We start from the raw sequence: 113,553 nt of genomic DNA, 5'->3' as shown, positions 1-113,553 counted from the left end.
CAGGATTCGCGGATGATCAGCTCACCGTTCCATCTGCTGGACTGCTGCCTCGTCTCCAACGGCGGCGTCGCCGTCATCGTGACGAGCGCCGAGCGCGCCAGAGATCTGGCGCAGCCACCCGTCGACATTCTCGCGTCGGCACAGTCGCATCCCGGGCACTACATGCGCCGCAACGACGACTTCGGATTGGTGAGCGGAGCAGCACAATCCGGGCCGAAGGCGTTCGCTGCCGCTGGGCTCTCTCCAACGGACATCGACCTGGTCGAACTCTACGACTGCTATACCTACACGCTGCTGATCTCGCTGGAGGACTACGGGTTCTGCGACAAGGGGTCCGGCGGCGACTTCGTCGGGACGCCAGGTCTTCTCGGACCGGGCGGCTCGCTGAAGGTCAATACCGGCGGCGGACAGCTGTCGTCGTATTACATGTGGGGAATGACTCCGCTGTCCGAAGCAGTCATCCAGCTTCGCGGGCAGGCGGGGGAGCGTCAGGTCGACAAGCACGACACAGCGCTCGTCTCCGGCAACGGCGGCGTCCTCGATCACCATTCCACCCTTCTGTTGGGAGCCGGCCGATGACTGCAATCCTGTCCATCCCGCTTGCGCCTGTCCGCCGTGACGCCCAGACTGCCGACTTCTTCGACGGCACTGCGCGCGGCGAGTTACTGTTGCGCGAGAAGATCGGCACCGGAGAACTTCTCGCGCCACAGACCGCAGTTCCGGACGACGCCGACTACCGCTGGACACCTGCCAGCGGCCGCGGCCGAATCATCTCGTGGACCACCGTGTACGGCCGCAATGCCGAAGGCACCGTTGTTCCACAGCACATTCTTGCCGTCGTCGAACTCGACGAAGGCCCCTGGTGGTGGACCCGTCTGGTCGTAGAAGATCGCGAACCTGTGACCGGCGCGTCCGTCCACGCCGAATTCCACAAATCCGGCGATGCCGACGAGTACGAATACGTGCCCGTCTTCGTACTCGACTGAACCCCTTACCTTTCGGAATGGAACCAACGATGGACGTTTCGACCGCGATCAAGACATCGCCGATCTCCCGCTACCAGTACAAAGTGTTGGCCGCCTGTCTGCTGGTCATCACCATCGACGGATTCGACGTGTTCGTGATGGGATTCGTGCTCCCACACCTACCCGACGGATTCTTCGACAGCACCGCCGAGAAAGGCTACCTTCTCAGCGCGGGCCTGGCCGGCATGGCGGCAGGATCGATATTCCTTGCACCCCTTGCCGACAGGATCGGACGTCGACGCCTCATCCTGTGGGGCCTCGTCCTCAACCTGATCGGCCTGGCTGCGTCGGCGATGTCGCCGAACGTCGAGGCACTCATCGCCGCCCGCTTCCTCACCGGCATCGGTATCGGCGGAATGGCCGCCAGCCTCATCGTACTGGTCCAGGAGTTGTCACCGGAGAAGCGCCGAAACACCATCATGGGTGTGTACTCGATCGGCTTCCCACTCGGCAGCCTCGTCGGCGGCGGAATCGGAGCGCTGCTCGTGGCTGCCTTCGACGGCGCATGGCAGGTCATGTTCATCTTCGGCGCTGTTATCACTGCCGGGGCAGTCGCGGTCACATTGGCCATGATTCCCGAGTCGATCGACTTCCTGATCAGCAAGAACACACCGGAAGCCGACGCCGAGATCCACCGCTTCATCGTCAAACTGAACAACCCCGCCATCGACCCGAACGCCCGACCCGCAGTAGCCCCCGTCGTCGAGGACAACACCTCGGTTCGCGGCTTGTTCGCGAACGGCATGTACTACCGGACGCTGCTGACGTGGCTGATGTACTCGTGCTTGATGTCGGCGTTCTACTTCGCGAACACCTGGACCCCGCAGTTGGTGAAAGAGTCCAGTGGTAGCGCAGAACTCGGAACCACCGCCGGCCTGATCCTCAGCCTCGGCGGACTCGTCGGAGCACTGGTGTTCGGTGTGTGGACATTGAAGATCTCTGCGGGCCGGTTGCTGTGGACGGCAATGGCGATTGCCGCAGTCTCTATCCTTGCGTTCGCGGCGTTCTTCGGCCACCCGGGGATTGCCATTGCGCTCACCGTCGCGGTGGGACTGTTCACCTATATCGCGATCACCGCGGCTGCTGCTGTCGTCCCTCCGCTGTACCCCGTTCGGGCACGCTCGACCGCCATCGGGTGGATGCTGGGTATCGGCCGGTTGTTCTCCATCTCGGCGCCGATCGCCGTCGGCTACGCGCTGGCAGTGTTCGCTCCGCAGACGCTGTACTACTTCGCCGCAGTTCCGATGGTGGTCGGTGCATTGGCAACTTACGCACTGTGGAAGCACACCCGCGACGAAACTGCGCCGATGGACATGGTGGCGGAGCCGGTGACTGGTTACCCACCACTCGTGAAGGAAGGCTGACACATGCGAGACAAGCGCGTATTGGTGACGGGCGGTGGCTCGGGAATCGGCCGGGCCATCGCCGTCGAGGCCGCTGCCCAAGGGGCCGAGACTGTGATCGTCGCGGATATCTCTCCCGAGCTTCTGGCCGAGACCGAGACGCTGATCGCAGCGGCTGGTGCCAAGAGCGTCGCGCTGCGGGTGGACGTGTCCGACGGTGCACAGGTCCGGCAGATGATCGACGACGCCGTTTCCGCGGCCGGCGGGCTGGACACGCTCGTCAACAACGTGGGCGTCATCGACACCGGTTTCGTGTCGGGGGAGCAGGCCAACATCGTCGACCTCCCCGAGGACGTGTGGGACTCGGTCATGAACATCAACGTCAAATCTATGTGGTTGGCAACGAAATACGCTGCGCCGTATCTGCGCGCGTCCGATCGAGGGCCATCCATCGTCAACGCAGCCTCGGTGTCCGGGATGATGGGGTACAAGACGCCTGCGTACTCCGTCAGCAAGGCCGCGGTGATCCAGCTGACCCGCACAACGGCGATCTCACTGGCGAACGAGGTCCGGTGCAACAGCTTCTCGCCGGGCAGCTTTCGAACCACGATGGCGCAGAAGCATATCGACGCAGCCGAAGACCCGGTTGTGCAGGAACGCTTCATGAGCGGCGCACACCTGATCCCGCGACTCGGCGATCCCGTCGAGGTCGCCCGGGTTGCGTGCTTCCTCGCCTCGGACGCGGCGTCGTTCATGACGGGCACCAATGTCCCCGTCGACGGCGGCACCATGGCCTGGCGGGGTCTGCGGTCCTAGGTAGTGCAGCTCGAGCGGCGGAGCCGCCCCGAACACACTGGGAGCCGCCCTACATCCCGCCGTCCACGGTGATGATGGACCCCGTGGTGTAGCTGGAGGCATCGCTGGCGAGATACAAGGCGGCCCCGACGATTTCGTTGGGGTCGCCTCCGCGTTTGGCTGCGAAGGTCTCTGCGCGCTTGCTGAAAGCCTCCATGTCCCAGGCGTTGGAGACGTCGGTGAGGAAGGTGCCCGCCATGATCGCGTTCGTGCGCACGGTGGGCCCGAAGGTCTTGGCCAGTCCGACGGTGATGGCGTTCAGGCCGGCCTTCGCGGCAGCGTACGGCAGCACATCCGGCCGTGGCTTGGTCGACGCCGCACTCGAGATGTTGATGATGGATCCTCCGTCGCCCTGCGCCATTCTGGTTCCGATCAGGGCTGCGAGGCGGAATGGACCTTTCAAGTTCACGCCGAGGACCTTGTCGAAGAGTGTCTCGGAGATCGAGTCCACCGAGTCGTACAGCGGCGACATGCCTGCGTTGTTGATCAGCACATCAACCTTGCCGAAGTGCTCGTAGGACGTGTCGACCAGCTCGTCGAGTGCGTCCCATTTCCCGACGTGGGCGGCGATCGGGAATGCCCGACGCCCGGTCGCGTCCTCGATCTCCTTGGCCGTCACCTGGCACGACTCGAAATCGCGACTCGCGATGATGACGTCAGCACCTGCCTGGGCCAGCCCGAACGCCATTGCTTTGCCGAGGCCTCGGCTGCCGCCGGTGATCAGGGCGACGCGGCCCGAGAGGTCGAAACGAGAGGGGGCGTCGAACTGGGGCATCGTTTTCTCCTGGATCTGGACCGCTGTAGGCAATTCCTTAGTATGGTAATCATAGATTGACGAATGGAGACATGGTGTCAGAATCAGCGGGACTGTTCGAGCTCCCAAGTAAGTATGTCGAACTCCAGGTAGAAGCGCGGGCGCTTGCAGAGTCTGTCCGCGATATTGCAGAACGGGCCGACGAGTCGGACAGCATCGATGTGGACGTGCGCAAGCGTCTGCAGGCCACTGGTCTCGCAGGGGTGACGGTGCCGAAGCAGTTCGGAGGCCGGTTCGAGAAGGTCGATTCGCTCGCGGTGACCGTCGTACGCGAGCGTCTCGCTGCCGAATGCGCACACCTCGACTCCCTCTTCGCGATGCAGGGCATCGGCAGCTACGGCCTGTCGGTCGGCGGCACGCCCGCGATGCAGGAGCACTGGCTGCCGCGGGTGGCCAACCTCGATGCCATCGCCGCGCTCGGACTCACCGAGCCGCACGTCGGATCGGACCTCAAGGCGCTGACGACGTCGATCGAGGAAGTCGACGGCCAGCTCGTGGTCAACGGGCACAAGTCCTTCATCACCAACGGCGGAGACGCGGACTTCTACAGCATTCTCGGTCGTGAGGGCGACGGGTACTCGTTGGTGCTGATTCCGGCCGATGCAGCGGGAGTCACCACCGAGCGTCCGCATCAGATCATTGCGCCGCACGTGCTCTCCGACGTGATCTTGAACGACGTTCGTGTGCCGCTCGATCATCGCATCGGCGAACCGGGCAAGGGTTTCTCGCTCGTGCTCGCTACGCTCGCCACGTTCCGTGTGTCGGTCGCGGGCGCAGCCGTAGGCCTGGCCGATGCGGCGCTGAAAGAGGCTGTACGCCATGCAAACAATCGTGAACAGTTCGGCGTCAGTCTGTCCAGGCTCGGCTCGGTGCCCGAGCATCTGGCGACGTGCTGGACCGATATCGAGATGGCACGCTCGCTGACGTACCGAGCCGCCGCGGCGTCGGCGCGCGACGCCAGGGCGAATCTGCACCTGTCCTCGATGGCCAAGGTTGCGGCCACCGAGGTGGCCGGCCGAGTGGTCGATCGCGCCGTTCAGGTGATGGGCCGTTACGGCATCACCCGCGGCAGCGTCATCGAACGCTTGTACCGGGAAGCTCGTCCGATGCGGATCTACGAGGGCTCTACCGAAGTGATTCTGGATTCGCTTGCCAAACAATTGATCAAGGGCGATTTGCTGTAGTACCAGCCCGGTGCGCCCGTCCGAGAATGCTCCGTACTCGGGCGGGCACAGGCATGTCCACAATCCTACGCATGTCACGAAATCGCGCTTGACGCAACGTGATTGATGATTATGATTGGCCTTGATGTGACCACCGTCACGACCATCTCGAGGAGCCCGCCATGTCGTCCCGTTCAGGTATCGAGAACACTCTCAGCCGCTATGCGCTCGGCTACGACGATCATCATCCGGAGATGATCGAAGCGTCGTTCACCAAGGATGCCGTTCTGACGATGAAGATCGCCGATGGCGACCTCATCGGGCCGTTCGACGGACTCGACGCGATCATGGAGCTGATGAACGGCTCGGCGCATTCGCAGTCGGATCAGCGCCGCCATCTGACAACGAACATTCTGATCGACGATATCGATGCCACGCACGCGAAAGTCGTTGCCTATCTGGTGATCATCTCGGTGGCCGAAGGGAAACTGACCGTTCTGTCCAGCGGCAAGTACGAGGACGAGTTCACCGAAGTCGACGGAACCTGGTTGATCTCCAAGCGTCACATCGCACTCGACCTCCCGTACTGAAGGCACTGACATGCTGAATCAGGGATTGATCCCCGCGAAGTGGGCTGCGCTGACGCCGAACCGTCAGGCCGTGTTCGACGTCCCGAACGATCGTCGCATCACCTTCTCCGAACTGGACGAACGTGTCCGACGGCTTGCCAACGGACTGCGAGGCTTGGGCCTGAACAAAGGCGATCGCGTCGCAGTCCTGACCCGCAACAGTGTCGAGTTTCAGGAGCTGTACTTCGCTGCCGGACGGGCAGGACTGGTTCTGCAGCCACTGAATTGGCGTCTCGGGATCAAGCAGCTCATCGGATTGATTTCCGATGCGGCGCCGAAAGTGATCATCACCGCCGCGGAATGGTCCGAGACCAAGCGGGAGCTGCAACGCTCGGTGAACGTCGACAACTGGCTCGAGTTCGGCGCCGACTCCGACGGTTCCTACGACGAACTTCTCGCTCGCTCGAGCGCGGCCGAACCCATCTGGACGCCGTCGATCGGCGGCGACGATCCGTTCTTCATCCTCTACACGGGCGGGACCACCGGCGAATCCAAAGGTGCGATCCACACGCACACCAGTGCCGCCAACGGGATGCTCAATCAGACTGTGGCAGAACGCGTCGTGCCCACCGATGTGTACATGCTCACCGGCCAGATGTACCACATTCCCGTTGTTCTCTCGATGAACTACATGAAGCACGGTTGTCCGGTGGTGCTGGTCAACTTCGAAGCGCAGCAAGCACTCGAGATCATCGAGGCTGAGAAGGTCTCTGCATTCCTTGGCATCACCACGATGCTCAACTGGATGATGGCCGTCCCGAACTTCGCGTCCTACGACTTGAGCAGCCTCCGCAACATCCAATACGGTGGCGGGCCCATGCCGTCGACCATCGTGCGTGCGGCACTCGAGTCGTTCCCCTGCACGCTGATTCAGGGATACGGGCAGACCGAGGGCACGACGATGTCATTCCTGTCCCAGGAAGATCACCTCGCCGCGGTCAAGGGTCACGATGTGCATCGTCTGAAGTCCTGCGGCCGCGAAGGTTTCGTCACCACCATTCGCATCGTCGATGCTTTCGGTGAGGAAGTCCCACGGGACGGCAAGACCCCCGGTGAGATCGTCGTCCGATCGGAATCGAACATGATCGGCTACCTCAATCGGCCGGAACTGACCAAGGACACGCTGCGCGACGGATGGATGTGGACCGGCGACATAGCCACCTGGGACGAGGATCGCTACATCTACATTGTCGACCGAGCCAAGGACATGATCATCTCCGGCGGCGAGAACATCTTCAGCGTTCAGGTCGAAGAAGCTATCGGCGCACACCCGTCCGTGCTCGAATGCGCTGTGATCGGTATCCCCGACGACGAATGGGGTGAGGCCGTCAAAGCCGTCGTCGTGCTCAAACCTGGAACGACGGCCACCGAACAGGACATCATCGACGTAGCCAAGAAGAACCTGGCGTCGTACCAGAAGCCGCGGTCGGTGGACTTCGTCTCGGCGCTGCCCAAGGCGCCTACCGGCAAGATCATGAAACGCGACTTGCGGGCACCCTACTGGGAGGCGGCGGGCCGCAGCGTATGACCGAGGACGAACTGACGGCCCTCGTCGGAACCCGAATGCCGGGCGGTACCAGGACGTTGGAGAACTGGTGGGTCACCCTGGTGCTCGACGCCATGGACTGCGCGCCGGACGACGGGGCCTCGCATCCTACGTTCGTGTTCCTCGTCGCTACCGGATCGATGGGCTGGACGTGGAACGAACTGTTCGACGTCTTCGCCGCAACCGAAGCAGACGGTCCGATGTTCGGCGAGACCGATACGACTGTCCGCACCCCGTTGAAGACAGGGGAGTCCTACACGGTCCGTGGCGAAATCGTCTCGGCGGCGCGCAAGACAGGTAAGAAGACAGGAGTGTTCGACATCGTCGGCTACCGCTTGGACGTGCTCGACGCGCAGGCCGAGCTCGTCGCGTCGACGACCAACTCCATCGTCTTCCCGCGCCGAGGGGAGGTCACGTGAGTATCGAAGTGGGTCAGTCTATCCCGGGCCGCATCATCGAGAGCGTCGATCCGGAGAAGATGAAGCTTCTGTCGGCGCTGATGCGTGACCCCAACCCGATTCATTTCGATCGCGCGGCCGTCGCCGAGCTGGGCATGGGTGACAAGACCGTCAACCAAGGCCCGAGCAACATGGCGTACGTGCTGTCGATGCTCGGCCAGTGGGCCGGGGGCTCCGATCGCATCACTCACTATCGATTCCGATTCCTGGGCAACGTGTTCGAGGGCGACAGGCTCGAGGCATCGGGCAGCGTGACGGCGGTGGCCGAAAGGCCCGACGGACTGCAAGTCGACTGTTCACTGTCCCTGACCGTCATGGGCGGCGCCGAGGTCCTTACCGGAACCGGCACCGTACTACTACCGAAGGACTCCGTATGACCGGAAGGCTCGAAGGTAAAGTAGCATTCATCACCGGCGCGGCACGCGGCCAAGGGCGCTCGCATGCAGTCAGATTGGCGCAGGAAGGCGCCGACATCATCGCCGTGGACATCTGCGAGAACATCGATACGGTCACCCCGTTCTACCCACTTGCCACCGAGGATGAACTGGCCGAGACGGCTGCGCAGGTCGAGGCCCTCGATCGTCGCATCTTCGCCCGTCGAGCCGATGTCCGCGACCTCGATCAGTTGCAGGCAGTGTTCGACGAGGGTGTCGCGGAGTTGGGGCGCGTCGACATCGTTGTCGCCAATGCAGGTATCGCGACCTATGGGCTCTCGTGGGAACTGACGTCGGAGCAGTGGAAGGACATGATCGACGTCAATCTCACCGGTGTCTTTCACACCGCCAAGGTCGCCATTCCTTCGCTGATCGAAGCCGGAAACGGCGGATCCATCGTGTTCACCAGCTCGATCGGCGGGCTCAAAGGCATTCAGCACGTAGCCCATTACGTTGCTGCGAAGCACGGCATCGTCGGATTGATGCGGACGATGGCCAACGAGCTCGGTCAGTACAAGATTCGCGTCAACACCGTGCATCCCACCAACGTCGACACCATCATGATCCAGAACCCGGGGACGTACTCGATGTTCGCGCCGGGAGATCCGGAGCCGACCCAGGACAAGGCCATGGCTGGGTTCATGTCTCTCAACACCCTGCCGGTGCCGTGGATCGACCCTGTCGATATCAGCAATGCCGTGCTCTATCTCTCCAGTGACGAAGGCAGATACGTCACCGGTGTCACTCTGCCCGTGGATGCGGGCGCATACGTCAAGTGAAAGGACCATCATGACAACATCTCTCGTCGACCAAGACCTCGCCTACCGCGCGCAGACGACGTTGACGGCCTATGCCTGGGCAGCCGACTCCGGTGATCTCGATACACTGCGCGATCTGGCGGTCGAGGACATAGCCGTCACACAGACCACCCAGGAGAAGCGCGGGATAGAGAACTTCCTCGACATCTACCGTGCGTTCGCGGCGTCCGAGACCGAGGTGTCACGCCACGTCGTCACCAACACTCTGGTGACGGTAGAGGACGACGGCGTCCGCATCGACGCCTACTTCGAGGCGACCTTGTTCGACCCAGGCAGCACGTCCCGGATCTTCGGTCGCTACTCCGACTCGTTGGTCGAGGTCGACGGAGATCTCAAGATCAAGCACAAGCGAATCTTCGTCGACAGAGTCATGGCGCTGCCGACGTCGACCGCAGCGTTCGTGCCGTACGGGTCCTCCGACTCGTGAGTCGGGTGGGAATCGACGACAACGAGAATCTTTCGTCGGTGCGCGCATCGATCGAGGGGCGCTCGGAGTTGATCGCGACCCAGACCGAGTGCACCTTCGCGTTCACCACCGAAGCAGGCTGGCCCGCGGGCGTCGTCATGAGTTACCTGTTCACCAGGGACAGGTTCTGGTTGACGGCGGCCGCAGGCCGGGCGCACGTTCGCGCAGCGGTGCGCGACTCTCGCGTGAGCTTGGTGATCTCCAATGCCGGCACGTCGTTGCCGGGCCGCCGGATGGTCTCGATTCGAGGCAGGGCCACTGTGCACGAGGACGCTGCGGTGAAAGCATGGTTCTATCCGGAATTCTCGCGGCATCTCGCGCCAGGAGATCCCGACGCCTTCGCGCGACTGCTGGACAGCCCTGAGCGCGTCGTTCTCGAAGTCGAGCCTGTTCGCATCGCCGTCAGCCACGATTCGACGAAGATGCCCGGTGACGGGCGAGGTGGTCGAACCAGTTCTTGATCAGGGGCGGTAGGTGCTCCAGGTGGGCGCGGACTCGGGATAATCCGCTTCGGCGTACCGAGTTTGCGGCCACCTGATCCGCTTGTTCGTGCGGAAGCTCGCACTCATGGCTTCGAACGGCACCGCATACATGAAGGTGACCTCGCGGTGCTGGAATCGCCACTCACCCTCCAGGACGTATCGGTCCGCGTAGCGAAAAGCAGTCAGCATCAACGTGTCTCGCACGGCGAGTTCGGCGTGTCCGGTCATTCGGCCCGTTGCAGTGGTTGGGCTCTCGACGGTGATGAGGTGAATCTCCGGAGTGTGCAGCATGGTGGTGTAGCGGTCCATGCTGCCGATGTAGAACTCTCGGAGCTCGTCGTGGCCACGCAGCGTACTGCCGGCCACTGCGAATGTGGCGTCGGGCGTGTAAATCCCGAGGACCGCATCGATGTCGTGGTCGTCCACCGCCATCGAGTAGGCGCCTGCCAGGTCGCGGATCGCGTCCTTGGCGATCAGTACGTCGAGTCGGTCCATGAGTCTCCTTCCCACGCCCGTCAGCGGCGTGTGTACGCAGCTCTCGCACACACGCCGCTGATCGAGAAGCTGTCAGGCCTCGAACCCCTCCATCTGAGGCGGGGTGAGGGGCGAGATGACGCGGGAGGCGATTTTCCACCCGTCGTCGGTGCGGACGTACGTGTCCTCGTTCAGCGCAATCGCTTTGAACGCCCCACCGCCGTTGGTGTGGCCCTCGGAGAACACGTAGTTGGTACCGTGCGCGGCGGTATCGGAATCGAAGTGCACGATGTGGTTGGTGATGATGTGGAACTGATCCTTCACTTGCTCGGCATCGCGCTCGAAGAAGTCGAGGATTGCCTCGTGCCCTTCGTACTTCGCCAGGCCCACCGGCGTCGCATCCCACACGGCGTCGACGGCGAACGCACTCAGAGCCAGTTTGGGATCGAACTTGTCCAATCCCAACGCGTAGGTATGTGTTGCGGAAATGATCTCACTGACACTCATTCGAGCCTCCTACTCGTCGTACATGATGACGCCGCGGATGTTCTTGCCGTCGCGCATGTCCTGGATGGCCTCGTTGATCTGTTCGAGCTTGTAGGTCTTGGTGACCAGCTCGTCGAGCATGAATTCGCCGCGGCGGTACATGTCGGCGATCAACGGGATGTCGCGGCGGGCCGTCGTGGTTCCGTACAACGTGCCTTGCAGGCGCTTTCCGGACATCGCGAAGGTGAACAGATCGAATGGCACGTCGCGCTGGGTGACCGGGGCCGCAGAGGTGAGCACCAGGGTGCCGCCGCGTCGCGTCATTTCCTGTGCTGGGTTGAGGAGGTGACCGTAGGCGATGTCGACGGTGATGAGCACCTTGTCTGCGCCCTGGCCGTTGGAGAGCGTGTCGACGAGTTCCTTGGCCTGATCCAGGTTTTCGACGGTGTGCGTTGCACCGAAGAGCTTCGCCTGGTCGCGCTTGTACTCGACGGGATCGACGGCGACGATGTTCTTCGCGCCCTTGTGGCGAGCGCCCTGGACGGCGTTCATGCCGACGCCGCCGGTACCGATGACGACGACGGTTTCACCGAGAGCAACCTCGGCCGCGTAGACGGAGGATCCCCAGCCGGTGGGGACACCGCAGCCGATCAACGCAGCCTTGTCGAGGGGAATGTCCTTCCCGATCTTCACGCACGAATCGATGTTGACGACGACGTACGGCGAGAAGGTTCCGAGGAACGAGAAGGGTCCGACGCCCTGACCGCGAGCATGCACGCGATGGGTTCCGTCGGGTGCGAAGCCGGCGAGCACCCCTGCGCCCATCTCGCACATGTTCGAGCGGCCGATGGTGCACATCTGACAGTGCCCGCACGACGGAAGAAACGACAGCACGACGTGGTCGCCGACCTCGAAGCCGGTGACGTCGGGACCGAGCTCCTCGATGACACCTGCACCCTCGTGACCACCGATGATGGGTGCCCAGTCGAGCGGGATGTCGCCGGTGTCGACGTGGTCGTCGCTGTGGCAGATTCCCGAGGCTGCGAGCTTGATGCGCACTTCACGGCTCTTGGGCGGATCGATCTCGATCTCTTCCACACTCCAGCCCGACCGCGTGCCGGGCTCCCAGATCAAGGCTCCGATGGTTTTCACTTCATGCTCCTTCGATGAGACCGAACGATGCTGTCCACGTGCGGCGTTCGATTGATGCGCACCTTTACATGTGACTCCTGTCACCATAACCATGATAATGATTAGTGTAAAGGGTGGGATGTTAGAAAGTGAGTACAGAAAGAGGTGCCGCAGATGGTCGACCATCCGACTAGCCAGACCTTCACACTCGCCTACGGAGACTGCGATGCCATCGGTATCTCGTACTTCGCGATGAACTACCCCTGGATGGAACGCACCTACAGCGTGTGGCTGCATTCCTACGGTCTCGACAGCCACACGATGATGGATGCCATCGGGGTCGGTACGGTCGGATTCGGTTCCGAGTGCACCTATCTCACGTCGTGCCGTGTGTTCGACGAGATCGATTGCGGCATGGAACTCGATCACCTCGGGACCACGTCCTACATCGTCGGATTCCCGTTCACGCGCGTCGGCGAGCGCGTCGCCTACGGCAAGATCAAGTACGCCGTGCGAGGACCCGACGGACTCAAAGCTCCGATTCCCGACGCCCTGCGCGACGCGCTCTCCTCTCTCGGCCGTCCGTGACGGCACAGACCGGAGCCGATATCGCAGGTGTTGCCCACCGGCGGCGAATGCTGGGCGCCGCGACAGCAACAGCGTTTGCTGCACTCGTCGTCGGATCGAACGTGCCCGGGCCGCTGCTTCCGATGTATGCAGACCGGATGGCACTCTCGACGTTCACGGTGTCTGCGCTGTTCGCCACCTATCTCGTGGCATTGGTCGTGACGTTCACCGTGATGGCACGCACGCATCTCACTCGCTATGCGTGGCTGCTGTTGCCGGGGTCCGTGGCCGGCGGGATCGTCGCCGATGTCGCACTGATGATGGGCGGCGATTCCGTCGTCGCACTCTTCGTCGGCAGGTATCTGACCGGCACGTGTGTCGGGGTGGCCACGGGTGCGGCTGCAACCATCGCCGTAGCGGCGCGTGGTGAGAAGGGACGCACCATCGCGGCCTCGGGGGCAATATTCGGGTCGTTCGTCGGTCTGATCCTCGGAGCTGTCACAGCCGAGTACCTTCCGGGCCCGACGACGACTGTCTACGTGATCCACACGGGCCTGCTCGTGACGGTGGTGGCCGTTCTTGTCTTCGCTCTCTATCGCGCGCGAGACATCCTGCGCGCTGCTCTCGTCGAACCTGAATCTGTCGATGCCGAGGCGTTCGACACCGAGCGCGACACCCGCGCTCGCGCCGCGGGTTACGGAATCGGCCTCGCTGGATGGGCGATCGGCGGAATCGCCGTCGGAATCTTGCCGACGGCTGTTCGTGAGCAGACGGAAAGTTCGTCGCTGATCGTCGGCGCCCTCGCACCGGTTGTGTTGCTGTCGATCGCGTGGCTCTCGCCCTTCGTCTTCACCGCTCTACGGACGGCGCTGCGGCCGATCCAGTCGTTGATTCTCATCGCTGCCGGGGCCATCCTGTGCGCGGCCGGGGTGCTCTCGTCGAGCTTGATTCTCGTTCTGGCCGGCTGTGTCTGCTGGGGGCTCGGGCAAGGGTTCGCGTACGCATGCGGGCTCCGGATCTTGACGCGCGGCGCATCTGCCGTCGAGCAGGGGCGTATCGCCTCACGATTCGCCTCGTTCTGTTACGGGTTGACTGCCGTGCTGGCGCTGGTCACCGGTGCGGTGTCGACTGCATGGGGGAGCGCGACGGGGATGGCAACGGCAGGAGTGGTTTTCGTGGTGCTGTGTTCAGTTGTTGCTCTGCTCGGCCACCGCCGATGGGAAGCACCCGCCGAGCCGCTAGGACCAGAACTGCTCCAACCAGGAAGCGTCACCCGCGTGCAGTGACTCCGGCCAGTCCGCCGGCCGCCGATCTCCGTAGGCGCGCATGCTGTTCGGATCACCGAGCCCGTCCGAGTACTCGCTCGTGGGTAGGTAGTACATGTAGGACATCAACCGATCCTGAATCCTCCAGGTGCCGTCGACGCGTCGGTAGAGGTCGCGATATCGCAACGCTGTCACCATGGGTACGTCGTTGCGCACCAACTCCGCATGGCCGACGGCAATCCCGACGGCGCGGTCGTGATCACCGTCGTCGAATCGGATCACATGGCCGTGTGTGACGTGATTCGTCGGCCCGAGCGCGTCGAATCTGCCCTGAAAGACGTCGACGATGGCGTCGATGCCCGACGCCGAGAACACACCGTCGGCGGACCGCATGGTCGCATCGGCGGTGAACAGGGCTCTGATCCCCGTGGTGTTCCGTTCGTCCATGGCGAGGCAGTAGAGAATAGGGAGTTCGCCGATGGCAGTGCGTGATTCGATTCGCTCGAGGCGTGTTTCGACGTCGGAGGTGGGCATCGCGCTGATCTTCTTCCGATTCCGGTATTTCCTGGACAGGACGTCACGGACGACCCATCATGAACTCCATCCATTATATGCGCATGATTACCAGGAAATGAGAGCAACGATGAAAAGGTTTGCTGTCCCGGCGTTGGCCGCGGCTGCGGTACTCGGCATCGCCGGATGTAGCGGCGGAAGCGGCGGAAGCACCGCGTCGGGGGAAATGCCGTCGGAAATCACGCTTTTCTCCGTCACGGACAAGACCGGAACGTTGTCCTATGCCGGGTCCAACCAACTCAAGGGAATCGAGCTGGCGATCGATGAGATCAACGACCAGAAGTACCTGGGGGAGTCGACGGTCAAGCTGGAAAGCCGCGACACCGCAGGAGAAGCGCAGACCGCCGCGAGTCAGGTCACCGAAGCGACCGTAAATCCCAATGTCGCCGCGATCCTCGGCACAGTGACCAGCGCGCAGTCGATCGCCATCGCGCCTCTTGCGCAAGCGGCCAAGGTGCCCATCGTGTTCACCCAGTCCGGCAGCGAAGGCACACTCGTCGGCGAATACACCTACCGTGCAACCGCTCCCATGGCGACCTACTACGACCAGGCGGGTGAGTACCTCCAGCAGGAGGGCGTGAAGACCCTCGGCATTCTGTACAACAGCGCCAACCCGACCTTGACGCAGTTGTCGGAGAAGACCATTCCGGAGATGGCCGACCGGTTCGGCTACACCGTGGCGTCGACGTCCTCGGTGCAGAACACCACCCAGGATTTCACTGCTCCGATCGCGAAGATCCTCGCCGACAACCCCGACGGGATCGCGATCATGATGAACGGCGCCCAGAACGCCACCGCGGTCTCGCAATTGCGTCAAGCCGGTTACGACGGAACTCTGGTCACGCACACTGGTTCCGGTGCAGGTAATCTCACGCCCGCGGGGCCGGCAGGCGCGGGCATGACCTGGCCCACCGATTTCACCTACCACGGCACCAATCCCGCGACGCAGGAGTTCGTCGCCGCCTACCGCGCCAAGTACAACGGCGAGAACCCGAACAACTATGCAGCCGAGGGGTACGACGCTGCGTGGATGATCGCCCACGCCATCGAGAAGTCCGGTGGTGCGTCGCGCGAGGACATCCAGAACGGTTTGCAGCAGGTCGTGGCCGAGGGCTTCACCGGCGCAGAAGGTGACGTCACCTTCGAGGGCAACGACATGCGAGTCAAAGGCGCGGTCGTGCAGTGGAACGGCACCGAGGAAGTTCTGCTGTCCGAGAAGTAGCTTTCTACTCCGGGTCCGGGAAGACGGCCTTCCTCTTCTGAAGGAAGGCCGTCGCACCCTCGATCATGTCAGGGCTGCCGACCGCCTGGTTGAGCATGCCGAGTCCTGTCGAGAACGAGTCGCGTGCTGCGTTCCACCACACGTTGGAGCTGATCTTGGTGATCTCGAGGTAGCGGGGACTCAACGCAGAAATCTCGTCGCACCATCCCCGGACCGTCTCCTCCAGCTTGTCGTCGTCGACCACCTCGTTGACCAGACCCAGATCCAACGCCTGCTGTGCGGAATAGCGTCGGCAGAGCATGGCCATCTCCTTGGCGCGCTTCTCGCCGATCTGAACGCCCATCACGTTGGTGGCTCCGGTGACCGGGGAGCTTCCGACGCGCGGGCCGGTCTGGCCGAAGGTTGCCGAGCGGGCAGCAACAGCCAGGTCGCACGCGACGATCAGCTCGTTCCCACCGCCTGCGGCGGCGCCGTTGACGGCGGCGATCACCGGCCGTGGGCAGTTGCGGATGGAGTCGAACAGACGCAACGAGCCCCGGTACAGCCTGCGCATCTCCTTCGGCGTCGGCTCGCTGAGCTTGGCCAATGACCCGCCCGCGCAGAAGCTGCCTCCCGATCCGGTGATGACGACCGAGCGATAGCCGGAGGCGTCGTCGAGTGCGTCGGCAATCGCGGCCGACATCTCGGGGTCGAATGCATTGCGCCGCTCGGGCCTGTTGAGGCGGATCCAGAGCGTGGCCGGTGTACTTTCGATGATTACGTCAGGCATGAACGTTCCTGTTCGTCGGCGTGGGGGTTGAAGAAGTTGTAAAGCGGGGAACTGCGGTTTTGTGGTCGAAGACCAGCTCGGGCTTTATTGTTATAATCAATCGCCTTGATTTACGGGGCGTCCGCGGGCAGCGTTGTCGTCCGCGCGAAGCTGGGAGGACACACTCATGACCGTGACCAATCGCGCTCCCAAGGCGGCGATGGTGATCGCTCAACAGATCATCCGTGACACGCTGCGCCAGGGCCTCACCGTCGGCAATCTTCTTCCGCCCGAGAAGGCGATGCTCGAGAAGTATCAGATCGGCCGAGGAACGCTGCGTGAGGCGCTTCGCCTGCTCGAGTTTCAGGGAGTCATTGCGCTCAAGCCGGGACCCAAAGGTGGTCCGGTCCTGCTCGACCCCGACGCCTCGCATTTGGCCAGCACCGTCATCCTGCTCATGCAGCTCAAGAACGCGCCGTTCAAGGCCATCGCCGAAGCGCGCGTGGCGATGGAGCCGATGATCAGTAGGTTGGCCGCCGAACGCATCACCGACGAGTCTCTTGGCCAGCTCAACGGCACCATCGAAGCGATGCGCGATTCCCTCGACGATCAGTACATCTTCCTCGAGGCCAACAAGCAGTTCCACGACATCATCGCCTGGTCGTCGGGTAATCCGCTGTTCGGCTACCTCGTGGACTCGCTGCTCGGGATCATGGACGGCACGATCATCGGCATCGACTATCCGGCGCCTCGTCGCGCCGCGATCCTGACAGCTCATCAATCGATCTACGACTCTCTCCTCGCGCACGATCCAGGCCTCTCGCAGGACCGGATGGCGCAGCACATCAACGAGTACGTTCGGTACGCCGAGCGGAAGTTCCCCGACGTCATGGGCTCGGTCATTCAGTGGGATCGGGCTCTGTAACGCTGCTGGTGGCCTGTGCTGGCGGGTATGGTCGGGCCGCCAGGAGAGCGCCCGACCATCCCCGCTGCTGCACTGCGCTCAACCGACAGTGATGGCCCGCTCCGGGCAGCTGTCCGCGCCTGCCCTGGCCTCCCCGAGGTGGTCGGGTTCTTGCCCTTCGGGCAGCACGTAGGCATGTCCGTCCTCGTCGCGCAGGGCGAAGACCTGCGGTGACGTCATTTGGCACAGGCCGTGCCCCTGGCACTGGAACTCGTCGACCGATACGTTCACGACTCCTCCTTCGAAGCGCTCTTTGTTTACAGCCACTCCAGTGACTTGAACTATAAGCTGGTCACCGTTGTGATGTTGACAACATTGTAATCTAGTATAACCATTATCAGAACAAGGCCCGAATGGTTGCGCCAGATTTCGCTTGCAGGAGGAAACACAGACATGACGGAAAGCGGCCGTTGCCCGGTCATCCACTTCGACCACAACTCGCAGGAACACTCCGCTGACCCTGTCGGCTCCTACCGCAAGCTCAGGAACGCGGAGAAGCGCGGTTGGTCCGAAGCGCACGGCGGCTACTGGGTTCTCTCCGATTACGACGCTGTCTTCGACGCGTCTCGCGACGACGACACGTTCTCCTCGGCGCGTAACGAATACGGCGGCGAGGGCTTGTCGGTGGTCATTCCCAAAACGCCCATGCACTTTCACATCCCGATCGAGTTGGATCCGCCGGAGTTTCGTAAGTACCGCAAGATCGTCAACCCCATCACTTCTCCAGCTGCCGTCGAAAAGATGAAGGATCTGGTCGAGCACCACACCACCGCCTTCATCGACAGCGTCATCGAGGCGGGCGAATGCGACTTCACCTCCGTCATCGGCGTTCCGGCCATCGTCACGGTCGACTGGCTCGGCCTCGGCATCGAAGACTGGAAGACCTACGCGGCCGCGCACCACGAGGCTCTCGCTGGGGTACCGGGAACTCCGCACTACGAGCATGCGATGAAAGTCGACTTCCCGTATCTGTCTGCCAAGATGCGCTCGGTCATTGCCGATCGACGCGAGAACCCGACCGACGATGTCATCAGCTATCTCGTGCAGCAGGAGGTCGACGGCCGCGTCCTCGACGACTTCGAGGTGTTCGCGATGGTCGAGCTGTTGGTCGCGGGCGGCACGGGAACGACGGCCTCACTGGTCAGCCAGACCCTCGTCTGGCTTGCCGACCATACCGACGTACGGAAGCGGCTCATCGACGACCCGTCGCTCATGGACCACGCCGTCGAAGAATTCCTCCGGTTCTTCTCGCCGACGCAGGCGCTCGCCCGCACGGTCACCGACGACGTCGAATTCAAGGGATGCCCGATGAAGAAGGGCGACCGTGTGCTTCTGTCCTGGGCGTCGGCGAACCGCGACGAAGAGCTGTTCGAGAACCCCGACGAGATCGACATCGACCGCTGGCCCAACCGCCACACCGCATTCGGAATCGGGGTGCATCGATGCTCCGGTTCGCACCTCGGTCGTCTGATGGCCAAGACGCTGTTGACGCAGATCCTCGACCGTATGCCGGATTACACGATCGAGCGCGACAAGCTGGAGCGTTACCCGCACCAGGGCACCAACATGGGCTGGCAGCGGATTCCGGCGCACTTCACACCCGGAAAACGAATCCTGGCCGACGGCGAGGCGCTCGCCGCCGCCACCGCACCCGCAGCCCCGATGTACTGATGAAAGTTGTCATCGTCGGGGGCGGTCTCGCCGGAGCACGGTCCTGTGAAACGTTGCGTGCGCGCGGTTTCGAAGGGGAGATCGTGCTTCTTGCTGCCGAGAAGCACCTACCGTACGACCGTCCCCCTCTCACCAAGGCTGCGTTGAAGGGCGAGCTGAACACACAGTTGCGCACCGACTACGACGACTTGAACGTCGATGTCCGTATCGGTAGCGCCGCAACAGGACTCGACACTTCGGCCAGGCAGGTCCACACAGCAGGCGGGCCGATCGAGTACGACGCCTTGATCATTGCGACGGGCGCCGCACCCATCCGCGTGCCTGGTAGCGATCGGCAGACGGCCGTGCGCACCGTCGACGATTCCCATGCGCTCCGCGAGAAGCTCGTTCCCGGAGCGAAAATCGTTCTCGTCGGCGCAAGTTGGATCGGCGCGGAGGTCGCGACGGCGGCTCTTGCTGCCGGCGCCGAGGTAACCTGCATCGAGTATGGTCCCGCGCCGCTCGGGAATGCACTGGGTGAGGAAGTCGGCAAGCGATTCGTCGACTGGTGGTCGGAGGTGGACCTGCGTCTCGGGGTCGGCGTTCGCGAAGTCACCGACACCGGCGTCACGCTGACCACCGGCGAGGAGATTCCAGCCGATGTCGTCGTCGCCGGAGTCGGCGTCAGGCCGGATGTGGCGTGGTTGGAAGGATCGGGACTCGACATCGATCGCGGGGTCGTCGTCGACGAGAACCTGCGAACGTCCGATCCCCACGTATTCGCAGTCGGTGACGTCGCGGTGCGCTGGTCTCCACGTTCGAGCACGTCTTTGCTCGTCGAGCATTGGGACGACGCAAGAACCGGTCCCGACGCGATCGCCCAGACCCTGACGGGCGGCGAACCCGTCGCTCACGATCCGGTCCCGTACTTCTGGAGTGATCAATTCGGTCACAAGCTCCAGTACGTCGGTCACCACGCAGCCACCGACACAGTCGTCGTTCGTGACGGCGTGGACGGGAGATGGGCAGCGGCGTGGATCGACGACACAGGGCTGCTCACAGCACATCTCAGTATCGACACGCCAAAGCTCATGATCGGCGCACGCGCTGCTATTTCCGCAGGCGCACGGCCCGATGCAACGGCGCTTCGCGATATCGACCGACCGCTCAGCTAAATCCGTTCGGCAACAACAGGAGTGATGTACCGATGACCGCTACAGTCCCCACCGCCACGACCCTGAAGAGCTACGACAAACTGTTCATCGGTGGAAAGTGGGTGGAGCCGTCCAGCGACAAGGTGATCGACGTCGTCTCCCCGATCACCGAGGAACTGCTCGCGACGGTCCCCGAAGCGCAGCCCGCCGACATCGACAAGGCCGTCGCTGCCGCACGGAAAGCGTTCGACGAAGGCCCATGGCCGCGTCTCACCGCCGCCGAACGGGCGAAGTACCTCATCCGCATCCAAGAAGAGGTGGAGAAACGATTCGACGCCATGGCAACCGCGTTCACCGCCGAGATCGGCGCACCCGCGGGCGCGAGCGTCGCATTCCACAACAACGCCCTCAAGATGTGGGGTGACGCCTCCACCCTCCACGAACGATTCGAATTCGAGGAAGAGCGCAGCTGGCCCGAAGGCCACGGCAAACTCGTCCGCGAGCCGATCGGCGTCGTTGCAACGATCATCCCGTGGAACGGCCCGGTCGCCACGGCCTCGCTGAAGATCGCGCCTGCTCTCGCTGCCGGTTGTACGGTCGTGCTCAAGCCTGCACCCGAAGGTCCGGTCAGTACCATGCTGCTCGCCGAGGCACTCGAAGCAGCAGGTCTGCCCGAGGGCGTCATCTCGCTGCTACCGGGCGGCCGCGAGACCGGCGAGTACCTGGTGCGGCACAAAGACGTCGACAAGATTTCGTTCACCGGATCGACCATCGCCGGACGAAAGATCATGAGCATCTGCGGCGAGCGCATCGCACGGGTCACCCTGGAACTGGGTGGAAAGTCTGCCGGCATCATCGCCGACGACATCGCTCTCGACAAGGTGTTCCCCGGCCTTGCGTTCGCAGGTATCGGCCACAGCGGGCAGGTCTGCGCTGCCATCACCCGCATCGTCGTCCCGCGTCACCGTCAGGACGAGGTGGTGGAGACCATCAAGACGATCTTCGAGTCGGTGTCCGTCGGCGACCCACGTGAGGACAGCACCGTCATCGGACCACTCGCCGCCGAGCGACAGCGCACCCGCGTGCTCGACTACATCGAGGTCGGCAAGGCCGAAGGTGCCAGGCTCGTGACCGGTGGTGGACGCCCGGCCGGACTGGACAAGGGCTGGTACGTCGAGCCGACGCTGTTCGCCGACGTCACCAACGACATGCGCATTGCGCAGGAGGAAATCTTCGGTCCGGTCGTCGTGGTGATCCCGTTCGACGATGTCGAGGAGGCCGTCGCCATCGCCAACGATTCCGATTACGGACTCTCCGGAGCCGTCTACGCCGAGGACGCCGCGCTCGCGGAAAGCGTTGCCCGACGCGTCCGCACCGGACAGATCTCGATCAACGGCTGGGACATGTGCGTCACGCAGCCGTTCGGTGGATACAAGCAGTCCGGTTTGGGGCGCGAAGGCAATGTCGAAGGCTTGAGTTCGTTCCTCGAGACCAAGCTGATTCAGTTCGCGAACTAGCCTGCCCCACGAAAAGGGCCCCTCTCTCGAGAGGGGCCCTTTTCTCAGGATTACGCCGGTACGTCGACTCTGACCGAAAGTAGGCTCGCATCTCGGGTGTCCTGGCGTGCATGCTCCGAGGAGGACGGTGCAGCACACGCGAACAGCGTCCGTCCGTCCTGCCCGCCGAGCATGCAGGCGAAAACACCTGTCGGGAAGACTTTCTCTTCGACGATCTCCCCGCCTTCCATGACACGAATCAACTTCTGATGGAGGGCATCGGCAACCCAGATTGCACCTTCGGAGTCGAGCCCGATGCCGTCCGGTGCGACCTGTGCTGCGCGCATCGCGTCCTTGACCGTGGTGCGGGGAACCTCGGCGCCGAACGCCGCCCAGGTGCGCCGGTTCGACAAGCCACCATCGTCGGCGATGTCGAAGGCGGTCAACCGGTTGCCCATGGACTCGGCGACGACCAGGGTTCGGTCCTTCGTGATGACGGATCCGTTGGGGAACAGCAGATCTCCGGCCGCGATGTCGGCGTCTCCATTGGGAGCCACATGGATGAGTACTGCAGATTCGACGTACGACCTGCTGCGAAACTCGAATCCGAACGTGCTGATGTAGGCATGCCCGCGTTCGTCGACGACCATGTCGTTCAACTTGCCGGTGGCAAGGTGGGCCACGTCGGCGTGGGTGACGAGGCTGCCATCGTTCTCGCGTCGTAGCACGAGCCCATCGACCATCGAGACGATCAGCAGACGGCCGTCGGGTAGCCAGCCGAGACCGGAGGGGCGGTCGGTCAGGGTCGCCTCGACGCGAACATCACCCTCGTCACCGATCGAAAGTACCTCGTGAGCATAGAGATCCGAGATCCAGATTCGTCCGTCGTGCCAGCGCGGGCATTCCAGGAATGCCCGGTCGGTGACGATGGTGCTGATGTCGGTAGTGCTGGTCATTGTTCCAATCCTTTTCGTGTCGATCTCTATGGTGTCAAGAATCCGCCGTCGACGGCGATGGTTTGTCCGGTGACGAACGAGGCTGCGTCCGAGCACAGCCACAGTGAGGTTCGAGCGACCTCGTCCGGGGCTCCGAGCCGGCCCAGCGGCGTGCGAGTCTTGGTGTCGGACTCAGCGGTTTCCCCGCGTCGTGCGCGCGCCTGCCGCAGCATCGGAGTGTCGATCGGACCAGGACAGACCGTGTTGACGCGGATTCCGGCAGAGGCGTACTCGAGTGCCGCGGTGTTGCTCAGGCCAACTACGGCGTGCTTGGTTGCGGTGTACCCTGGTGAACCTGCCAGCGCTCGAAGCGATCTGACCGAACCGATATTGACGATGGAACCACCGCGATCGGCGTCGAGCATTGCTCTGATCTGGAACTTCATGCACAGCAGGACCGAGGTGAGATTGACCGTCAGCATTCGGGCGAACTCGGCCTCGTCGACATCGACGATGCAATGACGATCGGGAGCGATGGCTGCATTGTTGACGGCGAAATCGAGGCGGCCGAAGCTGCTGATGGTGGCGTCGACCATATTGTGAATCTGCCCGGAGTCGGCGACGTCTACCTGTACGAACTCGGCTCGTGCACCGAGTGCTTCGATCTCGGCAACCGTAGTCTTCCCAGCAGTCTCATCGAGGTCGGCGGCGACGACATCTGCGCCTTCCCTCGCGAAGGCGAGGGCCGTTGCGTTGCCCATCCCGGCGCCTGCACCGGTGACCAGTGCGGTTCTACCCTTCACGCGGATACCGAGCGACGAACGCCTGGCGTGAACGTTGCTGGGAGCGAACGGAAGCCCACGTTGACGCCCTGCCTGATGTAGCGCTGCATCTTGGACTCGTCGATGGCGAAGTCCGGCATCCGTTCGAGGATCTGGCCGATGAGTGAACGCGCCATGGCCCGGCCGAGATGGGAACCGGCGCAACGATGTACTCCCACCCCGAAGGCCGTGTGACGGTTGGGCCAGCGCTCGATGTCCAGCTCGTCGGGATTCTCGAAGCCGGCGGCCTCGTCGCGGTTCGCCGACGCCCAGGACAACAGAACTCGGTCGCCCTCACGCATCGGGCATCCCTTGAACTCGATGTCCTGAGTGACGGTACGGGCCAGGGCCTGAGTGGGCGAGAAGTACCGAAGAAACTCCTCGACCGCATGGTCCAGCAGGGATGGATCGTCGATCAGCTTCTGCCGAGCGTCGTGATGTTGATGCAGCCAGACGAGAGCCTGGCTGACCAACGATGCGGTCGTTCCGACACCGCCGGAGATGAGCAACTCGACGATGGAGAAGACCTCGTCGTCGGTGATGGGACGGTCGTCGATCGACTGCTGAACGAGGAAGCTGATGGCGTCGTCGGTCGGGTTCTCGCGGCGAGCTGCGATGATCTCTCGCATCTGCGCGGAACACGCAGGAAGGTCCACCTCCACTGCCTGCTTGAACTCCGCGCTGTCCTGGGGAGATGCAAGAGTTGCTCGGTGCGCGGAGGAGTACCGGCGCCACTCGTCGGTGGGGATACCAAGCCAGTCGATCGTGACGATCGACGGCACCCCGATGATGTCCGAGAAGTCGCACTCGCCCGCTTCGATCACTTCGTCGATGAACCAGGTCGTGTAGTGCGCGATCATGTCCGTCATCCGGCCGACGGCCGCGGGCGCGGTGATCAGATTGACGATCTTTCGATACTTCCGGAACTCCGGCGGATCGAGCTCGATCGGGATGTGCTGATGCATAGGGGTCTTGGGGATGACCACCGACAGTCCGTCGCCACCGGAGGGGGTTCTGCGCGAGGTGAAGATGTCGTCGTCGCGAGCGGCCTCGAAGACTGCGTCGTATCCGGCGAGAACCCAGTAGCCTCCGTTGGCCTCACTCCATGCGACGTCGTGCTTGGATCGAAACTCTCGGTACGAGCCGATCGGGTCTGCGGAGTGCTCGGGTGAATTGTGATCGAAATGGGCTATTGGGCAACGTGACTGATCTGCCATGGGTGCTCCCTCCGCGTGATTGTGACCGTTGACACAACCAGGCTACCCCAATACCGTGCTAATCATGCGCACTAATAGAGAAGATTCGTTCGACGCGGTGATCGTCGGAGCAGGGTTCTCCGGCCTCTACCTGCTGTGGAAGCTCAGAGGCCAAGGCCTGAACGTCCATCTCTTCGAAGCGGGCGAGGACGTAGGAGGAACGTGGTTCTGGAACCGGTATCCAGGTGCGCGATGCGACGTCGAGAGCGTCGACTACTCGTTCTCGTTCGATGAAGAATTACAGCAGGAGTGGCGATGGAAGGAGCGCTACCCTGCGCAACCCGAGATCCTCGAATACCTACAGCACGTTGCAGATCGATTCGATCTCCGACGCGACATCTCGCTGCACACGCGAGTGCAGTCGTCGCAGTACGACGAGGACACGCGGACCTGGGCGGTACACGCCGACGGGGCTGAGGTCACGACGCAATTTCTGATCATGGCAACTGGGTGTCTGTCGGTTCCTCAGACGCCGAACATTGCTGGGCTTGAAAGCTTTGCGGGCAAGACCTACCACACTGGAGACTGGCCCAAGGAGGGGGTCGATTTCACCGACAAGCGCGTCGCGGTGATCGGCACGGGGTCGTCGGGCATTCAGCTCATTCCCGAGGTCGCGAAGGTAGCCGAACACCTGACCGTGCTGCAACGTACGGCGAGTTTCTCGGTGCCGGCGCTCAACGGGCCACTCGACCCCGAGTTCGAGCGCGAGGTGAAGGCGAACTATCCCGAGCGTAGGCGTCGGGCGCGGGCGTCGTCGGCCGGTGTCGAGCGCGGAGACAACGAGCAGAACGCGCTGGATGTGGCCCACGAAGATCGAGTGAAAGAGTTCGACGGGCGATGGGGCAAGGGTGGCTTTGCTTTACTGGGTGCATATCAGGATCTGATGCTGACCGACGAGGCGAACGACACGGTCGCCGACTACGTTCGCGACAAGATCCGGGCGACGGTCGAGGATCCCGATACTGCCGAATCGTTGATCCCGCGGGGATACCCGCTCGGCGCCAAGCGGATCTGCGTCGACACGAACTATTTCGAAACGTACAACCGAGACAATGTCACCCTGGTGGACCTACGGAAATCTCCACTGGAATCGATCACTCCCACGGGAGCGCGTACCGGAGATGCGGACCATGAGTTCGACGTACTCTGCCTCGCAACCGGATTCGACGCCATGACCGGTGCTCTCGACCGCATCGATATCACCGGCGTCGGCGGCGAGAGGCTGAAGAACAAGTGGCAGCACGGACCGACCACTTACCTGGGGCTCGGCGTCGCAGGCTTCCCCAACCTGCTTCTCATCGCGGGATCGGGCAGTCCGTCCGTGTTGGCCAACATGGTCACCGCCATCGAGCAACACGTCGAATGGACAGCGGAACTACTGGGGTACATGAGCTCTCACGGATACGACACCATCGAGCCCACCCCTGAGGCCGAGGAAGGCTGGGTGGCGCACGTCAACGAGATGGCGTCGTACACGGTGTTTCCAAAGGCCGCCTCGTGGTACATGGGTGCCAACATTCCGGGCAAACCGCAAATTTTCATGCCGTACGTCGGAGGGTGTGTCGAATACGAGAAGAAGTGCAACGAGGTCGCCGAGAAAGGCTACTCAGGGTTCGTTCTTCGTTGATGTGCCCGTGAGTGGCTCTACACAAGTGCTGTGCAGAACTACCCACGGGAACGCAACGTGCTCATTCCTTCGACGCGGCGACCATCTCTTCACGTTCGACGACTTTGACGCGTTCGCGGCCTTCGGGTTCGCCGAGGGAGCGTTCGTGGGCGTCGAGGCGGTACCAGCCGTCCCAGGTGGTGAAGGGAACCTTCTTGTCTTCGAGGAACGTGGTGACCGCGTCGAGATCGGGGTCGGTGGCGCCGGTGAAGCCGGGTGCGTCCTCGAGGAGGTTGGCGACGGTTTCGTTGGCGTCGCCCTTGGTGTGACCGATCAGGCCGACGGGTCCACGCTTGATCCAGCCGGTGACGTAGGTGGCCGGGACCGGGGTGGTCGAGGACGGGGACTCCACGACGCGGCCTGCTTCGTTGGGGATGGTGCCGGCTTGGTCGTCGAAGGGGAGTTGGGCGATGTTCTGGGAGAGGTAGCCGACGGCGCGGTAGACCGCTTGGACGTCCCAGTCGTTGTAGGTGCCGGTGCCGCGGACGTTGCCGGTGCCGTCGAGTTCGGTGCGTTCGGTGCGTAGTCCGACGACCTTGCCGTTCTCGCCGAGGATTTCGGTGGGGGATTCGAAGAAGTGCAGGAACAGTTTGTGGGGGCGGTTGCCGACGTCGCGGATGGCCCAGTCCTGCAGGGTGTTGGCGACCATGTCGACCTGTTTGGATCCGCGGCGGGCGGCTTCGGAGCCTTCGTCGTAGTCGATGTCCTCGGGGGCGACGATGACCTCGATGTTGGGGGAGTGGTCGAGTTCGCGGAGTTCGAGGGGGGTGAACTTGGCTTGCGCGGGTCCGCGGCGTCCGAAGACGTGGACTTCGAGGGCCTTGTTGGCTTTGAGGCCTTCGTAGACGTTGGCGGGGATTTCGGTGGGGAGGAGTTCGTCGCCGGTCTTGGCGAGGACGCGGGCGACGTCGAGGGCGACGTTGCCGACGCCGAGGACGGCGACTTTCTCGGCGTCGAGGGGCCAGGTGCGGGGGACGTCGGGGTGGCCGTCGTACCAGGAGACGAAGTCGGCGGCGCCGTAGCTGCCGTCGAGGTCGATGCCGGGGATGTTCAGTGCGCGGTCGGCGTTGGCGCCGGTGGAGAAGATGACGGCGTCGTAGAAGCGGCGCAGGTCGTCGAGGGTGATGTCGGTGCCGTAGTCGATGTTGCCGAGCAGGCGGACCTGGGGCTTGTCGAGGACCTTGTGCAGGGCGGTGATGATGCCTTTGATGCGGGGGTGGTCCGGTGCGACGCCGTAGCGGATGAGGCCGAAGGGTGCGGGCATGCGCTCGAACAGGTCGATACTGACATCTGTGTCGGACTTCATGAGTGCGTCGGCGGCGTAGATGCCTGCGGGTCCGGCGCCGACGATGGCGACGCGGAGTGGACGAGTCTGATCGGTCATGTGCAGCGAACTACCTTCGTCGAGGGCATGTACGGACACCCCAGCATAAATTAAGTGTTACCTGATCTGGGCTGGTGGTCGTCACTCAAGGCTACGTCGCACTCCGGGCACACTCCAAGGCATCCGGACTTGAGCTATTTCCCGGTTTCAGGTAGGAATTGCATCATGCAGACGACATTCCTGGTCCGGCGAATCGCCCTGGACCTTTGTCGTACCTGCACCACCATGTGTTGTCGGTGACCTCTCCCGCGCACCGGGCCCTTTGAGCGCCCTTCGCTTCTTTCGCCACACATCCAGTACGGCTGCACCGACCACGGTCTCGGCGCGGACGGGCCATGCGGCTCGCCGTCGAAACGTCCGCGGCCATCATGAATCGAGGACAGACATGACCACTGTGGAAACCACGGTTTCACTCACGCTCGACAAGTTCGGCCCGAGTTTCGGTGCCGAGGTGATCGGGCTCGATGTGGCGTCGGCGTCCGATGCGCACATTCGAGCGGTGCGCGACGCACTGGTCGAGCACAAGGTTCTGGTACTGCGCGGGCAGTCCCTCGACGATGCGGGGCAGATCGATTTCGGTCGACGGCTCGGCGAGCTGACGGCGGGGCATCCGGTGCACGACAGTGGTCATGTCGCTGCCGAGGTCTATGCCCTCGACAGTCAGGACAACGGGTTCGCGGACATCTGGCACACGGACGTGACGTTCATGGAGCGTCCGCCGATGGGGTCGATTCTGCGGCCCGTCGTCCTCCCTCCGCACGGGGGTGACACCAACTGGGCGGACAGTCAGCTCGCCTACGAGTCGTTGGCTGCGCCGGTGCGGCAGATGATCGACCAGCTGACCGCGGTGCACGACGGTAACCGCGAGTTCGGCTACTACCTCGCGCAGAAGCGCGGAGGCAAGGGCAACGTCTGGGACGGCAAAGAGGTGACTGCGCTGGTACCCGTCGAGCATCCGGTTGTTCGGGTGCACCCGGAGACCGGTCGCAAGGGCATTTTCGTCAACCCTGGTTTCACGTCGCACATCGTCGGTGTCTCCGAGGCGGAGAGTCGGGGCATCCTCGACTTCCTGTACGCGCATCTGACCAAGCCGGAGCACGTGGTGCGTCACCGCTGGCGTCTCGGTGACCTGGTGCTGTGGGACAACCGGAGCACCTCGCACTACGCCAACCGTGATTACGGCACCGAGCACCGCAAGATGCACCGCATCACCCTGCGCGGCGACATTCCAGTCGGACCCCAGCAGCACTAGAGGTTTGCCGGGCGGGGAAGATTGTCGCCATGGCGTCGTGGCGTGAACGTAGGCAACAGTGGGTCGACAGTCGTGAGGAAGCGCAGAACAACGCGTCTGCAGCAGCTGCCGCGTCGGGTGAACGCCGCCCGCCGAACGCGTGGCCGTTTCTGATCGCCGTCGGCATCGTCGTCGTGCTGCTCGCCGGAATCTTTCTCGCGGCTCGGTTCGCTCCCGCCGAGGACAACGTCACTCAGGCTCAGTTGCTCACCGACAGCATCACCGAGTTCGTCGACGCCCAGAACGAGGGCGACGCCGACGCTCTGCGCGCCGTCACCTGTGACGAGCAGGTGAGCAGCCTCGTCACCGGGTCCGATCAGGACTACACCGACGCTCGGGTTGCCGATGTGGAGGAGAACGGCAAACTTGTGGTCGACGGGGCTCCCAGTGAGTACGAGATCAACGGTGACCGCGGGGTAGTCACGGTGCCGACGAAGTTCGAGAAGACCGGGGCTACGTCGAGCGAGGTGTGGAAGTTCGTCCGCGTCGACGACAAATGGCTGGTGTGCAACGTATGAAAGGCTTGATCCGTGACTTACGCAGGTGACATAACCCCGGAGGCGGCCTGGGAGCTGCTTCGTGACAATCCCGAGGCAGTTCTGGTCGACGTCCGCACGCACGCCGAGTGGCAGTACGTCGGCGTCCCGGACACGTCGTCGATCGAGCGGCCCACTCACCTGATCGAGTGGGTGAGCTACCCGAACGGCGCGCGGAACGAGAACTTCGTCGATCAGCTGAAGGAAGCCGGTGTCGACGGCGAGCGCCCGGTGGTGTTCCTGTGCCGCTCCGGTCAGCGTTCCATCGGTGCGGCGGAGGCCGCGACGGCCGCGGGTATCGGCCCGTCCTACAACGTGCTCGACGGTTTCGAGGGTGCAACCGACGCCGACGGTCACCGCGGCGTCGTCGGGTGGCGTGCAGTAGGACTTCCGTGGAGGCAGCAGTGAGCGAGCAGAGGATTCCGGGCCTGCCCAAGGGCGGAGGCTTCGACAAGAAGCTGCCTGACGGTGTGGGGCAGGGAACGCTGGGTGTTCGCGGCGGGTTGATGAGGTCCGGGTTCGACGAGAATGCGGAAGCGTTGTATCTGTCTTCGGGCTTCGTCTACGAGAGCGCAGGTGCGGCCGAGCAGGCGTTCACCGGGGAGATCGATCATTTCGTCTACTCGCGGTACGGCAATCCGACGGTCAAGATGTTCGAGGAGCGACTGCGGTTGATCGAGGGCGCCGAGGCGTGCTTCGGTACCTCCAGCGGTATGTCGGCGGTGTTCACGGCCCTCGGTGCGCTGTTGAAGGCGGGTGACCGTCTGGTGGCTGCGCGCAGCTTGTTCGGTTCGTGCTTCGTGGTGTGCAACGAGATCCTCCCGCGGTGGGGCGTCGAGACCGTGTTCGTCGACGGTGAAGACAACGCGCAGTGGGAAGAGGCGCTGTCGGTACCGACGACTGCGGTGTTCTTCGAGACGCCGTCGAACCCGATGCAGTCGCTGGTGGACGTCAGGCGTGTGTCCGAGCTTGCTCACGCGGCGGGCGCAACGGTGGTGTTGGACAACGTGTTCGCGACGCCGTTGCTGCAGAAGAGCTTGGAACTGGGTGCGGATGTGGTGGTGTATTCCGGCACCAAGCACATCGACGGCCAGGGACGTGTCCTCGGTGGTGCGATTCTCGGTAGCAAGGAGTACATCGAGGGCCCGGTGCAGACGTTGATGCGTCATACCGGCCCTGCGCTGAGCCCGTTCAACGCGTGGACGCTGCTCAAGGGTCTCGAGACCATGCCGGTTCGGGTGCGTCATTCGACGCAGTCGGCGCTCGAGATCGCGACGTTCCTCGAATCCCATCCTGCGGTGTCGTGGGTGAAATACCCGTTCCTGGAGTCACATCCGCAGCACGAGCTGGCGAAGAGTCAGATGACGGGCGGCGGAACCGTCGTCACGTTCGAGCTCGCTGCTCCCGAGGGTGAAGGCAAGAAGCGTGCGTTCGAGTTGCTCGACGCTCTGCGTGTCGTCGACATCTCCAACAACCTCGGCGACTCGAAGACTCTCATCACGCACCCTGCGACCACGACGCATCGCGCCATGGGGCCGGAAGGCCGTGCTGCAGTGGGTCTTTCCGACGGGGTCGTTCGTATCTCGATCGGCCTGGAGGACACCGAGGATCTCATCGCGGACCTGAAGCAGGCGCTCGGCTGAGCTCAGACGCCGAAGGCGGCCAGTACCGTTCGGAACTTGGCTGTCGTTTCGGCGAGTTCGGCGTCGGGGTCGGATTGGGCGACGATCCCGCCGCCGGCGGTGGCGAGGGCCGAGCGGCCGTCGGCGGCGAGTTCGAGGCCTCGGATGGCCACCATCCATTCACCGTCACCCACGGCGTCGGCCCATCCGACTGCGCCTGCGTAGAAGCCCCGTGGTCCTTCGATCCGCTTGATCGCGTCCATCGCCGCCCGGCGCGGTACGCCCGCGACGGCAGGTGTGGGATGCAGGGCGATCGCCAGATCGAGCGAGGTCGTCGCCGCGTCGCGCAGAGTCCCGGTGATGGGTGTGCTGAGGTGCCACAGTTGCGGGGTGCTGCTGAGCTGCGGTTCCGGCGGGATGTCGAGGTCGCTGCACAGCGGTTCCAGTGCGGACCTGATCTCGTCGACGACGAATCGGTGTTCGGCTTGGTCCTTGGCGCTGGCTGCGAGGCGAGCGGCGATGGCGGCGTCCTCGTCGGGGATGTCGCTGCGCGCCGCGGTTCCGGCGAATGGATGGCATGTCACGGCGCGGCCGTGGCGCCGAATCAACAGCTCCGGGCTCGACCCGACGAGGTACGAGCCCGCATGCTCTGCCCCCGCTGCGGAGAGGTCGACGGCATAGCCGTTTCCCAGGACGTCCTTCTCGACGAGGGTGCCGAGCAGGGCCATGGGGTCGATCGGGGAGTCGGCAAACAATCGGAGCGATCGCGCCAGCACCACTTTCTGCACCGACCCGTCGCGCATGCTGTTCACCAGTGCGTGCACGCGCGCGACGTGTTCCTCCGCAGAAGGGATCTGTTCTCCGACGCGGACCCGGGGCAGCGCAGTCGTGAACGCTCGCCAGGGACCGTCGGTTCGACGCAGTGATGTCGGGTGTGTCAGGGCCACCGGGTCGGCGTCGTCGAACGGCAGGGCACCGACGACGGGCGTTCCACTGCGGACGGCTGCGACGGCGTCGTCCGTCGACGCGTACGCGTTCTCCACTCCGTCTGCTTCGACGTTGTAGGTGCTGCGTGACAGAACGAAGGTCGGTGTACCGGTGGGCGAGGGCGCCATCAGAACGGCGACTGGGTCCGGCCGACGAGATCGGCGACCGAGTTGATCACCTTCGTCGGGCGGAACGGGTAGTTCTCGACGGACGTCTTCGTGGAGATTCCGGTGAGTACCAGGATGGTCTGCAGGCCTGCTTCGAGTCCGGAGAGAACGTCGGTGTCCATGCGGTCACCGATCATCAGCGTGCTTTCGGAGTGACCGCCGATGGCGCGCAGCGCCGAGCGCATCATCAGCGCGTTCGGCTTCCCGACGTAGTATGGCTCTTTGCCGGTTGCCTTGGTGATGAGGGCTGCGACGGACCCCGTCGCGGGCAGGGAGCCTTCTCGCGACGGCCCGGTGGCGTCGGGATTGGTGGCGATGAACCGAGCGCCCTTCTCGACGAGGCGAATGGCGGTGGTGATGGCCTCGAACGAGTAGGTGCGGGTCTCACCGAGCACGACGTAGTCCGGGTTGGAGTCGGTGAGCACGTATCCGATGTCGTGCAGCGCCGTCGTCAGACCTGATTCGCCGACGACGTACGCGCTGCCGCGGGGACGTTGGTTCCCCAGGAAGTTGGCCGTCGCCAGTGCCGACGTCCAGATGGACTTCTCGGGGATGTTCAGGCCGGTGCGTTCGAGCCTGGCGCGCAGGTCGCGGGGTGTGCGGATCGAGTTGTTGGTGAGCACGATGAACGGAATCTCGTTCGCCTGCAGCTCCGCGACGAACGCGTCGGCGCCGGGTATGAGGTGATCCTCGTGGACGAGCACACCGTCCATGTCCATCAGGTAGGTCCAACGCTGGGGCTCGTCCTTGTCGCTCACCCCTACAGTCTTCCACTCGCGACGTTTTCCACTCGCGGGAAGTGCGATCTAGCCGGCTTTCTTCAGTGCCGTGCGCCGCAGGGCCCGTTCGCGGGCGGTCATTCCACCCCACACTCCGAACGGCTCGTTGGTCGCGAGGGCGAACTGACGGCACTGAACGATGACCGGGCATTGTTCGCACAACACCTTCGCCCTGTTCTCGCGCTGGCGCCGTGCGGTCCTGCCTTCGCCCGACGGGGAGAAGAACACATCGGAGATCGGATCGGGGCCTGCGGAGTCTTCGGTGGTGCCGTGCCCACGGCAAACCGCGTCCAACTGCCACTGCCATGCTGTTGTCGTTGGGGCCATGAACCGATGATGGCGTTCCTGCAGACCACGGAGAAGGTTTCGAATCATCGAGCGTCTAATGATGGAGTGAACATCTGGTGACCGCGTAGGGCAACGGTGTTCAGTGGTGACAGCGCCTCTGCCGAGACCGGCAATAGAATCAGCCTGATTCTGAGTTTTCCGAGTGCGCGAAAAGCATTGTCTTCGAGGGCCTTCAGGGCAATCGTGCACTTCTCTTGGCGTCGAATCCAGGGAGATGTGAAGGTACGGGAACTAACCTCCTGACCGAAGTGTCTTCACTCGACGGGAGATCTGGATGACGACGTTGGCGGCGGTGCGGCCATCTCGACTGCGCGAACTGTACGAGGATTTCCACCGTTGGCCGGAGGTGGCGTTCCAGGAGAGACGGACTACGGCCGTGATCGCCGACGAGTTACGCGGCCGCGGACTTCACCTGTCCACGTCGGACACCGTGACCGGTCTCGTCGCGACGCTGGAGAACGGGCCGGGGCCGGTGGTCGGCCTTCGCGCGGACATAGATGCGCTGCCCATCGCGGAGCAGACGGGCGTTCCGTACGCGAGCACTACCGGTGCGATGCATGCCTGTGGCCACGATGTTCACATCACGTCGCTGATCGGCACGATCGACAGGCTCCTGGCGGTACGGGACCGGTGGTCGGGCACCGTCGTCGCGATCTTCCAGCCTGCGGAGGAGGTCGGATCGGGGGCACGCGCGCAGTTGGCGTCGGGAATCTTCGACGATCATCCGACCCCGCACATCGTGCTCGGGCAGCATGCCAGCGGCGCACTTGCTCCGGGCACCGTCGGGTCACGGCCCGCGGTGTTGCAAGCCGCTGCCGATACCTGGCAGATAACTCTGCGCGGCGACGGTGGGCATGCGGCCGGTCCGCACAAGACCGTCGATCTCGTCGTGCTGGCGGCGTCGATGATCCTGCGTTTGCAGACCATCGTGTCCAGGGAGGTTCCGCCGAACGAGACTGCGGTGGTATCGGTGGGCACGATTCATGCGGGCACCGTCAGCAACATCCTTCCCGACGAATTGACGTTCACCGTCAACGCTCGGTCGTTCACCGAGGAGGTGCGGTCTCTGATCGAGCGATCCGTGCGTCGAATCGTCGTTGCCGAAGCCCAGGCCAGCGGCCTCCAGGCAGAACCCGAATTCGAGCACACGGTGCACTTCCCGCAGAACGTCAACGACGTCGCCGCATTCGAGACCGTTCGATCGGCGCTCGAAACCGAGTTCGGCGAGCACGGCTTCACCGTGGTCGACCCGGTCACCGGTTCGGAGGACTTCGGCGAATACGGCACCAGTTTCGGTGTCCCGTCTGTCTATTGGTACTTCGGCACCGGTCTGGCGGAAGAAGTGGCGAGCAGGGTTCCGGTGCCGAACGGTCACAGCCCCTGGTACGCGCCCGACCCCGACGTCGCCATCGACGTCGGGGTGCGAGCGTTCACCTCGGTTGCGCTCGCAGCGTTGAATTCGGTCGTGCCGCCTGTTCGTCAGAACGGCGGCGGCCGGTAGCGTTCACGCGCGGTCACGACTGCGCGATGTTCGAGGAATCGTTCTCGGAGGAAAATCGCGTCGGCACGTGCCGTGGGGTCTGTCAGTCGCGCGATGTCACCGAGCGACGGCACGTAGGCAGCCCGATCGGTGCCGGCCACGTCGCCGTATTCGCTGTACTCACCGATGTACGTTTCCCACCACGTGGGTGCATACAGCTCGTCGGGTGGATCGCCGGTGGGGGCGGTCGGTCGGGGCGTGCGTGTGCGTTTGTTCTTGCGCGCGGGTACACCGTTGCCCGGAACCATCACCGTGGCTGCGATCTCGTCGAGAACCGAATTGCATTCCACGCCTTCGAGAGCGGTCATCTTTGCGAACAGAGTGGCCATTCCGTCGGCGCCGTGCTTGATCGATGCGCATGGTTCTTCCGATTCTGTTGCCTGCGTGCCGCCAGTGCTTCGGCCTCGTTGTAGTCGAACCAGTGCGCCCAGATGCGCTCGCGCAATCGACGGATACTGCACCGACGTGCAGAGGCCAGAACATCTGCTTCGATCCCGCGGACGGTGTTGTCGCTCGCTTTCGACAGCACGAGCGCGATGGTGCGAACCCGTTGATAGTCGAGGTCGCCCGCTCTGAATGCGTCGAGGATGGCCGGGAGTCGCTCCTCCAATTCCCTGCCCACGATCAGTCTCTCGCGAGTCGCTGTGCGCGACAGAGCAAGAGTCACCGAGGCCTCGCATTCGACGGCTCGCTGCGCGAGTGTCACGTCCGCTTCGCCGCCCTGGCTGTGGATATCCGCCTCGGTGGCCAGCCTGAACTCTCCGAGTGCGTACAGGCCGCGGATCAGTTCGGCCGAAGCTCGGTTTTCGGCCCTGCGTGACTCTGCAAGGCCGTCGAGGATATGCGCAGCCGCGTCGGCCTCGCTCCGTACCCGCTCTTCGATGCCCCCGGCTTCCCCATGGCTTCGAAGGTACTCGAACAAGTGTTCGATTGCAACGCACTCCGAACAATCCGTCTTCCTGGATGCAAGGTTTGAAATCAGGGTGATTCGAACCCTAACGTCAAGCGCCGCTGCACAAATCGGTTGCGCTGACTTGACGGTTGCACTATCGAGCGAATACATTCCTGTCACCATCCAGAGCGACCGAGAGACCTTGGCTCTACGACGTCGCAGCAACCCCCTGCCTCACGGTAGGTGTGGGTGCTACCGCCAGGACCGATGGAGGACACATGAACAGCGCACCGCTGTACCGGACCGAGTGGCGTCGTCTGCACGTCGACCTGTGCCGTATCGCGACGTACTGCTGTAGCTAGCGCGCTACCCGCATCGCACCACCCCTCGCTCTACTTACCTCGGCAAAGGCTTCGATCATGCATGCTCACACCCGGTGGATCCGGTGACTCAATTGGACGCGCGGCCCGCCGCCGCAGAACCGACCGTCGACGACGAAGATCTGATCGTCGCCAAGAAATGGCACCCGTGGCGCTGGATCGTCAGCGTGGTGGTTCTCGTACTCGTGGCGCAGTTCGTCCACGGTCTGGCCACCAATCCGGGCTGGGATTGGACGACGTTCGCTCAGTACTTCACGGCGGCGTCGGTCATGTCCGCGCTGTGGTTGACGATTCAGCTGACGTTCTGGGGCACGCTGATCGGGTTCGCGATCGGTATCGGTCTTGCTGTCGCTCGGTTGTCCAACAACCCTGTTCTGCAGGTCATTTCGTGGTTCTACATCTGGGCGTTCAGGTCCATTCCGCTGATCGTGCAGCTTCTGTTCTGGTTCAACATCGCGTACCTGTATCAGACATTGACGCTCGGAATTCCCTTCGGTCCTGCGTTCTTCGAGTTCAACGTCAACAACGTCATCAGTGGATCGACGGCCGCGATCATCGGTCTTGCTCTTCATCAGGCTGCGTACTCGGCCGAGATCGTCCGTGCCGGCATCATCTCGGTGGACCAGGGCCAACTCGAAGCCGCTGCCGCGCTGGGTATCCCGAAGCGGCGCGAGTTCTTCAAGATCGTTCTGCCACAGGCGATGCGGGGCATCCTGCCGAATGCCGCGAACGAGGTGATCAGCCTCTTCAAGGGGACCTCGATCGTGTCCGTCATGGCGATCGCCGAGCTGTTCTACCAGGTGCAGGTCATCTACGGCCGTAACGGCCGCGTCGTTCCGTTGCTCATGGTCGCGACGGTCTGGTACATCATCTTGACCTCGGTTCTGTCCGTCGTGCAGTTCTACGTCGAACGGCACTACGCCAAAGGCGCGGTGCGGACCATTCCCCTGACACCGATCCAGAAGATTCGCAAGCGGGTTGCCGAGATCACCGCACCGCCGCGCGGAGGAGCAACGCGATGACGACGCTCGACGCCACCACGCCCACCGAGAACAGCAAGTACGCCGTCGAGGTCCGGGGCGTGCACAAGTCCTACGGACCACTCGAGGTCCTCAAGGGTGTCGACCTCGTCGTCCGGCCCGGTGAGGTGACGGTGATCATCGGTCCCTCCGGATCGGGCAAGTCGACGCTGTTACGCAGCCTCAACCACCTCGAGAAGGTCGATCAGGGGACGGTCCGTGTCGACGGCGACCTCGTCGGATACCGTCGTCGGGGCAACAAACTGCACGAGCTCAGCAACAAGGACATCCTGAAGCAACGCTCGCAGATCGGTTTCGTGTTCCAGAACTTCAATCTGTTTCCGCACCTGACCGTTCTCGAGAACGTGCTCGAAGCTCCGGTGTCCGCGCAGAAGCGCAAGCGTGCCGACGTGGAACCCGAGGCGCTCGCCCTTCTCGAGCGCGTCGGGTTGAAGGACAAGGCACACGACTATCCACGACGCCTGTCGGGCGGGCAGCAGCAGCGTGTGGCGATCGCACGCGCACTTGCTCTGCGTCCCAAAGTGATTCTGTTCGACGAACCGACGTCGGCCCTCGACCCCGAGCTGGTCGGAGAGGTACTCGAAGTCATCCGAGGACTGGCCCGTGAAGGCGCGACCCTGGTGATCGTGACCCACGAGGTCGGATTCGCCAAGGAAATCGCCGACACCGTCGTCTTCATGGATGCCGGGCAGGTCGTCGAACAAGGCACTCCTTCCGAACTGCTGGACAATCCACAGGAACCGCGCACCAAAGCTTTTCTCGCGCACGTTCTCTAGACCTCCACACCCACACAACACAAGGAACAACCATGCCCAGATTCAACCGGGGACTTCTTGTCCTCGCGTCTGCACTCTCTGCTGCGGCCCTGACCCTCACCGCATGCAGCGAGCCGGCGGCGGAATCCGAGGTGGTGACCGAGACAGGTCAGACCTTCGATCTCTCGCCGGAGCAGGAAGGCCGAGTCCACGCCGACAAGGTGGACGACATCGCAGCCAAGGTTCCGCAGGCGATCCGTGACAGCGGCGTGCTGACCATCGCCGGAACATCCGGAACTGCCCCGCCGCTGCGCTTCTACGCCACCGACGACACCACCGTCGTCGGATCCGAGGTCGACTTCGGTATCCTCATTGCCGACATCCTGGGATTGAAGCCCGAGATCACCGTCGCCGACTGGGCGCAGAACTTCGTCAAGATCGACTCGGGCGAGAACGACGTCTTCATCTCGAACGTCACGGTCACCGAGGAGCGCAAGGACAAGTACGATTTCGCGACGTACCGTCTGGACAACCTCGCGTTCGAGACGCAGAAGGACACAGACTGGACGGTCGCCTCGAAGGAAGACATCGCGGGCAAGAAGATCGGTGTCAGTTCCGGAACCAATCAGGAACAGCTGCTCGTCGACTGGAACGCTCAGAACGTCGCCGCCGGACTGGCTCCGGCCGAGATCGCCTACTACCAGACGACGTCCGACTACTACCTGGCGCTCGCGTCGGGCCGGATCGACGGCTACCTCGGTCCGAACCCGAGCGCTGTCTACCACGCTGCCACCAGTGGCGAGAGCAAGATCATCGGCACGTTCTCCGGAGCAGGCGACGCTTTGCAGGGTGAGATCGCCGTGACGACGAAGAAGGACAACGGGCTCATCGAGGCCGTGCAGGAGGCGATCGACCATGCGATCGAGACCGGTGATTACCAGAAGGTCATCGACCGGTGGGGCCTGAAGGACGAGGCAGTCACCGAATCGGTCGTCAACCCGCCGGGTCTGCCGCGCAAGGCTGGATAATCGGTACATGAACGTAGTAGTCGTCGGTGGCGGAGTGATCGGTGCGGCGTCCGCCTGGGTGCTCGCACGGCGTGGCCACAGCGTCACCCTGCTGGAACAATTCGCGCCGGGCCATCGTAACGGCGCGTCACACGGAACTTCCCGCATCTTCCGTCATGCCTACGCCGACGACTACTACGTCGACCTCGCCGCGCGTGCGTACACACTGTGGCGAAAGCTCGAAAACGAGACCGCTACAGAGCTACTGACGCTCACGGGCGCCGTCGATCACGGTGCACCCGTCATCGTGACTCCGCGCGTCGAGGCGCTCGCGAAGGCCGGGCTGGCGAGCGAGGTCCTCGAACCGCGTGAGGCACAGAAGCGTTGGGCAGGGCTGAAATTCGACACAACAGTGCTTTATCACCCGGACGCCGGGCGGTTGCACGCCGACCGTAGTGTGGCCGCGTTCACCGCTGCGGCTGCCGCCCTCGGGGCGAGAATCGAGTACGGCAGTCCGGTGCGCAGCATCTCCGCGAGCGAGGTGTCCACCGACGCGCACACCTACGTGGCCGACCACATCGTGGTCGCCGCAGGTGCCTGGACGTCGAAGGTAGTCGACTCGCACGTCACCCTGCCCGAACTGGTCACCACACAGGAACAACCCGCACACTTCCTACCGACCACCTCGGCCGACTGGCCGAGCTTCATCCACCACCCCGGCGCCGAACTCGACGGTGAGGGGATCTACGGTCTGCAGGGCGAAGAGGGCGTCAAGATCGGCGAACACGGAACCGGACCGATCGTCGATCCCGACACGCGAAATTTCGTCGCTCGCGAGGACGGTGTCGACCGACTGCAGACGTATGCCCGCACCTGGCTGCCCGGCGTCGACGCCGCATCAGCCGACCCTCTGACCTGCCTGTACACCACAACGCCCGACTCCAATTTCGTCGTCGACCGTGTCGGGAACCTGACCGTCGCCGGTGGATTCTCCGGACACGGCTTCAAATTCGCGCCTGCGATCGGCGAGCTCGTCGCGGACCTGGTCGACGGTGGGACGTCCGAGACACCCTTGTTCCGGCTGGGAGCTCGACAGATTTCCTAGCAATCGGGAATGGAACAGCACCGGTCCCGGTTCGTACAACTGAAAACACCATCCAGACGATCCAGACGATCCAGACCATCCAGAGCGACCGAGAGACCTTGGCTCGACGACGTCGCAGCAACCATCACGCCGTGTGCGTGCGGGTGCTCCCGCCAGGACCGATGGAGGAGAAACATGACAACCTCGCTGGGAACCACAGCACTGCAGTTCGTTGCCGTCCACCAGACCGATCCGCTGGCGGCGCCGCTGATCGAGGAGCTGGCACTCGAGTATTCGAGCCGGTACGACACCACGCCGGGGCAGATGTACAGCGAGTTGACGTCGTATCCGGCTGACGAGTTCGAGCCACCGGGCGGTGCGCTGGTGGTGGCGATCGCCGAAGGTGTTCCGGTGGCCGGGGGAGCTTTTCGTCAGTACGACTCCACCACTGCGGAATTGAAACGCATCTGGACGTCGGCCTCGCACCGTAAGAGGGGTTACGGAAAGCTCGTCGTTGCCGAACTCGAGCGTATCGCGTCCGAGCGGGGTTACCGCCGTGTCTACCTGACCACCGGATGGAATCAGCCCGAGGCTGTTGCGCTGTACCTGTCCACCGGGTACACAGCGCTCTACGATCGGTCGCTGCCCTCGGCGGAAGTCGGCGTTCACCCGTTCGAGAAGTCCTTGAGCTGTGAGGGCGCAGAATGAAGTTTCTGCTGATGAGCCTCATCGCCCACCGACCGGATCCGATCTCGCAGGAGAAGAAGAGTCCTGCGGAGAGGTTCACGGATGTGGTCGAGACTGCAGTTCTCGCAGAAGAACTGGGTTTCGACGGATTCGCGGTCGGTGAACGTCACGAGGACCCGTTCATCTCGTCGTCGCCGCCGGTGGTGCTCAGCAACATCGCGGCTCGTACGTCGCGGATCGGGTTGTTCACCGCCGTCACGACGCTGAGTCTGTTGGATCCGGTTCGAGCGTTCGAGGATTACTCGACGCTGGACAACCTGTCGGGTGGCAGGCTCGAACTGATCATTGGCAAGGGGAACGGTAGCGCGCAGGCAGATCTGTTCCATGTCACCCCGGACGATCAGTGGGACCGTAACCGCGAAGGTTACGAGTTGTTCCGCATGCTCTGGGAGAGCGAGACCGTGACGTGGTCCGGTCGGTTCCGCCCGTCGTTGAACAACGCCAAGGCGCTCCCGCGTCCGCTGCAGGAGCGCATCAGAATCTGGCACGGTAGCGCAACCAGCACCGAGTCCGTGGATCTTGCTGCGCGCTATGGTGATCCGCTGTTCTCGGCGAACGTCAGCAACCCTGTTCAGCCGTACGCCGAGCTCATACGCTACTACCGCGAGAGGTGGGAGCACTACGGGCGTGCTCCACAGGACGCACTCGTCGGCGCAGGCACAGCAGGCTTCCACGTGGCGCCGACCTCGCAGGAAGCTCTCGCTGCGTACCGCTTCACCTTCGAGGCACGCCTCGCGGCGCAGCGTAAAGCCGGTCTGCCCGTCGTCTTCGACACGTTGGAGGACCTGGTGGAGCGCAGCTCGGCGTTGATCGGCAGTCCTGAGCAGGTGATCGACAAGGTCGGCCGCTACCACGAACGGTTCGGCCACGAGGTGATCCACCTCAGCGCCGATGCCGACGGTGTGACCGCATCTCAACAGCGCCGCAGTCTGGAACTTTTTCAGTCCGACGTGGCTCCCGTTCTGCGCCACCGCATTCCCAGCCGGCCGCTGGTTTCCGAAAGTTCTCCGAAAGAGGTTCTGGTATGAGCATTTTCGCCCTCGGTATCGAGCTGGACGGGGAGGGAACGCATCCAGCGGCATGGCGTCGGGCGGCGCATGCACCGAGCGAATCCCTGTCCGGTCGAGTGCTCGGCCGCCGCGTCGCTGCCGCGGAGAACGCAGGATTCACGTTCGCGACGTTCGACGACTCCATCGTGGCTCCCACCGGGGACGTGAGCGCCCGGGTCGACGCCGTCAACCGCGCGTCGTTCGTTGCTGCGACCACGTCGACGATCGGGTTGGTTCCCGTCGTCGGGACCACCTACGCCGAGCCGTTCCACACCGCCTCGCAGCTCGCCACGCTGGACTACGCGTCCCGTGGCCGCGGCGGATGGATTCCGGTGCGGGTCGACGACGCTGCTGCGGCGCGGGCGTGGGGCCGTCCACTCGTCGAATCTGCGGTGGACCTGGACCGCGAACAGGCGGACACCATCACCGTCGTACGGCAGTTGTGGGATTCGTGGGAGGACGATGCCGTTGTGCGTGACGTCGCGACCGGACGCTTCCTGGACCGAGACAAGCTGCACTACGTGGACTTCGAGGGCGAGAGCTTCTCGGTGAAGGGCCCGGCGATCGTGCCGAGGCCGCCGCAGGGGCAGTTGGTCGTCTTCGGTACCGAAGACGACCGGGATCAGGTCGACGTCGTGCTCGAGTCGAACGAGAGCACACACCGCGGCGACGGGCTCACGTTCCTCGAACTGGACGTCACGCTCGACGCGTCCGGCGTCACGGCGTCCGAACGTACGGAGCTGTTGAATTCGCAGGGGAGTGCGCCGACGAGCGGACGGCTTGAATACGTCGGTGACGCGGCCGGATTGGTGAACCTTCTGACCGACATCGCAACGCGATACGACGGCGTTCGCCTGTTTCCGACCGTCGTCGACGAGGACCTTCCGGCCCTCGCGCGCTACGTTCTACCGCCGCTGTTGAAGTCAGGTGTTGCACATCGACCCGTACCCGGATCGACGTTGCGCGCCAACCTCGGACTGACTCGGCCCGCCAACCGCTACGAAAGGGTCTGACATGAGCCCGTACCGCCCCGACGCCCAGGTTCACTTCGGTGTCTTCTTCCAAGGCGTCAATCACACCACCATCTGGTCGGATTCGGCCAGCGGTTCGCAGATCGACTTCGAGACGTTCCGCCGGATGATCACGACCGCGGAACGGGGACTGTTCGACGCGTTCTTCCTCGGTGAAGGCCTGCGCCTGCGCGAGCAGGAAGGCAAGATACTCGACCTGGACATCGCGGGCCGTCCCGACGCGATCGCGCAATTGTCCGCGTTGGCCGGCATCACGTCTCGGATCGGCCTGGTCGCGACTCAGAACACGACGTACAACGAGCCGGGTGATCTCGCGCGTCGTCTGGCCGGCCTGGATGTTCTGTCCGACGGCCGGGCGGGATGGAATGCCGTCACCACCGACAATGCGTGGACGGGTGAGAACTTCCGGCGCGGCGGCTTTCTCGACCACGAACTGCGTTACGAGCGAGCCGGACAGTTCATCCGGACTGCCCGTGCCATCTGGGATTCCTGGTCGGACAACGCACTCGCGACCTCGCGTGACAGCCAGTACTGGGCCGAGAAGAACGCCGTCCAGCGGGTGTCGAGAACGACGTCCCAGTTCGACCTCGAGATCGATGCGACTCTGCCACGCAGCGCGCAGGGGCATCCCGTCATCTTCCAAGCCGGTGACTCGTCGACCGGTCGCGATTTCGCTGCTGCGAACGCCGACGTCATCTTCTCTCGACACGGAACCGATTTCGACGAGGCACTGACTTTCGCCGACGACATCCGCGCCCGGCTTCGCACCGCGGGTCGTCCGGAGGACGACATCAAGATTCTTCCCGGTACTCAGATCGTGTTGGCGGAGAACGCGTCCGAGGTGGAGGAGAAGGAGCGGTGGGTTCGGGAGGGACAGTTCACCGGTCCGACCGCGCTGTCGCTCGTCGGCCTCGTCTGGGGCAAGGATCTGTCCGATCGCGACCCGGACGGGCCGTTGCCCTCCGAGGATCCAGTATCGGCGCCGATCTCCGGAACCCGGGGTGCGTTCCGAGACGGCAAGGATCCCAACGCGATCGCCAAGGAGTGGCGCGCATTGGCCGAGGCCAAGAACCTCTCGCTACGCGAGGTCGCCATCGAGACGACGGCGCGCTCCGGGTTCGCCGGTACGCCAGGGCAGGTCGCCGACGAGCTCACGAAATGGGTCCGCGAAGGAGCGACGGACGGATTCAACATCTCGCCGTACATCGTCCCCGGTGGCCTCGACGAGATCGTCGACTGGCTGGTTCCGGAACTGCAGGAGCGCGGTGCGTACCGGACCGAGTACACGGAGACCACGTTGCGTGGCCATCTCGGTCTTCGCGAACCGTTGACGTGGAGAAAGACCGGTGAGACCGATAGCAGCGCTGCAGGCTGATCTCGAGCAGCAACGAACCGGTGTCTCGCGAAAGGACGTATACGTCTGCGCGGCAGCGGGGTTCACCACCCTTCTGGACTCCGCGGTTCTGAGTATCGGCGTGCCCGCGATCCGGTCGTCACTGGATGCGGGCACGTCCGAGGTTCAGTGGATTCTGGCGAGTTACTCCCTGACGTTCGGTCTCGCGCTGGTACCGGCGGGCAGGCTGGGCGACGTCATCGGGCGACGACGGTTGTTCCTCGCAGGACTCGGTGTGTTCTCCGTCATGGGCCTGATCGGGGCAGGTGCGGCCGAGCCGTGGATGATCGTCGCAGCGCGGCTGGGACAGGGGATAGGTGCCGGCACCGTCAGCTCGCAGGTTCTGGGCATCATCACCGATCGGTACAGTGGCCGCGAACGCGCGAAGGCACTCGGTGTCTACAGCACGGCGGGCGGCCTGGCAGGCCTCTGTGGTCCGATCCTCGGCGGAACGCTTCTCGGCGTTGCCGATCCAGACGTCGGCTGGCGCCTGCTGTTGCTGCTCAACGTCCCGTTCGCCGTAGCGACCCTGATCGCGGGTTCCCTGTGGCTACGCAGGGATTCCAGTAGACGCTCCGGCGCCAGCATCGACGTGCTCGGCCTCCTCGCTCTCGGTGTCGCGACGCTGCTGCTGTTGCTGCCCATGGTGTCTTCGCTCGGCGCGGTGTTCTCGACCCTGTCGGTGGTCGGATCGGTGGGACTGCTGGTGGGCTTCTGGTTCTGGGAGAAGCGTTTCGCGTCGAGGGGCGGCACACCCGTTCTCCTGCCTGCACTGCTGGCCGCCAAGGGATACACGCTGGGGACGGCCGTTGCGATGTTCTGGTTCGGCGCCGTGCTGGCGCTGCAGGCGGTGCTGAGTCTCTACCTCATCGAGGGCCTGGGATACCCCGCGCTGCAGGCCGCTCTGATCATGGTCGGCAGTTCGATTCTGATGGCGGTGACGTCTGCGTTCGGATGGAGGGTCGTAGCGAAGTTCGGCCGCAGTGCCGTGGTCGGTGCGATCGTGCTCGAACTGTTCGTGGTGGCCGGCTATATCGGCGTGATCGCATACCTGCCCCGGGGTGCGACGGTACCGGCGTTCGTCGTGCTCGCGGTGTTGTCCGGCGTGGCAAGTGGATTCGTGGACGCACCGAATCGCGCGATGACGCTCGAGTACTCGCCTCCCCAGGCCAACGGCGTCGCGGCCGGATTTCTGCAACTGTCCCAACGACTTTCGGCAACAATTTCCCTTGCCGCGGTGCCGGGCATCTACCTGGGGGTTCTCGCGGCCGACGACAACGACTTCGGGCGTGCGGCAGGCCTCGGACTCGGGGTCAGTGGCATGATGCTGATCGGGTCTCTCGTATGTGCAGTGGCGGACAGCCGGCGTAGAGCTGATCGGAGACAGCAGTGACACGAACAGAAGCGACACGAACAGAAGTGAGCCAGAAGGCCTCGGTGACACCGAAGTTCTCGTGGTTTCTCCCGACGGGCGGTGACGACGAACGTCTGGGTGGTGCGTCGCACGGTGTCGGCATCGGGGCCACCGGAGTCGTCGTTGCGGACACCGGCCACCGGGAGGCGTCGCTCGACTACCTCACGCAGGTCGCGCAGACCGTCGATCGGCTGGGTTTTCACGCGGTTCTGACGCCGACGGGTGCGCATTGCGAGGACGCGTGGCTGGTGACGTCGGCGCTGATTTCGGCGACGAAGAATCTGAAGTTCCTGGTGGCTTTTCGTCCCGGTGCCGTGGCGCCCGTTCTGTCCGCGCAGATGGTGAGTACGTTCCAACGATTGTCGGCCGGACGCGCGTTGTTGAATGTCGTCGTCGGTGGAGACGACGCCGAGCAGCGAGCGTACGGCGACACGCTGGACAAGCAGTCGCGGTACCGTCGAGCGCAGGAGTTCCTCCAGATCGCGCGAGCCGTGGGCGACGGCGAGGCAGTCTCGGTGCACAGTGAGTTCTACGAGGTGGACCGGCCTGCAGGTGGATTCGGCGGGTACGCATCTACTCCGCTGCCCGAGGTGTACCTGGGCGGGTCCTCGCCGGAGGCGATCGACGTCGCAGCCTCCGAGGCGGACGTGTTTCTCACCTGGGGAGAACCGCCCGCGCAGGTCGCGGACAAGCTCGCCACGGTCAAGGCCGCCGCGAGGGAGAAGGGGCGGAGCATTCGCGGCGGGATTCGCCTGCACGTGGTGACGAGGGAAACCAGTGAGGAGGCGTGGCAGGTCGCGGAGAATCTGATCTCGGGTGTCGACGACGAACTCGTAACGCGGCGCCAGAAAGCGTTGCGCAGCATCGGGTCCGAAGGGCAGCGTCGAATGCTGGATCTGCACGGTGGGGATCGAACGAAGCTTGTGGTCGGACCCAATCTGTGGGCCGGATTCGGGCTCGTTCGCGGCGGAGCGGGCACGGCCCTCGTCGGGAGCCACGACGAGGTGGCCGAGCGAATCCGCGAGTACGTCGACGTCGGGATCGAGGAGTTCATCTTCTCCGGCTATCCGCACCTCGAGGAGGCCGAGCACTTCGGGGAAGTACTGCGCAAGAACTTCGCCTAGTTTGTCGGTAGGAAACCGACCCAATTGGCGCAGCCCGACCGCGTCGTCGTAGACTCGTCGGCGAAACACCATCCAGAGCGACCGAGAGACCTGGCTCTACGACGTCGCAGCAACCCCCCGCGGGGTGAAACACGCGGGTGAGGGTGCTACCGCCGGGACCGATGGAGGAACGATGACCACCACGCAGCTCAGCGAGGGCTTCGTCACGGCCTGGGGCCGTATTCACGTGGATCTGTGCCGGTTGACCGGTTCGATCTGTCGCGGCTGAGTTCTCACTCGGTCTGCTGTTCTCTCCATCCCTCTCCGCCTGACTCGGCGCGCCTGCGTGCGCGTCGACGGCGTCCTATCAAGATCCGGAGTATCTCGGTGTCTTCACGTTCCGTTTTTGCAGGTGTCAGCGCTGTCGCTGCCCTGAGTGTCGTGCTCACAGCCTGCGGAGGTGGCGGGGCAACCACCTCGGCCGATGCCGGAGAGCCCACTGCCGGCGGCACTCTGCGCTACGGATTGTCGGGTGCTCCCACCTGCTCGGACCCCGCTCAGTCCGGGACCAACCAGACCATCTACGTCGTCAGGCAAGTCGTCGACTCGCTGACGGATCAGGATTCGGAGACGGGGGAGATCACTCCGTGGCTCGCGGAGAGCTGGGAGGTGGCACCCGACGCGTCGTCGTTCACGTTCAAGCTGAAGGACGGTGTCACCTTCAGCGACGGCACACCGGTCGACGCGGAGGCGGTGAAGGCCAATTTCGACTCGATCGTGAACATCCTGACCACGGCCAAGTCGCCGCTCGGTGGTAGCTACCTGTCGGGTTACCAGGGCACCACCGTCGTCGACCCGCTCACTGCGCAGGTCGACTTCGACGGCCCGAACGCACAGTTCCTGCAGGCGACGTCGACGGCGCAGTTGGGCCTTCAGGCGCTGTCCACCGTTGCCAAGCCTGCCGAGGAACGGTGCGACGGCTCCAACGTCGGCAGCGGGCCGTTCACCTACGCCGATTATCAGCAGGACAAGTCGGTCACGTTGGCCAAGCGCACCGGGTACGACTGGGGCTCGGACGTGTTCGGACACGAGGGCGAGGCATACCTCGACACGATCGAGTTCACCGTCGTACCCGAGTCGGGTGTGCGTACCGGCAGCTTGTCCTCCAACCAGCTCGACGCCATCTCCGACGCGCTTCCTCAGGACGCGCCGCAGATCGAGGCCACCGGAGGGCAGATTCTGACGACGTCCAACCCGGGCACACCGTTCGGCTTCCAACCCAACGTCACTCGCGGGGTGCTGCAGGATCCGGAGGTCCGTAAGGCGCTGGTGCCGGCGATCAACCGTCAGGAACTGATCGACACCATTCTCGGACCCGACTTCAAGGTCGCGACGAGCACGCTGGCCAGCAAGACCCCCGGTTACACGGAGTTGGCGGACGTCACGTACGACCCGGAGAAGGCGAAATCGATTCTCGACGCAGCAGGCTGGGTGCCCGGTGCCGACGGAATCCGCGAGAAGGACGGCCAGAAGCTCTCGTTCAAGGTCATGTTCAGCGCGGTGTTCGCCGGTAATCAGGCGATCCTCGAACTGACGCAGCAGCAGCTTCGCGACGTCGGAGTGGATCTGCAGCTCGAGCTCGTTTCCAATTCCGAGGCCACGGCGCGTCAGGGGACGAAGGACTACGACTCGACGTACTACAACAGCACCCGCGCCGACGGCGACATCCTGCGTACGTCCTTCGCCGTGGACGGGCGAAACCTCAACGCCCGCGGACCGATTCCCGACCTCGACGCCTCGCTCGACGAGGAGTTGGCCACCACCGACACCGCTGCCAGGAACGAGATCATCGCTACCGCGCAGCAGCAGGTTCTCGACAACGGACTGTGGATTCCGACGATCGAACTGTCGCAGGCCATCGGTGCCGGACCGAACGTGCAGGACCTGAAGTTCGAGGCGTCGGCCCGGCTGCAGTTCTTCGACACCTGGCTGAGCGGACAATAACCATGATTCGTTATCTCGCACTGCGCGTCGTGCAGGCCGTCCTCGTTCTCTGGGCGGCGTTCACGATCTCGTTCATCGTGCTGTTCCTTCTGCCGTCGGACCCTGTCAGCATCGCCGCCGACTCGGCGGGGTCCGGTACGCCCGTCGACGCGGCGGCCATCGCCGAGTTGCAGGCGCGATACGGACTGGATCAGCCGGTGTGGGTGCAGTACTGGAACTCTCTGAGCGGTGCAGTGCGAGGTGACTTCGGGTTTTCCATCGCCACCGGTCAGAAGGTCACGACGGCCATCCTCGACGCACTGCCGAGCACCCTGGCGTTGGCGACGACCGGGCTGGTGCTGTCGCTGATCTTCGGCGGATCGGTTGCCTTCCTGGCCACCTACACGCGTGTCCAGTGGCTGCGTACCCTTCTGTTCTCCATCCCGCCGTTGGGCGTTGCGGTGCCGACCTTCTGGGTCGGGCTGCTTCTGCTGCAGGTGTTCTCGTTCCAACTCAGGATCTTCCCCGCGTTCGGTGACCAGGGAGCGTCGTCGCTCGTGCTGCCTGCGATCACGCTCGCGTTGCCGACGGGTGCCGTGATCGCTCAGGTTCTCGCCACGTCGATGACCACGACGTGGAAGCAACCGTTCGTCGAATCTGCCCGTGCCAAGGGAGTGTCACGTCTGCGAGTACAGACCAAGCACGTCGTGCGGCTGTCCTCGATTCCGGCCTTCACCATCGCCGGTGTACTCGTCGGCAACCTGCTCGCCGGATCGGTCGTCGTGGAGACGGTCTTCTCCAGGGCCGGTGTCGGCAGGTTGACTCAGACGTCCGTTCTGGCGCAGGACATTCCCGTGGTGCAGGGCATCGTCGTTCTGACGTCGCTGGTGTTCGTTCTGGTCAACCTGCTGGTCGACCTGTTCTATCCGTTGATAGACCCTCGGATCGTGTCCGAGTACAAGCAGTCCGCTCCCGCGAAGGAGAAGGCACATGTCTGACATCCTGACCCGCGTCGAGACGGTCGCCACCGCTGAAACCGTCGTCCCGAAGCCGAACCCTGTTCGTCGTAGACCGCGTGTGCGGTCACTGGTGAAGAACATCTGGCTGGCGCTGTCGGTCGTCGTACTGGTTCTCGCCGTCGGCTTCGCATTGTTTCCCTCGCTCTTCGCCAGTGGGGACCCTCTGAAGGGAACGCCTGCGGACAAATTGCAAGGGCCGAGCGCGGCGCACTGGTTCGGAACCGACAACATCGGACGTGACCTCTACACCCGCGTCGTCCACGGTGCCGGGTTGTCGCTCACCGCAACGTTGTTCGCGGTCGCGATTGCACTCGTGGCCGGATCGCTGATCGGTCTGCTCGCAGGCGCCGTCGGCGGCGTCGTCGACGCGATCCTGATGCGCATCGTCGACGTGCTGCTGTCGATTCCCGCACTTCTGCTCTCGCTGGCGCTGGTCACGGCGCTCGGGTTCGGTACACGCAACGTCGCCATCGCTGTCGGTGTCTCCCTCGTCGCGAACTTCGCGCGCGTCATGCGCTCCGAAGTGCTGCGGGTGCGGCAGTCGCTGTACGTCGAAGCCGCCTACGCCTCCGGCGTCCGGTGGTACGACGTGTTCGGGCGCCACATTCTCCGCAACTCCTACGGACCGGTCATCGCCCTTGCCGCAGTGGAATTCGGCCAGGCGGTGCTGGCGGTGTCCGCCCTCAGTTTCCTCGGATTCGGCGCTGTTCCACCGACACCCGAGTGGGGATCGTTGATCTCCGAGGGCCGGAGTTTCCTGGCCACCGCATGGTGGATGACCACACTGCCCGGCCTGGTGATCGTGGCCGTCGTCCTGTCGGCGCACCGCGTCGGCCACGCAATCGAGGGAGGCACACGATGAGCCCCATTCTGGAAGTCGAGAACCTCCAGGTGGACTACGGCAACGGTGCCGCGGTCCGAGGAGTGTCGCTGACAGTCGAGCGCGGCGAAGTGGTGGCGGTGGTGGGTGAGTCCGGATCGGGCAAATCGACGACGGCACACGCGATCATCGGTCTGCTTCCCGGCGCGGGTCGCATCACGTCCGGCGAAGTCCGCTTCGACGGCAAGCGGATCGACGATGCCTCCGAGAAGGTGCTGGACCGCCTGCGCGGGGCTCACATCGGTCTGGTTCCCCAGGACCCGACGACGTCGCTCAACCCGGTCATCCGAGTCGGTGAGCAGGTGGCCGAGGTGCTCCGCGTGCACGGGCTGGCCACCAAGCGGTCGGCGAAGCTCGAAGCGATCAGGATCCTCACCGAGGCCGGGATCGACAACCCCGAGGTGCGGGCCCAGCAGTACCCGCAGGATCTCTCGGGCGGTCAGCGTCAACGCGTTCTCATCGGCATCGCACTGGCATGCACGCCCGAGCTCGTGATCGCCGACGAGCCCACGTCCGCGCTCGACGTCACCGTGCAGCGCCGCATCCTCGACCACCTGGACGCCCGTATCGCCGAGACGGGGACGGCCGTTCTGCTCATCACGCACGACCTCGGGGTCGCTGCCGACCGCGCCGACCGGCTCGTCGTCATGAGCAAGGGTGAAATCGTCGAGACCGGGCGTACCTCCGAAGTTCTCGCGAACCCGAAGCACGAGTACACGAGGTCGCTGCTGGCAGCCGCACCCAGCCTGGGGACGGCACTGCGGCCGGCCAGGCCGTCGACGACACCGATTCTGACGGCCACCGAGGTGTCCAAGACGTTCCGAATCGGACGGCAGGAGTGGAGCCTGCGGAACGATCCGAAAGGCGGTGTGCACCTCGATGCGGTGAAGGCTGCGTCGTTGACGGTCGAACGTGGGCGGACACTGTCGCTCGTGGGGGAGTCCGGATCCGGCAAGTCGACGTTGGCGCGCATCACCATCGGGTTGGAGAAGCCGACGTCCGGGCGCGTCGAGTTCGACGGGACCGAGGTGACGGGCTTGCGTGGCTCGCGGCTTCGTGATCTTCGCCGACGCGTTCAGATCGTGTACCAGAACCCCTACGCCTCGCTCAACCCGAAACTGACCGTCGAGCAGATCATCGAGGAACCACTCGACGCGTTCAAGGTCGGGACGAGTGCCGAGCGTTCGGCGCGGACCGCGGAGCTGTTGAATCGAGTCGCGTTGCCTGCCGACTACTCCCGGCGCAAACCCGCGGAACTGTCCGGCGGGCAACGCCAGCGCGTTGCGATCGCGCGAGCGCTGGCACTCAGGCCGGACCTGGTGGTTCTGGACGAACCGGTGTCCGCACTCGACGTCTCGGTGCAGGCTCAGATTCTGGACCTTCTCGACGAGTTGCAGACCGGACTGGACCTGAGCTACCTGTTCATTTCGCACGACCTCGCCGTCGTGCGGCAGATCAGCGACACCGTCGCGGTGATGCAATCCGGGACGATCGTCGAATACGGGCCGACGGCACAGATATTCGATTCGCCACAGCGTGAGTACACCCGTGAGTTGCTGGCGGCCATTCCCGGCAACTCGCGCCCGAGAAGTCACGACAAGGAGACCGCAGGTGCCCGATAAGTTCTTGATCGCCGTCGAACTGCGCGGAGCCGGAATTCACCCGCATGCCTGGCGGCGGGAGGATTCTCGCGCCGAGGAACTGTTCACCGCGCAGTACTGGACCGATCACATCGAGGCGGCCGACCGCGCAGGGATCGACATCGCGTTCCTCCCCGACGCATTCGCGCTTCAGAGCGGTGATGGCGTCGAACTGGGCAGGATCGAGGCGGCGGCGATCGCCGCACGGGCTGCCGCGGGCACCCGCTCGATCGGCCTCGTCCCGACGGTGACCGTCACGCACACCGAGCCGTTCCACGTGTCGAAGCAGATCGCGAGCATCGACTACGCATCGTCGGGTCGCGCAGGCTGGGAAGTCGCTGTCTCGCAGGACGCCGACGAAGCGACGCTGTTCGGGCGCAAGGGCCCGCAGACCGTCGACGAACTCTGGAATGAGGCCGACGACGCCGCCGAGGTCGTCACCCGGTTGTGGGACAGCTGGGAGGACGACGCGGAGATTCGCGACGCGTCCACCGGACGCTTCATCGACCGAGACAAACTGCACTACATCGACTTCGAGGGCGACTACTTCTCGGTGAAGGGCCCGTCCATCACGCCGCGCCCGCCGCAGGGGCAGCCGATCGTCGTCGTCCGGGCCGAGGACGACCCGTCCACGGCCGTTGCCGCCAAGCGCGCGGACATCGCGCGAATCTCCGCGCCGACGATCGACGACGCAGCCGTCGTGGCCGCGCGGGTGCGTCGTGCCGTCGTGGCCGAGGGACGTGACCCTGCCGAGGTTCACGTGGTGCTCGATCTCGAAGTGCACGTCTCGGATACCGCGGCGGCCGACGTCGATCAGCTGAACAGCTGGTCGCCGTACGTGCCGGACTCGGTGAGCTTCCGGGGGAACGCCGCGGAACTGCAGGAGTTGCTCGACGGCCTCGCCGCATCCGGCGTCGTCGACGGCGTGACCCTGCGACCGTTGGCGCTCGCCCAGTCGGTCGAGGCCATCACGACCGATGTCGTACCCGGCTTGGCCTGGCACGATGGTGCAACGCCCCGTCTGCGCCCCGGTCCGCTGCTGCGCAGCAGGCTCGGCCTTGCACGACCGGAGAACCGATACGCAGTACGCCGTCAGGCAGCACAGGGAGCGTCGAAATGAGCGCGATCAAGAAGCAAATCCATCTGGGAGCGCACTTCCCGGGTGTCAACAACACGACGGTGTGGCAGGACCCGGAATCGAAGAGCCAGATCGAGTTCGACTCGTTCGTCCACCTCGCGGAGACCGCGGAGCGCGGGTTGTTCGACTTCTTCTTTCTGGCCGAAGGGTTGCGGCTGCGCGAGCACCGAGGCCGTATCCACGACCTGGACGTCGTCGGTCGTCCCGACACGTTGATCGTGCTCAACGCGTTGGCCTCCGTCACCACGCATCTCGGGCTGGCCGGCACCATCAACACGACGTTCAACGAGCCGTTCGAGCTGGCGAAGCAGTTCGCGACGCTCGATCACCTGTCCGGTGGCCGCGCGGCGTGGAACATGGTGACCTCGTCGGATGCGTTCACCGGCGAGAACTTCCGCCGCGGTGGATATCTGGACCGAGCGGATCGGTACGTCCGTGCTCGCGAGATCATCGACACGGCCCGAGAGCTCTGGGACAGCTGGTCACCCGACGCGCTCGTCGTCGATCGAGAGAACGGGGTGTTCGCACGTCGCGAGCACATCGCACAGGTCCGCCACACCGGACCGCAGTTCGACATCGATGCGGCGTTCACGGTGCCACGTAGCCCGCAGGGTCACCCGGTGCTTCTGCAGGCGGGCGATTCCGACGAGGGACGCGAGTTCGGTGCCGCGAAGGCCGACGCCATCTTCACCGTCCACGGCACGCTCGAGGCGGGGCAGGCGTTCTACTCCGACGTTAAGGGCAGGCTGGCGAAGTACGGCCGGGAGCGTGACGATCTGAAGGTCCTTCCCGCCGCGACGTTCGTCCTCGGCGACACTGCCGAGGACGCGGAGGAGCGAGCCGACGCCATCCGCCACCAGCAGGTCGGGCCGCAGACAGCGATTTCGTTCCTGGAGCAGGTGTGGGGGCGTGACCTGTCGGAATACGATCCCGACGGTCCTCTTCCCGACGAAGACCCGACGGACGACGTCAACATCACCCGAGGCCGGGTCCGCCACGCCGATCCGGTGCAGGTTGCGCGCGACTGGCGTGAGCGGGCCGAGTCGAAGGGTCTGAGCATCCGCGAACTGATCATCGAGGTCACCACGCGTCAGCAGTTCGTCGGCACGCCTGCACAGGTGGCCGAGGAGATCGACAGTTACGTACAGAACGACGCGAGCGACGGGTTCATCCTCGTCCCGCACATCACCCCGGCGGGGCTGGACGAGTTCGTGGACAAGGTGGTTCCGATTCTGCAGGACCGCGGCAGCTTCCGTACCGAATACTCCGGTACGACGCTGCGCAGCCACCTCTTCGGATCCGATTCCGCCGCGCTGAACCATCCGGACACCGAGCGAGAAGGAGTGCGAGCATCATGACCGCCACCGTGAACGAGACGTTCGAAGCATCGTGGAACCAGTGGCACAGCGAGCGTGAGAGTTACTACAGCGACCCACTCGGATGGGTGTCGCTCACCGGGCTGTACTGGCTGACGGACGAATTCGAGACCGTCGGAGATCTTCCCGGCCGCTGGCGCGCCGACGAGGATGTCGTTCATGTCGACGGATTGTCGGTCACCACGCTCGAACCGGTCGAGGGCGCACCGGGCATTCTGGTCGAGGACGGTGACCGACGCATCGAGGTCATCCGTCGTACCGGTTCGGTGGCGCTGCGAGTGCACGACCCCGCATCACCTCACCTTCAGGAGTTCTCCGGAATTCCGACCTACGATCCCGACGAGAAATGGTCCGTCGCCGGGACGTTCACGCCGTACCCCGAGGCGAAGATCGTCACCACCGGTGCCGTCGTCGAGGGACTGGAGCACCACCACACCGCGGTCGGTGTCATCGACTTCGAACTGGGCGGAGACAAGCAGCAGTTCGTAGCTTTCGGCGGCAAGGACGGTGGGCTGCGGGTGATGTTCACCGATGCGACGTCGGGTGTGACGACGTACCCGGCCGCGAGGACGCTCGTGGTGACCGATTCGACCGACAGCGGCGAGGTGATCCTGGACTTCAACCGTGCGTCGAACCTGCCGTGCTCGTTCACCGATTACGCGACGTGCCCCGTGGCGCCGGCGGAGAACAAGCTCGCCGTTGCGGTCGAGGCGGGCGAGAAGAATCCGCGTCCGTTCGGCAGCGCGTCGTGAGCAGGGTTCCGCTGTCGGTACTGGATCTGTCGCCGATCAGCGAAGGTTCCACCGCCGCCGAGGCATTGCGCAACACTCTCGACCTGGCGCGTCAGGCAGAGGAATGGGGGTACGAGCGCTACTGGGTCGCCGAGCATCACTTCGTCGCGGCCGCCAGTTCGTCCCCGGCCGTGCTCGTCGGGTTGATCGCGGCCGCCACCAACAGGATTCGCGTCGGGTCGGCGGCCGTACAGATCGGTCATCACACGGCTGCGTCGGTCGTGGAATCGTTCGGCACCGTCGACGCCGTGTATCCCGGTCGTATCGACCTGGGTATCGGACGATCGGGTCAGCGCAGGCAGGAAGCGCTGGCGGGTAAGGACGTTCCGGAGCCCGAGCACGAGGAACGGGTCGTCGACGGCATTCTGTTCCCGAAGCCGTTCCGTTCCGGCAAGCTCGTTCTCTCCGAGCGGGTGCTCGCATCGGGTGAGGTGCTGCAGCAACCACATGCAGTCGCCCCGGATTTCGACACCCAACTGCAGGACGTCCTCGACTTCCTCGGTGGGCGATTCTCCACGTCCGGTGGTGTGGAACTGACGGCCACACCCGGACTCGGTGCGCAGGTCGAAGTCTGGCTCTTCGGTAGCAGCGGTGGCCAGAGCGCACAGGTCGCCGGAGCACGAGGATTGCCCTTCGTCGCCAACTACCATGTCAGTCCCGGTACGACGCTCGACGCCGTCGAGGCCTACCGTGCGGCGTTCGTGCCCTCGGACACCGTGAAGGAGCCGTACGTCGTCGTGTCGGCGGACGTCGTCGTAGCAGACACGGATGCGGACGCGCAGTACCTGGCGTCGTCGTTCGGCCAGTGGGTCCACAGCATCCGTAGTGGGCACGGTGCCATCGCGTATCCGGATCCCAAGACGGCGGCGCCGCTGACCGCGGAGCAGGCGGAGTTGGTGTCGGACCGAGTCGCCACTCAGTTCGTCGGTTCCGCCGTCACGGTGGCGGAGAAGCTCGACGGTCTGCAACGAGCCACGGGAGCCAACGAACTCGTCGTGACCACCGCGACGCACGGACACGGAGACCGGCTGCGGTCCTTCGAACTGCTCGGGAAGGAATGGGGACTGCCACGGCTGCGCGTGTAGGTTCGCTGCGATCGTCGTACGCTGTGCTGCCGACAGCGTCGAAGCTGTTGATGATCAACAACTTCGGTATCAGTCTCGGTTTCTACATGGTGCTGCCGTTTCTGGCGACCTATCTGCGAGGTGACCTGGGTTTCAGCGTCGCCTTCGTCGGGATCGTGCTGGGACTGAGGACGTTCAGTCAGCAAGGTCTGTTCCTCGTCGGAGGTACCCTGGCGGACCGATGGGGACCGCGAGCGACGATCATCACCGGATGTGCCCTCAGGATCGCGGCATTCGGGCTCTACGCGACCACCGACAGTGCGGTCGGAGTTGTGACGGCGACGGTGGCGATCGGCGTTGCTGGTGCAATATTCAGCCCGGCGGTCCGTACCTACCTGATGCGTGAGTCGGACACCGATCGTGCCGAAGTGTTCTCGGTGTACAACGTGTTCGGCAACGCCGGTGCCTTGGTGGGCCCGCTGCTGGGTGCCGCTCTGTTGAGTGTGGACTTTCGGTTGATCGCCGCGATCGCCGCCGCGGTGTTCGCGGTGTTGACCGCTGCGCAATTGATCGCGTTGCCGCGTCAGCCACGGATCGAGCACCATGACAGCGTCGTCGGCAGCTGGGGACTGGTATTGCGCAACAGGCGGTTTCTGATCTTCACGCTCGGAGGGTGCGCGTATTTCGCGCTGTTCAACCAGCTGTATCTGGCATTGCCGATCGAAGCCGAACGCGTGACGGGCAACCCGCAGTCGGTCAGCGTTGTGTTCGTGGTGTCCACGGTGCTCGGGATCGGGTTGCAGATGCCCGTCACGGCGGTGGCACGACGGCTGCTGCGACCGGGCAGCGCGGCGGGTCTCGGCGTGGGACTGATGGGTGCCGCGTTCGTCCCGCTCGCGGTCAGTGCGCCGATTCTCGACACGGCTGCTGAGTCGAGGCCGATCGCAGGATGGCTCACCCTGTTGTGGCCGGTGATTCTCACGACGGCGGTGTTCAGCATCGGAATCGCGTTGGCGAATCCCTACATCATGGAACTGCTGGGAGTGGTGGGCGAAGATCGGCTGTCCGGTACCTACTACGGATGGTTCTACCTGGTGTCGGCCGTGGCATCGCTCGTTGTCGGTTCCGTCGTTGGCCGAGCCCTCGACATCACAGAACCAAGCTGGCGTGCACTGCCTTTCGTGGTTCTGGCCGCGGTGGGAGCCGTCGGAAGTGCGATAGTGGCAGAGATGACGCGGCGTAATCTGCTGCAGGAACAATCCGTGACAGCGAGGAGTTGAAAAGTTCCATGACACGAGTAGCGGTAGCAACGGCATTCGGTGGACCCGAGGTGGTGCGCATCGTCGACGAGGCCTTGGCCGCCCCGGCGGCCGGCCAGGTCTCGATCGAGGTCAAGGCCATCGGCGTGAACCCGATCGACTACAAGCTCTACAGCGGAGCGTTCGGCTCGGACCCCTCCACTCTCCCGCTTCATCTCGGAAGTGAGGCCAGCGGTGTCGTTGTCGCCGTTGGCAATTCGACCAGTGGTCCGGGCGGGCAGATCTCTGTCGGCGACGAGGTCATCGTCTCCGGGGCGAAGGGAGCGTACGCGGAGAAGCTGCTGGTTCCGGCGGATGCTGTGCTTCCCAAGCCTGCGTCGCTCGGCTGGGAGGCCGCAGCAGGACTGCTCGTCGTCGCCGGGACGTCGTACGACGCCCTCGAGGTCACGAACGTCGCCGAGGGCGACACGGTGCTGGTACACGGCGCAGCGGGAGGCGTCGGGTCGATCGTCGTTCAACAGGCCAAGGCACGAGGCGCGCGGGTCATCGGCACCGCTCGGCCCGTCAACCACGACGCACTGCGTGAACTGGGCGCCGAGCCCGTCGAGTACGGTGACGGATTGCTGGAGCGCGTGCAGGAACTCGCTCCCGACGGAATAGATGTCGCGATCGACACGGTCGGTACCGACGAGGCCGTGGACGTCTCGCTTGCTCTCGTCTCGGACAAGGATCGCATCGTCACGATCGCCGCATTCGGACGCGCGGCCGAGGAAGGGTTCCCCTCCGTGGGCGGTGGCAACCCGGAGAGTGCGAAGCGCCGCAAGGCAGCTCGACTCGACCTGGTGAACTCGGCCGGTGCAGGCGATTTCATCGTGACAGTCGCCAAGACGTTCCCTCTCGCGGAGGCGGCCACGGCACACGAGGAACTGAAAGCCGAACACCCGCGCGGGAAGTTCGTGTTGATCCCGTAACTCCTGTGCGAGGTGTGGAATCAATCTCGATCGCCGATGGTTCGTCGAACGGTGAGCAACAGATACTGGGCGCTGCTGGCGTCGGCCATCGTGTCGGAAGTAGCGGCATCGCTGTCGTTGAAAGCTGCGCTGAACACGCCGGCCTGGTACGGCGTCGTGGTGGCCGGGTACGGCGCATCGTTCGTACTGCTGTCGCTGATCCTGCGGATGGGCTCGCCCATCGGGAAGACCTACGGGATCTGGGCTGCGTCGGGAATCGCGTTGACCGCCGTACTGGGTACCGCGGTGTTCGGTGAACCGCTGACGCCGACGATGCTGGCCGGCATCGTGCTGGTCATCGGGGGAGTGGTGTTGGTGGAATTCGGCGCGGGCAGGGCGCACGCCTGATGTGGTGGTTACTTGCCGGAGCAATCGTCACCGAGGTCATGGCCACGCTGTCCTTGCGCGCATCCGAGGGAGGACGCAAGAAGTGGTGGCTCGTCCCCGTCGTCGCAGGCTACGGAGCCGCGTTCACTCTGCTGGCCCTGACACTGTCGGCCGGGATGGCTGTCGGTGTCGCGTACGGCGTGTGGGCAGCGAGCGGCGTGGCCTTGACGGCCATCGCCGGCCGCTACCTGTTCCGAGAACCGTTGACCTGGGTCATGGGCGCAGGTATCGCCCTGATCATCGGCGGCGTTCTGCTGATCGAGATCGGTGCGTAGCGCTACACGGGTACCGCTGTGAACCGGTTGGCCGGACGCGGAAGACCGTAGTGCTCGCGCAGCGTGGTCCCGGTGTACTCGCTGCGGAACAGCCCACGGGCCCGCAGAATGGGCACCACTTCGTCGACGAAGATCTCGAGTCCCGACGGCAACGCCGGCGGCATGATGTTGAAGCCGTCGGCTGCACCGCCGAGGAACCATTCTTCGATGGCGTCGGCGACTTGCTCGGGCGTGCCGGTGAACGTGTGGTGTCCGCGGCCGCCGCCGAGTCTGCCGATGAGTTCGCGCACGGTGAGCGACTCCCGTCGCGCAAGCTCGACGATCAGCGTGTAGCGACTCTTGGCTTCCTCGATGTCGTCTTCCGCCAACAGATTCTCCGGTAGCTGCTCGTCGAGCGACAGCGCCGACGGGTCCACCTTCAATGTCTTCGCGAGCTGCAGCAGTGCGTATTCCGGAACGATGAGGCGGTCCAGCTCGGCGTCGAGAGCCCGAGCCTCGGCCTCGGTGGAACCGATCACCGGAACGATGCCGGGCAGAATCTTGATGTGGTCCGGGTCCCGGCCGACGGCGATGGTGCGCGCTTTGAGGTCCGAGTAGAACGCCCTCGCGTCCTCGATGGTCTGCTGCGCGGTGAACACCGCCTCGGCGTACTTCGACGCGAGGACCTTGCCGTCGTCGGACGAACCCGCCTGAACCAGAAGCGGATACCCCTGTACTGGACGCGGAACGTTCAACGGGCCGCGCACGGTGAAGTAGTCACCTCGATGGTCGACGGTGCGAACCCGGTCGTTGTCACCCCACACTCCGGAATCCTTGTCCGCGAGGACGGCGTCGTCGTCCCAACTGTCCCAGAGTTTCTGCGCGACGTCGACGAACTCGGCCGCTCGGGCATATCGATCGCCGTGCGCAGGTAACGCGTCGAGATTGAAGTTCTGGGCCGCATCGAGCCCCGCTGTGGTGACGATGTTCCATCCCGCGCGGCCACCGGAGATGTGATCGAGCGACGCGAACGCTCGGGCCAGGTTGTACGGCTCGTTGTAGCTCGTCGTCGCTGTGGCCACGAGGCCGATTCGCTCGGTGACCGTCGACACCGCGGTCAGGATCTGAAGAGGTTCCAGATATCCCGACGGCCGACGACCGACGTCGGCGACGAGCTGGGGGCTGTCGGCGAAGAAGATCGAATCGAACTTCCCCCGTTCCGCGATCTGCGCGAGCCGCTGGTAATGCTTGATGTCGACACCGGCGAGCGGGTCGGATTGAGGTAGACGCCAGGACGACTCGTGATGCCCGGTCGTCATCAGAAAAGCGTTGAAGTGCAATTGCCTTGTCATGCCGTCACTTTCTCGAAAGCGCCGAGCGCGGTCAGCAGATCTTCACGCTGAGCGGCGAACTTCGGATCACTGTGTGTACGGGGCGTGTCGAGTTCGACTGTCCGATCGGAGACGATGCGACCGTCCTGAAGGACGAGTACACGATCTGCGAGCAGAAGAGCCTCGTCGACGTCGTGGGTGATGAACAGAACTGCAGGCGTGTGCTTGGCGCACAACTCGCGCAACAGAGCGTGCATGCGGATTCGAGTGAGTGCATCGAGGGCACCGAACGGCTCGTCCGCCAACAGGAGTTCGGGCTCACGCACCAACGAACGCGCCAGTGCAACGCGCTGCTGCTCGCCACCGGAAAGCTCCTTGGGCCAGGCCTTCTCGCGGCCGGCCAAGCCGACCTCGGCCAACGCCGCTTGGCCTCGCTCCGCTGCATCGCGGCCGGGAAGACCGAGGATCACGTTGTCCAGCACTCGGGACCACGGAAGCAGGCGTGAATCCTGGAACACCACGGACCGATTCGCCGGCACCTGGAGTTCACCCGAACCGAGCACGTCGTAGTCCAACTCCGCCAGCGCACGCAGCAACGTGCTCTTGCCGGACCCACTGCGTCCCAGCAGCGCCACGAACTCACCCCGTGCGATATCGAGATCGATGGCATCGAGCACCACCCGATCACCGAACCCCCGGCTCAACGACCTCGCACTCACCACCCGACCGGCCTGATCCCCGCCCGTTCCTACCCGCCCAGTGTCTGGCGCCATGACAATGCTTTCCTTTCCACTCGCCTGACCAGGAAGTCGCCTACGAGTCCGAAGATGGCGTAGACGACCAGGCCGACGACGATGATGTCGATCTGTCCGTACGTTCGCGCCTGGGTCATCAGGTAACCGATGCCGCTGGTGGCGTTGACCTGCTCGACGACGACGAGGGCGAGCCACGAAATGGTCACGGCCATGCGAAGTCCGGTGAAGAAGCCGGGCAACGCGCCCGGGAGGGCGATTCGCCGGACGAACTGCCACCTGGACAGACCGACCGTCTCGGCGAGCTCGACGTAACGATTGTCGACACTGCGCAACTGTGCATGGGTGTTGATGTAGACCGGGATCAGCACGCTGGTGGTGATGACGATGATCTTCATCGACTCGCCGATGCCGAACCACACGATGAACAGAGGAATGAGCGCAAGCGTCGGGATCGCTCGTTTGATCTGGACCGGGCCGTCGATGATCGATTCTCCGAGCCTCGACAGACCCGACACGAGTGCGAGTACGACACCGATCGCCACACCGAGAACGAGCGAGATCACTGCCCGCTGCAGCGACGTGAGCAGGTTGCTCTGGAGTCGACCGTCGTCGATCAGGTCTCGCGCGGCCTCGACGATGGTCAGCGGTGCGGGCAGGGTCTGAGGATCGAGTATCCCTGCCGCCGAGGAGGCTATCCATGCCACGACCAGGATGAGCGGACCGATCGCGAGACCGTACGGAATGGCCTTACCAGGCCCCAGCCTGCGACGCGCGATCTTCCGGGGTCGTAGAACCGTCGACGACGCCGTGTTCTTCGATGTACCCGTGTTCTTCGAGGTACTGGTGGTCCTGGATTTTCTCTTGTCTCCTACCGGGGTTGCGATTGCCATCAGCTCTCACTCCTGGTGAACGATCCGCCGACTTCTTCGACGGTGCGGGCGCCGACGTCGCCGAACCGGAGGTCGAATCCGTCCGAGGCCTGAACGGACTTGGGTAGCTCACCGGCGTCGTCGATGACATCGATGGTCGACTGCTGCTGCTCCACGAGACTGTCCAACTTGGGAAATGCGTACGCGCCGAGCGAGTCGACGATGCGCCGGCCGTCCTCGGGCGTCAACCCCTGCCCCTCGACGTAGTACTTCTGCAGCCACTCGTCGGGATGCTCGTTGGCCCACTGGACGGCACGCGTGAAGCTGGCGATGTATGCCTGCAGCGCAGCGGCTTTGGCGGGATCCTGAATGGCCTCACGACGGGCGTAGAGGTAGGACAGGCCCGTGGACGTGCCCCCGGACTCCGACGTGTCGATCAGTGTGGTCCCCGGATTGTTCAGAAAACGAGTCAGGTTCGGCTCGTTCAACGGAGCGACGTCCACCTGTCCGGTTCTGATGGCGTCGGGAAACTCCGAGAGTTGCAGACGGACCAGTTCGACGTCGTCGGTGCTCAGATCGGCCTTGGCGAGTGCGCGCAACACGATGGCCTGCTGCGCGGTGCCCTCGGCGTAGGCGATCTTCTTGCCCTTCAGATCGGCCAGTGTCGTGATGTCCCGATCCGCAGCTACGGCCAACCGAGTGTTGTTCGGCTCGGATTGAGTGGCGTGGATGATCGGGACGTCCTGGCCGGCGATGAGCGCTTGGATCGGTGGGGTGTCGCCCACTCTCGCAGTATCGGCTGCGCCTGCCCGGAACGCTTCGAGAATGGCCGGGCCACCGACGAAGTTCGCGAACTCGTACTCGAACGGCAGCTTGTCCAGCTCACCCGAGGCGCGGAGGACGGATTGCTGGAACTCGGACTGGTCGGCGATGACAAGCGTGGTGCCGGCCGGGATCTCGGTCGGAAGTGCCGCATCCGACGCAAGTGCGTTCTCCGGAGTGTCGCTGCCGGCGCAGCCGGCGGCCATTCCGACCGCGAGGACAAGTGAGGTGAGGGCAATTGCTGTCCGCCGCGTCGATCTTCGGCTTGCCAGGAATGTTCGCATCCGCACAGCCAACATCGGCAGCGAAGCGCCGACAACAGTTTACGTTTCCGTGAATATAAGTATGTGCAGGTCGGTCCGAGCGCCCCGACTTCTCAGTCGTCGACTTTCCAGCCGTCGAATTTTTTAGCCTTCGACGGCCACCGGATACGGAAGCGACGGGACCGAATCGAGGAGCTCGACGGTGTAGCTGTGCTGTGGGTCCTCGAAAATCTGCTCGGCTCTGCCTCGTTCGACGATCGCCCCGTCCTTCATGACCGACACGGTGTCGCTGACATGGCTGATCACACCCAGGTCGTGGGAGATGAAGATCATCGACACACCGGTTCGTGCCCGGAGGTCGAGCAACAGATCGAGTACCTGGGCCTGGATGGACACGTCGAGTGCCGAGACCGGCTCGTCGCAGATCAGGATGTCCGGCTCGGTTGCCAGTGCCCGGGCGATCGCCACGCGCTGACGCTGGCCACCGGACAGCCGGCGCGGTGTGCGAGCGAGGTGATCAGGGTCCAGGCCCACCTGGTGGAGCAGTTCGATCGTCCGAGCCTTGCGCGCGTCGGCATCGAGTGTTCCGGTCTCGACCAGTGCACGATCGATTACGTTGGCGACCGTGAATCTGGGGTCGAACGAGCTCAGTGGATCCTGCCAGATCGGTTGTATCCGCGACCGGTGCGCACGCCTGCCTCGTTCTCCCGGGCCGCTGGGTGAGTTCCAGTTCAGGCTCGGCCCACCGGGTGGGGTCAGACGCACCGTCCCGGTATCCGGTTCGACGAGTCCGAGGGCTATCGACGCGAGAGTGGACTTCCCCGAACCGGATTCGCCGACGAGACCGTGGATCTCACCCTGACGGAGCGTGAGCGAGACCGAATCGACCGCCCGGTGCCGTGAGCCGTCACGCCGATCGAAGGACTTGCTCACCGCGTCGACGACGAGCACAGGATCGCCTGAGTGGGCGGACGGGACAGCGATCGGTGTCCGGCCCACTAGAGTCGTTCCTCGTGTCGCTCCGCTCGGGGCTGCGCTCAACAGGGCTCGTGTGTACTCGTGCTGCGGATCCCGCAGAATATCCTGGGCTGCACCCTGTTCGACTATCCGACCGTCCTTCATCACTGCTATTCGATCGGCGAGTGCGGCGACGACGGCCAGATCGTGGCTGATGAGCAGCAGACCGGTGCCGTCGTCTCGGAGGTCACCGAGCAGAGCGAGAATGCGTGCCTGAACCGTGACGTCGAGCGCCGTGGTCGGCTCGTCCGCGATCAACAGTGAGGGGCCTGCAGCGAGACCCGATGCGATCAAAGCACGTTGACGAAGGCCGCCGGACAACTCGTGCGAGATCTGCGTGGCTCTGACCTCGGGGTCGTCGATGCCGACCGAGCGGAGCAAGTCCACGGCAGCACGTGAACGCGCGTGACGCGGGACGGTGTTGTGTATCGCCATGGGCTCGGCGACCTCGCGGCCGATGGTACGCAGCGGATCCAGCGACACCAGAGCGTCCTGTAACACCAGTCCGACCGTCGTGCCACGCACTTGCCGGAACTGCTTCTCGCCGAACGACGATGCGTCGACGCCGTCGATGTGGAACCGCGACATGCGCACGTCCGCCCGTCGCCCGGCCAGGCCGATGACGGCACGTGCTGTGACGGACTTGCCCGAACCCGATTCGCCGACGAGGGCGAGGCACTCGCCGGAGGAGACGTGCAGTGACACGTCCTGCACGGCGCGCACCGGCGCCGATCGTCGACCGGCCGCCGGGAAGGACACGGACAGGTTCTCGATGTCCACCAAGCGTTGTCGTACCGGCATGGGTCAGACCTCCGAGTTTCTGCGCTGCAGTGCCCGCCCGAGCACGGTGATGGAGACGACGGTCGCGGCGACGGCCAGGCCGGGAAAGATCGAGATCCACCACGCCAATCTCAGGAACTCGCGGCCCTGAGCAAGCATCACGCCCCATTCGGCGTCCGGAGGCTTCACTCCCAGGCCGAGAAAGCTCAGTGCAGCGACGGAGATTATGGCGGTCCCGACACCCACGGTCGCCACCGCGAGCAGCGGGCGCACCGTGTTGGGGAGGATGTGGAGACGAACTATTCGCAGTCGCGGCGTTCCGAGTGCGACGGCGGACGTCACGTACCCCGCGCCGGCGACGGGGAGCGCCTGCGCACGTACCACCCTGGCGAACCGGGGAACCATTCCAAGAGCGACGGCGATCAGCGTGTTGAGCGGCCCGGGTCCGAGCACGGCGATCACGAGCAACGTCAGCAGCAGGTCGGGAAATGCCATGGCGATGTCGATGCCGCGTAGCAGTGTCGCGCGCACGACACGGGGACCGAGCGCGGCCGCGATGCCGAGTGCAGTGCCGATCACGACCGCGAGAACAGTTGCCCCCACGCCGATCAGCAACGAGAACCGTGCCCCGTGCACGACCCGAGCGAACACGTCGCGACCCAGGTTGTCGGTCCCGAACAGGTGGTCGACACCGGGTTCGGCGAACGGTGAGCTGGGATCGGTGAGGTTCGGATCGGCCGACGCCAGCAGCGTCGGAAAGGCGGCCGCGAGCGCTGCGATCACGACGAATACCGCGGCCAGGGCGAGGCCGGGGCGGGTGGTCCGCGGAACCGATCGCCGCGCGGTGAGTACATCGGTCACGCGGGAACCTCCTTCGCCGTGCCCGGGCGTCGGCGAGAGGTCGTGCGGAGCCGGGGGTCGATGACCACGTACAAGGCGTCGAGCACGGTGTTGACGACGATGAACACCAGCGCGGACAGCAGGACGATGCCGAGTACGACGGGCATGTCCTTGGATCCGATGGCGGCGAGGGTCACGCGACCGAGTCCTGGCCTGGCGAAGACGGTTTCGGTGAGGACTGCCCCGCCCAGGGTCGCGCCGACGAAGTACGCCGTCAGTGTCGTGGCAGGCAGGAGTGCGTGCCGAAAGGCGTGCACGAGAAGGACGCGTGCCCTCGATGCACCTCGTGCCTGGGCGGTGAGGACGAACGGTTGAGCCAGGGCGTCCTCGACACCGTCTCGAAGGACCTGCGACAGCAGCCCTGCGACAGGAAGTGCAAGAGTGACGACCGGAAGAACCAGGGAAGCATCGGTTTTCGCGGACGACGCAGGGAACCATCCGAGGGTGAACGCGAACACCCACAGCAGCAGGATTCCGATCCAGAAGGTGGGGATCGACACGGACAGCAGTTCGAAACTCGACGCCCACGAACGTGATCGGGGACGGCCTGCGGTGGTCAGCGCAAGGACGGACGCAATGACGACGGCGAGAACGACAGCCGGAACCGCCAACGACACCGTCGGCCACAGCTCGGCCCCGATGACGTCGGCAACCGGTCGCTGCAACTGGTAGGACCGACCGAGATCACCGGTGAAGACTCGCTTCAGATAGCTCAAGTACTGGAGCAGCACTGGCTGATCGAGCCCGTACGAACTGCGTATCGCATCCCTCTCGGCGGGCTGCACCACGGAGTCGCTACCCAGGATGATGTCCACCGGATCGCCTTTGATTGCGTGCAGAGCCAGGAACGTCGCCGTTCCCGCACCCCACACCACGAGAACCGCGGCGAGCGCCTTACCGCCCACTGCACGGACCAGGCGGTGTGCGGTGGACGGCGGCGCTGTATCGAGCACCGGCGCTGTCTCGACCGGCCGTGAGGCGTCAGTCTGTGAGGAAGGCATCGTAGAACAGTGGTGATGCGTTGGTGGCGAACTTGATTCCGTGTACGCCGTTGGACGCCCCGAGCCGGTACGCCTGAACGTAGACCGGTACGTAGTACGCCTCGTCGATGACCTCGCGCTGCACGTCGGCGTAGATCTGCTCACGATCCGGTCCGTTGGCCGTAGCCGCGCCCCTGGTCAGGAGTTCGTCGAGTGCGGGATCGGTGTTCCGTGCATAAGCGCCACCGTTCGGCGGGGTGTTGGTGGAGAGAAAGACGGTACGGAGAATGTCCGGCTCCGGTCGCACGAAGAAGATGGCCGCAGCCTCGTAGTCACCCCGCGCAGCTCGGTCCGTCCACGTACCGGTGTCGATGGGCTCGACGACGAGGTCGAAGCCCACGTCGCGCTTGATCTGGTCCTGGAACGCTTCGAGCAGAGGCGCGTTCTCGGCGAAGTAGCTGGAGGAGTCGTACGGGAAACGCACGGTGAGGCGCTGACCGTCCTTGGTGCGGTACCCGTCGGCGTCGCGTCCGGTCCACCCCGCCTCGTCCAGAAGCGAATTGGCCTGGTCCGCGTCGAATCCCCACGTCTGCGCGATCGAGGAATCGTAGTACGGCGTCTTCGGGCCGAGAACGTTGTCCGCCGCCGCGAGCTGTCCGAAGAACACCGATTGCACGAGCTCAGGTGAGTTGAGCGCGCTCTGGAAAGCCTTGCGAACCCTGACGTCCGTGAACGGTTCCGCCTGTGTGTTGAGGAAGATGCCGTAGTTGACACCTGGATTCTCGTACTTGATCAGTTGCAGATTCGGATCCTCGTCCACCACGGGCGCATTGGCCGACGGTACCGCCGCGATGGCGTCGACCTCGCCGTTCTCGAGCGACCCGAGGCGGGTGGAGTTCTCCGGCAGAATGCGGAAGTTCAGTCGGTCGAGGTACGCGGCGCCGGTGTGATCGGCGTACCCGGGTCCCCAGTTGTAGTCGTCACGCTTGGAGAGTTCGAAACCCACGCCCTTGGTGTAGCTGTCGAGGACGAAGGGACCGGAGCCGACGACGGTGGTGCACTCGGCATTGTCGGTGCCACGCAGGTGAGTCGGAGATTCGATGCCCAGGAACGGTAGCGATGCGCCCTGCAGGAACGACGGGTAGGGCGCGGTGAAGTCGACGCGGACCGTGGTCGGATCGACTGCGGTGACCTCGCGCAGTGGGCCCAGCAACGAGCGTGCGTAGTTGGACTTGGTGGCCGGATCGAATATCCGATCCAGATTGAACTTCACGGCGTCGGCGTCGAGTGGCGTTCCGTCCGAGAACGTGACGCCGTCGCGTAGCGAGAACGTGTAGCTCGTCGCGTCGTCGGACACTTCCCAGCTCTCCGCCAGCCACGGCGTGAACTCGTTGTTCTCGGTATGTCCCACAAGCGAATCGAGAACGTTGCGTGACACCAGTGCGGCAACGGAACTGCCGGTCTGCTGTGGATCGACACAATCGAGGTCCGAGTTGAGACCGAAGGTGAAGGTGCCGCCGCTGACGGGCTCGGCGTTCTCGTCGAACGTACTCGTGGTGTTGCTGCCGCCCGCGCAGGCGGACAGCAACAGACCGGCGGCGACGGCGAGAGCTGACGCCGACAGGACATGGTTGCGCCTCATGTCCCCCAGCCTGTATCAGTCGGGCAGGCCGTAAAACCCTTTCGATCAGCGTGATTCGTTGGCGCCGGACGTGAGGAGCTCGACGGCGAGAGCATCGTTGTGGCGGAAGAATCCGGCGTTGGTTCGAGGTCGCGGGAAGGCAGAGGACCAGGTGTGACCCGCGACCCACGGACCGACCGCGAATCGAGCGGGGTGAACGCTGCCGTCGGAGTGCAGGATTCGGGACCGTCCGTCGACGGAGATCTTGGCGGCACTGCGTTCGTTGGCGCGCACCTCCACCATCTGCCCACGTTCGTACAGGGAGCGAAGCAGTGCGTCCCCGCTGGATCGGATGGATGCGACGGGAAGTCTGGCGTCGACGAGCGTTCGTGCGGTCACGGTTTCGTCGTGTGACGCGCTCCGAGCCGTGAACACGCCGGCGTTGATATCGGCACTGAACGTGGTGTCCGGGCCGAGGAACCGAACGATCCCGCTCGACGCGAGCGCGCGCAGCTGTTCGAGACGTTGTGGAGGAGGGCCGCTGGCGATGAAACTGAAGAACGAGTGCAGCCACCCTTCGATGTCCTGCGCTACCGACTCGGCAGGAATTCGACCGCGTCTCAACAATTCTCCCGTGGTCATGTACACCGACAGCAGCGCATTGAACACCGCTGCGTCGCTACTGTAGTGATGATCGGCGCGTCGGGCCAGGTCCGATTCGATGTATCCGATGATGCGCGCGGTGGCGTCGTCGACGCTGTCGTACGTCTCACCGGTGAGAGGGCGATCGATCAGAGCGAGATCGATACGGTCGTCGTCTTTGGGTACGAACCGCTCGACCAGGGCTGCCGACTCCTTGGAACCCCAGGCGACAGCGTCGAACTCGATCTCGAAATCCTGCCACGTGCCGGTGGTGCGGTCGGCGTGCGAGGCGAACAGCTCGTGATAGTGAGCGCCGGCAAGCTCTTTCGCTGCGGTCGGCCACACGTCGCGCCGGAAGTCGAGAAACCCGTCCCCGGGGAAGCCGTCGGCGGTGAAGTACTTCGGGAGCGGTGGCCGGGCGGCGGCGATGTCGTAGCCGATCTTCGAGTGGTACGGCACGCCGCGGCGCGAGCCTGCATAGATTGTCGGCTCACGGCCCGACGGCCGGTAGGTCAAAGTTCCGTCCGGTAGCCGCGAGAACGTTCCACCGCGGCTTTCGGCGAGCAACACCATCCAGTCGACGAACGCGAGCCCCAGGCCTGCCACCAGGATGGGTTCCGACTCCGGGACGACGTCCGGATCCAGGTCGGCCGTGTACCCGGGCCCGACGTACGTCAGTCCGTGGGTACCGGCGAACGTGTGCAGATACTTCTCGGCGGACGACGGCAGGGCGTCCGGATGGCCCTGGGACAACAGCACGACATCGACCCCGACCACCGAACCGTCGTCGAGAATCAGGCGCTGCCCGGGCTCGTCGTCGACGATGTCGACGACGGTGTTGCGATGCACCGTGACATCCACGGGAGCGTCCGTCACGGCTCGTGCGAAGACCCACTCGAGGTAGCGGCTCTGCAGTGTCCGCGAAGCGAACGACCTGGGTGTGAAATCGGCAAGCTCGGCGGTGAGCGCCGGGTCGTCGCGGAGGGATTCGAGGTTGCTCTCGACCCATTCGGCGAGAGTCGGGCCGGTCGAGACCGGCCCGGCGACCACGGTGGTGTCGTCGGTGAACATGGTGACGTCGGCGGCGACCGAGTTCATCCACAGCAGCGGCGGTTGCGAGCCTCGCCAGATGCGGCCGGCGCCGGCAGGAAAAGGATCGAAGACGTCGACGGTGACGCGGCGCCCCGGCGTCGCGTCGAGATGGGCGAGCAGTCGCTCGAGGACACCGGTACCGCGCGGTCCCGCACCGACGATCGCAATACGGTGCGCGGGGGTGGTGCTCATAGTTCTGGTGCCTCCGTCGACCCTGGTAGTACCGCCTGATTGTTGCGGGAGTCGCATTGAAGAGTCAACGCAGAATCACGCTGATTCTATTTCTGTTCAGGGCCGTCGAAGCTCCTTAAACTTGCGTGTTGCTCTGCCGCGTGTGCTGTGTCCACGGCGGCTTTCCTGTTCGTTCTCGTTCGTTGGTGAGGTGCAGATGTCCATGGTGTTTACCCGATGAGCAGACGTCGAACACTCAAGACGGTCACCGGAGTCAGCGGCGGCCTCGACGTGTACGACGCCGCGGTCGACCCGACGCGGTCCACCCTCGCGTCGTCGATCGAGATCGCGAAGATCGCCGAGAACAACAAGATCGACGCGTTGTTCGCCGCGGACCTGTTGAGTTTCGGTGCACAGGGGGCGATCGGGGCCCAGGAGCCACTGATCTACCTTGCGGCGCTGGCGGGTGTGACCACGGACATCGGGTTGATCGCGACCGTGACCACGACGTTCCATCACCCGTACAACCTGGCGCGACTGTTCGGGACGCTGGATCACGTCAGCAACGGACGGGCCGCCTGGAACGCGGTGACGTCCTCGCTGGGGGAGGAGAACTACGGAGATCAGGACCTGCCGAGTCCCGAAGAACGGTACGCACGTGCCACCGAGTCGCTCGAAGTGGTGAACGCACTCTTCGACAGCTGGAAGCCGGGCGCGCTGGTGCCGGGTTCCGACGGCGCGGTGTTGGATGCGTCGTTGGTGCGACCCATCGAGTATCGCGGCACGTACTACACCGTCCAAGGGCCGCTGAACATTCCGTCGCTTCCTCAGGGCAGGCCCGTTCAATTTCAGGCCGGACAGTCTGCCGGAGGAATCGAACTCGGAGCGCGTTTCGCCGAAGTCGTGTTCACGTCGCTGGCGACCCTCGAGGATGCCATCACCTACACCAAGACCATCCGAGCTCGCGCTGCCGAGTTGGGGCGCGGTGACGAACTTCCGTTGATCTTCAGTTCGTTCCACGCAACGTACGGTGCGACGGAAGCCGAGGCCCGACAACGGGTCGAGGAGTCGATCGGCACTCTGGACTTCGTCGCCGGACGCGCACGGTTGGAGGACATGCTCGGAGGCGGAATCGACCTGTCGGAGCTGTCGTTGGACAAGCCGATCCCGGTGGAGTTGCTGCCCGACCCGAAGACAGTCAACCGCCGTCGTGGACGAGTGGAGATATTCGGCAAGCTCGCCGCGGAGGGAAAGACGCTGCGCGAGTTGATCATCGCCTCGAAGGACACCGGACATTGGGCCGAGTCCGGGACACCCGAGCAGCTGGCCGACGCGATCGCGCAACGGTACGACGCCGGGGTCCTCGACGTGATCAGTCTCGGCGGTCTCGGTGATCCACGCACACGCGATTTCGTCGAGAACGGATTGCTGCCGGAGCTTCGGCGCCGCGGAATCGTCGGAAACGATTATCGCGGAGGGACATTCAGGGAGAATCTCGAACTCCCTCCACTCGCTCGATTCCAGGGGGAAGCATGAAACAGTCGGCTTCGGTTGTTCTCGCGGTGTCGGCGACGACGCTCGTCGCCGCATGCGGCGGATCGGCGGAATCGACGTCGCAGGACGGGGAGCCGCAAGCCGGCGGCACGCTCCGGTACGCGCTGTCGCAGGCTCCGACGTGCTCGGATCCCGCGCAGGGTGGCACCAACCAGACCATCTACGTGTCCCGTCAGATCGTCGATTCCCTGACCGACCAGGACCCCGAGACCGGTGAGATCACGCCATGGTTGGCCGAGAGTTGGGAAGTCAGCAGTGACGCAACGCAGTTCACCTTCGTTCTGAAGGACGGCGTCACGTTCAGCGACGGAACTCCTGTCGACGCGGAAGCGGTCAAAGCCACCTTCGATTCGGTCGTGAACGTTCTCGGCGCCCCCAAAGCGCAGCTCGGTGCCAGTTACCTCTCCGGTTACGCGGGCACCACCGTCGTGGATCCGTTGACGGCCCGAGTGCAGTTCGACGCTCCGAACGCGCAGTTCCTGCAGGCCACGTCGACACCTCAGCTCGGACTGCTGGCCAAGGCGACCACGGACAAGCCTGCCGAGGAACGGTGCCTCGGCGACAACATCGGCAGTGGCCCGTTCGTCTACGAGTCCTATCAGCAGGACAAGGCGATCACGCTGAAGAAGCGCTCCGGCTACGCCTGGGGTTCGGGCGTGTTCTCCCACGACGGGGAGGCATACCTCGACGCGATCGAGTTCACGATCGTGCCCGAGTCCGGGGTGCGGACCGGCAGCCTGGCTTCGGACCAGCTCGACGCCATCAGCGACGCGCTGCCGCAGGATGCGCCGCAGATCGAGGCGTCGGGTGGCCGTGTGCTCACGACATCCAATCCCGGCACTCCGTTCGGCTTCACACCCAACATCACTCGTCCCGTTCTCGGCGACGTCGAGGTACGCCGTGCGTTGATCCCGGCCCTGAACCGTCAGGAACTGGTGGACACGGTGCTCGGGCCGGACTTCCTGCCTGCCACCGGGACGCTTGCGAGCAAGACCCCGCAGTACGTGAAGCTCGACGACGTCACCTACGATCCTGATCGTTCACGCGACATCCTCGACGCCGCCGGATGGGTCCCGGGCGCCGACGGAATCCGAGAGAAGGACGGCCGACGGCTGTCGTTCTCCGTCACGTTCAGCGCGGTGTTCGCCGGTAACCAGGCCATTCTGGAGCTGGTGCAGCAGCAACTCGCGGATGTGGGCGTCGAGCTCGTCCTCGACCTGGTCTCGACGCCGGAAGCTCTGGCGCGGCAGGCGAGCGGTGACTTCGACTCCACCTACGGAAACAGCACTCGAGCCGACGGCGACATCCTGCGCACCTCGTATGCACTCGACGGTCGCAACAACAACCGTCGCGGCCCCATCCCGGAACTGGACGATGTGCTGGCGAGGCAGTTGAGCACGACCGATCCCGCCGAACGTAAGGAAATCCTCGCCGACGCGCAGCAACTGGTGTCGAGCAACGGACTGTTGATCCCGACCATCGAGCTCTCCCAAGCCATCGGTGCAGGGCCACGCGTACACGATCTGGAATTCGAAGCATCCGCCAGATTGCAGTTCTTCGACACCTGGATCGGGTAGTTCCGGCGGGCAGGTTAAGAATCAGGCTGATTCGAAGGGTCCCGCTGCGGTGTCGATGGGTCTAGGTTGCTGTACATGTCCTGGCTGAGGCGCTTGTTCGATCTGCGATGGTTCGACAGTCACACCGCATGCGGAGTCGGCTGTGCCCGGGCTGCGGTGGATCTGTCCGTTCACGGCTGAGTCTCGACCAGTCTGATCGGGGCCCTCGTTCTCTGGGGGTTCCACGTTCAGGTCTCGTCCCAGAGTCGGCAGTAGAAGTCGAGTTTCCGGCGGTCCAGTTCGATGCCGTAGCCGTCGAGAACTTCGGACGTGAACCGACGGCCGTAGTTCCACTCCGTGCTCATGATTGCAGGCGCCAGATCAGCCCATCGGTCGGCGACGCCCAGAGAACCCAGGTCGACGTGGGCGAACCAGTTGCCGTCGTTGTCCAGCAGCGTGTTCGGAGCGCACGCGTCGCCGTGACACACCACCGGGTCTACTGGAGGTGCTGTACCGACACCCGGATTCGACCCCAGCTTTTCGGCGGACTCGACTCGGGATTCGATCGACCAGTCGTAGGGGCACGTGGCGCGAGGCACTGCGTCGTGAAACGCGCGTAGACCGGTGCCGATGGAGCGGGCAGCGACGGTGGGATTCGCCGTCCAGGCATCGTCGACTGCGTTTGTCCCCGGTAGCGCTACGGTTACCAGCCACTGCGCGTCGGAGTCGGAACCGGCGTCGACAACTTCCGGAACCCGAGTGTAGGCCGAAACCCAGCGCAACTTGTCGGCCTCGACAGCAAGGTCGATCTGCACGTCCAGCGGACACCATTTCACGAACACCTGTCCGGCGCGGAAGGTCAGTCCACCCAACTCGTTCAGCCAGACCGGCTCTATCTCGGAGCTGCCTGCGTGGCGCCGCACCGCAGGCGGAATCGACACCGAGGAATCCGGACGGGTCACGCCACCATTCCACCACAGCGCAGTAGTCGGCACCGGTCTCTTTCACGACGACTGTGCTGCGCCTGTCAGAACGGTGCGGGGTCATCGGTGTCCTCTGCGTAGGTCGGCGGAGCAGTGGTGTCGTCGAGATCGGACTCGGGTTTGTCGGTGCGGTGGTGGGGTTGTCGTCGTTTCTTCGGTATGTGGGGTAGGAGTGAGCTCGGGGCCAGGTCGGTTCGGCCGGTGGTGTTTCCGGGGAGGGTTACTGCCGTGGTGCCGGAACTCGACTTCCAGTATTCGACGGCTCCGGCGAGCATGGTGGGTGTCCAGGCGCCGATGCTTTTGAGGGAGTGGTGGTATCTGCAGAGGCAGTGGAGGTTGGTGAGGATGGTCCAGCCGCCGCGGGTGGGGTTGTGGTGGTCGAAGGTGATGACGTGGTCGATCTCGCAGCCGGCTGCGGGGACGTCGCATCCGGGGTGGCGGCAGGTGCGGTCGCGGTGTCGGACGAGGTCTGCGAGCGCGGTGCCGGGTCGGTAGGTCAGTGCGCCGGGTGGTGGGGTGGTGAGTCCGCCGTGGCCGTCGGGGTAGAGAGCGACGGCGAGTGCAGGGTTGGTTTCGATGGCGGTTTCGAGTGCATCGATGAGTTGATAGGTGCCGCTGTAGTTTTCAGTAGAACGTCCGGTCGCCGTGTTCGGAAGAGTGGGTGGGGTAGGGAGTGTGAGTCCGCTGCGACGTCGTCCGCGGCCGAGTGGGTTGAAACTGATGTGCGTCGGTCGCGGTTGTGCCGGGGCAGTGGTGATGCCTGTGCGGTCGGCGAGGTTGGTGGCGTCGGTGAGGATGACGTTGAAGTGGCTGTTGGCGGCCAGTTCTCGGGCGTATTCGGGGTCGATGATGCCGTGGCCTGCGAGGTAGGCGGGGAGGTCGTGGAATCCGAGGAGTGTGTCGATGTCGATGGTGATACTGGTCAGTGGGGTACGGCGGTCGGGAAGTTGAGGGTTGGCGGTGCAGGGTTTGTCGTCGTCGGGTGTGCAGGTGCAGGTGAGGTGGGTGTCGCGGTGGATGAGTGCGACGAATGCTGCGGCGAGGCGTTGGCTGCGGGTGCGTGGGTCGCGGGGGCAGAGGGTGGCGGCCGTTTCGGTGATCAGTTGCCAGCATTGGGCGGCTTGGGCTGCTGGGAGGTTGGCTTCCAGGGTGGCGATGACGCCTTTGTCTCGGTAGCGCAGTGAGGTGAGTTTGTCGGTGACGTCTTTGCGGTTGGTTGCGGCTTCGTCGGGTGCGGTTCGAGTGATGATGGCGTTGATTTCGGTGGCGAGGGGCCCGGGGGAGAGGCGTCGGGCTGCGGTGAGGGTTTCGGTTTCGATGCGGTGGGCGGCGTCTGCGGTGAGGCTGGCGGTGGTGCGGTAGATGGCGCGGATGCGTGCGAAGTCGATGTCGCCGTCGGCGAATGCGGCGGCGACGGCGGGTAGGCGCAGACGTAGGTCCATGCCGACTTCGGCAAGGGTGTCGGCGACGGTTTTGGAGCAGCCGAGGGTGGCGGCGGTTTCCGAGGCGGCGTAGTTACCGGCATCGGTGATGAAGTCGCCGATCTGGACGGTCTGGTTCACGCAGGATTCCCAGATTTGGGCGGCGAGTGCGATTTTGCGGGCGCAGGCTCGGTTTTCCTCGCGTGCTGCGTCGGCGAGTTGGGTCAGTAGCACGGGATCGATGGTGGGTTGTGGTTGTGGTCCTGCGCATCGGGCGAATGTGCTGCGTGGTGCGGTGCGTGGCATATGGTGAACCCCCCGGTTCATGGGAACGTATGTTCGAATATACCGCTCCGCTCGGGATCTGGCAACAGTCTTGCTGTTGCTGTGCAACGGTTTTCGATGGCTGTGTCGCTACCACACGCCACCGACACTGTGGTGCTCAGCGCACCATTCGGATGGTGACGTAACCGTCGATCCCAAGGAGGTCCTGGGCTGAACCGTCGGGCTCGAAGCCGTTGCGTCGATAGAACTTCATGGCACGTCGGTTCGTTTGGGCGACCCAGAGTTCGGTCGGTTCGTCGGTCAGGACAGTGTCGAGCAGCAGTTGCCCAACGCCGGTGCCGTGGAACGCTTCCAGAACGTAGAGTGCAAACAATTTTCGTCGGCCGTCCTCGAGGCCGCAGTGTGCAATCCCGATGATGTTGGAATCCACCACTGCAACAGCAACATTCTGGTCTTGTTGGTTCGGGTCGAGTACTGTCCGCCAGTGTTGAGTTCGCCGTATGATCGAACCCTCGTCGAAATAGGTGTCCGGAACCGATCCTCCGTAGGTAGTGCGCCAGGCCTCGGTATGCATCCGAGCGATCGCCTCGGCCTCGTCTCGACCCGGCCGTCGTACTACTGGAGTCATGGTGTCACTGTAGATCGCGGTTCGATTGTCAACCGATGATTTCTCGCTGATTCCATCGATTCCGGCTCGGCGGACACGCCGGTAGCCTTCAGCAGTCATACGTTCGCGACTCGACGGGGGAATCACGTTGCCTGGGGTAGTTCGGTCGACGCGTCGTCGTCGAGAGATTCTGTCCGCGTACGCATTTCTTCTACCCAGTCTGATCGGCATCTCGGTCTTCCTTGCGGTGCCCATCGTGACAGTCGTATGGCTGAGCTTTCAGAAGTGGGATCTCATAGGTCCGGCCGAGTTCATCGGATTGGACAACTTCCGAGCTGTGCTGACGGACGGCCGTTTTCTGCATTCACTGATCGTCACGACACTCTTCGTGGCCGCTGCGCTGCCTCTGCAGACCGTGTTGGGTCTCGGACTCGGCATGTTCCTCGAACGGCGCGTACCAGGATCGGCTGTGTTCCGGGTGGTGCTGTTGTTGCCGTGGGTGGCCGCACCTCTCGCGCTCGGCATTGTGTGGAAGTGGATTTTCGCCCCGACCGACGGATTGCTCAATGCAATTGTCGGACAACGTATCGAATGGCTCGCAACACCCTCGTTGGTTCTTCCGGCGATCGTGGTGGTCAGCGTATGGACCAACATCGGATACGTGTCGCTGTTCTTCGCAGCCGGCCTCCGTGCAATACCCAGTGACGTTGTCGATGCCAGCAGAATCGACGGCGCGGGGCGGTGGCATCGTTTCCGGTACATCAGCCTCCCGCTCCTGCGTCCGACGATGTTCTTCGTTCTGGTCACCGGTCTGATCAGTTCCTTTCAGGTATTCGACACCGCGTACGCGCTCGCTCCGAATGGTGGGCCGGAGCGCGCCGGCGACGTAGTGACCGGGCGAATCTATTACGAGGCCTTCCAATCGTTTCAGTTCGGGCGCGCAGCGGTGATGGCGCTCGTACTCTTCGTGATTCTCGTGGTCTTCACCTTCCTTCAGCAGCGGTACTTCAGGTCCCGCACCACCTACGAGGTCGCCTGAATGGTCGCCACTCTCGAGAAGACAGGCGTTGGTGCTGATCAGGAAATCCGTCCGCGCCGACGAACCCTGGTCCTGGACGTCATCACGTACGCGGTGCTGGTGGTGTCGTCGCTGCTGGTTCTCGGGCCGTTTCTTCTCAGCACGATGACGTCTCTGAAATCGAGCAAACAGTTCGCAGCGGAACCCGCGACTTCCTTCCCCTCGCCTCTCACCGCGGACTCCTACGTGGGCTTGATCCAGGGGAACTACGGATTCGGTAGATCGATCCTGGTCACGGCCGTCGTGAGCCTGGTGATCGTCGTCGGGCAGACGGTGTTCTCCGTGTTTGCTGCTTACGCCTTCGCACGCCTGGAGTTTCCTGGACGTGACTTCCTCTTCTGGGCCTACTTGTCGACCCTGATGGTTCCGGGCGTTGTGACAATGATTCCGCTGTACCTACTGCTCAGTGAATCCGGCCTCCGAAATACGTTCTGGGCTCTGGTGCTTCCGTTCGTCTTCGGATCTCCCTACGCGATATTTCTTCTACGGCAGCACTTCCTGAGCCTCCCGACGGATCTGATCAGCGCGGCGCGACTGGATGGCGCCGGACACCTCAGGATTCTGTGGCATGTGGTGGTGCCACTGAGCAAGCCAGTTGTATCGACGCTGGCAGTCATCACCGCGGTGACGCATTGGAACAGCTTTCTGTGGCCGCTGATCATCACCAGTGGAGGTCGGTGGCAGGTCATCACCGTGGCGACGGCCAATCTGCAGACGCAGTTCAACGGTAACTGGACGCTCGTCATGGCGGCGACGACGATCGCGATCGTCCCTCTGCTCGCATTGTTCGTCGCGTTTCACAAGACCATCGTGTCCTCCTTGACCATCAAGGGCTTCAACTGAAACAGATTCCTCGACACCGAAAGAGACGTCCATGAAAAGAAGCATCAGCACGCTGGTTACGGTCGGCCTCACCCTCGGCCTGGCTGCGTGCAGCGGCACAGGAGACGGCGGGGACGACAACACGGTGACTTTCCGTATCTGGAGCGACGACGCGGTCGCTGCTGCGTACGAGCAGTCCTTCGCAGAGTTCACCGCACAGAACCCGGACATCACGGTTCAGATCAATCAGGTTCCCTGGGCGAATTACTGGGACAAACTTCGTGCCGATCTCTCCGGAGGAGGCGGCGACGACATCTTCTGGGTCAACGCGCCCAACTACGCGAGCTACGCCGACAACGGCAATCTCGTGAACATTTCCGAGTTGTTACCCGACGCGGTGTCGGATTGGGAGCCTTCGGCCGTCGAGAAGTACACACGTGACGGATCCCTGTGGGGTGTTCCACAGCTCATCGACGGTGGAAAGGTTTTGTACTACAACAAGAAGCTTGTTTCCGACGCGGAGGTCGACCTGGCCGATCTCACTTGGGATCCAAGTAACGAACAGGCAGACACGTTCCTGCAGGCGTTGAAGAAGCTCACAGTCGACTCAGCAGGGCGGACTGCTGACCAGCCCGGTTTCGACCCGGGTGCGGTCACGCAGTACGGCTTCAACGCTGCTTGGGATTTCGATGCGATCGTCGGAAACTTCATCGCGTCGAACGGTGGGCTCTATCAGGACAGCGGGAAGTACGTATTCGCCGACGATCCAGCGTCCGTCGACGCAATCGAGTATGCCGTTGACCTCATTAATGACGACCATGTTGCACCGTCGTCCGCAGACACGAACGACAATCTCGACTTCTCGCGAGATCAGTTCTTACAGGGAAAACTGGCAGTGTTCGAGTCCGGCGCATACAACCTCGCCAACATCTCCGAAGGCGCCGACTTCGAGTGGGGAATAACCCCGATCCCGGCGGGACCTTCCGGTCGGATCCCGGTGACCAACAGCATCATCGCTGCCGGCAACTCGGCGTCGGAGAATTCGGAGGCGACGCAGAAGGTTCTCGACTGGATCGGGAGCGAGGAAGGCAGTGAACCTCTCGGCGCCAACGGGGCTCTGATTCCGGCAGTAACCGGAGCTCAGCAGTCGTACTTCGATTTCTGGGCAAGCAAAGGCGTCGACGCCACGTTGTTCCCGGCGGGAGTGCAAAACGGGGTCTTGAAGAACGATCCGGTACCGGGGGCTCAGGCAGCATCGGCCGATCTCGATTCCGCGTTCAAGGAAATCTTCTCCGGGCGCGCGGGGGACATCCAGGAGGCGCTGAAAGTAGCTCAGGACAACGCAAACGAGCAGATATCCGGTTGAATGCCGAGCTCATCGATTCGCGTCGGGGCTCTGGCTGTTGGAAAGATGCAGGATCGATTGTGCAGCAGCTGCCTCGACGGTTTGAGCCAGCAATACGGCTATCGTCATCGGGCCCACTCCGCCTGGGACGGGGGTGATCCACCCTGCTCGCTCGGAGGCGCGATCGAATTCGACGTCGCCGACGTTGCCTGCGTTGTAGCCGGCGTCGACGACGACTGTGCCCGGTTCGATCCAGTCTCCGCGGATAAGTTCCGCGCGTCCGACGGCGGCGACGACGATGTCGGCTTCCGCGATTCGATCGGCAAGGTCCTCGGTATGGGAATGGCAGTACGTCACTGTCGCATTCTCGGCGAGGAGCAACATACCGACCGGCAAGCCGAGAATTGCGCTGCGTCCGACGACGACGGCGTGTTTTCCACGCAGTTCGATTGCGTTGTCCTGCAGCAACCGGATGATCCCGCCGGGAGTACACGAACGAAAACCATTTCCATGCAATGCCATAGCTGAAAACGATGCGGAGGTGACACCGTCCACATCCTTTCCCGGCGCGATGGCGTCGAACGCTTGCCGTTCGTCGATGTGGGCGGGGACTGGATGCTGAAGGAGGATGCCGTGTACGTCGGTGTCGCTGTTCAACGAGTCGATAGCGTCGAGTAGTTCTTCGGTGGTGGTACTGGTGGGCAACTCGATTCGTCGGGATTCGATGCCCACGTCTGTTGCACGCCGCGCCTTCATTCGGACGTAGGTGTGGGACGCAGGATCATCGCCGACGAGGATGGTTGCCAGACATGGCGTGACGTCCAAAGCGGAGACGCTCGAACGTACTTCGTTCAGCAGAGCTTCGGCCGAGCGGCGGCCGTCCAGAATACGCGCAGTCAACATCTGTTCCTTCACACCGTTGTAGTGTGAAGCACCCAGGCGGACGACGCTTCAGGAAGATCAGCACTTCCCGGTGGTGAACCACCCTCGCCAGTCGTGCGTGGAACCTACTCTAACGCCCGAAGCCGGAGGGTGCATGAATGCGGACTGTCTGCTCTGCCTCGAGGTCGAAGGGAAGATCCCGCTGCCAGGTGGGGTGTACGAGACTCCGACGTCAGTGGCCTTTCATCTACCCGAGCAACCGAGCGGTGACGTGTTGCTCGGGCATCACCTGGTGGTACCGAAGAGGCACGTCCACGATCACGGCGGACTCGACGAGAACGAGGCGGAGGACATCGGTCGGATCACTCGTGTCCTCTCCCGGGCACTGTCGGCCGCGGGGGCTCAGCGCGTCTACGTTTTCTCGGTCGGTCATTCCTGGCCGCATCTGCATGTTCACCTCGTTCCTCGGTGGCCGAGCGTGCCCGAGGAAGTGCCGTGGCACGCGGTGAAGGACGAGCCCGGATCGCACAGAGTCGACTTCGCCACTGCTGCTTCGTTTGCCGAACGAGTTCGCTGGAATTTGGGTGATTTCAACCCTTGACGTAAAACGCGTCGATGGGTTGCATGGGCGGATGCCGAACGCACTGTCGCCGAGGTGTTGCGGGTCGATCTGACCCGCACCGACCATTCTTCACTCGACTCATGGAGCACACGCAGTGAAAACAATCATTCTTATCGGCATCGTGGGGCTTGCGGCCCAACTCGTCGACGGCGCACTCGGCATGGCGTACGGCGTCACGACGACGACGCTTCTGCTCGCCATCGGCACCAATCCCGCGGCCGCGTCGGCCACCGTGCACTTGGCGGAGATCGGCACCACGTTCATTTCCGGGCTGTCGCACTGGAAGTTCGGCAACGTCGATTGGAAGGTCGTTCGGCGGATCGCCCTACCCGGTGCGGTGGGTGCGTTCGTCGGAGCGACGGTTCTGTCCAACCTGTCCACTGAAGCCGCAGCTCCCGTCATGGCCTTGATCCTTCTGGGCCTCGGGTTGTACATCCTCATCAGGTTCACCGTCCAGGGGATTCCTCGGGGGAATCTCGGAAAGCCGCTGCGCAAGCGGTTCCTGGCGCCGCTCGGGTTGCTCGCGGGCTTCGTCGACGCCACCGGCGGAGGCGGGTGGGGGCCCGTGGGGACCCCGGCCATTCTCGCCAGTGGACGGCTCGAGCCGCGGAAGGTCATCGGCTCGATCGACACGAGTGAGTTCGTGATCGCGCTGGCCGCGAGCCTGGGCTTCCTGTTCAGCCTCGGCTCGCAAGGAATCAACATCAGCTGGGTCCTGGCGATCCTTGCCGGTGGCGTCGTCGCGGCTCCTCTCGCGGCCTGGTTGGTCCGTCACGTTCCGCCTCGGTTGCTGGGGGCTTCGGTGGGCGGCATCATCGTGCTCACCAACACGCGGAGCCTGTTCCGGAGTGGTTGGTTCGAGCTCAGCGGCGCCGTCCAGGCCACTGCGTACGTCACCATCGTCGTGGCCTGGGTGGGGTGCTTCGTGTTCTCACTGAAGGCGTACCTGCAGGACCGCGAGAACGAATCGGCGGACAAGATCTCGGAGGAGGCGAAGACCAATGCGGAGCAGGAAGTCGCTGTCTGACCTGGCCTCGATCGCCAGATCAGCCCTGATCGGGTTCGGATCGACCATTTTCGCCGGCCTCACCACGTACGGCGAGTACCACCTCGGCGCGCACTGACACACCGGAATTACGAACCTGCCCGATTCGAACCATTGACGAGGTTCTGTGCTGGTGGTGGACTTCGAGGATGCCATTCTTCGATGGGGCGCGGGGACCGATCTACTACCGGCACTGGGCCGCAGAGGTTCCGCGCGCGAACGTTGTGTTCCTCCACGGTTACGGGGAACATTCCGGTCTCTATCACCGATTCGCGGATTCTCTCAGCGCCGACGGTATCGACGTGTGGGCGTTGGATCTGATCGGCCACGGGCTGTCGTCGGGGGACCGCGGGGACTTCGGGTCGTTGCGTGACCTGCAAGCGGACGCGGGCGCCCTCACCTCGCTGGCCAGGGTGGGCGTGCCCGACGTTCCTACCGTCGTCATCGGGCACTCGCTCGGTTCGGTCGTCGCGACGCTGTCGGTCCTCGACGAGCCGGATCGCTACGTCGCCGCCGTGATCTCCGGTGCGACGCTGGCACCCATCCCGTGGTTGGACCCCGACAACGCTCGATTCGATCTCGATCCGAGTGAACTGTCGGCCGACCCGTTCTACCTCGACGCATTGATCAACGACCCGCTCGCATTCGTCAGTGCGGATTCGGGTCGACTGCTCGGTGCCGAGCTACGGACGGCGTGGGACAGGTTCGACGCCGACCTGGCCGCGCTGCGGGTGTCGACGCTCGCAGTGCACGGCGACGCGGACACGGTGTCGCCTATCGAGAACGTCCGGACCTGGGCGGGACGAGTTCGTGAACTCGAACTACGTGAGATCGCCGGCGCCAGGCACGACGTGCTGAACGAGGCCGGGCATCGTCGAACCGCTGCCGTCGTCGCCGATTTCGTTCTCGAACGTGCCGATGCTGCATCACTTGTCGTCTACGAGGAGGAGCCGTCGTGGCGAGGCTGACGATCACCGACGCGCAACGGGCCGCCCTCGCCGACGCGGCCGCATTCCCGCTGCTCGACGCGATAGCCGGTCGACGGTCACGCCGTTTCCCTCTCGGTGGGAAGATCCCCGACGGTCCGCTGGCGTACGAGAGCACTCACCCGGTCACGCCGATCAGCGAGGTCGAACGGGCTCTTCTGCTGTCGGTCGTCGGCGGAGTCACCGGGTGGCACTACGGCATCACCCGCCACGGTGGGTACGCGCCGAAGTTCCCCAACTACTCGGGGAGTGCTGTGGGAAGAGCCTTTCCGTCGGCCGCCGGATTTCACACCAGTCAGCTGTTCTTCACCGACGATTCGGGAACGTACCTGCTCCCGACACGCGACACCCCACCGTCGCCCGGCGAGTTCGATCTCGAGGAGTGGCTGAATCACACTGCGGATCAGTATGTTCGGCTCGGTGACACGCGACTGGAAATCCCGCGCGAAGAGCCTTACATGGAGGGTCACAACACCTGGATAGCCAACCATCCGGGAAGCTTGCTCGCGTTTCCCGTTGCCGACCTCTCCGAGCACCTGATCGCCAACCTGTCCTTCTTCGCCGCCAACGGGTACGTCGTCTTCGACGACGTGCACGACCGGCCGATCCCGGGAATCGACAAGTTCTCGGCTCTGGCTCACTTCGACGATCCGGTTCCGCTGTCGTTCGTCGAGCAATACACCCTGACCGAGGCAAGCGCGGAGCTTGCGACGGCAACCCACAACGGCGTATTGGTTCTGCAGGCACTCGGTCTCGGCGGGTGGATGTTCGACGGACTCGACCGACTGTCCGTGCTGGGCGGATCCGGTGATCCGCGCGCTCCAGGTCTGGGCTTCCGGTCCGACAACGACCCGAGCTGGCCGTTCCCCAATGCAACCGGCTTGGACGGCGTGTTCGAGACATTGACTCCGCCGCATGTGAACACCGTCGCCGACGGTGTCGCCAAGTACATCGACCGCAAGTACGGGCCGGGTGGGCCGTTCCACCCGGACACACCCGGGGCATGGTCGGAGACGCCCAAGGTCCGTGCAGCCGCCCTGCCCGCGGACGCAGTGCAGGAACTCGTGACCGCGGAGGCGTCGTACATCTACGACGCATTCGGCAAACTGCCGGGAACCGTACCCACCGTCCACGTGCTGATGTATCTGCAGGCCCAGAACATCGACCTGGACTTCTACGACACTCACTTCGCCCCGGGGGCGTACCTTCACACCCACGCCGAGCATGCCCGGCGCGGGTGGTGAGGACGCTCCATCTCACTCCAGTTTGAACCCGACCTTGATCGTCACCTGGAAGTGAGCGATCGATCCATTTTCGATGTGGCCGCGGGTTTCGAGTACCTCGAACCAGTCGAGGTTGTTGAGGGTGGTGTTCGCGCGCGCGATCGCCTTTCGGATGGCGTCGTCGGTGCTTTCGGTGGAGGTTCCGACGATTTCGGTGACGCGGTAGATGTTGTCGCTCATGGGTTCTTTCGCTCCTCTGCAGTCTGGTGAACTTTCCGACTGCTGATACTTCTCCTGCAATGCCGATTTCGAAACAGAACGGTGAAATCGTCTGCTGTAGGCGCTGGTCGAGGCCACGCGCGGAAAAATCATCGTGATTCGAAGGGTGGTTTCCCGTCCGGCGACGGACCACACTCGGGCATCGGCATGAAGTGAAAAGCGAAGACCGGACGAGTTCTCCGAACCTGCAGCGCCTTTCATTCGAGCATGTCGCCCCATCGAGCGCCGGTGCTGTCCCTGTCGTCCTTCTCGAGGAGTATCTCCGCAATGACGCTTCGTCGCTTGTCCTTGTCCAGAATTCCGATGGCCGTTGCAGATCCAGCCTCCGACGACGAAGCCGGACCGGGCACCGCAGCGGCGGTCTGAGGTGTACGACGTCAAGAGGCTGATACTGCTGCGAGATCTCGCGGAGTACGCGACGATGTCCGCCGTCGCCGAGCTGCACGGCATCACCACCTCGGCTGTGTCGCAACAGCTTCGTACACTCGAAGACGAAGTCGGTGCCGTCCTGACGCGGCGCGACGGTAGGACGTTGCGGCTCACCGGCGCAGGCAGGGTGCTGGTGGATCACACAGCACGCGTTCTCGCCGCACTGGAAGAAGCCGAGAGTGCGGTGGCGGCGACCGGCGACGTCATCACGGGCGTCCTCACCGTTGCATGCTTCCAGACAGCGATGGCGCAACTCGCGCTGCCGGTGGCCGCGGGCCTGGAGAGCGCGCACCCGGGACTGCGTATCCGGTTGATCGAGTCGATGCCGGTCGATTCCGTTCCGGCGGTACGCAATCAAGAAGTGGATCTGGCAATCACGTACACCTACTCGTTCGGGGCCACCGATCTGCCCACCGGCATGACGACGGACTACCTGTTCGACGACCCACTCGTCGTGCTGGCGCCTACCGCGTGGCACGAGCGAATTTCGGAGATGGGTCTCGCGGCGCTCGCCGAAACCGACTGGATCGCAGCAGCCGACGGTGCGCCCTCCGTCCAGTCGGTGGTGTTCAGCTGCAGGCAAGCAGGGTTCACTCCGCGGATCCAGCACCGCAGCAACAGTTTCGCGATGATGGCCGTGATGGTCGGGCACGGATTCGGTGCGACCATCGTGCCGCAGATGTCCGTGCCCGACGATTTCAGGCACCTCGTATCGCAACCCGGTGTCACCCAGCCGATCATCGACGGTGCCCGACGGCTCGGCGTGACGTACCGACAGGCCTCGAGCGAACGGCCGGCGGTAGCCGAGGCCGTACGCGCGTTCCATCGGCGCGTTCGCCCGGTCGAACTGGCGTTCTGACTTTGTCGAACCCCGGTTACTCGACCCTCGTGCATGTTCCTGGGTGCACACAGATCGCTTCGCGAGGGCCGGATGTGCCCTGCCGAACCGACTTGTGTGCACCCAGGAACACCGTCACCCCAGAACACGTCGCCAAGCACGTGGATCGAACGCTGACACCCGTGTTCACGCGCTGCGGAGGGATACCGGTTCGGTCACCACGCGGATGCCTGGTTCCGGATCGAATCGGTATCCGGTGCCGCGCACCGTGGTCACGAGCCGACCGAACGATCCCAATCTGGTGCGCACTCTCGACAGATGTACGTCCACGCTGCGACCGCCGCCGCTGCGGGTCAGCTCGTCACGTCCGACGACGACCCGCGGGTTGCGCACGAGGTGGGAGAAGATCTCGAACTCGGTGTGACTGAACGACACACTCTGTCCGCCGACGACGACGTCACGTGCAGGCAGATCGATCACCAGTGGCGAGTTGCGGTCGTTGAACCGCACGTCGAATCTCGTCAGGATGCGTGCGTTCGGGGCGAACGTTTCGGTGGTTCGGCGCAGCGCATCCGCGAGCGCGTGCAGTTGCGCTCTGGACAGGCCCTCCAGGGAGGGCGTACCCGTGTCGGAGATGTGCAGCACCACGGTGTCTTCGACAGTCATTCTCTCCCCCCCGAAATCTTCGGCGCGACGGGTGAGTCCCGACGTCGGTCCATGGAATCTCGTCGACGCGCACTTGGGAAGATATTCGCTCGAGTTGATCGAAAACGAGAGGATCTGCGTGATCGAAACCGTTGACGTGCGCCGGCCCGCGGTGATGGACTTTTCGGCGTGAATGTCGAGAACGACCTGGTGACAGTGGCCCTGCGGACGGAGGAGGTCCCGTGGGACCACGCCGATGCCGAAGCCTTGCGGGCGGCGATGGCCGCGGAAGTCGGGCCGCGGTACGCCGACCGGGCCGCGGACATGGCCCGCACGCAGGCGAACGCCGTCGACCCGGACACTGTGCACCGCACCATCGTCGTCTACGCGGGAGAAACACCCGTCGGGCACGCAGCGGTCCGATGGAACGCCGGTGACCTGGAACTCAAGCGCATGTTCGTCCACCCGGACCACCGCGGAACCGGGGTGTCCACGGCGTTGCTCACCGCGTCGGAGGACGCGGCCCGCGAACTCGGACTGCCGCGGCTGATCCTGCAGACCGGCGACCGCCAGCCCGACGCCGTGCGCCTGTACGAGAAGAGCGGCTACACGCGCATCCCGATCTTCCCGCCCTACGAGGCCATGCCGTTCTCGAACACCTTCGAGAAAGTCTTCACCGACTGAGCCTGAACCCGATGTGGCTGCTGGAGGTGTCCTCCGTGACGCCCGAACGGGCCGAGGTGCGGTATCGCCGGCAGTAACTGGCGTGGCACAGGTGCGACCCGCCGCGGATGACGGCCCGGATGTCGCGGCGGGCGGCGTCGAACGTCCCGGTGGTCCATTCCCAGACGTTGCCGGTGGTGTTGTAGAGGCCGTAGCCGTTCGGCTCGAACGACCGGACGGGTGCAGTGAACACCGTGTCGACGTGCTCGCCGGGGAACTCACCGCGCCACGTGTTCATCCGGTCGAGCGATTCGTCCGCCCCCCAGGGGAACGGTTGCTGCTCCAACCCGCCGCGCGCCGCGTACTCCCATTGCTCCTCGCTGGGCAACGACGACCCGGCCCATGCGCAGTACGCGTCGGCGTCACGCCGGGACACGTGGGTGACGGGGTGATCGGCCACCGGGCTGATCGACGACGCCGGGCCCGACGGCCGCCGCCACGACGCCCCCGAGACGACGCGGAACCACGGCGTCGCGGTGACCGCGGGCGACGAGTCCTCGGCGGGGAGCGATCCGGCGAAGACGAGGGAATCACCGAACTGTTCGGCGTCGGTGACGTAGCCGGTCGCGGCGACGAACGCATCGAACTCGGCAACGGTGACCGTCGTCGGCGCGATCGAGAACGCCTCGACTTCGACGCGGCGGACCGGCCCCTCCAGATCGGCCGGATACGCCAGGGGATCCTCCGATCCCATCAGGAACGTCCCACCCGGCACCTCGATCAGCACGCCCGGCTCGGCGCCGCGCTCGGGAAGGTCCCGACGCCTACTGGACTCGTCGCGATCGGGCGCACAGCATCCACCGCTCATACCCCCATGCTGCCACCTGTCCCCCTGAGCGAGGGCCGGACATGTGCTAGGCAATAGGAATGACGAAAGAGAACGTCCTGCTGATCCACTGGCACGATCTGGGGCGGCATCTCGGCGCATACGGGCACCGCTCGGTTTCGAGCCCGCGGGTCGACGCACTTGCCGCGGAGGGCTTTCTCTTCACGCACGCGCACGCGACGGCGCCGTTGTGCTCACCGTCGCGAGGGTCGCTCTTCACCGGCCGCTATCCGCACAGCAACGGGTTGGTCGGATTGGCTCACCACGGGTGGGAGTACCGCCCCGGTGTGCAGACCTTGCCCGCGCTGCTCGGTGAATCCGGTTGGCAGACGGCCCTGCTCGGCATGCAACACGAGTCCTCGTTTCCGTCCCGGCTGGGTTTCGATTCCTACGACGTCTCCAACTCGTACTGCGAGTACGTCGTGGAGAAGGCCGACGCCTGGTTGCGCGAGGATCGCACCGAGCCGTTCTTCCTGACCGCGGGATTCTTCGAGACGCACCGTCCGTACCCCGCCGAGCGGTACACCCCGGACGACGCCGATGCCGTGGAGCTTCCCGACTACCTGCCGGACACGCCGGAGGTCCGCGAGGACCTCGCCGAGTTCCACGGATCGATCACCGTCGCCGACGCTGCCGTGGGCGAGCTGCTCGACACCCTCGCCGAGACCGGGCTCGACCGTTCGACGTGGGTCGTGTTCATGACCGACCACGGTCCGGCGTTTCCCCGAGCGAAGTCGACCTTGTACGAGGCAGGGACGGGGATTGCGTTGATCGTCAGACCACCGACCGATCGCGGTCTTGCGCCCCGGGTCTACGACGAGCTCTTCAGCGGCGTCGACCTGGTGCCCACCCTGCTCGACCTCCTGGGTGCACCTGTGCCCGACGAGGTGGAAGGGCTCTCGCACGCAGACAACCTCGCGTCGGGCCGCGCGCCGGTGCGGGACGAGGTGTTCACCTCGAAGACCTACCACGATTCCTTCGACCCCATCCGCGCCGTGCGGACGAAGGATTTCAGCTACATCGAGAACTACGCCGAACGTCCCGTACTCGACCTGCCGTGGGACATCGAGGAGAGCCCGTCGGGCCAGGCCGTGGCCGAATCGGTGCGCTCACCGCGTGCACGCAACGAGCTCTACGATCTGCGCAGCGACCCGGGCGAGACAGTGAATCTGCACGAGGATTCGGAGTACCGTGCCATTGCCGAGGACCTGGCTCTGAGGTTGCACACGTGGCGTGAATCCACGCGTGACGTGATTCCGTCGGACTTCGTCGGGTCGCGCATTTCCGACCGCTACACCCACGACTACCTCGTCACGAAAGGCCTGAAACTGCCGTCGCGGTCTCCGCTGTCGTCCGAGCGCGGGATAGCGGAGGGTACGCAGGACGGTCCCGCTGCACACTGAGTTCGGTTTGGCAATGGTTTGACGCAACAGGATCGAAAATCCTGTTGTGCAAAGTGTTTCGCGTGTGTCTAGTATTCCCGGCATGAGCGATCAGCCGCGTTCGTACCTCGTCCTCGCGTCACAGCGAAGCGGAAGCACCCTGCTCGTCGAATCGCTTCGTGCAACCGGGCAGGCTGGCGAGCCACAGGAGTTCTTCCAGTACCTCCCGAGCACGTCGCTGGCGCCTCAGCCGCGTGAGTGGTTCGCCGGCGTCGACGACGAGAACATCCTGAGATTGCTCGCGCCGTGGAAGCCCGGAACACCGTCCACGGAGACGCCGCAGGAGTGGCGCGCCCGAATCCTCGATGCCGGGCGCACCCCGAACGGAGTGTGGGGTGGCAAGCTCATGTGGAACCAGACGCCGCTGCTCACCGCATGGGCCGACGGATTGGCAGGCCGGCAGGCCGACGATCCGGACGCCGGCGACCTGAAGACCGCCATAGAGGACGTACTGGGCCCGGACGTTCTGCTGGTGCATGTCGCGCGAAAAGACACTGTGGCGCAGGCGGTGTCGATGTGGCGCGCCGTGCAGACCCAGGTGTGGCGTGGCCGTGCCGACCCGGAGGTGGACGCTCGCGCCGAGTACAACGCCGACGGCATCGCTCATCTCCACGCCATTCTGGAGGATCAGGAGCGGCAGTGGGCGCGATGGTTCGGTGAGGCCGGCGTCGAACCCCTCGACATCGACTACCACGAGCTGGCATCGGACACGACCGGACAGGTCGCCAGGGTGCTCGTCGCCTTGGGGCTCGATCCGGAGTTGGCGCCGCCTCCCGCCCTGCAGCGGCAGGGCAACGACAGGTCGAACGACTGGATCGAGCGTTACCGCGCAGAAAGGATTTCAGTATGACGACCACCGACGAGGTGACCCCCGACGTCACTCACGTGGACGAGCTCCGCGTTCTCGAAGCCGAGGCCGTGCACATCATCCGCGAGGTGGTGGCCGAACTCGAACGTCCCGTTCTCCTCTTCTCCGCGGGCAAGGACTCGATCGTTCTCCTTCGTTTGGCGGAGAAAGCGTTTCGTCCGTCACCGCTTCCGTTCCCGGTGATGCACGTGGACACCGGGCACAACTTCCCCGAGGTCATCGAGTTCCGTGATCGCAGGCTCGAAACGGCGGGACACAGACTGATCGTCGCCTCCGTGCAGGAATCCATCGACTCCGGGCGTGCGAGCGAGATCGGTGGCCCCAACGGCTCGCGGAACCGACTGCAGACCAGAACGCTGCTCGACGCCCTCGAGGCGGGCCGGTTCGATGCTGCCTTCGGCGGTGCGCGACGCGACGAGGAACGGGCACGTGCCAAAGAGCGCGTACTGAGTTTTCGAGATGCATTCGGGCAGTGGGATCCTCGTGCGCAGCGCCCCGAGCCGTGGTCGCTGTACAACGGCCGAATCAGACGCGGCGAGCAGGTGCGCGTGTTCCCGCTCAGCAACTGGACCGAACTCGACATCTGGCGGTACATCGAACTCGAAGGCCTCGAGCTCCCGTCGATCTACTTCGCGCACGAGCGCGAGGTGTTCGCCCGAGACGGAATTCTGCTCGCCACATCGGAATTCACATCTCCGGCCGAGACCGAACAGGCCGCGACGGAATGGGTTCGATACCGCACCGTCGGTGATCTCACCATCACCGGCGCCGTCCGTAGCCATGCAACCGACATCGCCGGAGTGATCGGGGAGATCTCGGCCGCGACGGTATCCGAACGGGGAGAGACGCGCGCCGACGACCGGACTTCGGTGGCCGCGATGGAAGATCGCAAGCGCGAGGGGTACTTCTGATGACACGGCAACTACTGCGACTGGCAACCGCGGGCTCGGTCGACGACGGCAAGAGCACGCTCATCGGACGGCTCATGTTCGACACCGACAGCCTGCCCCTCGATCACCTCGAAGCAGTGACGCGCGACGACGGTGTCCCCGACCTCGCGGCCCTGTCCGACGGATTGCGCGCCGAACAGGAACAAGGCATCACCATCGACGTCGCCTACCGGTTCTTCTCCACCGAGAACCGCAGCTACATCCTCGCCGACACACCGGGTCACGAGCGGTACACCCGCAACATGTTCACCGGCGCATCGACCGCTCACGTCGCCGTTCTCCTCGTCGACGCCCGGGCAGGCGTACTGCGGCAGACCAGACGGCACGCACGGATCTCGTCGCTGCTCGGCGTCCGGCACCTGGTCGCCGCCGTCAACAAGATCGATCTGATCGACTATGCGGAAGACAAGTTCCGTGACGTCGAAGCCGAGCTGCACACGCTCGCCGGCCGTCTCGGCGCCACCGATCTGACGGTGATCCCACTCGCGGCCAAGGACGGCGACAACGTCGTCCACCGATCGACCAACACCCCGTGGTACACCGGCCCCACCTTGCTCGAGTACCTCGAATCCGTCGAACTCGTCGCTCCTGCAACACGTCCGGAGGAACTGCGCCTTCCCATCCAATGGGCGTCGCGACCCACGGCGAACGAGCGGCGACGCTACACCGGTCGCCTGTCCGCCGGAACGCTGCAGGTCGGTGACGCCGTGGTGGCACTGCCGTCGGGAGCACGCAGTACCGTCACCGCGCTCGACACACTCGACGACAACCGCGCCACAGCGGTGGCACCGCTCTCGGTGTCCATCTCCCTCGCCGACGACATCGACATCGGTCGCGGCGACGTCGTCGTCAGCGGCGCCGAGGCCGCACACGTTCCGGTCCTCGCCCGCGAGATCGAGGCAACCGTCTGCTGGTTCGGCGACACCCCGCTGCGCGCCGGTGATCGCGTCGCGCTCAAGCACACGGCGTCGACCGTGCGTGCGACCGTGCAGGCACTGCACTCCCGGCTCGATCCAGAAACTCTCGACGAGCAGGATCAACCGGTCGAACTGACGCTCAACGACATCGGCACCGTGACACTGCGAACGTCCTCGGTGATCCTCGCCGACCCGTACACGGACAACCGCGACGCCGGCGCCTTCATCCTCATCGACGAGACGTCGAACGACACCGTCGGCGCAGGCACGATCTCCGAGGCCCGCGAGGTCAAACCCGGCGAACAGACCCGCAACGACATCAAATGGCACCCGTCGGCTCTCGACCGCGCCCACCGATGGTCGTCCACCGGTCAACACGGAGCGACGGTGTGGTTCACCGGGTTGCCGGCGTCGGGCAAATCGACCGTCGCCGTCGCACTGGAGCGCGCGCTCGTCGAATCGGGCCGCGCTGCATATCTTCTCGACGGCGACAACGTCCGGCACGGACTGTCCGACGACCTCGGATTCACCCCGGGCGACCGAGCCGAGAACATCCGACGCGTCGGGCATCTGACGAGGCTGCTCGCCGACGCAGGCGTCGTGGCCATCGCATCTCTCGTCTCGCCTCTCGAATCCGACCGTGCCATCGCGCGCGCCCTCAACGACGCTGCAGGACTCACCTTCGTCGAGGTCGCCGTCAGCACGCCGCTCGAAGAATGCGAGCGCCGCGACCCCAAGGGTCTGTACAAGCGTGCCCGCGCCGGCGAACTCAAGGGACTCACCGGCATCGACGCGCCCTACGAGCCGCCGTCGTCGCCCGACCTGACCATCGACACCACCGGCGCCGACATCGACGACCTCGTGGCCCAGGTCCTGGCCGTGCTCGACCGGGGGTGAGCACACTCGTCGTCCTCGCCGGACTTCCGGCCACCGGGAAGACGACGGTGGCGCGGGAAGTCGCGTCCCGTCTTCAGTGGCCGTACCTGCGACTCGACACGATCGAGCACCGCATCACCACCGCGGGAATCGTCCCGGGGACGGTGGGGTACTCGGTGCTGTACGCGCTGGCGGCCGATCAGCTCGCCGTGGGGGTGCCCGTTGTGGTCGACAGCGTGTCGCCGGTGGCCGCGTCGCGCGACGCATGGCGGAAGGTGGCCTCGGAAACCGGAGCCGAGATCGTCCTGATCGAGGTGGCCTGCTCCGACGTCGACGAGCATCGCCGACGCGTTCGGACGCGCGACGTCGGCATTCCTGGGCTGGCGGTGCCGACGTGGGCCGACATCCAGGACCGCGACTACGAGCCGTGGACATCCCCGCATCACGTCCTCGACACCGCAGGCCAGTCGGTGGAGGAATCGGTGGAGCAGGTGCTGCGTTGGATCGATGTGAATCCGGTCAGAGAGTTCTCGAAAGGCACACGGTGAGCATCAACTTCCTCGACGAGCAGGCGGGTCACCCGCTCGACGATCTGATTCGCAGTTCACTGCTGGGGGCGCACGCCAGGTTCGCGCGCACGGTGGGCCGCAGTTTTCGCTTCGACCCGGAGGTCGCGCCGTTTCTCGGCCACCCGCCCGTGCTCGAGCAGTCCGATTGGAACGACATCGTCGAACTGTTCGGACACGGTGAGATCGTGTCGCTGCGCGGCACCGGGCACGTGATTCCCGACGGCTGGGAGCTGATCGACCAGTTCGGCCTCGTCCAACTCGTCGGGACTCATCTCGAGACCCGGCCGTACGCGGAAGCCGTCGTACTCGGCGCACCCGACGTTCCGGAGATGCTGGATCTCGTCGACCGCACCAAGCCGGGACCGTTCCTGCCGAGGACGTTCGAGCTCGGAACCTACCTCGGGATCCGCGACGCCGACGCCGGGGGTGCGCTGGTCGCGATGGCGGGGGAGCGGATGCACCCGCAGGGGTGGACCGAGATCAGCGCGGTGTGCACCGATCCGGCCTACCGCGGTCGTGGCCTGGCCACCGAACTCGTGCGTGCCGTCGGGCACGGTATCCGGGAACGCGGCGAGAAGCCGTTTCTGCACGCGTCGGCGTCGAACGAGAACGCCATTCGGTTGTACCTGTCCATCGGATTCGAGCTGCGCCAGCGTTCGGAACTGACGTTGGTACGCACTCCGGCCTGAGGTGTCCATTCGACTCAGGCTGATCCCAATCCTTTTTCCTACCCCGGTCCGTGGGGAAAGATAGTTGGTTGATTCAGGCAAGTAACGCCACCTTTTCGTGAAAGAAGGACCATGAGCTCGAACGACGCATCACTGATCTCTCCCGCCGAGGCAGCTTCCGCCACCGCGACATTGATCGACGTCCGAAGTGAGAAGTCGCGAATCGAGTTCGGCACCGTCGCCGGAGCCGTCGTCGTCGACAAGGCTGCCGTCGAGGCCGAGTTCGGCGCCGCCGACCGTGATCGCGACGAGCCGATTGTCGTGTTCTGCGGATCCGTCAAGGGCTCGGGCCCCGTCGTCGACGAACTGAAGGGGCTCGGCTACACCAACGTCTCGCACGTGGACGGTGGGTTTCCTGCACTGAAAGAGCACGGCGTCCCGACGGTGCACACGCAGTGAGCACAGGAAACGGACTACTTCTGGCTGTCGAACTGGACGGCCGCAACGAATCGCCCAGGGCACTGAAGGAAGCGGTGACGGCCGCCGAACGCGCCGGGTTCACCCTCGTCACGTTCGGGGATGCGCTCGTTCCCGAAGCCGACGAGGAATACCGCATCGACGCAGGCACTCGTGCCGCGTTCGTCTCGTCCACGACGTCGACGATCGGACTGGGGCCGACGGTCCACACGCTCACCACCGAGCCGTTCTTCCTCGCCACCCAGCTGGCGAGCCTCGATCACACCTCGCACGGACGCGGTGCCTGGGTCGTCGGCGCCGACAATCGCAGCGCAGCCCACGATGCAGTGGGGACCGACGTGCGCGACGCCGACGCGATCACGCGGGAAGTACGCGATGTCGTCGATCTCGCACGGCGACTGTGGGATTCGTGGGAGGACGACGCTGTCATCCGCGACACCGCGACCGGCAGGTACCTCGACCCGGACAAGGTTCACCACGTTCGATTCGAAGGAGAGTTCTTCGACGTCGTCGGACCACTCATCACTCCGCGCTCGCCGCAGGGTCAGATCGTCGTCATCGGTCGCGCGGACCTCGGTATCGCCGATCTGCTCGACATCGTCCTCGTCGACGATCCGACCTCGGCCGCCGAGCACGACCGGCTGGTGTTCGCGGATGTGTCCGTGACGGACGATGTTTCGCCGCTCGTCGGTGTCGTCGACGGAGTGCGGTTCACGCCGGCATCCGCCGAGGAGCTCGGTGACCTGATCGACAGGGTCGCGCCCGCACTGGCCGAGGCAGGGGTACTGCGCCGCCCGGAACCGGGCCGCACACTCCGAGAGAACCTCGGACTCGACCGTCCCGTCAGCCGCTACGCCGTGACGGCACAGAACTAGGAGAACTCTTGTCGACCATCGACAGCCATCCCGACACCGGTGCCGCCTACGACGAGAACGCGCAGATCCACCTCGGAGTCTTCTACCCCGGCATCGGTGCCCAGACCGTGTGGGAGGACCCGAACGCCCCCGACCAGGTCGCCACGGACACGTTCGTCGAGGTCGCGCAGAAGCTCGAACGCGGACTGTTCGACGCCTTCTTCCTCGGTGACGGCCAGCGCGTTCGCGAGAACCGCGGCGCCATCCTGTCCACCGACATCGCGGGCCGGCCCGACGCCATCACCCAACTCGCGGCACTCGCGAGCGTCACCGAGCGCATCGGGCTCGTCGCAACGCAGAACACCACGTACAGCCTGCCGGTCGAACTTGCTCGGCGCCTCGCGAGCCTCGACGCGCTCTCCGAGGGGCGCGCAGGCTGGAACATCGTCACCACCGACAATGCCTGGACCGGTGAGAACTTCCGGCGTGGCGGGTGGCTCGCCCACGAACGTCGATACGAGCGCGCAACACAGGTCGTCGAACTCGCCAAGCAGTACTGGGCCGGTGAGAAGATCGGCTCGGACACCGACCTTCTGACAGCGCACGCGACGCCGAACGTCCCAGCCAGCGCGCAAGGTCGACCGATACTGTTCCAGGCCGGCGACTCGACGGGCGGCCGCGATCTCGCTGCGCGTCACGCCGACGTCGTGTTCTCGGCCAACAACGCCTACGACGACGCCGTCGCCTACGCACGCGATCTCCGCACCAGGACCGCGGCGTTCGGGCGGGCGGCGGATGCCGTGAAGATTCTGCCCGGCGTGACCGTCGTCCTCGGGGACACGCCCGACGAGGCCGAGGAGAAGGTCCGCTGGCTGCGATCCAACGCGCACAACGGTGTTCGCGCCATCGCGTTCCTGGAACACTACTGGGGCAAGGACCTGTCGGCGTACGACCCGGAGGGTCCGCTCCCGGACATCGATCCGGTGGACTCCGAGCTCGATCCATCCAGGGGCACGCTGTCGATCGACGCGCGCACCGGAAAGTTGGATCAGATCGAGCGGTGGCGAAAGCTGGCGTCGGACAAGGGGTTGTCCATCAGAGAGCTCGTTCTCGAAGTGTCGCCCGCGTCGCGTTTCCACTCGGGTACGCCGGCCCAGGTTGCGGACCGCTGGACCGAGCTGGTGCGCCACCGCGTCGTCGACGGATTCAACATCAATCCCTATCACCTGCGCGACGGTATCGACGACCTCGTCGACAAACTCGTTCCTGCCCTTCAGGAACGTGGGGTCCACCGCACGGAATACACATCCACCACACTGCGTGGCCACCTCGGTCTGGACGACGAGCACGCCGCATCGGACCGGAAAGCATCATGACCTACTCAGCAGCAGAGAACCGTTACGACAACGCGCAGTTCCGCCGCAGCGGCAGAAGCGGATTGAAGCTTCCCGAGTTCTCCCTCGGTCTGTGGCAGAACTTCGGCGACAACCGACACTTCGAGACTCAGCGCGAGATCATCCTCCGCGCATTCGATCTGGGCATCACGCATTTCGATCTCGCCAACCGCTACGGTCCGCCGTTCCGTGCCGCGGAGAAGGTGTTCGGTCGCGTACTCGGCAGCGATCTCGGGCGGTACCGCGACGAGATCGTCATCGCATCGAAGGCAGGCAACCCCATCGGCGCGAGCCCGTACCTGGGCGGTGGCGGACGGAAGACCCTGCTCGATTCCATCGACATCACCCTGCGTGACCTGGGAGTCGATCACGTCGACATCTTCTACTCGCACAGCCCGGATCTCGACACACCTCTGGAAGAGACCATCGGAGCCTTGGCCTCCATCGTGGCGCAGGGCAAAGCGCACTACATCGGCATCTCCAACTACACCGCCGAGCGCGCTCACGACGCGGCGATCATCGCGCAGAAGCTGGGCACACCTCTGCTCGTGCACCAATCCAGGTACTCCATCTTCGATCGGACCGTCGAACGGAGCGGTCACCTGGACACTGCAGCTCAGGACGGCACCGGTGTGGTCGCCTACTCGCCGCTGGCACAGGGACTGCTCACCGACAAGTACCTGCAGGGCACCGTGCCCGCGGATTCACGCGCCGCCGACAGTGCTTTCCTGAACGCCGACGACATCTCCGACGTCTACGTCGAGCGAGCCGCGGCGCTGAACAAGATCGCGCAGGCACGTGGTCAGTCGTTACCTCAGCTGGCGTTGCAGTGGGTTCTTCGCCGTCCGGAGGTCACCACTGCGCTCGTCGGTGCGAGCTCGACCGCTCAACTCGAACACAACCTGGCAGCAACCACTTTCGCCGATCTGGACGACGCCGAGCTCGCCGCCATCGACGAGCACGGAGTGCACGGAACGGTGCTGCGCCCGAAGAAATAGCGGTTCCAGCCGATGGTGCATCATGTGGAGTGTGACCGACGAGCCGCCTGTTGGACCGCCCGCCCGCCCGGACGAACGATTCACCCTGGCCAGCGAGCGCACCTTCCTGGCGTGGATGCGCACGTCGCTCGGTTTGCTCGCGGGCGGCATCGCCATCGTCCACCTCGTTCCCGATTTCAGTACCGGATGGGTTCGCACGACGCTCGGACTGGTCCTGATCGGCATGGCGGCGTCGGCTGCCGTCGTCGGATTGCGACGCTGGTTGCAGGTCCGTCGGGCACTCGAAGCCGGAGCGCCGATGCCCTACGCCAAAGATCTCTGGATGTTCGCCGTCGGAATCGGTGCAGTTGCCGTAATGGCCGGAATTGTCACGGTGCTGGGGATCCACTAGCCCACCGTTTCCGTCGGGAGTGCACAATCGAAGGATTAGTGACATTCGACAAGGGAGCAGCGCGTGGCACAGGCTTTGAAACTGGGATACAAGGCGTCGGCGGAGCAGTTCGGACCGCGCGAGCTCGTCGAACTCGGTGTTCTCGCCGAGCAGCACGGCATGGACTCGGCGACGGTCAGTGACCACTTCCAGCCCTGGCGGCACGAAGGCGGACACGCACCGTTCTCGTTGGCATGGATGACGGCCGTCGGTGAACGAACCAAGACCATCCAGCTCGGCACCTCGGTCCTCACCCCGACCTTCCGCTACAACCCCTCCGTCATCGCCCAGGCATTCGCCACGATGGGCTGCCTGTACCCGGGGCGAATCATGCTCGGCGTCGGCACCGGCGAAGCACTCAACGAAATCGCCACCGGATTCACCGGAGAATGGCCCGAATTCAAGGAACGCTTCGCGCGCCTCCGCGAATCCGTGCGCCTGATGCGAGAACTGTGGCTCGGTGACCGCGTCGACTTCGACGGCGAGTACTACACCACCAAGGGTGCATCGATCTACGACGTCCCCGAAGGCGGAATCCCCGTCTACATCGCCGCGGGCGGACCCGTCGTCGCCCGGTACGCAGGCCGCGCAGGCGACGGCTTCATCTGCACTTCCGGCAAGGGCATGGAGCTCTACACCGACAAGCTGCTTCCCGCCGTCGAAGAAGGCGCAGGCAAAGCCGAACGCGACGCAGGCGACATCGACAAGATGATCGAAATCAAGATCTCCTACGACACCGACCCGGACCTCGCGCTGGAGAACACCCGATTCTGGGCACCACTGTCACTGACCCCGGAGCAGAAGCACTCCATCGACGACCCGATCGAAATGGAGAAAGCAGCCGACGAACTGCCCATCGAGCAGGTCGCCAAGCGGTGGATCGTCGCTTCCGACCCCGACGAGGCCGTGGAGAAGGTCAAGCAGTACACCGACGCGGGCCTGAACCACCTCGTCTTCCACGCCCCCGGACACGACCAGAAGCGCTTCCTCGAACTCTTCGAGCGCGACCTGTCGCCGCGGCTGCGCAAGTTGGGTTAGTTCGGCCGCTCCCCGCCGGCATGGATGTGCCACCGCAACGCGTAGACGGTGGCACATTCATGCGGGTGGTCAGGGCTGCACGGCCGCCAGTTCGAACATGCGCATGTCCCGGTCAGTGCGGTTCTTGTACTCCCCGTAGACGCGGACCATGTCGTTGAACGCCGCGTAGATGCGAGCTTTCTCCGCGCCGACGACGGGGGTGGCGGTGACGGGGATCTTCTTGCCCCCGATGGCGACGGTGGCGTTGGGGTCGGCGAGGAGGTTCGACGTCCATGCCGGGTGGTGCTGTTGCCCGAAGTTGCTGCCGACGACGTACAGCTTGTCGCTCTCGCGGTAGTACAGCAGCGGGGACGTTCTGGGTCGACCGGATTTGCGGCCGGTCGTCGTCAGAAGCACCACCGGCGCGGCGATGGGACCGAGGATCGTGAACCGGCCGTTCGTTCGCTCGAGCAGCCTGCGGTCGACGCCTGCGAGGTTCCGGATCACCCACGATCCTGGTTTGGTCGCGGCGAACGCGACGGCGGGTGTGCGGATGAAGCTCGTTTCGCTGCCCCAGCGCACATCGGGAAACGGTGATTCGGCCATGACCGATCTGACTACCGCAGGTCACCTTCTGTCAACAGCGGAACCAGTACGCTGACTCCCATGGCCGAGCCTGCATCGAGCATCTACATCGCCTCACCCGAGGGCGACACCGGTAAGTCGACCATTGCACTCGGAGTGCTCCAGATGCTGTGTGCGTCTGCGGCCCGGGTCGGTGTCTTCCGGCCCATCGCGAGGTCGACGACGGAAACCGACTACATTCTGGAACTTCTCGTCGACCACACGACGGCGGATCTGTCCTACGAGCAGTCACTCGGCGTCACCTACGAGGCCGTGCACGCCGATCCCGACGCCGCGCTCGGCGAGATCGTCTCACGCTTCCACGACGTCGCCGCGCAGTGCGACGCAGTGGTGATCGTCGGCAGCGATTTCACGGACGTCGGCAGCCCGTCGGAACTGAGTTTCAACGCCCGTGTCGCAGCGAACCTCGGCGCGCCTGTGCTGCTTGCACTTCGAGGCTCGGAACGGTCGACGAGCGAGATCGTCCAATTGGCGCAGCTGTGTCAGGCCGAGCTTCGTCAGCACCACGCGCACCTCGCCGCGATCGTTGCCAACCGGTGCGACCCCGACAAGCTCGACGAGGTCACCGAGGCACTGACACCGCTCGGAGTGCCGGCGTGGAGCCTGCCGGAGATCCCACTTCTGATTGCTCCGACGATGGCCGAGCTGCTCGAGGCCGTCGACGGAAAGCTCTACAGCGGAGACCCCGAGCTCATGCAACGCGAAGCGCTTCGGGTCATGGTCGGCGGGATGACGGCCGAGCACATCCTCGAGCGTCTGACGGATTCAGTGGTGGTCATCGCCCCGGCCGACCGCTCGGACGTGCTGCTGGCACTGGTCAACGCCCATGAAGCAGAGGGCTTTCCCTCGCTCGCCGGCATCATCATGAACGGGGGCATCGAGCCGCACCCCGCGATCGCCAGGCTCGTGTCCGGTCTCGGTCCCAAACTGCCGATCCTGACGACGGACCTCGGTACGTTCGACACCGCCTCCGCGGCCGCGAAAGCACGTGGCCGGGTGGCCGTCGGCTCGCAGCGCAAGGTGGACACCGCACTGAGCCTGATGGAACAGCGCGTCGACGCTCGGGCCCTGCTGGATCGGCTGGAGCTGAGCATCCCGTCGATCACCACGCCGCAGATGTTCGAGTACCAGCTGATCCACCGCGCTCGCGCCGATCAGAAACACATCGTCCTCCCCGAGGGCGGTGACGACCGAATCCTTCGTGCGGCGGGCAGGCTGCTGCAGCGGCAGGTGGCCACGCTGACGATCCTCGGCGAGGAAAGCCCCATCCGGCGTCGCGCAGCGGAACTCGGGGTCGACCTCGGCGACGCGCAGGTGCTCGACCCCAAGACCTCGGACCACGCCGAGGACTTCGCCGCCGAGTACACCGAACTACGCAAGCACAAGGGCATGCGCATCGAGCGGGCACGCGAGATCATGACCGACATCTCGTACTTCGGAACCATGATGGTGTACAAGGGAATTGCCGACGGCATGGTGTCCGGCGCCGCCCACACCACAGCCCACACGATCCGTCCGTCGTTCGAGATCATCAAGACGGCCGACGGCGTCGACACCGTCTCGAGCATCTTCTTGATGTGCCTGTCCGACCGCGTTCTCGCCTACGGCGACTGCGCTATCGTGCCGGACCCGACGGCGGAGCAACTGGCCGACATCGCGATCTCGTCGGCGACCACGTCCGCTCAGTTCGGCATCGAACCCCGCATCGCGATGCTGTCCTATTCCACCGGCGACTCGGGAACCGGCGCCGACGTCGACAAGGTACGCGAGGCCACGCGGCTCGTGCGGGAACGAAACCCGGAACTGCTCGTGGAGGGCCCGATTCAGTACGACGCAGCGATAGAGCCGTCCGTCGCGAAGTCCAAGCTGCCCGATTCCGATGTCGCCGGCCGCGCAACGGTGTTCATCTTCCCGGACCTCAACACGGGCAACAACACGTACAAGGCGGTGCAGCGCAGCGCAGGTGCCGTCGCGGTCGGGCCGGTTCTGCAGGGTCTTCGCAAGCCCGTCAACGACCTCTCTCGCGGTGCACTGGTGGAGGACATCGTCAACACCGTTGCCATCACGGCCATCCAGGCACAGGGGCACCAGGCATGAGCGTCCTCGTCGTCAACTCCGGTTCGTCGTCGGTGAAGTTCCAACTGGTGGAACCCGAGACCGGCCGGTCCGTCGCCTCCGGGCTGGTCGAGCAGATCGGGGAGCCGGAAGGTCGCGTCGTCCTCGAGTTCCACGGTGAGGAGATCGAGAACCGCCGGGAGATAGCCGATCACGGTGTCGGTCTCGCCGTCGCGTTCGAGATGCTGGAGAACGCGGGAGTGGAGCTGGGTTCCGACGTGACGGCGGTGGGCCACCGCGTCGTACACGGCGGGGAGATCTTCTACCGACCGACGCTGATCGACGACGCGGTCGTCAAGCAGATCTCCGACCTCAGTGCGCTTGCGCCGCTGCACAATCCACCCAACGTACTCGGCATCGACGTTGCGCGCGAACAATTGCCGTCCATCCCGCACGTCGCCGTGTTCGACACTGCGTTCTTCCATTCGCTGCCCGCCGCCGCGGCCACGTACGCGATCGACCGAGACGTGGCCCGCCGGAACGGGATCAGGCGCTACGGCTTCCACGGCACGTCGCACGAGTACGTGTCGGGTCGGGTGTCGGAGTTCCTCGGCCGAGACGACCTGAACCAGATCGTGTTGCACCTGGGCAACGGAGCGTCTGCATCCGCGATCCGCAGCGGCGTTCCGATCGACACCTCGATGGGCCTGACGCCCTTGGAAGGCCTGGTCATGGGCACCCGCAGCGGTGACATCGACCCGGGCGTCGTCATGCATCTACGGCGCAACGCGGACATGGACGTCGACGAGATCGACCAGTTGCTGAACCGGAATTCCGGGCTCAAAGGACTCGCAGGTGTCAACGACTTCCGAGTGCTCGCCCAGAAGATCGACGACGGTGACGACGACGCCGCACTCGCCTACGACGTCTACATCCACCGTCTCCGCAAGTACATCGGTGCCTACATGGTGAACCTGGGCCGACTCGACGCCATCACGTTCACCGCCGGCGTCGGCGAGAACGCCTCCGCGGTACGCGCCGACGCCCTGGCGTCGCTGGAAGGGTTCGGTATCGTCGTCGACTCCGAGCGAAATGCCGTACGCAGCAAGGATGCTCGTGTGATCTCGACCGACGACTCGGCGGTGACCGTCCTCGTCGTCCCGACCGACGAAGAACTCGCCATCGCCCGCGCCACCGAACAGGTCGTGTCGGAGCAGAACGGGTCAGAAGAGTGACTGTGGCCTGATGGCGTTGGCGAGGTCGACGAGCGTGTAGCGGTGCGCGCGGTCGGTCGCGTTACGGGCAAGGGCGCGTAACCCGGTCTCGGTGCCCGAGCGCAGGCCCTTCTCGGTGAACGGGGCACCGAGAATCGGCTCACGTTCGGTCTCGACAGCATGACCGGACCGAACCCAGTCCATTGCCATCGCCAGAACCAACGTGCGCATCTGCAACGCTCGAGGTTCGCGCCGGGGGAGCATGGCGACACGTCTCGCGGCCTCGCGGAAGTCGTCCTCCTCGAGGTCGGGGGACGGCCGATCCATCAACAGCGTCAGCACACTCGTCATACGAGCGACGGCGTAGTGCCGCGAGCTGATGGGAACCTGATCCAGCACTCCGACGGCCGCGGTGGGGTCGCTGCGATACATCATCTGGCGCGCAAGGCCGAAGGCGGAGCTGACGACGGCGCGATTGGTGCGCCACACCGAGAGATAGTACGACTCGGCGCAGGCCCGCCACTTCTCGCGCTCTTCCGGCTCTTGGACGGAGGTGCCCTCCATGATCAGCTCGGCGCTCGCGGCCAAGGCGATCTTGGGGGCCAGCTCACCCGGCATCGCATCGAGAACGTTCTCGAAATGCGTCGATGCGTCGGAGAACTCGTTGCGCAACAGGTCCAGAAGGCCGGAGTACCACTCGACCCGCCACGGATCGGGGCCGTCGGTGATCACCTGGTTCAGCACCGATTGCGCGGTCCCGGTATCTCCGAGGTCGATGTGCGCCTTCACCTCCGCGAGGGTGATCTCGAGTCCGCCCGGCGATCCGTCGGCGAACCTCTCGATACCGTTGCGGCGGGCGTGCGCAAGGGAATCGAGCGTCTGCTGCGGTTCGCTGTGCACCGCCGCCGCCAGTAGAGGTGCGCTCGGATCGAGTGGATCGACCAAGGGAACAGGAAGCGCGGAGACGACGTCGCGAGCACTGATTCTGTCGCCGCGCACCTTGCCGTCGACGTACGTGTCCGTGCGCCCGACGGATTCTTCGGTGCCGAACGTGGTGCGCGGCGGACTGAACGCCGTCGACAGGCCGGGACGTTCCGTTCCGGTCTGCAGCGACAGAATCTCGCGGAGTACACCGGTGGCCTGGCTGGCCAGCACGTCGGCGGTGGAGAACCGCTGTGCCGGATCGGGATTGGTGGCGCGCAGCAGCAATCGATGGAACGAGGGGTACCGGCGGAGCAGTTCGTGATCCTCCGGCGACGGAATGCCCGGGTCGTACTTTCCTTTCGTCTGCGGCATGTCCAGAGTGAGAACCGCCAACGTGCGCCCGACGGTGTAGATGTCCGACGCCACCGTCGGGCCGGTCTCGACGATCTCCGGGGCTTGATATCCGGCAGTGCCGTAGAGGTATCCGAAATCCTCGATACCCGCGACCGCGCCGAGATCGATGAGCTTGATCTGATCGTCGGTGACCATGATGTTCTCGGGCTTGAGATCGTTGTACACCAACCCGATGGAGTGCAGGTAGGACAACGCGGGAAGAACCTCCAGCACGTAGGCGATGGCCTGCTCCACCGGCATCCGAACCCGCGCACCCGACTCGGCGTCCTTGCGAGAGGACAGAATGTCCCGCAACGAACGCCCACCCACGTACTCCATGACGATGAACCCGATGCGGGTGCCGTCGGTACGTGGCTGCTCGACGAAGTTGTAGATCTTCACGACGCCCGGATGCGCCACCTCCGCGAGGAACTGACGCTCGGCGACGGCGACCGCGTGGGCCTCGTCGTCACCGAAGTGCAGCAGACCCTTCAACACCACCCAGCGATCGCTGACGTTGCGGTCGATGGCCAGGTAGATCCAACCGAGACCGCCGTGCGCGATACACCCCTGCACCTCGTACTGCCCGACGACGAGATCGCCCGGCTCGAGCAGCGGCGTGAAATCGTACGTCGAGCCGCAATGAGGACAGATGCCCGACGGCTTGTCCGGCTCACCTTCTGCACTCCGGCCGACCGGTGAGTTGCATTTCCAGCAGAACCGTTTGCGTTGCGGAACAGTGGGATCCGACATCACCGCCGTCGCAGGGTCGACAGGATCGACACGAGGAATGTCCACCAGGCCCGCGCCGAGGCGTCGGCGAGGATCCGTTCGATTCGACCGAGTCGGCCTCGTCCGGCCGGACGTCCGCGACGAACGAACCTGCGAAACAGGAGAAGCCTGAGTTCGGTCGGCAGCCTGAGTCCTGTCGGCGGCCTGGGTGCGCTCGGACGCTTCGGTTCTGGCGACGGCTTCGGTACGGGACACGGCCTCGGTGCGGGACACGGCTTCGGTGCGCTGTGAGGGCGCGGTGGATCGACCGGTCGGAGTCTCGGGGTCTCGGGCGCTCATGTCAGTCCACGTACTGGGGGAACGGCGGGCCGGGCGAGCTGCCCAGGACCGACAGCCAGCGGGTGTACAGGCGGTTCCAGGTTCCGTCACCGCGGATTCGCTCCAGGGTGCCGTTGACGAACCGCACCAGATCCTCACTCTCCTTCTTGATTCCGACACCGTACGGCTCGGGGCTCAGACTGTCGCCGACGAGTTCCAGGTACGGATCCTGCGCGGCGAGACCCGCGAGGATCGTGTCGTCGGTGCTGACGGCGTCGACCTGACGTTGTTGGAGGACGACGAGGCAGTCGGACCACATCGCGGCCGTGGTGATCTGCGCAGTCGGGACGATGCGCTGCAGCCGCCGCAGCGACGTCGTGCCGTCGACCGCGCAGACGCGTCGATTCGCCAGGTCCGCGACACCGTTGATGCCGGAGTTCTTGACCGCGAGCACCCGGTGCTGCGCCTGGAAGTACACCGTGGAGAACGACACTTCCTCCTTGCGCGCACACGTGATGGTCATGGTCTTGACCACCACGTCGACCGTCGAGTTCTGCAAGGCCTCGATACGTTCCGCGGAGGTCAGGATGCGGAAGTCCACTCGATCCGGGTCACCGAAGAGGTCGCGTGAGATCTCGCGCGCGATGTCGACGTCGAACCCGACGAGCTTGCCGGTCATCGGATCACGGAAGCTGAAAAGGTTGCTGCCGGTGTCCAGCCCGACGATCAGTCGACCGCGCTCTCGGATCTGGTCGACGGTCGGAGACGGTGGCGTGTTCTCCGGGGCAAGACCGGCCTGTCCCGGTCCGAACTGCAGGGGACGAAGACTGGCCGTCGGGCGCGCGCACTGCGGGTCGGGGGAGTCGACTTCCGGTGCACCCGTTGCCGGGCCCGCACCGTCGGGCATGGGTGGTTCGGTGTAACTGATGTCCGGCTCGGGCGGCAACGCCTCCGGTGCAACGCAACTGGTGGTGAGCAGACCCACGAGGATCGCGGCGACGACGAGAAGAATTCGGTTCACAGGTACTCACGCAACCTTGGAACGAGACCGCCTGCGACGCCCGCCGCAGCGGCGATCGTGAGGACGATGGCTCCGGAGCTCAACGCGACGAGGGAGGTCTTGGCTCGCTCGACGTTGCCCCGAAGCTCGGTGCGGCCCTGTTCGATGCCGGCGATCAGCATGTCGTCGAGAGCCTTGAACTGAACCGCCGAATCTGCGACGCCGCTTCCCGTCGCGATGGTGACGGCGGTGTTGAAATCGCCGACGGCCAACGCGTCGTCGATCCGCTGATGCGCGGTCTTCCACTTGGCCAACGACTCCGTCATCGCCGCATCACCGTCGAACAGATCGGCCAGTTTCTGCGTGTTGTCGTTGAATTCGGCGTCGTACTCGCGGGTGCTGCCGCGGCGCACGAGGTTGAGAGTCTCGTCGGACCTGGCCTGCTGAGCGAGGATGAACCCCGTGGTGAGCTTCTGCAGCGGGGTGACACCGCGGTCCAGCGCACGGTCGGTCGCGGTCGCGGAGATGAGCCCGGCCACCAGCATCCACCCGAGGAGCACCGTGACCAGACCCGACGCCGTCAGAAACCCCCAGTTCAGGGTCCGGTGCGTGCGCCGCGACAAGTACAGCTGAGCCAACACCAGCAGTCCGAGGACGACGACGATGGTCGCGATAGCGAACACCGGTGGGTGGACGAACCTTTCCTGATCCGTCGACACCCGCGATGCCTGCGCCGTGTACAGGCCCTCGGCGCGGGGAAGCAGCGAGGTCTGCATCAGCGTGGACGCCTCACCGAGGTACGACGATCCGACGGGATTGCCACTCCGATTGTTGGAACGGGCGGTCTCGACGAGGCCCGTGTACACCGGCAGTGCCGCACCGATCTCCGTGAGAGCGTCCCTGGCCTCGGTGTCGGACTCGCCGAGCCCGCCAGACGCCCGGATCAGCTCGGTGCCCGCGTCGCCGATGGCCTGCGCGTACCGGTCACGCACCGCCTGAGGTTCCAGGCCACCGGAGATGAACGCCGTCGACGCCGCGGCATCCGCGACCGACAGGGCGCCGTACAGATTCTGCGCGGAATTGGCCAGAGGCTCGGTGCGCACCAACAACGAATCGAGCGTGGACTCGCGATCGGACACAGCCTCACTCGTCACGAACCCCGTCGCGACCAGCAACACGATCAGCAGACCGCCCAGGGCGATCATGCGCGCAGGCGTCGAGCGTGCCAGGCGCCGCAACTCACGCCGCGAGTCGCTCTCCGAGGCCGTGGCGGCCGTCGTGGGAGGTACGGCAGCAGTGGGTGTAGTGCCGACCACGTTCACAGGTTCGAGCATATAAGTTTCCGCCCGCGGTGCGTACGTGGACGGCGAACACTCCGAAGGTGCAGTCCCCTAAGGTGTGGAGGTATGCGCGGCGACGGTGACGGGTGGGTAGTCGGGGAGAACGGCACGCGACACTGGGGAAGGTACGGAGCCGCAGGTCTGCTCCTGCGTGCACCGTCCGCAGACGGTGAGCCGACGGTACTGCTGCAACACCGCGCCCTCTGGAGTCACCAGGGCGGAACCTGGGCGCTTCCGGGCGGCGCGAAGGACTCGCACGAGAGCGCAGTGACGGCCGCCGTCCGTGAAGCCGACGAAGAAGCAGGAATCGGCGCGGCCCGGCTCAACGTCCGAGGAGAAAAGCTCACCGCGACGGCCCCGAGCGGTTGGACGTACACCACCGTCGTCGCCGACGCCGACACTCAGCTTCCCACCACCCCGAACGGTGAAAGCACCGAACTGCGTTGGGTTCCCGAAAGCATGGTCGACGCCCTGCCTCTGCACCCCGGCTTCGCGGCGAGCTGGCCCACCTTGCGGACCGAACCTCTCCGCGTACTGCTCGACACCGCCAACGTGCTCGGCTCCCGCCCCAACGGCTGGTGGAAGGACCGCAGCGGCGCAACCGGCGAGCTGCTGACCTCCCTCGCCGACGTCCTGCCGCGCACCGTCGAACTGCCCGGCGGCACCTACGGGTGGCTCACCACCATCGAAGCCGTCCTCGAAGGCGACGCCCGCGCAGCCCGATTCGACGACGCCCGAGTCCCCGTCATCCATGCGTCGGGCAGCGGCGACGACGAACTCGCCCGGCGCGCACACGACGGAAGCGCGCTGACAGCGCTCGTCACCGCGGACCGCGGCCTGAAGGAACGGTTGCCGACGGCGGTGCAGGTGCTCCCGCCGTCGACCGTCCTCGCCTGGCTGAGCTAGTTGCCCTTCAGCTTCTCCGCCAGCGCCTGAGCTGCGGCCTGCGGGTCGCGGGCCTGCGTGATGGCACGCACGACGACAACACGGTCCGCGCCGGCCGCAAGGACCTCGTCGACGTTGTCGGCGTCGACACCGCCGATGGCGAACCACGGCCGTGTCGGAGCCGAGTCGGCCGTGCTGCGCACCAGTTCGAGGCCCGCGGCCTTGCGATTCGGCTTCGTCGGCGTCGCCCACACCGGCCCGGTCGCGAAGTAGTCCACACCGTCCTCGATCGCCGCCAGACTCGCCTGGCTACGGTTCTGCGTCGAACGTCCGATCACCACATCCGGTCCGAGGATCTGCCGCGCGTAATGCACCGGCAGATCGCCCTGGCCCAGATGCAACACATCGGCGTTCGACGCCAACGCCAGGTCCGCGCGGTCGTTGACGGCCAACAGCGCGCCGTGACGCCTGGTGGCCGCGGACAGGACGGCCAGCGCAGCCAGTTCGTCCTTGGCCTCCAGCGGACCGAACTCACGCTCACCTGCGGAGTTCTTGTCGCGAAGCTGAATGATGTCGACGCCGCCGGACAGTGCCGCCTCGGCGAACTGGGCTAGATCGCCGAGCTCGCGCCTGGCGTCGGTGCACAGGTACAGGCGGGCAGAGTTCAAGCGTTCACGGGAGCTCTGAGTGGGATGCACGTCTCCAGACGGTAGTCTTCTCGTCGGAAAGACAGATACACGGGAGTCCTGGGGTACGCGGGGCTGAGAGTGGACACGCCCGTCCTTACCGTCAATACCTGAACCGGATCATGCCGGCGCAGGGAGTGAGGGTGGTTCTCGGTGAAGTTCGAAAAGTCAGGGCTCGGAACGCTCGCCGTCGTCGGAGGCGGCGTCATCGGCCTCGCCGTCGCAGCCAGGGCGCAGCGCGACGGATGGTCGGTCCAGCTGTACGACCCGAACATCGGGTCGGGCGCGTCCTGGGTGGCCGGCGGAATGCTCGCACCGCTGTCCGAGGGATGGCCGGGCGAACACGAACTACTGAAGCTGGGGGCGCGCTCGCTGGACCGCTGGCCCGAGTTCGCACGCGAGCTCGGAGTCGACGTGTTCACCGCATCGGGCTCGTTGACCGTCGCACTCGACGCCGCCGACGCCCAGGACCTGCGGACCATCGCAGAATTCGTCGGCGAACACGGGCACCAGCTGGACATCCTGAACCGGGCGCAGATCCGGGAACTCGAACCTTCGCTCGCGCAGAACATCCGCCTCGGACTTCTCGCGCCGACGGAACAGGCCGTCGACAACCGCGCCCTCGTCGACGCACTGACAGCGTCCGCAGCCGGCGTCGACTTCGTCGCCGAACAGGTGACCGACCTCGACGCCCTGACTGCCGACCGAATCGTCGTCGCCGCCGGAGCGCAGGTCTCCGCCCTTCTCCCGGACATCCCCGTCCGACCCGTCAAAGGCGAAATACTCCGACTCAGACGACGACCCAGCGCGACGGCTCCGCCCAGCCGAACCATCCGAGGCAGCGTCCACGGCCGCCCCATCTACCTCGTGCCACGCGGCGACGGCCTCGTCGTCGGCGCCACCCAGTACGAATCCGGCCACGACACCCAGGTCACCGTCGCCGGAGTCCGCGACCTCATCGCCGACGCCGAACGACTGATGCCCAGCATCGGCGAATACGAACTACACGAAGCCGCCGCCGGATTGCGCCCCATGAGCCCCGACGGCCTACCGCTCATCGGCCGCGTCTCCGAACGCGTCATCGTCGCCGCCGGGCACGGACGCAACGGAATCCTGCTGACACCCATCACCACAGACGCTGTCGCCGCACTACTCACCGGCGACACACTCCCCGAAGCCAAGGCTGCAGATCCAGCCCGATTCGAGACAGGAAGGCACCGATGATCACCGTCAACGGCGAAGAACACGCACTCTCCGAGGGGCTGACGATGCGTCGACTCCTCGCCGATCTGTCCATGCCGGACACGGGCATCGCCGTCGCCGTCGACGGAACAGTCCTGCCGAAGAGCCGATGGGACGCCACCACCGTCGAACCCGGCTGGACCATCGAAATCCTCACCGCGGTGCAGGGTGGCTGACGTGCTGACTATCGCGGACAGAACCTTCGAATCCCGACTCATCATGGGCACCGGAGGAGCAGCGAACCTGACCGTCCTGGAAGAGGCACTGGTGGCGTCGGGCACCGAGCTGACCACCGTGGCCATGCGACGCGTCGACGCCGCAGGCGGCACCGGTGTCCTCGATCTACTGCGCAAGCTCGACATCGCACCCCTGCCCAACACCGCCGGCTGTCGCGGCGCCTCCGAAGCCGTTCTCACTGCACAGCTCGGACGCGAAGCACTCGAAACCGACTGGGTGAAGCTCGAAGTCATCGCCGACGAGCGAACACTGCTGCCCGATGCCATCGAACTGGTCAAGGCCGCAGAGCAACTCGTCGACGACGGGTTCAACGTACTCCCGTACACCACCGACGACCCCGTCCTGGCACGCAGACTCGAAGACATCGGCTGCGTCGCCGTCATGCCACTCGGTGCGCCGATCGGCACCGGACTCGGCATCTCCAACCCACACAACATCGAGATGATCGTCGACGCGGCAGGCGTTCCCGTCATCCTCGACGCAGGCATCGGCACCGCCAGCGACGCAGCCGTGGCGATGGAACTCGGGTGCGACGCAGTTCTTCTCGCCACCGCCGTGACCCGCGCCAAAGACCCCGCACTGATGGCGTCGGCGATGCGGCACGCGGTGAGCGCCGGATTCGAGGCCCGCCGCGCGGGCCGCATTCCCAAACGTTTCTGGGCCCAGGCCAGTTCTCCTATGTGAGTGGTTGTGTAGGCCAGGGCCTACACAACCACTCACATAGGTACGGGTGTCATCCGAAAGGATGAGTCGAATCGCGACTCGCGGGCGATGTGCGAGCACCCGTCGATCGGGCACAGTGGACCCCATGATTCAAGTGACGGGGTTGACGAAGCAGTACGGTGCGGTGAAGGCGGTCGATGATCTGTCTTTTTCCGTGAAGCCGGGGATTGTGACGGGTTTTCTCGGGCCGAATGGTGCGGGGAAGTCGACGACGATGCGGATGATTTTGGGTCTGGATCGTCCGACGAGTGGTCAGGCGTTGATCGAGGGTAAGCCGTATGGCGAGTTGAAGCAGCCGTTGCGGAGTGTGGGTGCGTTGTTGGATGCGAAGTGGGTGCATCCAAATCGTTCTGCGCGTGCGCATTTGGAGTGGATGGCTGCGTCGAACGGTATTCCGAGGTCTCGTGTGGACGAGGTGCTTCGGTTGGTGGGGTTGAGCGAGGTTGCGAAGAAGAATGCGGGTGGTTTCTCGCTCGGTATGTCGCAGCGGTTGGGTCTGGCGGGGGCGTTGTTGGG

General features: G+C 64.4%; 116 protein-coding genes and 5 riboswitches (1 of these 121 only partly in view). Of the genes, 78 read left to right on the top strand and 38 right to left on the bottom strand.

The genetic code is table 11. From position 1 onward, the window contains the following. The 4 genes in view from H292_RS0106345 to H292_RS0106330 are tightly spaced (at most 29 nt apart) and all read left to right on the top strand, a layout consistent with a single transcriptional unit that may run on beyond the window. On the top strand, nt 1-579 hold the 3' portion of the coding sequence (locus H292_RS0106345; protein ID WP_020110879.1) for a thiolase family protein. Its footprint begins 576 nt before the window's first position; the window shows 579 of its 1,155 coding nt (coding positions 577-1,155); the start codon falls outside the window, past its left edge; its stop codon occupies nt 577-579. Next, nucleotides 576-986: a Zn-ribbon domain-containing OB-fold protein gene (locus tag H292_RS0106340; RefSeq protein WP_020110878.1), complete on the top strand. Its 411-nt coding sequence runs from the start codon at nt 576-578 to the stop codon at nt 984-986. The genes H292_RS0106345 and H292_RS0106340 overlap by 4 nt, the downstream gene beginning before the upstream one ends. 29 nt (nt 987-1,015) lie before the next feature. Beyond that, complete coding sequence (locus H292_RS0106335; protein WP_020110877.1) at nt 1,016-2,389, top strand: MFS transporter; 1,374 nt, start codon at nt 1,016-1,018, stop codon at nt 2,387-2,389. Nucleotides 2,390-2,392: 3 nt separating this feature from the next. Then, nucleotides 2,393-3,184, top strand: a complete 792-nt coding sequence (locus H292_RS0106330) for an SDR family NAD(P)-dependent oxidoreductase (protein WP_020110876.1) — start codon at nt 2,393-2,395, stop codon at nt 3,182-3,184. Nucleotides 3,185-3,233: 49 nt separating this feature from the next. Here H292_RS0106330 and H292_RS0106325 read toward each other — a convergent pair whose 3' ends face one another. Then, nucleotides 3,234-3,998, bottom strand: coding sequence for an SDR family NAD(P)-dependent oxidoreductase (locus H292_RS0106325; protein ID WP_027498649.1), 765 nt, complete (start codon nt 3,996-3,998; stop codon nt 3,234-3,236). A gap of 71 nt (nt 3,999-4,069) precedes the next feature. Here H292_RS0106325 and H292_RS0106320 point away from each other — a divergent pair, with 71 nt between their 5' ends. From H292_RS0106320 to H292_RS0106285, 8 genes are all read left to right on the top strand, one after another. Continuing rightward, nucleotides 4,070-5,221: an acyl-CoA dehydrogenase family protein gene (locus H292_RS0106320; RefSeq protein ID WP_080748779.1), complete on the top strand. Its 1,152-nt coding sequence runs from the start codon at nt 4,070-4,072 to the stop codon at nt 5,219-5,221. Between the two features lie 161 nt (nt 5,222-5,382). Continuing rightward, nucleotides 5,383-5,790, top strand: coding sequence for a nuclear transport factor 2 family protein (locus H292_RS0106315; protein WP_020110873.1), 408 nt, complete (start codon nt 5,383-5,385; stop codon nt 5,788-5,790). Between the two features lie 10 nt (nt 5,791-5,800). Then, complete coding sequence (locus tag H292_RS0106310; RefSeq protein WP_020110872.1) at nt 5,801-7,357, top strand: class I adenylate-forming enzyme family protein; 1,557 nt, start codon at nt 5,801-5,803, stop codon at nt 7,355-7,357. Next, nucleotides 7,354-7,794 (top strand): hypothetical protein, encoded by a 441-nt coding sequence (locus H292_RS0106305; RefSeq protein WP_019663166.1) that lies wholly within the window; start codon nt 7,354-7,356, stop codon nt 7,792-7,794. Before H292_RS0106310 ends, H292_RS0106305 begins: the two co-directional genes overlap by 4 nt. Beyond that, nucleotides 7,791-8,210 (top strand): MaoC family dehydratase, encoded by a 420-nt coding sequence (locus tag H292_RS0106300; RefSeq protein WP_020110871.1) that lies wholly within the window; start codon nt 7,791-7,793, stop codon nt 8,208-8,210. Before H292_RS0106305 ends, H292_RS0106300 begins: the two co-directional genes overlap by 4 nt. Next, the gene (locus tag H292_RS0106295; RefSeq protein WP_020110870.1) at nt 8,207-9,046 is read left to right on the top strand and encodes a mycofactocin-coupled SDR family oxidoreductase; all 840 of its coding nucleotides are present in this window, start codon (nt 8,207-8,209) and stop codon (nt 9,044-9,046) included. Before H292_RS0106300 ends, H292_RS0106295 begins: the two co-directional genes overlap by 4 nt. A 10-nt stretch (nt 9,047-9,056) precedes the next feature. Further along, on the top strand, nt 9,057-9,512 hold the full coding sequence (locus H292_RS0106290) for a nuclear transport factor 2 family protein (RefSeq protein WP_019663169.1): 456 nt from the start codon (nt 9,057-9,059) through the stop codon (nt 9,510-9,512). Beyond that, a complete protein-coding gene (locus H292_RS0106285; protein ID WP_019663170.1) occupies nt 9,509-10,012 on the top strand; it encodes a pyridoxamine 5'-phosphate oxidase family protein in 504 nt (167 codons plus the stop codon). The genes H292_RS0106290 and H292_RS0106285 overlap by 4 nt, the downstream gene beginning before the upstream one ends. On the opposite strand, the gene H292_RS0106280 is transcribed toward H292_RS0106285, so the two are convergent. The 3 genes from H292_RS0106280 to H292_RS0106270 form a co-directional block, all read right to left on the bottom strand. Then, the gene (locus tag H292_RS0106280) at nt 10,013-10,528 is read right to left on the bottom strand and encodes a nuclear transport factor 2 family protein (protein WP_020110869.1); all 516 of its coding nucleotides are present in this window, start codon (nt 10,526-10,528) and stop codon (nt 10,013-10,015) included. A gap of 72 nt (nt 10,529-10,600) precedes the next feature. Then, on the bottom strand, nt 10,601-11,014 hold the full coding sequence (locus H292_RS0106275; RefSeq protein WP_020110868.1) for a nuclear transport factor 2 family protein: 414 nt from the start codon (nt 11,012-11,014) through the stop codon (nt 10,601-10,603). A gap of 9 nt (nt 11,015-11,023) precedes the next feature. Then, nucleotides 11,024-12,145 carry an NDMA-dependent alcohol dehydrogenase gene (locus H292_RS0106270; protein ID WP_020110867.1) on the bottom strand — a complete coding sequence of 374 codons (1,122 nt, stop codon included), beginning with the start codon at nt 12,143-12,145 and terminating at the stop codon, nt 11,024-11,026. Nucleotides 12,146-12,298: 153 nt separating this feature from the next. Here H292_RS0106270 and H292_RS0106265 point away from each other — a divergent pair, with 153 nt between their 5' ends. Then, nucleotides 12,299-12,712: an acyl-CoA thioesterase gene (locus tag H292_RS0106265; RefSeq protein ID WP_020110866.1), complete on the top strand. Its 414-nt coding sequence runs from the start codon at nt 12,299-12,301 to the stop codon at nt 12,710-12,712. Continuing rightward, entirely contained in the window at nt 12,709-13,977 is a 1,269-nt protein-coding gene (locus H292_RS0106260) for an MFS transporter (RefSeq protein WP_230621061.1), read from the top strand. Before H292_RS0106265 ends, H292_RS0106260 begins: the two co-directional genes overlap by 4 nt. On the opposite strand, the gene H292_RS0106255 is transcribed toward H292_RS0106260, so the two are convergent. Next, nucleotides 13,930-14,490, bottom strand: coding sequence for a nuclear transport factor 2 family protein (locus H292_RS0106255; RefSeq protein WP_020110864.1), 561 nt, complete (start codon nt 14,488-14,490; stop codon nt 13,930-13,932). The two genes, H292_RS0106260 and H292_RS0106255, sit on opposite strands and share 48 nt — an antisense overlap. A gap of 109 nt (nt 14,491-14,599) precedes the next feature. Here H292_RS0106255 and H292_RS0106250 point away from each other — a divergent pair, with 109 nt between their 5' ends. Continuing rightward, nucleotides 14,600-15,751: an ABC transporter substrate-binding protein gene (locus H292_RS0106250; RefSeq protein ID WP_027498647.1), complete on the top strand. Its 1,152-nt coding sequence runs from the start codon at nt 14,600-14,602 to the stop codon at nt 15,749-15,751. 4 nt (nt 15,752-15,755) lie between these two features. Here the strand turns inward: H292_RS0106250 and H292_RS0106245 are convergent, their stop codons facing one another. Then, on the bottom strand, nt 15,756-16,520 hold the full coding sequence (locus H292_RS0106245; RefSeq protein ID WP_020110862.1) for an enoyl-CoA hydratase/isomerase family protein: 765 nt from the start codon (nt 16,518-16,520) through the stop codon (nt 15,756-15,758). 166 nt (nt 16,521-16,686) lie between these two features. Here H292_RS0106245 and H292_RS0106240 point away from each other — a divergent pair, with 166 nt between their 5' ends. After that, entirely contained in the window at nt 16,687-17,424 is a 738-nt protein-coding gene (locus H292_RS0106240) for a FadR/GntR family transcriptional regulator (RefSeq protein WP_019663179.1), read from the top strand. A gap of 78 nt (nt 17,425-17,502) precedes the next feature. Here H292_RS0106240 and H292_RS0106235 read toward each other — a convergent pair whose 3' ends face one another. Further along, nucleotides 17,503-17,694, bottom strand: a complete 192-nt coding sequence (locus H292_RS0106235; RefSeq protein WP_019663180.1) for a ferredoxin — start codon at nt 17,692-17,694, stop codon at nt 17,503-17,505. 162 nt (nt 17,695-17,856) lie between these two features. Between H292_RS0106235 and H292_RS0106230 the strand changes: the two genes are divergently transcribed. Genes H292_RS0106230 through H292_RS0106220 form a run of 3 tightly spaced genes read left to right on the top strand, consistent with a single transcriptional unit; the run spans nt 17,857 to nt 21,784 of the window. Continuing rightward, nucleotides 17,857-19,134, top strand: a complete 1,278-nt coding sequence (locus tag H292_RS0106230; protein WP_020110861.1) for a cytochrome P450 — start codon at nt 17,857-17,859, stop codon at nt 19,132-19,134. Next, complete coding sequence (locus tag H292_RS0106225) at nt 19,134-20,288, top strand: NAD(P)/FAD-dependent oxidoreductase (protein WP_020110860.1); 1,155 nt, start codon at nt 19,134-19,136, stop codon at nt 20,286-20,288. The genes H292_RS0106230 and H292_RS0106225 overlap by 1 nt, the downstream gene beginning before the upstream one ends. Before the next feature lie 32 nt (nt 20,289-20,320). Further along, on the top strand, nt 20,321-21,784 hold the full coding sequence (locus H292_RS0106220) for an aldehyde dehydrogenase (protein ID WP_019663183.1): 1,464 nt from the start codon (nt 20,321-20,323) through the stop codon (nt 21,782-21,784). A 50-nt stretch (nt 21,785-21,834) separates the two neighbouring features. Here H292_RS0106220 and H292_RS0106215 read toward each other — a convergent pair whose 3' ends face one another. The 3 genes from H292_RS0106215 to H292_RS0106205 are packed head-to-tail and all read right to left on the bottom strand — an operon-like array spanning nt 21,835 to nt 24,736. Beyond that, nucleotides 21,835-22,719, bottom strand: coding sequence for an SMP-30/gluconolactonase/LRE family protein (locus H292_RS0106215; RefSeq protein WP_019663184.1), 885 nt, complete (start codon nt 22,717-22,719; stop codon nt 21,835-21,837). Nucleotides 22,720-22,745: 26 nt separating this feature from the next. Next, complete coding sequence (locus H292_RS0106210; RefSeq protein ID WP_020110859.1) at nt 22,746-23,501, bottom strand: SDR family NAD(P)-dependent oxidoreductase; 756 nt, start codon at nt 23,499-23,501, stop codon at nt 22,746-22,748. Further along, nucleotides 23,498-24,736 (bottom strand): cytochrome P450, encoded by a 1,239-nt coding sequence (locus tag H292_RS0106205; RefSeq protein ID WP_020110858.1) that lies wholly within the window; start codon nt 24,734-24,736, stop codon nt 23,498-23,500. The genes H292_RS0106210 and H292_RS0106205 overlap by 4 nt, the downstream gene beginning before the upstream one ends. A gap of 64 nt (nt 24,737-24,800) precedes the next feature. Here H292_RS0106205 and H292_RS0106200 point away from each other — a divergent pair, with 64 nt between their 5' ends. Continuing rightward, nucleotides 24,801-26,402, top strand: coding sequence for a flavin-containing monooxygenase (locus tag H292_RS0106200; RefSeq protein WP_027498646.1), 1,602 nt, complete (start codon nt 24,801-24,803; stop codon nt 26,400-26,402). Nucleotides 26,403-26,463: 61 nt separating this feature from the next. Here H292_RS0106200 and H292_RS0106195 read toward each other — a convergent pair whose 3' ends face one another. Further along, the gene (locus tag H292_RS0106195; RefSeq protein ID WP_020110856.1) at nt 26,464-27,825 is read right to left on the bottom strand and encodes an FAD-dependent oxidoreductase; all 1,362 of its coding nucleotides are present in this window, start codon (nt 27,823-27,825) and stop codon (nt 26,464-26,466) included. 385 nt (nt 27,826-28,210) lie between these two features. Between H292_RS0106195 and H292_RS0106190 the strand changes: the two genes are divergently transcribed. Genes H292_RS0106190 through H292_RS0106175 form a run of 4 tightly spaced genes read left to right on the top strand, consistent with a single transcriptional unit; the run spans nt 28,211 to nt 31,295 of the window. Continuing rightward, nucleotides 28,211-29,077: a TauD/TfdA dioxygenase family protein gene (locus tag H292_RS0106190; RefSeq protein ID WP_019663192.1), complete on the top strand. Its 867-nt coding sequence runs from the start codon at nt 28,211-28,213 to the stop codon at nt 29,075-29,077. 29 nt (nt 29,078-29,106) lie between these two features. Beyond that, nucleotides 29,107-29,634, top strand: a complete 528-nt coding sequence (locus H292_RS0106185; RefSeq protein ID WP_019663193.1) for an Rv0361 family membrane protein — start codon at nt 29,107-29,109, stop codon at nt 29,632-29,634. A gap of 12 nt (nt 29,635-29,646) precedes the next feature. After that, nucleotides 29,647-30,060 (top strand): rhodanese-like domain-containing protein, encoded by a 414-nt coding sequence (locus tag H292_RS0106180; protein WP_019663194.1) that lies wholly within the window; start codon nt 29,647-29,649, stop codon nt 30,058-30,060. Between the two features lie 11 nt (nt 30,061-30,071). Beyond that, complete coding sequence (locus H292_RS0106175; protein ID WP_026347444.1) at nt 30,072-31,295, top strand: O-succinylhomoserine sulfhydrylase; 1,224 nt, start codon at nt 30,072-30,074, stop codon at nt 31,293-31,295. A 2-nt stretch (nt 31,296-31,297) separates the two neighbouring features. Here H292_RS0106175 and H292_RS0106170 read toward each other — a convergent pair whose 3' ends face one another. The 3 genes from H292_RS0106170 to H292_RS0106160 all read right to left on the bottom strand — a co-directional run bounded on the left by H292_RS0106170 (nt 31,298) and on the right by H292_RS0106160 (nt 33,534). After that, a complete protein-coding gene (locus H292_RS0106170) occupies nt 31,298-32,389 on the bottom strand; it encodes an isochorismate synthase (protein ID WP_020110855.1) in 1,092 nt (363 codons plus the stop codon). Further along, a complete protein-coding gene (locus H292_RS0106165) occupies nt 32,389-33,147 on the bottom strand; it encodes an HAD-IIA family hydrolase (RefSeq protein ID WP_371828087.1) in 759 nt (252 codons plus the stop codon). The genes H292_RS0106170 and H292_RS0106165 overlap by 1 nt, the downstream gene beginning before the upstream one ends. Before the next feature lie 87 nt (nt 33,148-33,234). After that, the gene (locus H292_RS0106160; protein ID WP_026347446.1) at nt 33,235-33,534 is read right to left on the bottom strand and encodes a WhiB family transcriptional regulator; all 300 of its coding nucleotides are present in this window, start codon (nt 33,532-33,534) and stop codon (nt 33,235-33,237) included. Between the two features lie 295 nt (nt 33,535-33,829). Here H292_RS0106160 and H292_RS0106155 point away from each other — a divergent pair, with 295 nt between their 5' ends. Then, a complete protein-coding gene (locus H292_RS0106155; RefSeq protein WP_020110854.1) occupies nt 33,830-35,056 on the top strand; it encodes an amidohydrolase in 1,227 nt (408 codons plus the stop codon). On the opposite strand, the gene H292_RS27670 is transcribed toward H292_RS0106155, so the two are convergent. Both H292_RS27670 and H292_RS0106145 read right to left on the bottom strand, forming a co-directional pair. Next, nucleotides 35,035-35,403, bottom strand: coding sequence for a hypothetical protein (locus tag H292_RS27670; protein WP_155949775.1), 369 nt, complete (start codon nt 35,401-35,403; stop codon nt 35,035-35,037). The two genes, H292_RS0106155 and H292_RS27670, sit on opposite strands and share 22 nt — an antisense overlap. Continuing rightward, a complete protein-coding gene (locus H292_RS0106145) occupies nt 35,400-36,017 on the bottom strand; it encodes a DUF222 domain-containing protein (RefSeq protein WP_027498644.1) in 618 nt (205 codons plus the stop codon). The genes H292_RS27670 and H292_RS0106145 overlap by 4 nt, the downstream gene beginning before the upstream one ends. Before the next feature lie 146 nt (nt 36,018-36,163). Beyond that, nucleotides 36,164-36,261: riboswitch (SAM riboswitch) on the top strand. A 162-nt stretch (nt 36,262-36,423) separates the two neighbouring features. On the opposite strand from H292_RS0106145, the gene H292_RS0106140 reads away from it, so the two are divergent. The 23 genes from H292_RS0106140 to H292_RS0106030 all read left to right on the top strand — a co-directional run bounded on the left by H292_RS0106140 (nt 36,424) and on the right by H292_RS0106030 (nt 59,812). Beyond that, nucleotides 36,424-37,389: an amino acid ABC transporter permease gene (locus H292_RS0106140; RefSeq protein WP_019663201.1), complete on the top strand. Its 966-nt coding sequence runs from the start codon at nt 36,424-36,426 to the stop codon at nt 37,387-37,389. Beyond that, a complete protein-coding gene (locus H292_RS0106135) occupies nt 37,386-38,183 on the top strand; it encodes an amino acid ABC transporter ATP-binding protein (RefSeq protein ID WP_019663202.1) in 798 nt (265 codons plus the stop codon). The genes H292_RS0106140 and H292_RS0106135 overlap by 4 nt, the downstream gene beginning before the upstream one ends. A gap of 32 nt (nt 38,184-38,215) precedes the next feature. Further along, nucleotides 38,216-39,190: an ABC transporter substrate-binding protein gene (locus tag H292_RS0106130; RefSeq protein WP_020110852.1), complete on the top strand. Its 975-nt coding sequence runs from the start codon at nt 38,216-38,218 to the stop codon at nt 39,188-39,190. Nucleotides 39,191-39,197: 7 nt separating this feature from the next. Next, a complete protein-coding gene (locus H292_RS0106125) occupies nt 39,198-40,274 on the top strand; it encodes an FAD-dependent oxidoreductase (RefSeq protein WP_020110851.1) in 1,077 nt (358 codons plus the stop codon). A 72-nt stretch (nt 40,275-40,346) separates the two neighbouring features. Then, nucleotides 40,347-40,442: riboswitch (SAM riboswitch) on the top strand. A gap of 6 nt (nt 40,443-40,448) precedes the next feature. After that, nucleotides 40,449-40,961 carry a GNAT family N-acetyltransferase gene (locus H292_RS0106120; protein WP_020110850.1) on the top strand — a complete coding sequence of 171 codons (513 nt, stop codon included), beginning with the start codon at nt 40,449-40,451 and terminating at the stop codon, nt 40,959-40,961. Beyond that, the gene (locus H292_RS0106115; protein WP_020110849.1) at nt 40,958-42,028 is read left to right on the top strand and encodes an LLM class flavin-dependent oxidoreductase; all 1,071 of its coding nucleotides are present in this window, start codon (nt 40,958-40,960) and stop codon (nt 42,026-42,028) included. Before H292_RS0106120 ends, H292_RS0106115 begins: the two co-directional genes overlap by 4 nt. After that, a complete protein-coding gene (locus H292_RS0106110) occupies nt 42,025-43,062 on the top strand; it encodes an LLM class flavin-dependent oxidoreductase (RefSeq protein ID WP_020110848.1) in 1,038 nt (345 codons plus the stop codon). Before H292_RS0106115 ends, H292_RS0106110 begins: the two co-directional genes overlap by 4 nt. Before the next feature lies 1 nt (nt 43,063). Further along, a complete protein-coding gene (locus H292_RS0106105; protein ID WP_020110847.1) occupies nt 43,064-44,455 on the top strand; it encodes an NtaA/DmoA family FMN-dependent monooxygenase in 1,392 nt (463 codons plus the stop codon). Continuing rightward, nucleotides 44,427-45,866, top strand: a complete 1,440-nt coding sequence (locus tag H292_RS0106100) for an MFS transporter (protein WP_020110846.1) — start codon at nt 44,427-44,429, stop codon at nt 45,864-45,866. Before H292_RS0106105 ends, H292_RS0106100 begins: the two co-directional genes overlap by 29 nt. A 44-nt stretch (nt 45,867-45,910) precedes the next feature. After that, on the top strand, nt 45,911-47,011 hold the full coding sequence (locus H292_RS0106095) for an LLM class flavin-dependent oxidoreductase (RefSeq protein WP_037188102.1): 1,101 nt from the start codon (nt 45,911-45,913) through the stop codon (nt 47,009-47,011). 65 nt (nt 47,012-47,076) lie between these two features. Beyond that, nucleotides 47,077-47,179, top strand: a riboswitch (SAM riboswitch). Between the two features lie 4 nt (nt 47,180-47,183). After that, entirely contained in the window at nt 47,184-47,279 is a 96-nt protein-coding gene (locus tag H292_RS28795) for a putative leader peptide (RefSeq protein WP_329955143.1), read from the top strand. Between the two features lie 98 nt (nt 47,280-47,377). Then, entirely contained in the window at nt 47,378-48,994 is a 1,617-nt protein-coding gene (locus H292_RS0106085; protein ID WP_020110843.1) for an ABC transporter substrate-binding protein, read from the top strand. A gap of 2 nt (nt 48,995-48,996) precedes the next feature. After that, complete coding sequence (locus tag H292_RS0106080) at nt 48,997-49,971, top strand: ABC transporter permease (protein WP_020110842.1); 975 nt, start codon at nt 48,997-48,999, stop codon at nt 49,969-49,971. Continuing rightward, entirely contained in the window at nt 49,964-50,854 is an 891-nt protein-coding gene (locus tag H292_RS0106075) for an ABC transporter permease (RefSeq protein WP_020110841.1), read from the top strand. The genes H292_RS0106080 and H292_RS0106075 overlap by 8 nt, the downstream gene beginning before the upstream one ends. Next, complete coding sequence (locus tag H292_RS0106070; protein ID WP_020110840.1) at nt 50,851-52,494, top strand: dipeptide ABC transporter ATP-binding protein; 1,644 nt, start codon at nt 50,851-50,853, stop codon at nt 52,492-52,494. The genes H292_RS0106075 and H292_RS0106070 overlap by 4 nt, the downstream gene beginning before the upstream one ends. Then, nucleotides 52,484-53,632: an LLM class flavin-dependent oxidoreductase gene (locus H292_RS0106065; RefSeq protein WP_019663216.1), complete on the top strand. Its 1,149-nt coding sequence runs from the start codon at nt 52,484-52,486 to the stop codon at nt 53,630-53,632. Before H292_RS0106070 ends, H292_RS0106065 begins: the two co-directional genes overlap by 11 nt. Then, entirely contained in the window at nt 53,629-55,008 is a 1,380-nt protein-coding gene (locus tag H292_RS0106060) for an NtaA/DmoA family FMN-dependent monooxygenase (protein ID WP_019663217.1), read from the top strand. The genes H292_RS0106065 and H292_RS0106060 overlap by 4 nt, the downstream gene beginning before the upstream one ends. After that, nucleotides 55,005-55,778: a DUF1684 domain-containing protein gene (locus H292_RS28080; RefSeq protein WP_020110839.1), complete on the top strand. Its 774-nt coding sequence runs from the start codon at nt 55,005-55,007 to the stop codon at nt 55,776-55,778. The genes H292_RS0106060 and H292_RS28080 overlap by 4 nt, the downstream gene beginning before the upstream one ends. Continuing rightward, on the top strand, nt 55,775-56,902 hold the full coding sequence (locus H292_RS0106050; RefSeq protein ID WP_020110838.1) for an LLM class flavin-dependent oxidoreductase: 1,128 nt from the start codon (nt 55,775-55,777) through the stop codon (nt 56,900-56,902). The genes H292_RS28080 and H292_RS0106050 overlap by 4 nt, the downstream gene beginning before the upstream one ends. 23 nt (nt 56,903-56,925) lie before the next feature. Further along, nucleotides 56,926-58,161: an MFS transporter gene (locus H292_RS0106045; protein WP_176458769.1), complete on the top strand. Its 1,236-nt coding sequence runs from the start codon at nt 56,926-56,928 to the stop codon at nt 58,159-58,161. A gap of 8 nt (nt 58,162-58,169) precedes the next feature. Beyond that, complete coding sequence (locus tag H292_RS0106040) at nt 58,170-59,111, top strand: NADP-dependent oxidoreductase (RefSeq protein ID WP_027498643.1); 942 nt, start codon at nt 58,170-58,172, stop codon at nt 59,109-59,111. A gap of 36 nt (nt 59,112-59,147) precedes the next feature. After that, a complete protein-coding gene (locus H292_RS0106035; protein ID WP_019663222.1) occupies nt 59,148-59,498 on the top strand; it encodes a DMT family transporter in 351 nt (116 codons plus the stop codon). Beyond that, a complete protein-coding gene (locus tag H292_RS0106030; RefSeq protein ID WP_020110835.1) occupies nt 59,498-59,812 on the top strand; it encodes a DMT family transporter in 315 nt (104 codons plus the stop codon). Before H292_RS0106035 ends, H292_RS0106030 begins: the two co-directional genes overlap by 1 nt. 2 nt (nt 59,813-59,814) lie before the next feature. On the opposite strand, the gene H292_RS0106025 is transcribed toward H292_RS0106030, so the two are convergent. From H292_RS0106025 to H292_RS0105985, 9 genes are all read right to left on the bottom strand, one after another. Beyond that, a complete protein-coding gene (locus H292_RS0106025) occupies nt 59,815-61,143 on the bottom strand; it encodes an LLM class flavin-dependent oxidoreductase (protein WP_020110834.1) in 1,329 nt (442 codons plus the stop codon). Further along, nucleotides 61,140-61,895: an ABC transporter ATP-binding protein gene (locus H292_RS0106020; RefSeq protein WP_230621063.1), complete on the bottom strand. Its 756-nt coding sequence runs from the start codon at nt 61,893-61,895 to the stop codon at nt 61,140-61,142. The genes H292_RS0106025 and H292_RS0106020 overlap by 4 nt, the downstream gene beginning before the upstream one ends. Continuing rightward, a complete protein-coding gene (locus tag H292_RS0106015; RefSeq protein ID WP_019663226.1) occupies nt 61,871-62,767 on the bottom strand; it encodes an ABC transporter permease in 897 nt (298 codons plus the stop codon). The genes H292_RS0106020 and H292_RS0106015 overlap by 25 nt, the downstream gene beginning before the upstream one ends. After that, nucleotides 62,767-63,774: an ABC transporter substrate-binding protein gene (locus H292_RS0106010; protein ID WP_020110833.1), complete on the bottom strand. Its 1,008-nt coding sequence runs from the start codon at nt 63,772-63,774 to the stop codon at nt 62,767-62,769. Before H292_RS0106010 ends, H292_RS0106015 begins: the two co-directional genes overlap by 1 nt. Nucleotides 63,775-63,975: 201 nt before the next feature. Beyond that, a complete protein-coding gene (locus tag H292_RS0106005; RefSeq protein ID WP_231383778.1) occupies nt 63,976-65,649 on the bottom strand; it encodes a dipeptide ABC transporter ATP-binding protein in 1,674 nt (557 codons plus the stop codon). Nucleotides 65,650-65,652: 3 nt separating this feature from the next. Then, nucleotides 65,653-66,489 (bottom strand): ABC transporter permease, encoded by an 837-nt coding sequence (locus H292_RS0106000; protein ID WP_020110831.1) that lies wholly within the window; start codon nt 66,487-66,489, stop codon nt 65,653-65,655. Then, nucleotides 66,486-67,529: an ABC transporter permease gene (locus H292_RS0105995; RefSeq protein ID WP_196806157.1), complete on the bottom strand. Its 1,044-nt coding sequence runs from the start codon at nt 67,527-67,529 to the stop codon at nt 66,486-66,488. Before H292_RS0105995 ends, H292_RS0106000 begins: the two co-directional genes overlap by 4 nt. Then, the gene (locus H292_RS0105990) at nt 67,510-69,150 is read right to left on the bottom strand and encodes an ABC transporter substrate-binding protein (RefSeq protein ID WP_020110829.1); all 1,641 of its coding nucleotides are present in this window, start codon (nt 69,148-69,150) and stop codon (nt 67,510-67,512) included. Before H292_RS0105990 ends, H292_RS0105995 begins: the two co-directional genes overlap by 20 nt. Nucleotides 69,151-69,195: 45 nt before the next feature. Next, nucleotides 69,196-71,055 (bottom strand): FAD/NAD(P)-binding protein, encoded by a 1,860-nt coding sequence (locus tag H292_RS0105985; protein WP_020110828.1) that lies wholly within the window; start codon nt 71,053-71,055, stop codon nt 69,196-69,198. A 216-nt stretch (nt 71,056-71,271) separates the two neighbouring features. Between H292_RS0105985 and H292_RS0105980 the strand changes: the two genes are divergently transcribed. Then, nucleotides 71,272-72,570, top strand: coding sequence for an NtaA/DmoA family FMN-dependent monooxygenase (locus H292_RS0105980; RefSeq protein ID WP_020110827.1), 1,299 nt, complete (start codon nt 71,272-71,274; stop codon nt 72,568-72,570). Next, nucleotides 72,567-74,165, top strand: a complete 1,599-nt coding sequence (locus H292_RS0105975; protein ID WP_020110826.1) for an ABC transporter substrate-binding protein — start codon at nt 72,567-72,569, stop codon at nt 74,163-74,165. Before H292_RS0105980 ends, H292_RS0105975 begins: the two co-directional genes overlap by 4 nt. 227 nt (nt 74,166-74,392) lie before the next feature. Here the strand turns inward: H292_RS0105975 and H292_RS0105965 are convergent, their stop codons facing one another. The 3 genes from H292_RS0105965 to H292_RS0105955 form a co-directional block, all read right to left on the bottom strand. Then, nucleotides 74,393-75,106 (bottom strand): aminoglycoside 3'-phosphotransferase, encoded by a 714-nt coding sequence (locus H292_RS0105965; RefSeq protein ID WP_020110825.1) that lies wholly within the window; start codon nt 75,104-75,106, stop codon nt 74,393-74,395. A gap of 65 nt (nt 75,107-75,171) precedes the next feature. Further along, complete coding sequence (locus H292_RS0105960) at nt 75,172-76,782, bottom strand: HNH endonuclease signature motif containing protein (RefSeq protein WP_020110824.1); 1,611 nt, start codon at nt 76,780-76,782, stop codon at nt 75,172-75,174. 208 nt (nt 76,783-76,990) lie between these two features. Next, entirely contained in the window at nt 76,991-77,461 is a 471-nt protein-coding gene (locus H292_RS0105955; RefSeq protein WP_231383777.1) for a GNAT family N-acetyltransferase, read from the bottom strand. Nucleotides 77,462-77,588: 127 nt separating this feature from the next. Between H292_RS0105955 and H292_RS0105950 the strand changes: the two genes are divergently transcribed. From H292_RS0105950 to H292_RS0105940, 3 genes are read left to right on the top strand one after another with little or no spacing between them, the layout of a single operon-like run. Continuing rightward, a complete protein-coding gene (locus tag H292_RS0105950; protein WP_020110822.1) occupies nt 77,589-78,479 on the top strand; it encodes a carbohydrate ABC transporter permease in 891 nt (296 codons plus the stop codon). Continuing rightward, nucleotides 78,480-79,361 carry a carbohydrate ABC transporter permease gene (locus tag H292_RS0105945; RefSeq protein WP_020110821.1) on the top strand — a complete coding sequence of 294 codons (882 nt, stop codon included), beginning with the start codon at nt 78,480-78,482 and terminating at the stop codon, nt 79,359-79,361. It begins immediately after the preceding gene. Nucleotides 79,362-79,392: 31 nt separating this feature from the next. Next, nucleotides 79,393-80,706: an ABC transporter substrate-binding protein gene (locus H292_RS0105940; protein ID WP_020110820.1), complete on the top strand. Its 1,314-nt coding sequence runs from the start codon at nt 79,393-79,395 to the stop codon at nt 80,704-80,706. Between the two features lie 9 nt (nt 80,707-80,715). Here the strand turns inward: H292_RS0105940 and H292_RS0105935 are convergent, their stop codons facing one another. Further along, nucleotides 80,716-81,600, bottom strand: coding sequence for a bifunctional 5,10-methylenetetrahydrofolate dehydrogenase/5,10-methenyltetrahydrofolate cyclohydrolase (locus tag H292_RS0105935; protein ID WP_020110819.1), 885 nt, complete (start codon nt 81,598-81,600; stop codon nt 80,716-80,718). An 11-nt stretch (nt 81,601-81,611) separates the two neighbouring features. Continuing rightward, nucleotides 81,612-81,693, bottom strand: a riboswitch (ZMP/ZTP riboswitch). Nucleotides 81,694-81,721: 28 nt separating this feature from the next. Between H292_RS0105935 and H292_RS0105930 the strand changes: the two genes are divergently transcribed. The 4 genes from H292_RS0105930 to H292_RS0105910 all read left to right on the top strand — a co-directional run bounded on the left by H292_RS0105930 (nt 81,722) and on the right by H292_RS0105910 (nt 85,464). Further along, nucleotides 81,722-82,168, top strand: a complete 447-nt coding sequence (locus H292_RS0105930; RefSeq protein ID WP_020110818.1) for an HIT family protein — start codon at nt 81,722-81,724, stop codon at nt 82,166-82,168. A 115-nt stretch (nt 82,169-82,283) separates the two neighbouring features. Continuing rightward, entirely contained in the window at nt 82,284-83,216 is a 933-nt protein-coding gene (locus H292_RS0105925) for a sulfite exporter TauE/SafE family protein (protein WP_019663243.1), read from the top strand. Between the two features lie 167 nt (nt 83,217-83,383). Next, nucleotides 83,384-84,202 (top strand): alpha/beta fold hydrolase, encoded by an 819-nt coding sequence (locus H292_RS0105915; RefSeq protein ID WP_020110816.1) that lies wholly within the window; start codon nt 83,384-83,386, stop codon nt 84,200-84,202. Then, complete coding sequence (locus H292_RS0105910) at nt 84,190-85,464, top strand: hypothetical protein (RefSeq protein ID WP_020110815.1); 1,275 nt, start codon at nt 84,190-84,192, stop codon at nt 85,462-85,464. The genes H292_RS0105915 and H292_RS0105910 overlap by 13 nt, the downstream gene beginning before the upstream one ends. 12 nt (nt 85,465-85,476) lie before the next feature. Here H292_RS0105910 and H292_RS28370 read toward each other — a convergent pair whose 3' ends face one another. Together H292_RS28370 and H292_RS28365 are read right to left on the bottom strand one after the other, a co-directional pair. Then, complete coding sequence (locus H292_RS28370; protein ID WP_026347454.1) at nt 85,477-85,683, bottom strand: dodecin; 207 nt, start codon at nt 85,681-85,683, stop codon at nt 85,477-85,479. A gap of 236 nt (nt 85,684-85,919) precedes the next feature. Continuing rightward, nucleotides 85,920-86,072 carry a hypothetical protein gene (locus tag H292_RS28365; RefSeq protein ID WP_020110813.1) on the bottom strand — a complete coding sequence of 51 codons (153 nt, stop codon included), beginning with the start codon at nt 86,070-86,072 and terminating at the stop codon, nt 85,920-85,922. A 17-nt stretch (nt 86,073-86,089) separates the two neighbouring features. On the opposite strand from H292_RS28365, the gene H292_RS0105895 reads away from it, so the two are divergent. Then, nucleotides 86,090-87,010, top strand: a complete 921-nt coding sequence (locus tag H292_RS0105895) for a LysR family transcriptional regulator (protein ID WP_020110812.1) — start codon at nt 86,090-86,092, stop codon at nt 87,008-87,010. 165 nt (nt 87,011-87,175) lie between these two features. Here H292_RS0105895 and H292_RS0105890 read toward each other — a convergent pair whose 3' ends face one another. Continuing rightward, a complete protein-coding gene (locus H292_RS0105890; RefSeq protein WP_020110811.1) occupies nt 87,176-87,655 on the bottom strand; it encodes a winged helix-turn-helix domain-containing protein in 480 nt (159 codons plus the stop codon). A gap of 168 nt (nt 87,656-87,823) precedes the next feature. On the opposite strand from H292_RS0105890, the gene H292_RS0105880 reads away from it, so the two are divergent. Then, nucleotides 87,824-88,318: a GNAT family N-acetyltransferase gene (locus H292_RS0105880; RefSeq protein ID WP_019663254.1), complete on the top strand. Its 495-nt coding sequence runs from the start codon at nt 87,824-87,826 to the stop codon at nt 88,316-88,318. Here the strand turns inward: H292_RS0105880 and H292_RS0105875 are convergent. Next, nucleotides 88,308-89,165 carry a formylglycine-generating enzyme family protein gene (locus tag H292_RS0105875; RefSeq protein WP_037188070.1) on the bottom strand — a complete coding sequence of 286 codons (858 nt, stop codon included), beginning with the start codon at nt 89,163-89,165 and terminating at the stop codon, nt 88,308-88,310. The genes H292_RS0105880 and H292_RS0105875 overlap by 11 nt on opposite strands. 59 nt (nt 89,166-89,224) lie before the next feature. Here H292_RS0105875 and H292_RS0105870 point away from each other — a divergent pair, with 59 nt between their 5' ends. The 12 genes from H292_RS0105870 to fgd all read left to right on the top strand — a co-directional run bounded on the left by H292_RS0105870 (nt 89,225) and on the right by fgd (nt 100,664). After that, complete coding sequence (locus tag H292_RS0105870) at nt 89,225-90,586, top strand: sulfatase family protein (RefSeq protein WP_020110809.1); 1,362 nt, start codon at nt 89,225-89,227, stop codon at nt 90,584-90,586. 82 nt (nt 90,587-90,668) lie between these two features. Next, complete coding sequence (gene stf0, locus H292_RS0105865) at nt 90,669-91,475, top strand: trehalose 2-sulfotransferase (RefSeq protein ID WP_027498639.1); 807 nt, start codon at nt 90,669-90,671, stop codon at nt 91,473-91,475. Then, complete coding sequence (gene cysD, locus H292_RS0105860) at nt 91,472-92,404, top strand: sulfate adenylyltransferase subunit CysD (protein WP_019663258.1); 933 nt, start codon at nt 91,472-91,474, stop codon at nt 92,402-92,404. The genes stf0 and cysD overlap by 4 nt, the downstream gene beginning before the upstream one ends. Then, nucleotides 92,404-94,257 carry an adenylyl-sulfate kinase gene (gene cysC / locus H292_RS0105855; protein WP_020110807.1) on the top strand — a complete coding sequence of 618 codons (1,854 nt, stop codon included), beginning with the start codon at nt 92,404-92,406 and terminating at the stop codon, nt 94,255-94,257. The genes cysD and cysC overlap by 1 nt, the downstream gene beginning before the upstream one ends. Beyond that, complete coding sequence (locus H292_RS0105850; protein ID WP_020110806.1) at nt 94,254-94,784, top strand: AAA family ATPase; 531 nt, start codon at nt 94,254-94,256, stop codon at nt 94,782-94,784. Before cysC ends, H292_RS0105850 begins: the two co-directional genes overlap by 4 nt. Next, entirely contained in the window at nt 94,781-95,494 is a 714-nt protein-coding gene (locus H292_RS0105845) for a GNAT family N-acetyltransferase (protein WP_020110805.1), read from the top strand. The genes H292_RS0105850 and H292_RS0105845 overlap by 4 nt, the downstream gene beginning before the upstream one ends. A 111-nt stretch (nt 95,495-95,605) precedes the next feature. Beyond that, nucleotides 95,606-95,932: a rhodanese-like domain-containing protein gene (locus tag H292_RS0105840; protein ID WP_020110804.1), complete on the top strand. Its 327-nt coding sequence runs from the start codon at nt 95,606-95,608 to the stop codon at nt 95,930-95,932. Next, nucleotides 95,929-96,825, top strand: a complete 897-nt coding sequence (locus H292_RS0105835) for an LLM class flavin-dependent oxidoreductase (RefSeq protein WP_019663263.1) — start codon at nt 95,929-95,931, stop codon at nt 96,823-96,825. Before H292_RS0105840 ends, H292_RS0105835 begins: the two co-directional genes overlap by 4 nt. A gap of 8 nt (nt 96,826-96,833) precedes the next feature. Next, nucleotides 96,834-98,180, top strand: coding sequence for an LLM class flavin-dependent oxidoreductase (locus tag H292_RS0105830; protein ID WP_019663264.1), 1,347 nt, complete (start codon nt 96,834-96,836; stop codon nt 98,178-98,180). Continuing rightward, entirely contained in the window at nt 98,177-99,196 is a 1,020-nt protein-coding gene (locus H292_RS0105825; RefSeq protein ID WP_019663265.1) for an aldo/keto reductase, read from the top strand. Before H292_RS0105830 ends, H292_RS0105825 begins: the two co-directional genes overlap by 4 nt. 22 nt (nt 99,197-99,218) lie before the next feature. Continuing rightward, nucleotides 99,219-99,587: a YidH family protein gene (locus H292_RS0105820; RefSeq protein WP_020110803.1), complete on the top strand. Its 369-nt coding sequence runs from the start codon at nt 99,219-99,221 to the stop codon at nt 99,585-99,587. A 63-nt stretch (nt 99,588-99,650) separates the two neighbouring features. Beyond that, complete coding sequence (fgd, locus tag H292_RS0105815; protein WP_019663267.1) at nt 99,651-100,664, top strand: glucose-6-phosphate dehydrogenase (coenzyme-F420); 1,014 nt, start codon at nt 99,651-99,653, stop codon at nt 100,662-100,664. Nucleotides 100,665-100,733: 69 nt separating this feature from the next. On the opposite strand, the gene H292_RS0105810 is transcribed toward fgd, so the two are convergent. Beyond that, nucleotides 100,734-101,249 carry a nitroreductase/quinone reductase family protein gene (locus tag H292_RS0105810; RefSeq protein WP_019663268.1) on the bottom strand — a complete coding sequence of 172 codons (516 nt, stop codon included), beginning with the start codon at nt 101,247-101,249 and terminating at the stop codon, nt 100,734-100,736. Nucleotides 101,250-101,309: 60 nt separating this feature from the next. Between H292_RS0105810 and pta the strand changes: the two genes are divergently transcribed. Both pta and H292_RS0105800 read left to right on the top strand, forming a co-directional pair. Next, nucleotides 101,310-103,385, top strand: a complete 2,076-nt coding sequence (gene pta, locus H292_RS0105805) for a phosphate acetyltransferase (protein WP_020110802.1) — start codon at nt 101,310-101,312, stop codon at nt 103,383-103,385. Then, complete coding sequence (locus H292_RS0105800) at nt 103,382-104,578, top strand: acetate kinase (protein WP_020110801.1); 1,197 nt, start codon at nt 103,382-103,384, stop codon at nt 104,576-104,578. Before pta ends, H292_RS0105800 begins: the two co-directional genes overlap by 4 nt. On the opposite strand, the gene H292_RS0105795 is transcribed toward H292_RS0105800, so the two are convergent. The 3 genes from H292_RS0105795 to H292_RS0105785 are packed head-to-tail and all read right to left on the bottom strand — an operon-like array spanning nt 104,567 to nt 109,258. Continuing rightward, a complete protein-coding gene (locus H292_RS0105795; protein WP_155291709.1) occupies nt 104,567-106,945 on the bottom strand; it encodes a serine/threonine-protein kinase in 2,379 nt (792 codons plus the stop codon). The genes H292_RS0105800 and H292_RS0105795 overlap by 12 nt on opposite strands. Nucleotide 106,946: 1 nt before the next feature. Beyond that, nucleotides 106,947-107,945 carry a transporter substrate-binding domain-containing protein gene (locus tag H292_RS0105790; protein WP_019663272.1) on the bottom strand — a complete coding sequence of 333 codons (999 nt, stop codon included), beginning with the start codon at nt 107,943-107,945 and terminating at the stop codon, nt 106,947-106,949. Continuing rightward, complete coding sequence (locus H292_RS0105785; protein WP_027498635.1) at nt 107,942-109,258, bottom strand: hypothetical protein; 1,317 nt, start codon at nt 109,256-109,258, stop codon at nt 107,942-107,944. The genes H292_RS0105790 and H292_RS0105785 overlap by 4 nt, the downstream gene beginning before the upstream one ends. 72 nt (nt 109,259-109,330) lie before the next feature. Here H292_RS0105785 and H292_RS0105780 point away from each other — a divergent pair, with 72 nt between their 5' ends. Further along, nucleotides 109,331-110,170: an NUDIX hydrolase gene (locus H292_RS0105780; RefSeq protein ID WP_019663275.1), complete on the top strand. Its 840-nt coding sequence runs from the start codon at nt 109,331-109,333 to the stop codon at nt 110,168-110,170. Here the strand turns inward: H292_RS0105780 and thiE are convergent. Then, nucleotides 110,167-110,847, bottom strand: coding sequence for a thiamine phosphate synthase (gene thiE, locus H292_RS0105775; protein WP_019663276.1), 681 nt, complete (start codon nt 110,845-110,847; stop codon nt 110,167-110,169). The genes H292_RS0105780 and thiE overlap by 4 nt on opposite strands. Before the next feature lie 29 nt (nt 110,848-110,876). After that, nucleotides 110,877-110,989: riboswitch (TPP riboswitch) on the top strand. Here thiE and thiO point away from each other — a divergent pair. The 4 genes from thiO to H292_RS0105755 all read left to right on the top strand — a co-directional run. Beyond that, complete coding sequence (thiO, locus tag H292_RS0105770; RefSeq protein WP_020110798.1) at nt 110,989-112,059, top strand: glycine oxidase ThiO; 1,071 nt, start codon at nt 110,989-110,991, stop codon at nt 112,057-112,059. (Overlaps the previous riboswitch by 1 nt.) Then, a complete protein-coding gene (gene thiS / locus H292_RS0105765) occupies nt 112,056-112,253 on the top strand; it encodes a sulfur carrier protein ThiS (protein ID WP_019663278.1) in 198 nt (65 codons plus the stop codon). The genes thiO and thiS overlap by 4 nt, the downstream gene beginning before the upstream one ends. Further along, complete coding sequence (locus tag H292_RS0105760; RefSeq protein WP_019663279.1) at nt 112,246-112,998, top strand: thiazole synthase; 753 nt, start codon at nt 112,246-112,248, stop codon at nt 112,996-112,998. The genes thiS and H292_RS0105760 overlap by 8 nt, the downstream gene beginning before the upstream one ends. A 124-nt stretch (nt 112,999-113,122) precedes the next feature. Then, on the top strand, nt 113,123-113,553 hold a 431-nt coding region (locus H292_RS0105755; RefSeq protein WP_020110797.1), incomplete at its 3' end, for an ABC transporter ATP-binding protein.

The sequence above is a fragment of the Rhodococcus sp. 114MFTsu3.1 genome, assembly GCF_000383555.1.
GTDB lineage: Bacteria > Actinomycetota > Actinomycetes > Mycobacteriales > Mycobacteriaceae > Rhodococcoides > Rhodococcoides fascians_E.
Note: the sequence above shows the minus strand (reverse complement) of the source record. Positions and strands in the feature narration are given on the sequence as shown.

Bases quoted from the DNA above. Each gene is read 5' to 3' on its own strand.
- H292_RS0106060 (WP_019663217.1), top strand. From the start codon at position 53,629: ATGAGCGCGATCAAGAAGCAAATCCATCTGGGAGCGCACTTCCCGGGT.
- thiS (WP_019663278.1), top strand. From the start codon at position 112,056: ATGATCACCGTCAACGGCGAAGAACACGCACTCTCCGAGGGGCTGACG.
- H292_RS0105985 (WP_020110828.1), bottom strand. From the start codon at position 71,055: ATGAGCACCACCCCCGCGCACCGTATTGCGATCGTCGGTGCGGGACCG.
- H292_RS0106280 (WP_020110869.1), bottom strand. From the start codon at position 10,528: ATGGACCGACTCGACGTACTGATCGCCAAGGACGCGATCCGCGACCTG.
- H292_RS0105980 (WP_020110827.1), top strand. From the start codon at position 71,272: ATGAGCAGACGTCGAACACTCAAGACGGTCACCGGAGTCAGCGGCGGC.
- H292_RS0105915 (WP_020110816.1), top strand. From the start codon at position 83,384: ATGCCATTCTTCGATGGGGCGCGGGGACCGATCTACTACCGGCACTGG.
- H292_RS0105825 (WP_019663265.1), top strand. From the start codon at position 98,177: ATGACCTACTCAGCAGCAGAGAACCGTTACGACAACGCGCAGTTCCGC.
- pta (WP_020110802.1), top strand. From the start codon at position 101,310: ATGGCCGAGCCTGCATCGAGCATCTACATCGCCTCACCCGAGGGCGAC.
- H292_RS0106275 (WP_020110868.1), bottom strand. From the start codon at position 11,014: ATGAGTGTCAGTGAGATCATTTCCGCAACACATACCTACGCGTTGGGA.
- H292_RS27670 (WP_155949775.1), bottom strand. From the start codon at position 35,403: ATGACCGCTCTCGAAGGCGTGGAATGCAATTCGGTTCTCGACGAGATC.
- H292_RS0106005 (WP_231383778.1), bottom strand. From the start codon at position 65,649: ATGCCGGTACGACAACGCTTGGTGGACATCGAGAACCTGTCCGTGTCC.
- H292_RS0106330 (WP_020110876.1), top strand. From the start codon at position 2,393: ATGCGAGACAAGCGCGTATTGGTGACGGGCGGTGGCTCGGGAATCGGC.
- H292_RS0106035 (WP_019663222.1), top strand. From the start codon at position 59,148: ATGGTTCGTCGAACGGTGAGCAACAGATACTGGGCGCTGCTGGCGTCG.
- H292_RS0106205 (WP_020110858.1), bottom strand. From the start codon at position 24,736: ATGGCAGATCAGTCACGTTGCCCAATAGCCCATTTCGATCACAATTCA.
- H292_RS0106325 (WP_027498649.1), bottom strand. From the start codon at position 3,998: ATGCCCCAGTTCGACGCCCCCTCTCGTTTCGACCTCTCGGGCCGCGTC.
- H292_RS0105785 (WP_027498635.1), bottom strand. From the start codon at position 109,258: ATGCTCGAACCTGTGAACGTGGTCGGCACTACACCCACTGCTGCCGTA.
- H292_RS0106250 (WP_027498647.1), top strand. From the start codon at position 14,600: ATGAAAAGGTTTGCTGTCCCGGCGTTGGCCGCGGCTGCGGTACTCGGC.
- H292_RS0106310 (WP_020110872.1), top strand. From the start codon at position 5,801: ATGCTGAATCAGGGATTGATCCCCGCGAAGTGGGCTGCGCTGACGCCG.
- H292_RS0106130 (WP_020110852.1), top strand. From the start codon at position 38,216: ATGCCCAGATTCAACCGGGGACTTCTTGTCCTCGCGTCTGCACTCTCT.
- H292_RS0106165 (WP_371828087.1), bottom strand. From the start codon at position 33,147: ATGGACATGGACGGTGTGCTCGTCCACGAGGATCACCTCATACCCGGC.
- H292_RS0106040 (WP_027498643.1), top strand. From the start codon at position 58,170: ATGACACGAGTAGCGGTAGCAACGGCATTCGGTGGACCCGAGGTGGTG.
- H292_RS0106305 (WP_019663166.1), top strand. From the start codon at position 7,354: ATGACCGAGGACGAACTGACGGCCCTCGTCGGAACCCGAATGCCGGGC.
- H292_RS0105945 (WP_020110821.1), top strand. From the start codon at position 78,480: ATGGTCGCCACTCTCGAGAAGACAGGCGTTGGTGCTGATCAGGAAATC.
- H292_RS28370 (WP_026347454.1), bottom strand. From the start codon at position 85,683: ATGAGCGACAACATCTACCGCGTCACCGAAATCGTCGGAACCTCCACC.
- H292_RS0106230 (WP_020110861.1), top strand. From the start codon at position 17,857: ATGACGGAAAGCGGCCGTTGCCCGGTCATCCACTTCGACCACAACTCG.
- H292_RS0106220 (WP_019663183.1), top strand. From the start codon at position 20,321: ATGACCGCTACAGTCCCCACCGCCACGACCCTGAAGAGCTACGACAAA.
- H292_RS0105995 (WP_196806157.1), bottom strand. From the start codon at position 67,529: ATGCCTTCCTCACAGACTGACGCCTCACGGCCGGTCGAGACAGCGCCG.
- H292_RS0106020 (WP_230621063.1), bottom strand. From the start codon at position 61,895: ATGGCGCCAGACACTGGGCGGGTAGGAACGGGCGGGGATCAGGCCGGT.
- H292_RS0106215 (WP_019663184.1), bottom strand. From the start codon at position 22,719: ATGACCAGCACTACCGACATCAGCACCATCGTCACCGACCGGGCATTC.
- H292_RS0105780 (WP_019663275.1), top strand. From the start codon at position 109,331: ATGCGCGGCGACGGTGACGGGTGGGTAGTCGGGGAGAACGGCACGCGA.
- H292_RS0106125 (WP_020110851.1), top strand. From the start codon at position 39,198: ATGAACGTAGTAGTCGTCGGTGGCGGAGTGATCGGTGCGGCGTCCGCC.
- H292_RS28795 (WP_329955143.1), top strand. From the start codon at position 47,184: ATGACCACCACGCAGCTCAGCGAGGGCTTCGTCACGGCCTGGGGCCGT.
- H292_RS0106135 (WP_019663202.1), top strand. From the start codon at position 37,386: ATGACGACGCTCGACGCCACCACGCCCACCGAGAACAGCAAGTACGCC.
- H292_RS0106320 (WP_080748779.1), top strand. From the start codon at position 4,070: ATGGTGTCAGAATCAGCGGGACTGTTCGAGCTCCCAAGTAAGTATGTC.
- H292_RS0105870 (WP_020110809.1), top strand. From the start codon at position 89,225: ATGACGAAAGAGAACGTCCTGCTGATCCACTGGCACGATCTGGGGCGG.
- H292_RS0106340 (WP_020110878.1), top strand. From the start codon at position 576: ATGACTGCAATCCTGTCCATCCCGCTTGCGCCTGTCCGCCGTGACGCC.
- H292_RS0106245 (WP_020110862.1), bottom strand. From the start codon at position 16,520: ATGCCTGACGTAATCATCGAAAGTACACCGGCCACGCTCTGGATCCGC.
- H292_RS0106155 (WP_020110854.1), top strand. From the start codon at position 33,830: ATGACGACGTTGGCGGCGGTGCGGCCATCTCGACTGCGCGAACTGTAC.
- H292_RS0106105 (WP_020110847.1), top strand. From the start codon at position 43,064: ATGAGCCCGTACCGCCCCGACGCCCAGGTTCACTTCGGTGTCTTCTTC.
- H292_RS0106200 (WP_027498646.1), top strand. From the start codon at position 24,801: ATGCGCACTAATAGAGAAGATTCGTTCGACGCGGTGATCGTCGGAGCA.
- H292_RS0106170 (WP_020110855.1), bottom strand. From the start codon at position 32,389: ATGGCGCCCTCGCCCACCGGTACACCGACCTTCGTTCTGTCACGCAGC.
- cysD (WP_019663258.1), top strand. From the start codon at position 91,472: ATGACGACCACCGACGAGGTGACCCCCGACGTCACTCACGTGGACGAG.
- H292_RS0106080 (WP_020110842.1), top strand. From the start codon at position 48,997: ATGATTCGTTATCTCGCACTGCGCGTCGTGCAGGCCGTCCTCGTTCTC.
- H292_RS0106265 (WP_020110866.1), top strand. From the start codon at position 12,299: ATGGTCGACCATCCGACTAGCCAGACCTTCACACTCGCCTACGGAGAC.
- H292_RS0105875 (WP_037188070.1), bottom strand. From the start codon at position 89,165: ATGAGCGGTGGATGCTGTGCGCCCGATCGCGACGAGTCCAGTAGGCGT.
- H292_RS0105955 (WP_231383777.1), bottom strand. From the start codon at position 77,461: ATGACTCCAGTAGTACGACGGCCGGGTCGAGACGAGGCCGAGGCGATC.
- H292_RS0106315 (WP_020110873.1), top strand. From the start codon at position 5,383: ATGTCGTCCCGTTCAGGTATCGAGAACACTCTCAGCCGCTATGCGCTC.
- H292_RS0106015 (WP_019663226.1), bottom strand. From the start codon at position 62,767: ATGGCAATCGCAACCCCGGTAGGAGACAAGAGAAAATCCAGGACCACC.
- H292_RS0106075 (WP_020110841.1), top strand. From the start codon at position 49,964: ATGTCTGACATCCTGACCCGCGTCGAGACGGTCGCCACCGCTGAAACC.
- H292_RS0106255 (WP_020110864.1), bottom strand. From the start codon at position 14,490: ATGCCCACCTCCGACGTCGAAACACGCCTCGAGCGAATCGAATCACGC.
- H292_RS0105840 (WP_020110804.1), top strand. From the start codon at position 95,606: ATGAGCTCGAACGACGCATCACTGATCTCTCCCGCCGAGGCAGCTTCC.
- H292_RS0105820 (WP_020110803.1), top strand. From the start codon at position 99,219: ATGTGGAGTGTGACCGACGAGCCGCCTGTTGGACCGCCCGCCCGCCCG.
- H292_RS0106110 (WP_020110848.1), top strand. From the start codon at position 42,025: ATGAGCATTTTCGCCCTCGGTATCGAGCTGGACGGGGAGGGAACGCAT.
- H292_RS0106070 (WP_020110840.1), top strand. From the start codon at position 50,851: ATGAGCCCCATTCTGGAAGTCGAGAACCTCCAGGTGGACTACGGCAAC.
- H292_RS0106295 (WP_020110870.1), top strand. From the start codon at position 8,207: ATGACCGGAAGGCTCGAAGGTAAAGTAGCATTCATCACCGGCGCGGCA.
- H292_RS0106195 (WP_020110856.1), bottom strand. From the start codon at position 27,825: ATGACCGATCAGACTCGTCCACTCCGCGTCGCCATCGTCGGCGCCGGA.
- H292_RS0105890 (WP_020110811.1), bottom strand. From the start codon at position 87,655: ATGACTGTCGAAGACACCGTGGTGCTGCACATCTCCGACACGGGTACG.
- H292_RS0105930 (WP_020110818.1), top strand. From the start codon at position 81,722: ATGAATGCGGACTGTCTGCTCTGCCTCGAGGTCGAAGGGAAGATCCCG.
- cysC (WP_020110807.1), top strand. From the start codon at position 92,404: ATGACACGGCAACTACTGCGACTGGCAACCGCGGGCTCGGTCGACGAC.
- H292_RS0106335 (WP_020110877.1), top strand. From the start codon at position 1,016: ATGGACGTTTCGACCGCGATCAAGACATCGCCGATCTCCCGCTACCAG.
- H292_RS0106025 (WP_020110834.1), bottom strand. From the start codon at position 61,143: ATGACAAGGCAATTGCACTTCAACGCTTTTCTGATGACGACCGGGCAT.
- H292_RS0106240 (WP_019663179.1), top strand. From the start codon at position 16,687: ATGACCGTGACCAATCGCGCTCCCAAGGCGGCGATGGTGATCGCTCAA.
- H292_RS0106160 (WP_026347446.1), bottom strand. From the start codon at position 33,534: ATGGCCCCAACGACAACAGCATGGCAGTGGCAGTTGGACGCGGTTTGC.
- H292_RS0106115 (WP_020110849.1), top strand. From the start codon at position 40,958: ATGAAGTTTCTGCTGATGAGCCTCATCGCCCACCGACCGGATCCGATC.
- H292_RS0105795 (WP_155291709.1), bottom strand. From the start codon at position 106,945: ATGAGCGCCCGAGACCCCGAGACTCCGACCGGTCGATCCACCGCGCCC.
- H292_RS0106010 (WP_020110833.1), bottom strand. From the start codon at position 63,774: ATGGCCGCCGGCTGCGCCGGCAGCGACACTCCGGAGAACGCACTTGCG.
- H292_RS0105810 (WP_019663268.1), bottom strand. From the start codon at position 101,249: ATGGCCGAATCACCGTTTCCCGATGTGCGCTGGGGCAGCGAAACGAGC.
- H292_RS0106290 (WP_019663169.1), top strand. From the start codon at position 9,057: ATGACAACATCTCTCGTCGACCAAGACCTCGCCTACCGCGCGCAGACG.
- H292_RS0105975 (WP_020110826.1), top strand. From the start codon at position 72,567: ATGAAACAGTCGGCTTCGGTTGTTCTCGCGGTGTCGGCGACGACGCTC.
- H292_RS0105990 (WP_020110829.1), bottom strand. From the start codon at position 69,150: ATGAGGCGCAACCATGTCCTGTCGGCGTCAGCTCTCGCCGTCGCCGCC.
- H292_RS0106225 (WP_020110860.1), top strand. From the start codon at position 19,134: ATGAAAGTTGTCATCGTCGGGGGCGGTCTCGCCGGAGCACGGTCCTGT.
- H292_RS0105800 (WP_020110801.1), top strand. From the start codon at position 103,382: ATGAGCGTCCTCGTCGTCAACTCCGGTTCGTCGTCGGTGAAGTTCCAA.
- H292_RS0105940 (WP_020110820.1), top strand. From the start codon at position 79,393: ATGAAAAGAAGCATCAGCACGCTGGTTACGGTCGGCCTCACCCTCGGC.
- H292_RS0106030 (WP_020110835.1), top strand. From the start codon at position 59,498: ATGTGGTGGTTACTTGCCGGAGCAATCGTCACCGAGGTCATGGCCACG.
- stf0 (WP_027498639.1), top strand. From the start codon at position 90,669: ATGAGCGATCAGCCGCGTTCGTACCTCGTCCTCGCGTCACAGCGAAGC.
- H292_RS28080 (WP_020110839.1), top strand. From the start codon at position 55,005: ATGACCGCCACCGTGAACGAGACGTTCGAAGCATCGTGGAACCAGTGG.
- H292_RS0106120 (WP_020110850.1), top strand. From the start codon at position 40,449: ATGACAACCTCGCTGGGAACCACAGCACTGCAGTTCGTTGCCGTCCAC.
- H292_RS0106190 (WP_019663192.1), top strand. From the start codon at position 28,211: ATGACCACTGTGGAAACCACGGTTTCACTCACGCTCGACAAGTTCGGC.
- H292_RS0106185 (WP_019663193.1), top strand. From the start codon at position 29,107: ATGGCGTCGTGGCGTGAACGTAGGCAACAGTGGGTCGACAGTCGTGAG.